The organism is Rossellomorea marisflavi (assembly GCF_001274775.1).
GTDB classification, from domain to species: domain Bacteria; phylum Bacillota; class Bacilli; order Bacillales; family Bacillaceae_B; genus Rossellomorea; species Rossellomorea marisflavi.
The window spans coordinates 1509689-1625031 of the sequence record NZ_LGUE01000001.1 but is presented as its reverse complement, the minus strand read 5'-3'; the positions used below and the strand labels follow the sequence as shown (position 1 = coordinate 1625031).

The 115343-nt window shown below is 47.3% G+C and carries 120 protein-coding genes, 1 tRNA gene, 4 riboswitches and 1 other annotated feature (2 of these 126 running past the window's edge); of the genes, 81 read left to right on the top strand and 40 right to left on the bottom strand.

All coding sequences use genetic code 11. From position 1 onward, the window contains the following. Both AF331_RS08120 and AF331_RS08115 read left to right on the top strand, forming a co-directional pair. Positions 1 to 536 carry the 3' portion of an alpha-amylase family glycosyl hydrolase gene (locus tag AF331_RS08120; protein WP_053427567.1) on the top strand. It extends 1009 nt beyond the left edge of the window, so 536 of the gene's 1545 nt are visible here — the last part of the coding sequence; its start codon lies beyond the left edge, outside the window; the stop codon is at positions 534 to 536. A gap of 11 nt (positions 537 to 547) precedes the next feature. Then, the gene (locus AF331_RS08115) at positions 548 to 1570 is read left to right on the top strand and encodes a LacI family DNA-binding transcriptional regulator (RefSeq protein WP_053427566.1); all 1023 of its coding nucleotides are present in this window, start codon (positions 548 to 550) and stop codon (positions 1568 to 1570) included. A 54-nt stretch (positions 1571 to 1624) separates the two neighbouring features. On the opposite strand, the gene AF331_RS08110 is transcribed toward AF331_RS08115, so the two are convergent. From AF331_RS08110 to AF331_RS08095, 5 genes are all read right to left on the bottom strand, one after another. Continuing rightward, on the bottom strand, positions 1625 to 2488 hold the full coding sequence (locus AF331_RS08110; protein WP_053427565.1) for an SDR family oxidoreductase: 864 nt from the start codon (positions 2486 to 2488) through the stop codon (positions 1625 to 1627). Positions 2489 to 2592: 104 nt separating this feature from the next. Next, on the bottom strand, positions 2593 to 3939 hold the full coding sequence (locus AF331_RS08105) for a CoA-disulfide reductase (protein WP_053427564.1): 1347 nt from the start codon (positions 3937 to 3939) through the stop codon (positions 2593 to 2595). A 72-nt stretch (positions 3940 to 4011) separates the two neighbouring features. After that, entirely contained in the window at positions 4012 to 4503 is a 492-nt protein-coding gene (locus AF331_RS08100) for a YajQ family cyclic di-GMP-binding protein (protein WP_053427563.1), read from the bottom strand. Between the two features lie 147 nt (positions 4504 to 4650). Continuing rightward, on the bottom strand, positions 4651 to 4782 hold the full coding sequence (locus AF331_RS22150; RefSeq protein WP_152915555.1) for a DUF3941 domain-containing protein: 132 nt from the start codon (positions 4780 to 4782) through the stop codon (positions 4651 to 4653). Positions 4783 to 4837: 55 nt separating this feature from the next. Further along, on the bottom strand, positions 4838 to 5686 hold the full coding sequence (locus AF331_RS08095; RefSeq protein WP_053427562.1) for a DegV family protein: 849 nt from the start codon (positions 5684 to 5686) through the stop codon (positions 4838 to 4840). Between the two features lie 175 nt (positions 5687 to 5861). On the opposite strand from AF331_RS08095, the gene AF331_RS08090 reads away from it, so the two are divergent. Then, positions 5862 to 6707: a YitT family protein gene (locus tag AF331_RS08090; RefSeq protein WP_053427836.1), complete on the top strand. Its 846-nt coding sequence runs from the start codon at positions 5862 to 5864 to the stop codon at positions 6705 to 6707. A 41-nt stretch (positions 6708 to 6748) separates the two neighbouring features. On the opposite strand, the gene AF331_RS08085 is transcribed toward AF331_RS08090, so the two are convergent. The 3 genes from AF331_RS08085 to AF331_RS08080 form a co-directional block, all read right to left on the bottom strand. Beyond that, positions 6749 to 6928: a DUF3813 domain-containing protein gene (locus AF331_RS08085; protein WP_053427561.1), complete on the bottom strand. Its 180-nt coding sequence runs from the start codon at positions 6926 to 6928 to the stop codon at positions 6749 to 6751. 1 nt (position 6929) lies between these two features. After that, the gene (locus tag AF331_RS22740; RefSeq protein WP_162838955.1) at positions 6930 to 7073 is read right to left on the bottom strand and encodes a hypothetical protein; all 144 of its coding nucleotides are present in this window, start codon (positions 7071 to 7073) and stop codon (positions 6930 to 6932) included. A 105-nt stretch (positions 7074 to 7178) separates the two neighbouring features. Further along, positions 7179 to 7988 (bottom strand): Cof-type HAD-IIB family hydrolase, encoded by an 810-nt coding sequence (locus AF331_RS08080; protein ID WP_053427560.1) that lies wholly within the window; start codon positions 7986 to 7988, stop codon positions 7179 to 7181. A 157-nt stretch (positions 7989 to 8145) separates the two neighbouring features. Between AF331_RS08080 and AF331_RS08075 the strand changes: the two genes are divergently transcribed. Then, on the top strand, positions 8146 to 8919 hold the full coding sequence (locus tag AF331_RS08075; RefSeq protein WP_053427559.1) for an alpha/beta fold hydrolase: 774 nt from the start codon (positions 8146 to 8148) through the stop codon (positions 8917 to 8919). Between the two features lie 66 nt (positions 8920 to 8985). Continuing rightward, positions 8986 to 9294 carry a metal-sulfur cluster assembly factor gene (locus AF331_RS08070; RefSeq protein ID WP_053427558.1) on the top strand — a complete coding sequence of 103 codons (309 nt, stop codon included), beginning with the start codon at positions 8986 to 8988 and terminating at the stop codon, positions 9292 to 9294. A 41-nt stretch (positions 9295 to 9335) separates the two neighbouring features. Here the strand turns inward: AF331_RS08070 and AF331_RS08065 are convergent, their stop codons facing one another. Next, a complete protein-coding gene (locus AF331_RS08065; protein WP_053427557.1) occupies positions 9336 to 10013 on the bottom strand; it encodes a Crp/Fnr family transcriptional regulator in 678 nt (225 codons plus the stop codon). A gap of 50 nt (positions 10014 to 10063) precedes the next feature. Then, a complete protein-coding gene (locus tag AF331_RS08060; protein WP_053427556.1) occupies positions 10064 to 10882 on the bottom strand; it encodes an undecaprenyl-diphosphate phosphatase in 819 nt (272 codons plus the stop codon). A gap of 175 nt (positions 10883 to 11057) precedes the next feature. Here AF331_RS08060 and AF331_RS08055 point away from each other — a divergent pair, with 175 nt between their 5' ends. Both AF331_RS08055 and clpB read left to right on the top strand, forming a co-directional pair. Next, entirely contained in the window at positions 11058 to 11237 is a 180-nt protein-coding gene (locus tag AF331_RS08055; RefSeq protein ID WP_048004339.1) for a YjzC family protein, read from the top strand. A 122-nt stretch (positions 11238 to 11359) separates the two neighbouring features. Next, positions 11360 to 13945 (top strand): ATP-dependent chaperone ClpB, encoded by a 2586-nt coding sequence (gene clpB / locus AF331_RS08050; RefSeq protein ID WP_053427555.1) that lies wholly within the window; start codon positions 11360 to 11362, stop codon positions 13943 to 13945. A 369-nt stretch (positions 13946 to 14314) separates the two neighbouring features. Here the strand turns inward: clpB and AF331_RS08045 are convergent, their stop codons facing one another. Then, a complete protein-coding gene (locus AF331_RS08045) occupies positions 14315 to 14545 on the bottom strand; it encodes a hypothetical protein (RefSeq protein ID WP_053427554.1) in 231 nt (76 codons plus the stop codon). A gap of 195 nt (positions 14546 to 14740) precedes the next feature. Continuing rightward, positions 14741 to 14923, bottom strand: a complete 183-nt coding sequence (locus AF331_RS08040; RefSeq protein ID WP_053427553.1) for a DUF2929 family protein — start codon at positions 14921 to 14923, stop codon at positions 14741 to 14743. Between the two features lie 225 nt (positions 14924 to 15148). On the opposite strand from AF331_RS08040, the gene AF331_RS08035 reads away from it, so the two are divergent. The 8 genes from AF331_RS08035 (at position 15149) to AF331_RS08000 (ending at position 22129) form a co-directional block, all read left to right on the top strand. Further along, the gene (locus AF331_RS08035) at positions 15149 to 15889 is read left to right on the top strand and encodes a hypothetical protein (protein WP_053427552.1); all 741 of its coding nucleotides are present in this window, start codon (positions 15149 to 15151) and stop codon (positions 15887 to 15889) included. Between the two features lie 18 nt (positions 15890 to 15907). Next, positions 15908 to 16621 carry a hypothetical protein gene (locus AF331_RS08030; protein ID WP_152915554.1) on the top strand — a complete coding sequence of 238 codons (714 nt, stop codon included), beginning with the start codon at positions 15908 to 15910 and terminating at the stop codon, positions 16619 to 16621. A 63-nt stretch (positions 16622 to 16684) separates the two neighbouring features. Then, complete coding sequence (locus tag AF331_RS08025; protein WP_053427550.1) at positions 16685 to 17650, top strand: BMP family ABC transporter substrate-binding protein; 966 nt, start codon at positions 16685 to 16687, stop codon at positions 17648 to 17650. Next, a complete protein-coding gene (locus tag AF331_RS08020; protein WP_053427549.1) occupies positions 17647 to 17829 on the top strand; it encodes a ComZ family protein in 183 nt (60 codons plus the stop codon). Before AF331_RS08025 ends, AF331_RS08020 begins: the two co-directional genes overlap by 4 nt. 365 nt (positions 17830 to 18194) lie before the next feature. After that, complete coding sequence (locus AF331_RS08015; RefSeq protein ID WP_053427548.1) at positions 18195 to 19127, top strand: beta-ketoacyl-ACP synthase III; 933 nt, start codon at positions 18195 to 18197, stop codon at positions 19125 to 19127. 49 nt (positions 19128 to 19176) lie between these two features. Next, positions 19177 to 20421: a beta-ketoacyl-ACP synthase II gene (gene fabF / locus AF331_RS08010; RefSeq protein WP_053427547.1), complete on the top strand. Its 1245-nt coding sequence runs from the start codon at positions 19177 to 19179 to the stop codon at positions 20419 to 20421. 91 nt (positions 20422 to 20512) lie between these two features. Continuing rightward, positions 20513 to 21277, top strand: a complete 765-nt coding sequence (locus AF331_RS08005; protein ID WP_160316499.1) for a DUF2268 domain-containing putative Zn-dependent protease — start codon at positions 20513 to 20515, stop codon at positions 21275 to 21277. Between the two features lie 102 nt (positions 21278 to 21379). Beyond that, positions 21380 to 22129 (top strand): YjbA family protein, encoded by a 750-nt coding sequence (locus AF331_RS08000; protein WP_053427545.1) that lies wholly within the window; start codon positions 21380 to 21382, stop codon positions 22127 to 22129. A gap of 38 nt (positions 22130 to 22167) precedes the next feature. Here the strand turns inward: AF331_RS08000 and trpS are convergent, their stop codons facing one another. Beyond that, positions 22168 to 23166 carry a tryptophan--tRNA ligase gene (gene trpS / locus AF331_RS07995; protein WP_053427544.1) on the bottom strand — a complete coding sequence of 333 codons (999 nt, stop codon included), beginning with the start codon at positions 23164 to 23166 and terminating at the stop codon, positions 22168 to 22170. A gap of 76 nt (positions 23167 to 23242) precedes the next feature. Beyond that, positions 23243 to 23474, bottom strand: a binding site (T-box leader). A gap of 41 nt (positions 23475 to 23515) precedes the next feature. Continuing rightward, on the bottom strand, positions 23516 to 23902 hold the full coding sequence (locus tag AF331_RS07990) for a DUF3899 domain-containing protein (RefSeq protein WP_053427543.1): 387 nt from the start codon (positions 23900 to 23902) through the stop codon (positions 23516 to 23518). A gap of 459 nt (positions 23903 to 24361) precedes the next feature. Here AF331_RS07990 and AF331_RS07985 point away from each other — a divergent pair, with 459 nt between their 5' ends. The 12 genes from AF331_RS07985 (at position 24362) to pepF (ending at position 38957) form a co-directional block, all read left to right on the top strand. Next, positions 24362 to 26026 carry a peptide ABC transporter substrate-binding protein gene (locus tag AF331_RS07985; RefSeq protein WP_053427542.1) on the top strand — a complete coding sequence of 555 codons (1665 nt, stop codon included), beginning with the start codon at positions 24362 to 24364 and terminating at the stop codon, positions 26024 to 26026. Between the two features lie 163 nt (positions 26027 to 26189). Beyond that, positions 26190 to 27119 carry an oligopeptide ABC transporter permease gene (gene opp3b, locus AF331_RS07980; RefSeq protein WP_053427541.1) on the top strand — a complete coding sequence of 310 codons (930 nt, stop codon included), beginning with the start codon at positions 26190 to 26192 and terminating at the stop codon, positions 27117 to 27119. Further along, entirely contained in the window at positions 27119 to 28144 is a 1026-nt protein-coding gene (gene opp3C, locus AF331_RS07975; RefSeq protein WP_053427540.1) for an oligopeptide ABC transporter permease, read from the top strand. Before opp3b ends, opp3C begins: the two co-directional genes overlap by 1 nt. Before the next feature lie 20 nt (positions 28145 to 28164). Continuing rightward, positions 28165 to 29235 (top strand): ABC transporter ATP-binding protein, encoded by a 1071-nt coding sequence (locus AF331_RS07970; protein ID WP_053427539.1) that lies wholly within the window; start codon positions 28165 to 28167, stop codon positions 29233 to 29235. Continuing rightward, positions 29235 to 30170 (top strand): ABC transporter ATP-binding protein, encoded by a 936-nt coding sequence (locus AF331_RS07965; protein WP_053427538.1) that lies wholly within the window; start codon positions 29235 to 29237, stop codon positions 30168 to 30170. The genes AF331_RS07970 and AF331_RS07965 overlap by 1 nt, the downstream gene beginning before the upstream one ends. A gap of 325 nt (positions 30171 to 30495) precedes the next feature. Further along, positions 30496 to 31695 (top strand): putative glycoside hydrolase, encoded by a 1200-nt coding sequence (locus AF331_RS07960; RefSeq protein ID WP_053427537.1) that lies wholly within the window; start codon positions 30496 to 30498, stop codon positions 31693 to 31695. A gap of 252 nt (positions 31696 to 31947) precedes the next feature. After that, complete coding sequence (locus AF331_RS07955) at positions 31948 to 32520, top strand: GNAT family N-acetyltransferase (protein WP_053427536.1); 573 nt, start codon at positions 31948 to 31950, stop codon at positions 32518 to 32520. A gap of 292 nt (positions 32521 to 32812) precedes the next feature. Then, the gene (gene spxA, locus AF331_RS07950) at positions 32813 to 33208 is read left to right on the top strand and encodes a transcriptional regulator SpxA (RefSeq protein WP_048004318.1); all 396 of its coding nucleotides are present in this window, start codon (positions 32813 to 32815) and stop codon (positions 33206 to 33208) included. 355 nt (positions 33209 to 33563) lie between these two features. After that, the gene (gene mecA / locus AF331_RS07945; RefSeq protein WP_053427535.1) at positions 33564 to 34235 is read left to right on the top strand and encodes an adaptor protein MecA; all 672 of its coding nucleotides are present in this window, start codon (positions 33564 to 33566) and stop codon (positions 34233 to 34235) included. A gap of 74 nt (positions 34236 to 34309) precedes the next feature. Further along, on the top strand, positions 34310 to 35800 hold the full coding sequence (gene cls / locus AF331_RS07940; protein ID WP_053427534.1) for a cardiolipin synthase: 1491 nt from the start codon (positions 34310 to 34312) through the stop codon (positions 35798 to 35800). Between the two features lie 88 nt (positions 35801 to 35888). Next, positions 35889 to 37040: a competence protein CoiA gene (locus AF331_RS07935; RefSeq protein WP_053427533.1), complete on the top strand. Its 1152-nt coding sequence runs from the start codon at positions 35889 to 35891 to the stop codon at positions 37038 to 37040. Positions 37041 to 37133: 93 nt separating this feature from the next. Further along, positions 37134 to 38957 (top strand): oligoendopeptidase F, encoded by a 1824-nt coding sequence (gene pepF, locus AF331_RS07930; protein WP_053427532.1) that lies wholly within the window; start codon positions 37134 to 37136, stop codon positions 38955 to 38957. Between the two features lie 63 nt (positions 38958 to 39020). Here the strand turns inward: pepF and AF331_RS22735 are convergent, their stop codons facing one another. The 5 genes from AF331_RS22735 to AF331_RS07910 all read right to left on the bottom strand — a co-directional run bounded on the left by AF331_RS22735 (position 39021) and on the right by AF331_RS07910 (position 42168). After that, complete coding sequence (locus tag AF331_RS22735; protein WP_162838954.1) at positions 39021 to 39194, bottom strand: hypothetical protein; 174 nt, start codon at positions 39192 to 39194, stop codon at positions 39021 to 39023. A 283-nt stretch (positions 39195 to 39477) separates the two neighbouring features. Further along, positions 39478 to 40344, bottom strand: a complete 867-nt coding sequence (locus tag AF331_RS07925; RefSeq protein WP_053427835.1) for a ClpXP adapter SpxH family protein — start codon at positions 40342 to 40344, stop codon at positions 39478 to 39480. After that, positions 40331 to 40732, bottom strand: a complete 402-nt coding sequence (locus tag AF331_RS07920; RefSeq protein ID WP_053427531.1) for a globin domain-containing protein — start codon at positions 40730 to 40732, stop codon at positions 40331 to 40333. The genes AF331_RS07925 and AF331_RS07920 overlap by 14 nt, the downstream gene beginning before the upstream one ends. Before the next feature lie 162 nt (positions 40733 to 40894). Next, entirely contained in the window at positions 40895 to 41509 is a 615-nt protein-coding gene (locus AF331_RS07915) for a lytic transglycosylase domain-containing protein (RefSeq protein WP_053427530.1), read from the bottom strand. Between the two features lie 59 nt (positions 41510 to 41568). After that, positions 41569 to 42168, bottom strand: coding sequence for a CYTH domain-containing protein (locus tag AF331_RS07910; RefSeq protein WP_053427529.1), 600 nt, complete (start codon positions 42166 to 42168; stop codon positions 41569 to 41571). Positions 42169 to 42299: 131 nt separating this feature from the next. Between AF331_RS07910 and AF331_RS07905 the strand changes: the two genes are divergently transcribed. Genes AF331_RS07905 through AF331_RS07890 form a run of 4 tightly spaced genes read left to right on the top strand, consistent with a single transcriptional unit; the run spans position 42300 to position 45088 of the window. Continuing rightward, positions 42300 to 42671, top strand: coding sequence for a UPF0738 family protein (locus AF331_RS07905; protein ID WP_053427528.1), 372 nt, complete (start codon positions 42300 to 42302; stop codon positions 42669 to 42671). A gap of 57 nt (positions 42672 to 42728) precedes the next feature. Next, positions 42729 to 43376, top strand: a complete 648-nt coding sequence (locus AF331_RS07900) for a GTP pyrophosphokinase (protein WP_048015489.1) — start codon at positions 42729 to 42731, stop codon at positions 43374 to 43376. Between the two features lie 13 nt (positions 43377 to 43389). Beyond that, positions 43390 to 44184, top strand: a complete 795-nt coding sequence (locus AF331_RS07895) for an NAD kinase (protein WP_048004306.1) — start codon at positions 43390 to 43392, stop codon at positions 44182 to 44184. Positions 44185 to 44197: 13 nt separating this feature from the next. Beyond that, the gene (locus AF331_RS07890; RefSeq protein ID WP_053427834.1) at positions 44198 to 45088 is read left to right on the top strand and encodes an RluA family pseudouridine synthase; all 891 of its coding nucleotides are present in this window, start codon (positions 44198 to 44200) and stop codon (positions 45086 to 45088) included. A gap of 34 nt (positions 45089 to 45122) precedes the next feature. Here AF331_RS07890 and prpE read toward each other — a convergent pair whose 3' ends face one another. Continuing rightward, on the bottom strand, positions 45123 to 45854 hold the full coding sequence (prpE, locus tag AF331_RS07885) for a bis(5'-nucleosyl)-tetraphosphatase PrpE (RefSeq protein ID WP_053427527.1): 732 nt from the start codon (positions 45852 to 45854) through the stop codon (positions 45123 to 45125). A 244-nt stretch (positions 45855 to 46098) separates the two neighbouring features. On the opposite strand from prpE, the gene mgtE reads away from it, so the two are divergent. The 5 genes from mgtE (at position 46099) to AF331_RS07860 (ending at position 51459) form a co-directional block, all read left to right on the top strand. After that, positions 46099 to 47442, top strand: coding sequence for a magnesium transporter (gene mgtE, locus AF331_RS07880; RefSeq protein WP_048013149.1), 1344 nt, complete (start codon positions 46099 to 46101; stop codon positions 47440 to 47442). Positions 47443 to 47466: 24 nt separating this feature from the next. Continuing rightward, positions 47467 to 49329 carry a monovalent cation:proton antiporter family protein gene (locus AF331_RS07875; protein ID WP_053427525.1) on the top strand — a complete coding sequence of 621 codons (1863 nt, stop codon included), beginning with the start codon at positions 47467 to 47469 and terminating at the stop codon, positions 49327 to 49329. Between the two features lie 109 nt (positions 49330 to 49438). Next, entirely contained in the window at positions 49439 to 49927 is a 489-nt protein-coding gene (locus AF331_RS07870; RefSeq protein ID WP_053427524.1) for a DinB family protein, read from the top strand. 174 nt (positions 49928 to 50101) lie between these two features. Then, positions 50102 to 50878, top strand: coding sequence for an enoyl-ACP reductase FabI (fabI, locus tag AF331_RS07865; RefSeq protein ID WP_053427523.1), 777 nt, complete (start codon positions 50102 to 50104; stop codon positions 50876 to 50878). A gap of 149 nt (positions 50879 to 51027) precedes the next feature. Next, positions 51028 to 51459 (top strand): CotO family spore coat protein, encoded by a 432-nt coding sequence (locus tag AF331_RS07860; RefSeq protein ID WP_053427522.1) that lies wholly within the window; start codon positions 51028 to 51030, stop codon positions 51457 to 51459. A gap of 41 nt (positions 51460 to 51500) precedes the next feature. Here AF331_RS07860 and AF331_RS07855 read toward each other — a convergent pair whose 3' ends face one another. Further along, positions 51501 to 51980: a CotY/CotZ family spore coat protein gene (locus AF331_RS07855; protein WP_048004299.1), complete on the bottom strand. Its 480-nt coding sequence runs from the start codon at positions 51978 to 51980 to the stop codon at positions 51501 to 51503. 126 nt (positions 51981 to 52106) lie between these two features. On the opposite strand from AF331_RS07855, the gene AF331_RS07850 reads away from it, so the two are divergent. The 9 genes from AF331_RS07850 to AF331_RS07815 all read left to right on the top strand — a co-directional run bounded on the left by AF331_RS07850 (position 52107) and on the right by AF331_RS07815 (position 57042). Beyond that, entirely contained in the window at positions 52107 to 52463 is a 357-nt protein-coding gene (locus AF331_RS07850; protein ID WP_053427521.1) for a DUF1360 domain-containing protein, read from the top strand. A 267-nt stretch (positions 52464 to 52730) separates the two neighbouring features. Beyond that, positions 52731 to 53192: a sporulation protein gene (locus AF331_RS07845; protein WP_235576335.1), complete on the top strand. Its 462-nt coding sequence runs from the start codon at positions 52731 to 52733 to the stop codon at positions 53190 to 53192. A 12-nt stretch (positions 53193 to 53204) separates the two neighbouring features. Further along, on the top strand, positions 53205 to 53675 hold the full coding sequence (gene spoVAC / locus AF331_RS07840; protein ID WP_053427520.1) for a stage V sporulation protein AC: 471 nt from the start codon (positions 53205 to 53207) through the stop codon (positions 53673 to 53675). Beyond that, positions 53675 to 54691 carry a stage V sporulation protein AD gene (gene spoVAD / locus AF331_RS07835; protein WP_053427519.1) on the top strand — a complete coding sequence of 339 codons (1017 nt, stop codon included), beginning with the start codon at positions 53675 to 53677 and terminating at the stop codon, positions 54689 to 54691. The genes spoVAC and spoVAD overlap by 1 nt, the downstream gene beginning before the upstream one ends. A 15-nt stretch (positions 54692 to 54706) precedes the next feature. Beyond that, positions 54707 to 55063, top strand: coding sequence for a stage V sporulation protein AE (gene spoVAE / locus AF331_RS07830; protein ID WP_048012985.1), 357 nt, complete (start codon positions 54707 to 54709; stop codon positions 55061 to 55063). 139 nt (positions 55064 to 55202) lie between these two features. Then, complete coding sequence (locus tag AF331_RS21805) at positions 55203 to 55331, top strand: YjcZ family sporulation protein (protein ID WP_079515832.1); 129 nt, start codon at positions 55203 to 55205, stop codon at positions 55329 to 55331. A gap of 127 nt (positions 55332 to 55458) precedes the next feature. Continuing rightward, positions 55459 to 55722 carry a stage VI sporulation protein F gene (gene spoVIF, locus AF331_RS07825; protein ID WP_048004293.1) on the top strand — a complete coding sequence of 88 codons (264 nt, stop codon included), beginning with the start codon at positions 55459 to 55461 and terminating at the stop codon, positions 55720 to 55722. 120 nt (positions 55723 to 55842) lie between these two features. Next, positions 55843 to 56085, top strand: coding sequence for a hypothetical protein (locus tag AF331_RS07820; RefSeq protein WP_053427518.1), 243 nt, complete (start codon positions 55843 to 55845; stop codon positions 56083 to 56085). Between the two features lie 60 nt (positions 56086 to 56145). Next, positions 56146 to 57042: an MBL fold metallo-hydrolase gene (locus AF331_RS07815; protein ID WP_053427517.1), complete on the top strand. Its 897-nt coding sequence runs from the start codon at positions 56146 to 56148 to the stop codon at positions 57040 to 57042. Here the strand turns inward: AF331_RS07815 and AF331_RS07810 are convergent. The 4 genes from AF331_RS07810 to AF331_RS07795 form a co-directional block, all read right to left on the bottom strand. Further along, positions 57033 to 57710, bottom strand: coding sequence for a DUF421 domain-containing protein (locus tag AF331_RS07810; RefSeq protein WP_235576334.1), 678 nt, complete (start codon positions 57708 to 57710; stop codon positions 57033 to 57035). The genes AF331_RS07815 and AF331_RS07810 overlap by 10 nt on opposite strands. Positions 57711 to 57837: 127 nt before the next feature. Continuing rightward, positions 57838 to 58260, bottom strand: a complete 423-nt coding sequence (locus AF331_RS07805) for a GNAT family N-acetyltransferase (protein ID WP_162838953.1) — start codon at positions 58258 to 58260, stop codon at positions 57838 to 57840. Position 58261: 1 nt separating this feature from the next. Continuing rightward, positions 58262 to 58783 carry a YjcG family protein gene (locus tag AF331_RS07800; protein ID WP_048004288.1) on the bottom strand — a complete coding sequence of 174 codons (522 nt, stop codon included), beginning with the start codon at positions 58781 to 58783 and terminating at the stop codon, positions 58262 to 58264. A 93-nt stretch (positions 58784 to 58876) separates the two neighbouring features. Continuing rightward, the gene (locus tag AF331_RS07795; RefSeq protein ID WP_053427514.1) at positions 58877 to 59605 is read right to left on the bottom strand and encodes an alpha/beta hydrolase; all 729 of its coding nucleotides are present in this window, start codon (positions 59603 to 59605) and stop codon (positions 58877 to 58879) included. Between the two features lie 140 nt (positions 59606 to 59745). Here AF331_RS07795 and AF331_RS07790 point away from each other — a divergent pair, with 140 nt between their 5' ends. From AF331_RS07790 to AF331_RS07775, 4 genes are all read left to right on the top strand, one after another. Beyond that, positions 59746 to 60303: a phosphatidylglycerophosphatase A family protein gene (locus tag AF331_RS07790; protein ID WP_053427513.1), complete on the top strand. Its 558-nt coding sequence runs from the start codon at positions 59746 to 59748 to the stop codon at positions 60301 to 60303. 296 nt (positions 60304 to 60599) lie between these two features. Continuing rightward, complete coding sequence (locus AF331_RS07785) at positions 60600 to 61592, top strand: TAXI family TRAP transporter solute-binding subunit (protein WP_053427512.1); 993 nt, start codon at positions 60600 to 60602, stop codon at positions 61590 to 61592. 80 nt (positions 61593 to 61672) lie between these two features. Then, positions 61673 to 62182 carry a DUF1850 domain-containing protein gene (locus AF331_RS07780; RefSeq protein WP_053427511.1) on the top strand — a complete coding sequence of 170 codons (510 nt, stop codon included), beginning with the start codon at positions 61673 to 61675 and terminating at the stop codon, positions 62180 to 62182. Continuing rightward, positions 62175 to 64157, top strand: coding sequence for a TRAP transporter permease (locus AF331_RS07775; protein WP_053427510.1), 1983 nt, complete (start codon positions 62175 to 62177; stop codon positions 64155 to 64157). The genes AF331_RS07780 and AF331_RS07775 overlap by 8 nt, the downstream gene beginning before the upstream one ends. 52 nt (positions 64158 to 64209) lie before the next feature. Here AF331_RS07775 and AF331_RS07770 read toward each other — a convergent pair whose 3' ends face one another. Next, entirely contained in the window at positions 64210 to 64428 is a 219-nt protein-coding gene (locus AF331_RS07770) for a hypothetical protein (RefSeq protein ID WP_053427509.1), read from the bottom strand. Positions 64429 to 64582: 154 nt separating this feature from the next. Here AF331_RS07770 and AF331_RS07765 point away from each other — a divergent pair. The 3 genes from AF331_RS07765 (at position 64583) to AF331_RS07755 (ending at position 66379) form a co-directional block, all read left to right on the top strand. Further along, positions 64583 to 64654, top strand: a tRNA-Val gene (locus AF331_RS07765). Between the two features lie 227 nt (positions 64655 to 64881). After that, on the top strand, positions 64882 to 65082 hold the full coding sequence (cspD, locus tag AF331_RS07760; RefSeq protein ID WP_048004281.1) for a cold-shock protein CspD: 201 nt from the start codon (positions 64882 to 64884) through the stop codon (positions 65080 to 65082). Positions 65083 to 65245: 163 nt separating this feature from the next. Then, positions 65246 to 66379 carry a thiolase family protein gene (locus AF331_RS07755; RefSeq protein ID WP_053427832.1) on the top strand — a complete coding sequence of 378 codons (1134 nt, stop codon included), beginning with the start codon at positions 65246 to 65248 and terminating at the stop codon, positions 66377 to 66379. A gap of 32 nt (positions 66380 to 66411) precedes the next feature. Here AF331_RS07755 and AF331_RS07750 read toward each other — a convergent pair whose 3' ends face one another. Then, positions 66412 to 67347 carry a nucleoside hydrolase gene (locus AF331_RS07750; RefSeq protein ID WP_053427508.1) on the bottom strand — a complete coding sequence of 312 codons (936 nt, stop codon included), beginning with the start codon at positions 67345 to 67347 and terminating at the stop codon, positions 66412 to 66414. A gap of 57 nt (positions 67348 to 67404) precedes the next feature. Continuing rightward, on the bottom strand, positions 67405 to 68250 hold the full coding sequence (locus tag AF331_RS07745) for a MurR/RpiR family transcriptional regulator (protein WP_053427831.1): 846 nt from the start codon (positions 68248 to 68250) through the stop codon (positions 67405 to 67407). 172 nt (positions 68251 to 68422) lie between these two features. Here AF331_RS07745 and gndA point away from each other — a divergent pair, with 172 nt between their 5' ends. Beyond that, positions 68423 to 69835 (top strand): NADP-dependent phosphogluconate dehydrogenase, encoded by a 1413-nt coding sequence (gene gndA / locus AF331_RS07740; RefSeq protein ID WP_053427507.1) that lies wholly within the window; start codon positions 68423 to 68425, stop codon positions 69833 to 69835. Positions 69836 to 69872: 37 nt separating this feature from the next. On the opposite strand, the gene AF331_RS22730 is transcribed toward gndA, so the two are convergent. Together AF331_RS22730 and AF331_RS07735 are read right to left on the bottom strand one after the other, a co-directional pair. Next, the gene (locus AF331_RS22730) at positions 69873 to 70046 is read right to left on the bottom strand and encodes a hypothetical protein (RefSeq protein WP_162838952.1); all 174 of its coding nucleotides are present in this window, start codon (positions 70044 to 70046) and stop codon (positions 69873 to 69875) included. Positions 70047 to 70139: 93 nt separating this feature from the next. Then, positions 70140 to 70910 (bottom strand): SurA N-terminal domain-containing protein, encoded by a 771-nt coding sequence (locus AF331_RS07735; protein ID WP_053427506.1) that lies wholly within the window; start codon positions 70908 to 70910, stop codon positions 70140 to 70142. A 534-nt stretch (positions 70911 to 71444) separates the two neighbouring features. Then, positions 71445 to 71625: riboswitch (cobalamin riboswitch) on the top strand. Between the two features lie 145 nt (positions 71626 to 71770). Here AF331_RS07735 and AF331_RS07730 point away from each other — a divergent pair. From AF331_RS07730 to AF331_RS07720, 3 genes are all read left to right on the top strand, one after another. Continuing rightward, a complete protein-coding gene (locus tag AF331_RS07730; RefSeq protein WP_053427505.1) occupies positions 71771 to 74008 on the top strand; it encodes a ribonucleoside-diphosphate reductase subunit alpha in 2238 nt (745 codons plus the stop codon). An 18-nt stretch (positions 74009 to 74026) separates the two neighbouring features. Further along, a complete protein-coding gene (locus tag AF331_RS07725) occupies positions 74027 to 75064 on the top strand; it encodes a ribonucleotide-diphosphate reductase subunit beta (RefSeq protein WP_053427504.1) in 1038 nt (345 codons plus the stop codon). A gap of 124 nt (positions 75065 to 75188) precedes the next feature. Continuing rightward, complete coding sequence (locus tag AF331_RS07720; RefSeq protein WP_053427503.1) at positions 75189 to 75506, top strand: DUF3243 domain-containing protein; 318 nt, start codon at positions 75189 to 75191, stop codon at positions 75504 to 75506. Positions 75507 to 75607: 101 nt separating this feature from the next. Here AF331_RS07720 and AF331_RS07715 read toward each other — a convergent pair whose 3' ends face one another. Continuing rightward, complete coding sequence (locus AF331_RS07715) at positions 75608 to 76051, bottom strand: SACOL1771 family peroxiredoxin (protein ID WP_053427502.1); 444 nt, start codon at positions 76049 to 76051, stop codon at positions 75608 to 75610. Between the two features lie 150 nt (positions 76052 to 76201). Between AF331_RS07715 and AF331_RS07710 the strand changes: the two genes are divergently transcribed. The 3 genes from AF331_RS07710 to AF331_RS07700 all read left to right on the top strand — a co-directional run bounded on the left by AF331_RS07710 (position 76202) and on the right by AF331_RS07700 (position 79748). Continuing rightward, positions 76202 to 77017, top strand: coding sequence for a YihY/virulence factor BrkB family protein (locus AF331_RS07710; protein ID WP_053427501.1), 816 nt, complete (start codon positions 76202 to 76204; stop codon positions 77015 to 77017). 102 nt (positions 77018 to 77119) lie between these two features. Further along, positions 77120 to 78145, top strand: a complete 1026-nt coding sequence (locus AF331_RS07705) for a M42 family metallopeptidase (protein WP_053427830.1) — start codon at positions 77120 to 77122, stop codon at positions 78143 to 78145. A gap of 127 nt (positions 78146 to 78272) precedes the next feature. Next, the gene (locus AF331_RS07700; RefSeq protein WP_053427500.1) at positions 78273 to 79748 is read left to right on the top strand and encodes a UDP-N-acetylmuramoyl-L-alanyl-D-glutamate--2,6-diaminopimelate ligase; all 1476 of its coding nucleotides are present in this window, start codon (positions 78273 to 78275) and stop codon (positions 79746 to 79748) included. 90 nt (positions 79749 to 79838) lie between these two features. Here AF331_RS07700 and AF331_RS07695 read toward each other — a convergent pair whose 3' ends face one another. Continuing rightward, complete coding sequence (locus AF331_RS07695; RefSeq protein ID WP_053427499.1) at positions 79839 to 81056, bottom strand: NupC/NupG family nucleoside CNT transporter; 1218 nt, start codon at positions 81054 to 81056, stop codon at positions 79839 to 79841. A gap of 303 nt (positions 81057 to 81359) precedes the next feature. Between AF331_RS07695 and AF331_RS07690 the strand changes: the two genes are divergently transcribed. The 3 genes from AF331_RS07690 (at position 81360) to nhaC (ending at position 85835) form a co-directional block, all read left to right on the top strand. Then, on the top strand, positions 81360 to 82928 hold the full coding sequence (locus AF331_RS07690; RefSeq protein WP_053427498.1) for a peptide chain release factor 3: 1569 nt from the start codon (positions 81360 to 81362) through the stop codon (positions 82926 to 82928). A 206-nt stretch (positions 82929 to 83134) separates the two neighbouring features. Next, positions 83135 to 84082, top strand: coding sequence for an EAL domain-containing protein (locus AF331_RS07685; protein WP_082346802.1), 948 nt, complete (start codon positions 83135 to 83137; stop codon positions 84080 to 84082). A 358-nt stretch (positions 84083 to 84440) separates the two neighbouring features. Further along, positions 84441 to 85835: a Na+/H+ antiporter NhaC gene (gene nhaC / locus AF331_RS07680; RefSeq protein ID WP_053427497.1), complete on the top strand. Its 1395-nt coding sequence runs from the start codon at positions 84441 to 84443 to the stop codon at positions 85833 to 85835. Here the strand turns inward: nhaC and AF331_RS07675 are convergent. Next, complete coding sequence (locus AF331_RS07675; protein ID WP_053427496.1) at positions 85832 to 86689, bottom strand: hypothetical protein; 858 nt, start codon at positions 86687 to 86689, stop codon at positions 85832 to 85834. The two genes, nhaC and AF331_RS07675, sit on opposite strands and share 4 nt — an antisense overlap. 170 nt (positions 86690 to 86859) lie before the next feature. Here AF331_RS07675 and AF331_RS07670 point away from each other — a divergent pair, with 170 nt between their 5' ends. The 5 genes from AF331_RS07670 to AF331_RS07650 all read left to right on the top strand — a co-directional run bounded on the left by AF331_RS07670 (position 86860) and on the right by AF331_RS07650 (position 93986). Continuing rightward, complete coding sequence (locus tag AF331_RS07670; RefSeq protein ID WP_053427495.1) at positions 86860 to 89937, top strand: efflux RND transporter permease subunit; 3078 nt, start codon at positions 86860 to 86862, stop codon at positions 89935 to 89937. Positions 89938 to 90149: 212 nt separating this feature from the next. Further along, positions 90150 to 90614 carry a hypothetical protein gene (locus tag AF331_RS07665; RefSeq protein WP_200908239.1) on the top strand — a complete coding sequence of 155 codons (465 nt, stop codon included), beginning with the start codon at positions 90150 to 90152 and terminating at the stop codon, positions 90612 to 90614. 61 nt (positions 90615 to 90675) lie between these two features. Further along, positions 90676 to 90772, top strand: a riboswitch (yybP-ykoY riboswitch). Between the two features lie 98 nt (positions 90773 to 90870). Continuing rightward, positions 90871 to 91635 carry a TerC family protein gene (locus AF331_RS07660; RefSeq protein ID WP_048004265.1) on the top strand — a complete coding sequence of 255 codons (765 nt, stop codon included), beginning with the start codon at positions 90871 to 90873 and terminating at the stop codon, positions 91633 to 91635. A 450-nt stretch (positions 91636 to 92085) separates the two neighbouring features. Continuing rightward, a complete protein-coding gene (gene sigI, locus AF331_RS07655; RefSeq protein ID WP_053427494.1) occupies positions 92086 to 92829 on the top strand; it encodes an RNA polymerase sigma factor SigI in 744 nt (247 codons plus the stop codon). Then, positions 92829 to 93986, top strand: a complete 1158-nt coding sequence (locus tag AF331_RS07650; RefSeq protein ID WP_053427493.1) for an anti-sigma-I factor RsgI family protein — start codon at positions 92829 to 92831, stop codon at positions 93984 to 93986. The genes sigI and AF331_RS07650 overlap by 1 nt, the downstream gene beginning before the upstream one ends. 40 nt (positions 93987 to 94026) lie before the next feature. Here the strand turns inward: AF331_RS07650 and AF331_RS07645 are convergent, their stop codons facing one another. Next, positions 94027 to 94227 (bottom strand): alpha/beta-type small acid-soluble spore protein, encoded by a 201-nt coding sequence (locus AF331_RS07645; RefSeq protein WP_048004262.1) that lies wholly within the window; start codon positions 94225 to 94227, stop codon positions 94027 to 94029. A gap of 231 nt (positions 94228 to 94458) precedes the next feature. Between AF331_RS07645 and AF331_RS07640 the strand changes: the two genes are divergently transcribed. The 3 genes from AF331_RS07640 to AF331_RS22720 all read left to right on the top strand — a co-directional run bounded on the left by AF331_RS07640 (position 94459) and on the right by AF331_RS22720 (position 96189). Next, a complete protein-coding gene (locus tag AF331_RS07640) occupies positions 94459 to 95811 on the top strand; it encodes a TrkH family potassium uptake protein (protein ID WP_053427492.1) in 1353 nt (450 codons plus the stop codon). 82 nt (positions 95812 to 95893) lie between these two features. Then, positions 95894 to 96055, top strand: a complete 162-nt coding sequence (locus tag AF331_RS22725; RefSeq protein ID WP_162838951.1) for a hypothetical protein — start codon at positions 95894 to 95896, stop codon at positions 96053 to 96055. Beyond that, positions 96052 to 96189: a hypothetical protein gene (locus tag AF331_RS22720; protein WP_162838950.1), complete on the top strand. Its 138-nt coding sequence runs from the start codon at positions 96052 to 96054 to the stop codon at positions 96187 to 96189. The genes AF331_RS22725 and AF331_RS22720 overlap by 4 nt, the downstream gene beginning before the upstream one ends. A 35-nt stretch (positions 96190 to 96224) precedes the next feature. Here the strand turns inward: AF331_RS22720 and AF331_RS07635 are convergent, their stop codons facing one another. After that, on the bottom strand, positions 96225 to 97943 hold the full coding sequence (locus tag AF331_RS07635; protein ID WP_053427491.1) for a B12-binding domain-containing radical SAM protein: 1719 nt from the start codon (positions 97941 to 97943) through the stop codon (positions 96225 to 96227). 267 nt (positions 97944 to 98210) lie between these two features. Continuing rightward, positions 98211 to 99236, bottom strand: coding sequence for an acyltransferase family protein (locus AF331_RS07630; RefSeq protein ID WP_053427490.1), 1026 nt, complete (start codon positions 99234 to 99236; stop codon positions 98211 to 98213). 158 nt (positions 99237 to 99394) lie between these two features. On the opposite strand from AF331_RS07630, the gene AF331_RS07625 reads away from it, so the two are divergent. The 3 genes from AF331_RS07625 to AF331_RS07615 all read left to right on the top strand — a co-directional run bounded on the left by AF331_RS07625 (position 99395) and on the right by AF331_RS07615 (position 102809). Next, positions 99395 to 101545 (top strand): PAS domain-containing sensor histidine kinase, encoded by a 2151-nt coding sequence (locus AF331_RS07625; RefSeq protein ID WP_160316498.1) that lies wholly within the window; start codon positions 99395 to 99397, stop codon positions 101543 to 101545. Between the two features lie 14 nt (positions 101546 to 101559). Further along, the gene (locus AF331_RS07620; protein ID WP_053427489.1) at positions 101560 to 102027 is read left to right on the top strand and encodes a methylated-DNA--[protein]-cysteine S-methyltransferase; all 468 of its coding nucleotides are present in this window, start codon (positions 101560 to 101562) and stop codon (positions 102025 to 102027) included. Positions 102028 to 102221: 194 nt separating this feature from the next. After that, positions 102222 to 102809: a DUF2087 domain-containing protein gene (locus tag AF331_RS07615; RefSeq protein WP_053427488.1), complete on the top strand. Its 588-nt coding sequence runs from the start codon at positions 102222 to 102224 to the stop codon at positions 102807 to 102809. Positions 102810 to 102855: 46 nt separating this feature from the next. Here AF331_RS07615 and mtnA read toward each other — a convergent pair whose 3' ends face one another. The 3 genes from mtnA to AF331_RS07600 all read right to left on the bottom strand — a co-directional run bounded on the left by mtnA (position 102856) and on the right by AF331_RS07600 (position 106254). Next, positions 102856 to 103902 carry an S-methyl-5-thioribose-1-phosphate isomerase gene (mtnA, locus tag AF331_RS07610; RefSeq protein WP_053427487.1) on the bottom strand — a complete coding sequence of 349 codons (1047 nt, stop codon included), beginning with the start codon at positions 103900 to 103902 and terminating at the stop codon, positions 102856 to 102858. Between the two features lie 18 nt (positions 103903 to 103920). Beyond that, positions 103921 to 105099, bottom strand: coding sequence for an S-methyl-5-thioribose kinase (mtnK, locus tag AF331_RS07605; protein ID WP_053427486.1), 1179 nt, complete (start codon positions 105097 to 105099; stop codon positions 103921 to 103923). Between the two features lie 98 nt (positions 105100 to 105197). Then, a riboswitch (SAM riboswitch) is annotated at positions 105198 to 105345 on the bottom strand. A 111-nt stretch (positions 105346 to 105456) separates the two neighbouring features. After that, entirely contained in the window at positions 105457 to 106254 is a 798-nt protein-coding gene (locus AF331_RS07600; protein ID WP_235576333.1) for a carbon-nitrogen family hydrolase, read from the bottom strand. A gap of 102 nt (positions 106255 to 106356) precedes the next feature. On the opposite strand from AF331_RS07600, the gene AF331_RS07595 reads away from it, so the two are divergent. From AF331_RS07595 to AF331_RS07560, 8 genes are all read left to right on the top strand, one after another. Then, the gene (locus tag AF331_RS07595) at positions 106357 to 107541 is read left to right on the top strand and encodes a pyridoxal phosphate-dependent aminotransferase (RefSeq protein ID WP_053427484.1); all 1185 of its coding nucleotides are present in this window, start codon (positions 106357 to 106359) and stop codon (positions 107539 to 107541) included. Between the two features lie 49 nt (positions 107542 to 107590). Continuing rightward, positions 107591 to 107692: riboswitch (SAM riboswitch) on the top strand. Between the two features lie 70 nt (positions 107693 to 107762). Next, positions 107763 to 108965, top strand: coding sequence for a 2,3-diketo-5-methylthiopentyl-1-phosphate enolase (locus AF331_RS07590; protein WP_053427483.1), 1203 nt, complete (start codon positions 107763 to 107765; stop codon positions 108963 to 108965). Next, complete coding sequence (locus AF331_RS07585; RefSeq protein ID WP_053427826.1) at positions 108965 to 109627, top strand: 2-hydroxy-3-keto-5-methylthiopentenyl-1-phosphate phosphatase; 663 nt, start codon at positions 108965 to 108967, stop codon at positions 109625 to 109627. The genes AF331_RS07590 and AF331_RS07585 overlap by 1 nt, the downstream gene beginning before the upstream one ends. Further along, a complete protein-coding gene (locus AF331_RS07580; protein ID WP_053427482.1) occupies positions 109624 to 110253 on the top strand; it encodes a methylthioribulose 1-phosphate dehydratase in 630 nt (209 codons plus the stop codon). The genes AF331_RS07585 and AF331_RS07580 overlap by 4 nt, the downstream gene beginning before the upstream one ends. Before the next feature lie 14 nt (positions 110254 to 110267). Then, complete coding sequence (locus tag AF331_RS07575) at positions 110268 to 110780, top strand: 1,2-dihydroxy-3-keto-5-methylthiopentene dioxygenase (protein ID WP_053427481.1); 513 nt, start codon at positions 110268 to 110270, stop codon at positions 110778 to 110780. A 178-nt stretch (positions 110781 to 110958) separates the two neighbouring features. Then, positions 110959 to 111183 carry an aspartyl-phosphate phosphatase Spo0E family protein gene (locus tag AF331_RS07570; protein ID WP_053427480.1) on the top strand — a complete coding sequence of 75 codons (225 nt, stop codon included), beginning with the start codon at positions 110959 to 110961 and terminating at the stop codon, positions 111181 to 111183. A gap of 195 nt (positions 111184 to 111378) precedes the next feature. Then, the gene (locus AF331_RS07565) at positions 111379 to 111828 is read left to right on the top strand and encodes a MarR family winged helix-turn-helix transcriptional regulator (protein ID WP_079515865.1); all 450 of its coding nucleotides are present in this window, start codon (positions 111379 to 111381) and stop codon (positions 111826 to 111828) included. A gap of 117 nt (positions 111829 to 111945) precedes the next feature. Continuing rightward, complete coding sequence (locus AF331_RS07560) at positions 111946 to 113643, top strand: M3 family oligoendopeptidase (RefSeq protein WP_053427478.1); 1698 nt, start codon at positions 111946 to 111948, stop codon at positions 113641 to 113643. 302 nt (positions 113644 to 113945) lie between these two features. Here AF331_RS07560 and AF331_RS07555 read toward each other — a convergent pair whose 3' ends face one another. Then, positions 113946 to 115343: the end of an efflux RND transporter permease subunit gene (locus AF331_RS07555; RefSeq protein ID WP_053427477.1), read on the bottom strand. Its footprint extends 1626 nt past the window's final position; 1398 of the gene's 3024 nt are visible here — the last part of the coding sequence; the start codon falls outside the window, past its right edge; it ends in the stop codon at positions 113946 to 113948.

The window sequence follows — 115343 nt, the reverse complement described above, 5'->3', positions numbered from 1 at the left end:
TGTATACAACGCCTGGGATCCCGATCCTCTACTATGGTTCTGAAATTGCCGTCGATGGGGGAGAAGATCCTGATAACAGGAGGCTGATGAATTTCCGGGCCGATAAAGAACTCATCGATTACATCACCCGCCTTGGGGAGCTGCGGAAGACCCAACCTGCCCTCACAAGGGGAGAGATCGAAAAGGTATACGAAAATGACGGCATGGGGATCTACAAGAGGACCTATAAAGATCAAACCCTGCTGATCGCCATCAATAATACGAAGGAAACACAAACGATCGATCTGACGGAAGATCAGTTGGAAGCAGATCAAGAGCTGAAGAGTCTCCTGACAACGGACCTTGTCAGGAGCGACAGTGAAGGGACCTATAAGATCGTCCTCGACCGTGAAGAATCGGAGATCTATGAGCTGAAGAGTAAGTCCGGGCTCAATATCCCATTCCTCGTCGCTCTTGGGATAGTCTACGTATTATTCATGGTATTCCTATATGTAGTGAAAAAACGCGGTAAAAAGAATAAGCATCAGAAAGAATAGAGGTGGAATACATGGCGATTACCATAAAGGATGTGGCAAGGCTTGCGGACGTTGCTCCTTCGACGGTTTCACGCGTCATTGCCAATAATCCAAGAATCAGTGAGAAGACGAAGAAGAAGGTGAGGGAAGCCATGACCGAGCTCGGATATCACCCTAACTTCATCGCCAGAAGCCTCGCCAATCAATCGACACAGGTCCTGGGTCTGGTCATGCCCGGGTCCACGAGCACATTTTCACAGAATCCATTTTTCCCAACCGTGTTGAGGGGCCTTAGTGAAGGCGCCCATAAAGAACAATATGCGCTGCAAATGTCCACTGGCCAGACCGAGGAGGAAATCTATGAGGGCATTGTTCAGATGGTCCAGGGAGGAAGGGTGGACGGGATCGTCCTTCTATACTCCAGGGTGGAAGACCGGGTGATGAACTACCTGAGGGAAAGGGATTTTCCCTTTGTGATGATCGGGAAGCCATACAAGTATGCAGAAGAAATCACCCATGTGGACAATGACAATTTCCGGGCGACAAAAGAGGTGACCGAGCATCTGTTGAATCTCGGGCATACGTGCATCGGATTCATCGGTGGAGATCTGAACCTGGTAGTGACGGTCGAACGATTATTAGGCTATGAAAAAGCGCTGGGTGAGGCCGGACTTGAGCTTCATGATGACTACATCATCCATGAGGAGTTCCTCCGGGAAGGCGGCCGGGAAGCCATCAATGAGCTGATGCAGCTCGAGGAACCTCCGACGGCCCTGGTGGTGGCAGATGATCTGATGGCCCTTGGGGTACTCAATACCCTGGACGAGATGGGGATCACGGTGCCGGATGATATCTCCATCGTCAGCTTCAATAACGTCCTGCTGGCGGAGATGTCCCGCCCACCCCTGACCTCGGTTGATATCAATATCTTCAAACTTGGGAATGAAGCAGCGAAGAATCTGATCCAGAAGATTAAAGATCCCCTCGAGCCGGTCAAGCGGATCATCGTTCCCCATTGCATAGTGGAGCGGCAATCGTGCACGCGTAAGAGGTAAAGATAGGCAAGCCAAAAGGCATTCCAATCGGAATGCCTTTTGGCGTTGGTTGCCTCACCCGTTCACGATCATGCCGCCATTGACATGGATCATCTGACCCGAAACGTATGTGGAGTCTGTACTCGCGAGGTATACATATGCAGGTGCAAGCTCGAATGGTTGTCCCGCTCTAGCCATCGGTGTATTGCCTCCGAACTGTGAAACCTTCTCCGAGGTGAAGGTGGAAGGGATAAGCGGCGTCCAGATCGGTCCCGGAGCCACTCCATTCACCCTGATGCCCTTGGAAGCGATATTGTCGGCAAGGGAGCGGGTGAAACTGACGATGGCCCCCTTGGTGGCCGAATAATCAATCAGGTCTTTACTGCCTTTATACGCAGTGATGGATGCCGTATTGATGATGGAAGCCCCTTCCTTCAAGTGGGGAAGGGCAGCCCGGGTCACATAGAACATGGAAAAGATATTGGTCCTGAACGTGCGCTCCAGCTGCTCATCATCGATCTCTTCAAGACCCGCTTGCGGATGCTGTTCAGCAGCATTGTTCACGAGAACGTCCAGTTTGCCGAATCGGGAGATCGTCTTTTCCACAAGCTCATTGCAGAAATGGGAATCCCCGATGTCACCCGGGAGGAGCTCACAGTTGACACCTTCCGCTTCAACGAGCTCTTTCGTTTTTTGTGCGTCTTCATGTTCATCGAGATAGGAAATGACCACATCTGCTCCTTCACGGGCGAAATACCACGCAACAGAACGTCCGATTCCGCTGTCTCCTCCCGTGATTAGGGCTACTTTCCCGTCCAGTTTGCCGCTGCCTTTGTAATTTTGATCGGTATGGATCGGCTGGGGGTTCATTTCATCGATTGTACCGGGCTGGTGATCCTGGTGCTGAGGGGGGAATTGCTGTTTATTTTGTTCGGTCAATGCAAACACTCCTTTTTTAGTAGTTCATCATATGGAATAGTGTTTACCCAACGTTTGGAAATGATAACGTCATCTTTGCAGATTTTCGATCATTAAGACTCCGGTCAATCCATTTCGGCTTCAGCCTTGTATCCGACCATGTTCAACAGTCCTTTTGGAGAAGAGAATGGTGGGGCATAGCACGTTTCGATTTCCTGAAGTCCAGTGATCGTTATCCCCCCATAAATGGCGGTAGCAAGGATGTCGATTTGTTTATCGACTTTTTCTTCGCCGATGACGCTCCCTCCATAGATCTTCCCGCTGGAGGGATCGAAGTGGACTCGTACGTATACATCCTTCGCCCCAGGGTAGTAGGCGGCATGGGATTTCCCTTTGTGGACAATGGTCTTGAATCGATAGCCCTTCTTGGTCAATTCCTTTTCGCCGAGACCTGTGGAAGCGACGTGGAGATCAAATACTTTCGCGATGGCCGTTCCGAGCATCCCGTGGAATGGCACGGGATCCCCTGTGATATGTCTCGCGATGACATAAGCCTGTCGATGGGCAGGCCATGCGAGGGGCACCTGCTTAGGGGCGTGATCGATGAAATCGATGGACTCGACGGCGTCCCCGACACAGTAGATGGAAGGGTCGTCGGTTTGCATGAACTCATTCGCCTTCACGCCTCCCGATTCCCCAAGAGAAAGTCCCGCCTGTTCTGCGAGTTTATTGTTCGGTTTGATTCCCACGGCAAGAAGCAGGCAATCAGCTTGGACCATCTTTCCGCTGTCGAGCTTAAGTTGATCTTGGCCCGTCACTTCGTGTAGCCCATCTTCAAGATAAACATTGATTCCATTTTCTTTGAGGTGGTGCTGAACGATTTCGGCCGCTTCAGGGTCAATGATATGGATGAGCTGCGAAGAGCGCTCCACTACCGATACACTCATGCCGAGTTCCGAAAGGTTTTCCGCCATCTCCACCCCGATGTAGCCTCCGCCTATGATGGCACAGGATGTGGGCTTTTCTGTTACAAGGTGCTGCTTCATCCGGTCCATGTCTGCGACGGTCCGCAGATGGAAGGCGGGAATCTGCTCCAGTCCCGGAATATCTGGGAGGATCGAGGAGGCGCCGGTGGCAAGAACCAGTACGTCATAAGTCTCTTCATAATCCTCATTGGTGGTATGGTTGCGAATATGTAAGGTCTTTTGTTCCCTGTCGATCGTTAATGCCTCATGCTTCATCCTGACGTCCAGCCCTTTTTTTGTTTGAAGGGATTCAGGAGTGGCGGCGAACAGGCTTTCACGATCCTTGATCACATCCCCGAGATAATAGGGCATCCCGCAGGCGCCGTATGAGAGGTGATCGGTTCTTTCAAGGACGATGATTTCCATTGTTTCATCAAGCTTCCTGAGCTGGGATGCCGTGGTGGCCCCGCCACCGACCGCTCCGATGATGATCACTTTTTTAGTCATGTTCTGCCTCCTAAAAATAAAAAGTCCGATGGGTTTATGATACCCATCGGACAGATAGAAGAAACAGAAGGATCAGCGGAAGTTCACAAACTGGACGTCGATGGAGAGGTCGGCTCCCCTGACAGCTGCCATGATTTGTTGAAGATCATCTTTGCTTTTTCCCGTAACCCGGACCTGGTCGTCCTGTACCTGGCTTTTGACTTTCACACCCGACTGTTTGATCAGGAGATTGATTTTTTTCGCATTTTCTTTATCGATTCCCTGTACAAGCTTGGCGCGTTGGCGCACGGTACCGCCTGAAGCTCCTTCAAGCTTACTATAGTCCAGATTCTTGACAGGCACATTGCGCTTGATCAGCTTTCCAAGAAGGACATCCTTCAGTTGGTTCATCTTGAACTCATCATCCGAAATCAGGACGAGCTCTTCACCATCAAGTGAGATATCGCTTTTGCTCCCTTTGAAATCATAGCGGGTCTTAACTTCCTTCAGTGCAATTTGAATCGCGTTGCTAACTTCAGACATATCAACCTGTGAAACGATATCAAATGAATTCTCTTTTGCCATATGTATATCCCTCCGAATGTGCATGATTCTTTTCTCTTATTAAAATACCACCTGGAGAGGTATAAAGTACAGGATATTCCCCTTATGGAATTGATTTCTTGGGTTATCGGCAACAAAAAAGCCGCCATAGGAAAAGGCGGCAGCCGGTCAAAGATGATCCGTTTTTTTTGAGAATTGATGTTTACCCGATTCTCTATTCTTTTCTTTCAGCTTGTTCTTTTTCTGAAGCAGGGCGTTATTGTCCCTGGCTTTCTTCTCATTGTCTGATGTATGTGACATGATAGACCCTCCTTTTCCCTTAGTATGGGCAGGACGGGGAGGAATATGTCTTTGATCAGTTCAAGAAATAGATGGCGAGGGTGCCGGTGCCTGTATGAGAACCTACAGCGCATCCAATAATATTGATGGTAACATCTTTAGGGGAGAAACGCTCTTCGATCATCGCCTTCATCTCGAGTGCAAGCTCTTCATCATCTCCATGGGAAATGCCGATCGTCTGTTGGGAAAGGTTGTTTCCGCGTTCTTCCATCAGATCGAGAATGCGCTTGAGGAGCTTCTTCTTCCCGCGATGTTTTTCCAGTGGCACAAGTTTCCCGTCTTCCACATGAAGAAGGGGCTTGATGTTCAACAACCCTCCGAGAAATGCAGATGCTTTGGAGACGCGGCCGCCCTTGGCGAGATATTCCAGGTCTTCGACGGTGAACAGATGCTCCATATGTTCCACATGGTAGCGTGCCGTTTCCACGATTTCATCCTTGGTACCGCCAGCGTGGAGCACCTCTGCGGCTTTGATCACCGATAGTCCGTACCCGAGGGAGGCACTACGGGAATCGATGATGGTCAAATCAAGATCGGGATACTCCTCCTTCACTTGATCCTTGATCATCACCGCTGTCTGATAGGTCCCTGAAAGTTGGGAGGAGAAGGCGATGTAGACACCTGGATCACCGGACTTGGCAAGCTCCGTGAAGGACCTCAGGAACACATCGGGCGAAACCTGGGAGGTCTTCGGAACATGACCTTCGCGGATTTTATCAAAAACTTCCTTTGGCTGGATCGTGACAAGATCCTCGTAATCATGTCCGTCGATATGTACCTGCAGGGGAAGCAGTTCTATGTTGGGTTGGTCGAAGAAAGTTACCGGCAGGTCGCTGGCACTATCAGCAAAAAGTTTAACGTTCATATCTATCACCTTTTTTCGTTATATAGGTTTAGTCTAGCTATTTTTCAGTAAAAGTACAATCGATAGTTATTCAAATTCTTGTACATAAGGATCATGTACAAGGGGTTTAGCTGTGATATAGTGTGGAACATAAGGAACAACAACACTTGCCAAAGGAGTTCGATTCATGAAAAAAATGCACGTTACCCTGGAAGCGAAGAAGTTTCTTGTTGTATTGGTGGGAGCGGTCCTTGGGGCTGTTGCCATGAACTTCTTCCTGATTCCTGCTAATGTATATGCAAGTGGATTCACGGGTATGGCTCAATTATTATCCAGCCTCCTGAAAGAATTCACTCCGTTCCACCTATCTACAGGTATCTTATTATTCATACTGAACATACCCGTCACCATCTTGGGATGGATGAAGGTCGGTCGGTCATTTACGATCTACAGCTTCGTCTCGGTTTTCCTGACTTCATTCTTCCTTGAAGTCATCCCTGTGGTGGAGCTTTCACCCGATATCCTCCTCAACGCTGTATTTGGCGGTGTCATTGCTGCAGTCGGAGTCGGTCTTACCCTTAAGTACGGTGCGTCGACGGGAGGGATGGATATCATCGCCATGATCCTTTCCAGGTTGAAGGACCGACCGGTCGGAACCTATTTTTTCATCATGAATTCAATCATCATCATTTCAGCGGGCTTCCTGTATGGGTGGGAAAAATCCCTTTACACGCTGGTGACGCTTTATGTGACGACCAGGGTCATCGACGCCATCCATACGCGGCATGAAAAGCTTACCGCCATGATCATCACGAAAAGGACGCAGGAACTGAAAGATGCCATCCATGCGAAGCTGGTGAGAGGAATTACGACGGTGCCGGCCAAAGGGGCTTTCTCAGGGGAAGATAAAGAAATGCTCATCATCGTCATCTCCAGATATGAACTGTATGAACTGGAGCACACCATCAAGGAAGTCGATCCCCAGGCTTTTACGAATATTGTCCAAACGACAGGTGTATTCGGATTTTTCAGGAAAGACTAAACAAAGGGCAGCCGTTTTATCGGCTGCCCTTTTGCATGTTCTTACGATAGGCGGTTCAACTCATCCTGCATGGAGTGAAGCTGCTTTCTTTCCTCGTTATTCGAGTTGGCAAATGCAGAGGAAAGGGCATTTTTCGCTTTCTGTATCGCCTGTGGATCCGATTGTGAGCCACAGGCTTCCTCTACTGCGGTCCGGGCCTGTCGGAAAAGTGGATTTGCCATTTTACAGACCTCCGTCGTAAGGAGTATTGGAAAGCTTCCTTGCTTCTGCCTCGGCATAAGTCAAATGGTATGGAATGCGTTCATCATGTTTCGAGACCGCATTTTTTCCTTGCTGTACAAAACGCTTGGACTTGTTCCTTCCCATCCTAACCACCCCTTATCGAAGTTGGAGCGCCACTTAGACGCTCCTGATTAGTATGGCTGAAATCCATTGAAATACGTTAGCAAGTATTACCCTCCATTGCAAACATTACAATTCAAGATGCCTTTGAAGGAATCTGCCGATCCCGTCGTCTTCATTACTTTCCGTGATATGATTGGCAAGATCTTTAAGTGGATCGATGGCGTTCCCCATGGCTACGCCCGTTCCGGCGTATTGGATCATTTCAAGATCATTATCCTCGTCACCGAAGGCAATGATGCGGTCCTGTGGAATTTGAAGGCTCGCGGCCACTTTTTCGATGCCGACGGCTTTATTCAGGCCAGTTTTGACGATTTCGATGATGTGCCAAGGAGCAGCCCAGCGGCGATGATCGATCAGTTCTGCATGGACGTCATCGAGGTGGGAACGGATCTCCGGAACATCGTGTTCATCAGCATGGATCAGCATGGAAGTGGGGTGATCTTTCAATACTTGGCGTATATCTCCGGTAGAGATGGACGGATTCCCCATCATGAATACATCGATGATCTTTTCATCATGATAGTGAAGGTACACATCATCCTTCACTTCCGCCACGATATTCTGGAATTTAAAACCGTGACAGGCATCAATGATCTGTTTGGCTGTCTCAAGGTCCATCGGTTCATGATGGACTCCCCAGGAAGGGTCACCCGGGTGATGGACGAATGCTCCGTTGAAGTTGACGATCGGCGTATTGAGCCCCATCTGCTTATAGTAAAGTTCACTCGCACGGAATGGTCTGCCTGTTGCGATCATGACCTCATGCCCATTTTTCCTGGCTTTAGTGAGGGTCTCCAACGTGCGCACGGATATTTTCTTTTCATCTGTAAGCAAGGTTCCGTCCAGGTCAAGGACGATAAGATGTTTATCTTTCATGTTCACTAATCCCCCATTTATATGTTCTCTAGTTGTAGTGTACGCATAAGGCCGCACGCTTGTCCACTGAACGTGGAGGTGAAGGCCAAATAATATACATGCTTCTTCCACTAGGATATCATAGGAAGGAAGCTATACCTGGAAGGAGCGGACGATCGTGATCAACGTAGAGAATAATACCATTGAAGAAATCCCCTTTCTTCATCTGGTGAAAGAAGAATACCGCAATGAAGCGCTGCCGACGTGTTTTTTCGTCCACGGATTCACGAGTGCGAAGGAGCATAATCTGCACTATGCCTATTATTTAGCCGAGAAAGGCTTCAGGGTGATCCTGCCCGATTGTCTTGAACACGGGGAGCGGGGGACAGGTAAGACCGAATATGAGCTGGGCAAACGATTCTGGAACATCGTCATCCATACCATCAAGGAGTTGGAAATCCTCAAGGAGACTTTCGCCCGGGATGGCCTGATCGACGAGGAGAGAATCGGTCTTGCCGGAACGAGCATGGGCGGAATCGTGACCCTTGGTGCCCTGACTCAATATGAATGGATCAACAGTGCGGTATCCCTCATGGGAAACCCATCCTATGTGAAGCTAGCAAAGGCTCAGCTTGGCCAGCTTGAAAAAATGGGCTATGAGAATCCTTTCACAGAGGGGCAGGTCGAAGAAATCTTGTCCGAGCTCTCACGGTTCGATCTCAGTCTGCAACCGGAAAAGCTGAACGGACGTCCCCTGATGTTCTGGCATGGTAAAAATGATAAAGTCGTCCCGTTCCAGCTTACATACGAAGCGTATACGGAACTTCTTCCTTTCTATGAAGGGCGCGAGGATCAACTGGTCTTCCTTGAAGATCAGAAAGCCGATCACAAAGTAAGCCGAGACGGTGTCTTGAAGCTCGTGGACTGGTTCGTCGACCATCTGATGGCGTAACCTTTTGTCATATGGGACAGAATTTGTTAAGATGGGTTAAGAATACGGACAGATAGGAGTGATCGTGTGGATCAAGATCTGAAAGATAATATGATGGGCGCCCTTGAACAAGTGGTGGACCCTGAACTCGGAATAGACATCGTGAATCTGGGATTGGTATACGACGTGGAATTGAATGAAGAAGGAACGGCCACCGTTACGATGACGCTGACTTCCATGGGATGTCCCCTCGCCGGGACCATCGTGGATCAGGTGAAAACAGCGCTTCGTGATATCCCTGAAGTAAAAGATACTGAAGTCGACATCGTATGGAATCCGCCTTGGAGCAAGGACAATATGTCACGCTATGCCAAGATTGCATTAGGGATCCGCTAATCGTTCCATAAGAAAAGGGCCTGCACATTGCAGGCCCTTTTCTAGTTGATTTGACAAATGCATAGGGGGCATTGATCGCAATCGATCATTTCTTTCAGTCGATCCAGTTTATGAATGGTGATGAAGCCTTTATTGATGGAAAGCACCCCGTCTTCCTTTAGGTCGTGAAGCATCCGGTTCACCATTTCCCTGGAGGCACCACAGAAATCGGCGAGGTCCTGATTGGTGAGGCAGATTCCGATGACGATCCCGTCCACCTGGTGTTCACCGTACGTATTGGTCAAACGGATCAAGGTTGAATATAGGGCGCCCTTCTTTCCATGAAGAAGAAGATCCCGGAATCTCGATTGGTCTTTCCTCTGTTGCAGCTGAACCCATTTCATCCAATCACGGTTCCTCACACGATCGTCCAAAAGAGATGCCTCGAAATCGGTAATAGGAATCGAGAGGAGGGAACAGCGATCCATCGCCCGGGCACTGACCGAACAGGTAGAATCCCCGCAAATCAATTCTCCCACCACATCCCCGGCTCCGACAATTCGAAGGGCCAGTTCACGTCCACCGGGTGTGGACCTCGTTACTTTGATATGCCCTTCCTTGATAAAGAACAAGTGGCTAGGAACTTTTCCTTCAAGAAACAGGTAGCTTCCTTTGGAAACATCATATGGTAGACCTTCCAGCATGAACATCTCTTTGATCGATCCAGGTACATGTCCCACAGCCTCACACCATTTCGTTTAGATAGGTAAAGGATATTCCTCTTCGTGAATTATAGAAGGGAAAATAGTGCCACGCCACCGCCGACAACAAAGCAGTAGATGGCGAACACTTTCAGGTTGCCCCTTGCCATGATCCCCATGAACCATCTTAATGCATAGTAGGATGCAATGAGGGAGGCCAGGAATGCAACGGTATATGGTACGGCCAGTTCCCCTAATTTAGGGTCGTTGATCATGTCTTTGATGCCGAGCAACATGACACCGAACGAAACAGGTATGTATAAAAGGAAAGAAAATCGAAGGGCGGTTTCGGGTTTCATCCCCCGTCCCATGGCTGCGACGATGGTGGCGCCTGAACGACTGATACCCGGTATCAGGGCAACTGCCTGTGCGAGTCCCACGATGATGGCATCCTTCAAGTTGAGATCCCCATCATTTTTTCGCCCGCGCAGATTACGGATCAGCCATAGGGCAATACCCGTAATGATCAGGGTGATTCCCACTGTGATAATACGATCAGAAATGAGCGCCTCGATATCATCACCGAAAAGGACACCGATGACGCCTGCAGGTATCGTCCCGACGATCAAGAAAAGGATGAATTTGAAATCCCGGGTATTTTCCGGGGACTTCGTCTTGAAGTATCCGAGCCCGTTAGCAATCAGCCTGTAGATATCTTGGCGGTAAATGATGAGCACTGCCAGCAGGGATGCGGTGTTCACAAGAATTTCAAACGTTAATGAAGTGGTCTTGATATTAAAGAAATGCTGAATAATTTGAAGATGGCCACTGGATGAGATCGGAATCGGTTCGGTCAAACCTTGAATGAGTCCGAGTACCAGGTACTTCAGTATTAAAATAAAATCCATTTTCTTTCCTCCAAGCAAAAAAATTCACACTAATTCATTTAACACCATTGAGTAAAAGACTGTAAAGGGAATTTGCCCAATCGAAAAGAGATTGACATATTTCTGACAGGTATGAATGGCTCCCGTATGTCGAAAAATAGAAGCGAAGCACATGCTTCATAAAGGAGGGGTCACAATGGGACAGCGCAGACACTTCAAGGGTGGCGAAAAAGCACCCAATAATGGGATATACATTGAAATCGGTGAAACCGGGAGTACCGTCAATCACCCGAAGCAGGCTAAACTGAAGGCCGGGGATCGTTTTCCTGAGACGACAAACGACGATCGCCACTGGACGTATGCAAGGAAGCCGTAATGATTAGGGATGGGGCATCAGCTCCATCCTTTTTTGTATAGCCATGGGCTTTTGTTTTCTAATACGGACGAAAAGAGCTATAATAAAGAAAAGGTCAAGAATGGTCAAGGAGGAGTGAGTGCATGAATTTTGATCAATTCACCGTTGCCATCCAGGAGGGGCTCGTGGCGGCAGGAGAACTGGCAAAGGAGAAAAAGCATACGGACATCCTGTTGATCCATCTGTGGGATCGTCTGCTTGAAGGGCCGGACAGCTTTTTGGCTTCCCTCTACGCCCGGATGGATCTCGATATTTCAGAGCTGCAGGAGTTTATACAGTCAAGGATTGAGCAGGTCCCGGAGGTACAGGGGGAAAATATTCCTTATGGACAATACTTCGCTGCTGATATTCGTCGTCTCCTTGATGATGCCAAACAGCTTATGGAAAAATGGGGTGATGAGTACATATCTACAGAACATCTTGCTGTAGGGATCTACCGTCAGCAAGATCATCCCATAACGCGTTACTTCCTTTCAAAAGGGATTGAGCAACAATCGATTCAAAATCAGGTGGAAACCATCAGGGGAGGGGACAAAGTGACAGATCAACAGGCTGAGATGAAATATGAAGCCCTTAAGAAGTATGGAAGGGACCTTGTGGAAGAGGTGCGATCCGGAAAGCTTGATCCGGTTATCGGACGAGATGGAGAAATCCGTCATGTCATCCGGATCCTTTCAAGGAAAACCAAAAATAATCCCGTTCTGATCGGGGAACCGGGTGTAGGGAAGACGGCCATCGTAGAAGGCCTTGCTCAGCGGATCGTCCGAAAAGATGTTCCGGAGGGGTTGAAGGATAAGACCATCTTTGAATTGGACCTGAGCTCACTCGTAGCAGGGGCGAAGTTCAGGGGGGAATTCGAAGAGCGACTGAAGGCGGTACTGAAAGATGTGAAAAAAAGTGAGGGAAGGATCATCCTCTTCATCGATGAGCTGCATACGATTGTCGGTGCAGGCAAAACCGAGGGAGCGATGGATGCAGGAAATATCCTGAAACCGATGCTCGCCAGGGGGGAACTTCACTGTATCGGCGCGACGACGCTCAATGAACATCGTACGTATATTGAAAAAGATCCTGCCCTCGAGCGACGCTTTCAGCAAGTGCTTGTAGAAGAACCGACCGTGGAAGATACGATCTCGATCCTCCGTGGACTTAAGGATCGTTTTGAAATCCACCATGGTGTCAATATCCATGACCGGGCCATCGTGGCGGCTTCGATGCTGTCTGACCGCTACATCACCGATCGTTTCCTGCCGGATAAGGCCATCGATCTTATTGATGAAGCCTGTGCCATGATCCGAACCGAGATCGATTCGATGCCTACAGAGCTCGATGAAGTCACCAGGAAGGTGATGCAACTTGAAATCGAAGAAGCGGCTCTGGTGAAAGAAAAGGATGCGGCTTCCCTGGGAAGGCTTGACTCGATCAGGGGGGACCTTGCCAGCCTGAAGGAAAAGCTGAACGGCATGAAGATGAAATGGGAGCAGGAAAAAGCAAGCATCGCCATCGTCCAGGAAAAACGTGAGGAGCTTGAAAAACTGCGCCGGTCCCTAGAGGATGCAGAAAATCAATATGATTTGAACAAAGCAGCGGAGCTCAGGCATGGGAAGATCCCTGAAGTTGAAAAAGAGCTTGCCGGTCTCGAGGCAAAAGCGCTGAAGGAAGAAGAGGGACGTTTGCTGAGGGAAGAAGTCACGGAAGAAGAGATTGCAGGCATTGTAGCCAGGTGGACGGGAATCCCCGTAACGAAATTGGTGGAGGGTGAAAGGGAAAAGCTCCTGAAACTCGATAGCATCCTTCATGAGCGGGTCATCGGTCAGAATGAGGCGGTCGGTCTGGTGACAGATGCCGTCATCCGGGCAAGGGCAGGGATCAAGGATCCCAACCGTCCTATCGGATCATTCATCTTCCTGGGTCCCACAGGAGTAGGAAAAACCGAGCTTGCAAAAACCCTCGCCCAGACCCTTTTCGATAGTGAGGATCACATGATCCGTATCGATATGTCAGAGTACATGGAGAAACACGCGGTTTCAAGACTGGTGGGAGCCCCTCCCGGGTATGTGGGCTATGAAGAAGGGGGCCAGCTTACTGAAGCTATCCGACGTAAGCCATATTCGGTGATCCTACTTGACGAGATCGAAAAAGCCCATCCAGAAGTGTTCAATATCCTTCTTCAGATGCTTGATGATGGGAGGATCACCGATTCTGCCGGACGAACCGTGGACTGCAAGAACACAGTGATCATCATGACCTCCAACATCGGATCAACCCATCTTCTTGAGCGCAATCACGGAGAAGAGGAGATCAATGAAGAAACGAAGGAATTGGTCATGGGTCAGCTGAGGGCTTCTTTCCGACCGGAATTTCTGAACAGGGTGGATGATATCATTTTATTCAAACCCCTAAGCGTCAACAATATTAAAGGCATCATTGATAAGCTCTTTAAGGAGCTGCAAGAGAGGGTAGCTGAACAAGGTCTCTCCCTGCAAATCACGGACGAAGCCAAGTCCTTCATAGCTGAGTCGGCCTATGATCCCGTGTACGGGGCCCGTCCATTGAAACGTTTCTTGCAAAAAGAAATCGAAACAAAACTTGCCAGGGCCATTATAGCAGGCAAGGCTACTGGAGAAGTGATGGTTGAGAAAGGGGAGCGGGGCTTGATCATCAGGTGATGAGGATTGGGAAAGATCCTATTTAATGATGAACAAGATCAATTTAAATTATTTATACCGCTAATGATTCCTGTGCAGACTTCGCTTTCCGTGGGTAACCCGTGAGACTCCTCGGCATGCCTGCGGGGTCTCACATTAGCTACTCTCCCACAGGAGTCTTCGTCTTGCACTCCAATCAACCGCTGGAAACAATGACATTTAAATGTTGGTAAACCAAATTAAAAACCCGAACTCCTTTGCCTAGTGGTATGCAAAGGAATTCGGGTTTTACTATGACTAAAACACTTATGTCTCAGCTTCTTTCCTACGATTGGTCAAGTTATCATCGGATTCGAGAGATGGTAAACAAACCCAGTCAGTTTATTTTATTCATTCTGAGCTAGCATCATCTTTGTACGTAAGAACAATGAATTTATAGTCCGAACGATTACTGTCGGGAACCTCTTTAGATGATCGTAAATTAATGGTATTTACTATTTCTTCATTGATATGCTCCCACTCTTCCAAAGTGAGGGTCACGACTTGTTGAATTTTGGCCACATTGATAATTTTCAGTATACTATCCGGATTGATTCTCGGTGGTTGGTTGGCTGCTGGCATTGGTCCCTCTCGGACGGTTATATTGCCTGGGTTCCTTCTGCTCGTCATCAGTATTACTTTTCCGTTCACGAAATCTTAAGGCGAGTTAATTGCACCAACAGCTCAAGCGGAAAGAACGGAGAAATCTCCGGCGTTTTGAATAAAAAAGGCATGTAGACGGTCGTCTGAAATTCAGACCCGGTCTACATGCTTTTTTTAATGATCTTCGACAGGTTCGTTGGGAAGGATCAATGTTACGATATAAGCAAGGATCGTGACAGCTACGGATAAGATCAATCCCTGCATGAAATCGAATTTTCCGCCACTCATGTTTGCTACAACATAAGTCAGCATCTCGGTCAGTGCAAATGCCCAAAAGAACATCCAGAAAAATTTCACGGTTACACCCCGTTTCTATATAATTGGCTGAAAAAGCCTATGTAAACATTCATAATCTCCTCTATACTACCACAGCTTCAGCTTTTAATAAATGGCGAAAATGTGAAATGTAAACCCTATCATTTCATTCTCTTCATCATGAATTCCTTCATTAATGGGCTAATCCCCTTTCCGATACAGGAACCTGGCATACACTATAGTACCTTGGAAAAAGGAGAATTTCAGATGTATCAACGATTGTTTCAAGTAGAGCAAGAGTGGTGCATGATTCATTATCCCGAACGACCGAACGGTTTTGCAGTGATGATCATCGGTGACTACGGTCAAGATGTAGATGAGAAAAGCAGTTTCTGGTCCCATCATGAATTCCGTAAGAAATGGGTCCGTGACATGACAGATAAAGGGTATATCGTTTTTTACAGCAATCTCTACGGAGCCAATTGGGGAAACAAAAGGGCAGTCCGCCTTGCCCATCGCCTCTATCAATATGTGAAAAGGACTGAGATCATCAATCCGCGCATTCACATCCTGATCGAAGGAATGGGCGGGCTTGTGCTGAAAGACCTGTATCCCCTGATGAAAGACGAGGTAAGGAGCATCGTCATGCTGTCTCCATGTGTGTCCCTTAGAAACCATCTTGAACAGGAAAAGGAGCAGAAGTTTTTCCACAAAAAGCTCATCCGGGAAATCAGACATGCTTTCAGCGTTACGGAAGATCAGTGGCCGGCATTCATTGAATCTTTAACAGAATCAGATGTGTTCCACACCATCCCGATGCCGCTTTACATTGTGCAACCTGCCAGTCTGAACCGTTATAAAAATCAAGTCTCACTCATACTAGATATATATAGGGACCGATTGGAGAACGGTCTGATGGTCGATCTGTTTTATGTTCTTCCTGAGAAGCGTATGTCACTGGGAAGGAAATTCACATCTTATTTTGCGAAGCACGAGAGCGATCTTTAGCTGATGGGAGTGAAAGAAGTGAATCATGCATATGTGTTTCCGGCCCAGGGTTTTCTGGGCTTTCAATTATGTACGGCAATGTTGGAGGAAGGGTGGGAGGTGACGGCACTTGATTCCGGCAGGGAGATGGGTGACCATTGGATGGAAATCGGACGGAATGCCAATCTTCACTGGACGTCTTTTGGGAATTGGGATCGCCTCGTCCCTTCCGGTAGTCATGTGTATCTACCCTATTATGATGCAGATGACCTTTTGACTGAAAAAGAAGGAAAAACCCTGATGGAACAGGCAGGATACACCATCAGGGTTTTCAGCCATTTTCAGGACCCTCCATCAGGTAATCCATCCGGGGCTGATATATACGTTCCCACTTTGATCGGTCTGCGACAGCCGGTGTCCTACCATTTTGCCAGACTTATAAAGGACGTCCGTGTGGATGAACCGGTCCAGGATGATCCGACCGGGGTGATCTACGTGAAGGATGCGGCCAGGAAGATCATCTCATGCACAGGGGAAAAGGGCGAACTTCATCTGAAGGGAGAGGCAGCTTGGGCCGATGCTTCGGCCCTCCTGACGGAAGCGACAATTCCGCAATTGGAAGCACCGAAGAACATCAGGGGGAAGGAGATTCCCGTCATGGCTTCAAAGAGTTTAGAAAATATATTTGATGAGCAATTAAAGGAAGCCGGTATAAAAAAAGGAAAAAATAGCTTCCCTTATTCGGACAGGTAAAGGTAAAATATACCCGTTGCAATTATTTTTACGAGTTCCGAAGAATCAAAGGAGTTGCTGTACTTGATCATGAAATTTTTTCACTTGTCGATGATCCTTTTGCTGCTGGGGGGCTGTACTGCCGGTAGCCGGTCAGGAGAGATGGACAATGCTGGCCTTTTGGTCCCGGAAACGATTGATGATGGCGTTTGGGGGACAAAAGGGTACCAAGGTCTTTTGGGCATCCAGAAAGAGTTCGATGTGAAGGTTTACTATAAAGAGGGAATGAATGGAGACACGTCGGTCCGTCATGCCCTGGATGAATTTGAAAAAGAGGACGTCAATCTTGTGTTCGGTCATGGGAATGAATACTCTTCCATATTCAATGAGGTGGCATCGGAGCATGAGAATATGCATCTGGTAAGCTTCAATGGGGACGCTACGGAGAAGAATACTACCAGCTTGACGTTCAACGGGTACGCCATGGGGTTTTTCGGAGGAATGACTGCTGCATCCCAAACAAAGACGGATCGACTAGGCGTCATTGCCGCCTTTTCCTGGCAACCGGAGGTCCAGGGCTTCATTGATGGAGCCAGATACCAAAACGGTAAAGCCGAGGTCCTGGTCGAATATACGGGTCACTGGGACCACTCGGAGGTTGCACTCGATAGGCTCGACGGGCTTCTCGATCAAGACGTGGACGTTGTATATCCAGCAGGGGACGGGTATAATGTGGCTGTAATTGAAAAACTCAAGGAATCAGGTCGCTATGCCATCGGGTATGTGAGCGACCAGTCAGATCTTGGGGAAACAACGGTGTTGACGAGTACGGTCCAGCATGCCGACAAGCTGTATGAATTGATTGCCGGGAAATATACTGCCGGTGAACTTGAGTCTGGTAATCTTGAATTCGATTTCCAGGACGGGGTCATCTCCATGGGAGAATTCAGCCCTGTCATCCCTGCCGGATTCAAGACCGAGATGAACCAGCATATCAAAGCGTATGTCGATACCGGAAAACTACCGAACGGAAAGGAGCCGCCATTATGAATGAAGACAAAACGATGCAATTCTTGCAAATAGCGATGAAGTATCTTCCGGAAGCACAGGAACAGCTCGAAAAATCAGGAATCCAGCTTAGTCCGGAGATGATCGAACCCTTCCTGTCCATGTTCACCAACGTCATGAATGAAGCGTATGAACTAGGTAAACAAGACGCAGCGAAGTAATGTACATAGAACAGTAAGGGAAGATTCCTCTGTTCATCGTAAAACCCAGGAGCAGTGACGTTCAGTCCCTCCTGGGTTTTTTCGTATGTGATGAAAAGTGGGTTACTCACTAGCCAGTTTCAAAGAACACGTCTAAATAAAAGTCCTTGCTCCGGGTCAAGTGGGAGTACATCATTCACTCAGCCTGAATCGAATACACTTTCCTGTGAATCGTGAAAAACCTTTTGGGACACTTCAAGGAAACTTCGGTCTGATAATCCGAAACTAAGGCAAAAAGAATTGCAGAAAGAGTAAAAGTCCGTTAAAATTAGTACCAAGTCATAATAATTGATAATAAAGCTAAGGTGAAACAGGGGGATGCCGATATGAATACTGGAATCATTGGAATAGGGCGCTATCTGCCTGAGAAGATACTGACCAATGCCGATTTGGAAAAAATGGTGGATACATCGGACGAATGGATCAGTACTCGGACGGGGATTGAAGAGAGACGTGTTGCAGGGGATGATATCGATACATCGGATATGGCCTATGAAGCAGCGAAGAAAGCCATCGAGGATGCAGGCATCTCACCTGAGGATATCGACCTGATCCTTGTGGCAACCGTTACACCTGATCAGCCGTTCCCTTCCGTCGGATGCCTCCTCCAGGAGCGCCTGGGGGCGAAGAAAGCGGCAGCCATGGATATCAGTGCTGCATGTGCAGGCTTCATGTATGGTATGATTACCGCAAAACAATTCATCGACAACGGAGCCTACAAACATATCCTTGTCGTCGGTGTGGAGAAGCTGTCGAAAATCACAGATTGGGATGACCGCAATACTGCCGTCCTATTCGGTGATGGGGCCGGGGCTGCCGTCATGGGTCCTGTACCAGATGGGAAAGGGATCCTCGCTTTCGAGCTGGGTTCTGATGGAACCGGTGCAAAGCATCTTTATCAGGATGAGCACATCATCATGAATGGTCGCGAAGTATTCAAGTTCGCTGTCCGTCAGATGGGCGAATCCTCCATCAATGTCATCAATAAAGCAGGGCTGGATAAAGAGGACGTCGATTTCCTCATCCCTCACCAGGCGAATATCCGCATCATGGAAGCTGCAAGACAGCGTTTGGAGCTGCCTGTTGAGAAGATGTCCAAGACCGTGAATAAATATGGAAACACATCTGCCGCATCCATTCCGATTTCACTCGTCGAGGATCTTGAGGCCGGAAGGGTGAAAGAAGATGACGTCGTCGTCATGGTGGGCTTCGGTGGAGGCTTGACCTGGGGTGCGATCGTCATGCGCTGGGGAAAATAATCGATAATAAACTATCTTCTACTACTTATACGATAAAGGAGACCGAACAATGGATATGAAACGTGTTGTAGTAACAGGATTGGGTACCGTCAATCCACTAGGAAATGATGTAGAAACAACGTGGGCGAATGCCCTTGCTGGGAAATCCGGGGTCGGGCCACTCACAAGGCTGAATGCTGATGAGTATCCTGCCAAGGTAGCAGCTGAACTGAAAGACTTCAATATTGAAGACTTCGGTATCGAAAAGAAGGAAGCGCGTAAGATGGACCGTTTCACTCATTATGCCATCGCAGCGTCCTTGATGGCTGTTAAAGACGCCAACCTTGAAATCACAGAGGAAAATGCCAACCGTGTCGGTACATGGATCGGTTCTGGAATCGGCGGGATGGAAACATTCGAAACCCAGTATGAAACCTTCCTTAAGCGTGGATACCGCAGGGTAAGTCCTTTCTTCGTTCCAATGATGATCCCGGACATGGCTGCCGGCCAGGTATCGATCCTCCTAGGAGCAAAAGGATTCAACTCCTGTACCGTAACGGCCTGTGCAACAGGCACGAATTCCATCGGTGATGCATTCAAGGTCATCCAGCGCGGTGACGCGGATGTCATGATCACGGGTGGAGCGGAAGCACCAATCACGAAAATGTCCGTAGCCGGTTTCTGCGCCAACACGGCCCTTTCGACCAATCCCGATCCGGAAACGGCTTCAAGACCATTCGACTCTGAACGTGACGGTTTCGTCATCGGAGAAGGAGCAGGGATTGTCATCCTTGAAGAACTCGAACACGCGGTGAAACGCGGAGCAACGATCTACGCTGAAATCGTCGGCTATGGCTGCACGGGTGATGCCTATCACATCACAGCCCCTGCACCAGGTGGGGAAGGTGGGGCGCGTGCCATGAAGATGGCACTTGATGATGCAGGTGTGACGCCTGATCAGATGGATTACATCAACGCCCATGGTACAAGTACGGCTTATAATGACAAGTATGAAACCATGGCCGTCAAAGAAGTATTCGGTGATCATGCCAACCGCCTGGCCATGAGCTCCACAAAATCCATGACCGGTCACCTTCTTGGTGCAGCGGGTGGAGTGGAAGCGATCTTCACGGTTCTTGCCATGAAGGATGGAAAGCTCCCACCGACGATCAACCTGCAAAATCCAGATCCAGACTGCGATCTGGACTATGTAGCCAATGAAGCACGTGAGCAGGAAGTCAATGTTGCCATGAGCAATTCACTGGGCTTTGGTGGCCATAATGCCACGCTCGTATTCAAAAAATATGTGAAGTAATCGAGAGTCCGCCGAATCTTTTCGGCGGGCTTTTTTCTAACTCTCCTGCAGATTGCATATACATGAACCAAATCAGCAGGAAAGAGGGATGATGATGCCGGTGATCCCAACAGACGAGTGGCTGGATCAAACATTCGATGATCCCGTGGGGTTGTTAGAAAGGACGAAAAGAGGGGAAGGAGAAGCAGCAGCTTTCTATGCCTACCTCCGAAAACAGGGGATGTATCGCCCGTCAAGGCAAATGGAAGAACGCTTTAATGAGCTCAAGTCTGACGATCTATGGAAGAGGCTTTCCGTTTTTGAGAAAAGGTACAAAAGAAAATGGAAAGGACCTGATGTACCCATCTATTTATTCCCCCTAGAGCCGAAAAGAGGCTTATTCAGGGAACCGGCTAAAAAATCAGGAGTATGCTTTTTTGATGAAATGTTTCTTTTTCTTCAAAAATTGGAGGATCACAAAGAATATGAGGCACTATTTGTTCATGAATACCACCATTGCACCCGTATGAAAAAGCTGGCGGGGAAAGAGGAGGAATATACCCTCCTTGATTCTGTCATCTTCGAGGGACTGGCCGAGAATGCCGTGAGGGAATATTGCGGCGTTGACTATGCTGCTCCGTGGACAAGAAAATATACTGAAGAGGAATTGAGCGGATGGTTCAAGGAATGGATCGAACCCCATGCTGATCTAACGAGGAATTCACCCCTTCATGATGAACTTCTCTACGGGAAAAGACACTACCCAGAACTTCTGGGGTACGCCATCGGTTACAGGCTCGTACGGTCATTCGCGAAGAAGAATGGAATGAATAGTGTGATGATGCTTGGCATACCATCGGAGACATTTCTAGAGTAACTACAGCCCATAGGATAAAACAGAAGAGAGCACGAATAAATCCAAAGGTGATTGACCATACTGATTGACAACCAAACAAAGTAGTAAAGCGAGGGGTCAATCATGTTATATCTTCATGATGTATGGGTCAATTGGTTCGAAGGGGAAGAAAACGGATATAATATCTGCCATTTTCACGAATGGAGAAAAGAGGACGTCATCGAGCTGCTGGATCAAGTTCCTCTATTGAAAGTCGGCAAAGAGTTGTATCATTACATCGAGAATGATTTATCAGAATTACCTCGGCAGATGCTGAATGATGTGTACCAGAAAGCGTATCTTAGAAAGAACCATGAACGGATTCAACAGGATTATTGCTTCGTGGTCACCGATGGCACGGCGATTCTGGCCGTCGATACGATCGGTTACACCGTCCCGATCAGGAAGAGCCGCCTTATACCGCGTCAGGAACAGCTCGTATATGAAATGGTGGAAAGTCAAGAAGTTCTTGAATATGAGTTCAAGCCTGATCAAAAGCGGGAGGAGGCGTACCACATCCTTTCTCCCAACCCGTTCATGATGAGTGGATTGACACGCAAGGAAAGGCAGTTGAAGCAGCTTCTTTTCATGGCCCTCGATCAGCTGCGCACCTCGGAGAATACCGCTGAAGTGAGATACTGGTATACGGAGTGGGCCCCGGAACAATACAGGACGATCCAGGAGCTCGATTTCCACGAAGCATGGCAGATGCTTTATGAGGACACTAAATACGGATGGTCCGACAAGCATCTGTCGCTCTGCGAAAACCTGATCAAAGGACAACCATTCTTTGAAAAGTTGTGGGAAGTAGAGAATCGTCCGAAAGTAAATTAAACAAAAGAACCTTGAGCCCATGCTCAAGGTTCTTTTGTTTATCGCTTTTTCCGTTCTTTTCTTCCAAGGCCCATGGCCTTTTCCATTTTCTTCAGCATCTTCCCTGCGGTTCGATTCGCTTTCTCAGCTCCACGATCCAGGATGTCATCAAGTTCCTCGGAATCAATCAGCTCGTAATAGCGGTCCTGAATCGGCTTGATGGCATCCACAACCACTTTGGCAAGGTCGCCTTTGAAATCGCCATATCCTTTTCCATCATATCGCTCCTCAAGTTCGGCAATCGGAGTGCCTCCAAGAATAGAGTAGATAGAGAGAAGATTGGAAACGCCCGGCTTTTCATCACGGTCGAATCGGACGATGCCATCCGAATCCGTCACAGCGCTCTTGATTTTCTTTTCAATGACTTTAGGGTCATCAAGCAGTGTAATGAACGCCTTTTTGTTCTCGTCGGATTTACTCATTTTCTTTAGTGGGTCCTGAAGGGACATCACACGAGCTCCTACTTTCGGGATGCGTACCTCTGGAACCGTGAAGATATCATTGTATTTCTTATTGAAACGCTCCGCGAGGTTCCGGGCGAGCTCGAGATGTTGCTTCTGATCCTCGCCGACAGGGACAAGATCCGTACCATAGAGCAGGATATCGGCCGCCATGAGGGGAGGGTAGGTGAGAAGGCCGGCAGATACGGCTTCTTTTCCATGGGACTTATCCTTGAACTGAGTCATGCGCTCAAGTTCACCGATATAGGTCACGCACTGCAGGATCCATCCAGCCTGTGCGTGAGCAGGCACCTCCGACTGAATGAACAGCGTCGCCTTCTCGGGATCGATCCCGCAAGCAATATAGAGGGCAGCAAGGCTGCGGATGTTTTTGCGCAGTTCCGCTTTATCCTGGGCAACAGTGATCGCATGCTGGTCGACCACGCAGAAATAGCAATCATACTCTTCCTGAAGCTCGGTGAATTGCTTCATAGCTCCGATGTAATTACCAAGCGTGATCGTCCCGCTCGGCTGAATGCCGCTAAAAATCGTTTTCATCTTCATTCCTCCTATAGTACAGTTCCTGTATCATCATGACCATCCGGCCAAAAATAAAACCCACCCGTCCAAAAAATATAGGGACGAATGGGTTGTTTCCGCGGTGCCACCCTAAGTTACTCAAGAAATGAGTCGGCTTAGTCCATGCTTTGCATGGTCCCGGCTAACGGAAGGGGTCCGTCTCCGGCTACTGCGTTCACCGGGGAAGCTCGAAAGTCCATTCCCCCGCAAGCGGATGCCTGCTTTCAGCGGACGCAGGCTCTCTTGGAACCGGCAAGCGGGGTACTACTCTTTGTCAAAGCCTGTTTCATATATGCAAAGGTCATTATATGAAAAAAAAGCGCCTAAATCAAGTATAGAGAGAGTATGAAAGGATCAGGGATACGGCAAGGGATAAAAACCCGATATAGAAAAGGGGTGCCGTCAGGCGGAACGGTTCTTTCACTGCGTATACCTCATGAATTTCCTTTCGCTCCTCGATATCATCAAACTGCGCCACGTATTGATCTTTCTTCGATTTGGCCCTGAAGCGCTTGAAGGCATATAAAATCCCATTCAAGAAACCGTTTTGGAAAACAAACATCAAGGCGGCTACAGAAGCATAAGAAATGCCGACGATGAATAAAGTATCAATGAGGGAAAGGACAGGATCCGATCCATTCATGTAACGGACAAGATAGACCGCAGCAAGGTAAAGTAATGTGACCATCGGTAGGACGCGTAAACGTTTCATCATGTTGCACCTTCACTTCCAAAATGATTTCATGCGTTCCTTCCTATAGAAACGAACAGGAATGCATGCTGTCTTCCTATAAAAGTATACCTGAACCGATCAGGGTTTGGAAAGGAAGCAAGAGCACGAATTCACAGTTTTTTATATCTATCCGCCTTGCTAGATAATTATAACGACGAATGGAGAACGCTTTCTTCCAATAAAGAAGTGAAAACGGCAGGATAATCGCTGGTTTAATTGGATGATTGTAACATTTGTAATGGGACAAACAGCCCTTATCTCATTCATAGAACCCTTACATAGCAAGGTTTTAACACCTTATTACCTAGTAAACTGATTATTTAGCAAAAAAACTGTTAAATTCGTATTGCAAAAATATCTCTATCATGTATAATAAGTAACAAATCTTCTGAAAATTAGAAGATAAATAAATATGAGAAGTATGAGGAGGTCAATTTCAAGATGAAGAAAAAGTTTTCTTTATTACTGGTTCTTCTTCTAGCTGTGAGTACTTTCTTGGCTGCCTGTGGCGGAGACAAGAAGACTGATGGCAAAAAAGAAGGGGCAGCTGGGGGATCTGACACGAAAGACGAGCAAGTATTGAATCTTGCGGAATCTTCCGAAATCCCGTCAATGGATTCAGCTCTTGCAACTGATGCAGTATCATTCAACGTTATGAACCAGGTATATGAAGGTCTGTACCGCTTAGGTGAAAACGATGATGCCGAGCTAGGGATGGCTGCTGAAGAGCCTGAAGTAAGTGAAGACGGTAAAAAGTATACATTCAAACTACGTGATGCCAAATGGTCTAACGGTGACCCTGTCACTGCTCAAGACTTCGTATACGGATGGCAACGTGTTCTAAACCCGGACACTGCTGCAGAGTACGCGTACATCATGTCTGATATCAAAAATGCTTCCAAAGTAAACGAAGGTAAAGCGAAACCTGAGGAACTTGGAATCAAAGCACTTGATGAAAAGACTCTTGAAATCGAATTGGAAACGGAAGTTCCATACTTCAAAGCGTTGCTTTCTTTCGCAACATTCTATCCGCAAAACCAAAAGTTCATTGAAGAACAAGGTGACAAATACGGTCTTGAAGCCAATACTTCTGTATACAATGGACCTTTCACACTTTCTGATTGGAAGCATGAGCAAAGCTTCAAACTTTCTAAAAACAAAGATTATTGGGATGCTGACACTGTTAAACTTGAAGAAGTTAACTTCAACATCGTAAAAGATACAACAACTGCCGTTAACCTTTATGAAACAAACAAAATCGACAGGGTCGGCCTAAGCGCTGAGTTTGTTGATAAGTACAAAAACGATGAAAACTTCAAAACGCGCGGAGAAGCTTCTGTATTCTTCCTTCGTTTGAATCAAGACTCTAAAAACTCTGAGATTCTGAAAAATGAAAATGCACGTAAAGCATTTGACTCTGCGTATGATAAGCAAGGTATGGTGGACGTTCTATTGAACAACGGATCTGTTCCAGCATACTACCTCGTTCCTAAGGACTTCGTTACAGGTCCAGACGGGAAAGAATACCGTGAAACTGCCGGAGAAGCATTTGGTGGCTTCGACGTAGAAAAAGCAAAAGATTACTGGGCAAAAGCGAAAAAAGAAACTGGCATCGACAATGTAGAGCTTGAGCTATTAAACTATGACAGCGAAAGTTCCGCTAAAATCGGTGAGTACTTCAAAGAGCAACTTGAGTCAAATCTTGATGGTCTGACTGTTAAGATCAAAGCGCAACCGTTCAAGCAAAAGCTTGATCTTGAATCAAAAGGTGATTATGACTTCTCCTTCGCAGGTTGGGGTCCGGATTATCCAGATCCGATGACATTCCTGGATATGTTCGTAACAGACGGTTCACATAACCAAATGGGTTACTCTAACCCTGAATTTGACAAATTGATCGAGCAAGCTAAGACAGAGCTTTCTTCTGATCCAGAAGCTCGCTGGCAAGCAATGGTTGATGCTGAAAAGATCCTCTTCGATGATCAAGCCATCAGCCCGATCTACCAACGAGGCGTTTCTTACCTTGAGCGTCCATACGTGAAAAACGTATTGGATCACTCTTTCGGAGCTGACTACTCTTACAAGTGGGCTTCTATCGAGAACTAAAACGCTCTAAGTTGAACCTTCTGAAGGAGAGTGTATGCATAGGCATACGCTCTCCTTTTCCAGTGATAAGCGACAATTTTCGCAATTTAAAAAATAAATTGAAAATTTGTCGAATATCGCTATAATGGAGAAGTAGTATAAACATAGAAAAGGGGGGCTAAGCATGGTCAAATATACTATCAAGCGTATTGTTTATATGATCATCACTTTGCTAATTATTGCAACCGCCACATTCTTCTTGATGAAGCTCCTTCCAGGGACTCCACTCACCAATCAAGAGAGACTGTCTCCGCAACAACAACAAATCATCCTAGAAAAATACGGGCTCAATGATCCGCTTCCGGTTCAGTATATCAACTATATGACGAATCTGGTTCAAGGAGACTTGGGTTTATCATTCCAATATGACAATCGTCCGGTTTCTCAAATGATCGGCGACCGTATAGGACCTTCCGCAATTCTTGGTTTCCAAGCAATGGTACTAGGGACAATTATCGGTTTGATTGTTGGGATCATCGCAGCAATTAGACAGAATACATGGGTCGATTATGGATCTACATTCCTAGCGGTACTGGGTATATCAATTCCTTCCTTCGTATTCGCTGCATTATTGCAGTACTATGTAGGTGTTAAGTGGGAGTTGCTACCGGTTGCCCTATGGGGAGAATACAAGCACACGATATTGCCTACGCTTGCATTGACTGTCGGGGTCGTGGCAACGATTGCCCGTTACATGAGAACTGAAATGTTAGAAATCCTAAATACAGATTACATCTTATTGGCTAAGGCGAAAGGTACTACAAGAGTGAATGTTATCGTGAAACACGGTGTTCGTAATGCCATGATTCCAATCATCACGATCCTCGGGCCGATGACTGTTGGTATCATGACCGGAACAATGGTTATTGAACAGATTTTTGCCGTGCCTGGATTAGGGGAGCAGTTCGTTCGTTCAATCAATACAAATGATTATACGGTCATCATGGGCGTGACATTATTCTATAGTGTTCTTCTTGTTGCCGTCATTTTCTTGGTGGATATCCTTTATGGAATTATTGATCCGCGTATTCGTCTAGTTGGAGGGAAGAAATAATGGAACCAAACAAAAAAAATCAAGAGCAGCTGTCAAAAGACCTCTTCCAACGACAAAAAGCAACAAGTGAACAGTCTGAAAAAATTGAACGCCCGAGTTTGAACTTCTACCAGGATGCATGGATCCGTCTTCGTAAAAGCAAGGGGACCATCATCGGAATGATCATTACGCTTATTATCGTGTTCTTTGCGTTTGTTGGTCCTTCAATGAATGACCATAAGTTTTCTGATCAAAACATCCGTCATGCAAAGCTTCCACCTAAAATTGAAGCGCTTTCTGGAATCAGCTGGCTTCCGTTTGACGGGAAGGACCATGAAGGCTTTGATGTCTACGAAGCGCGACAAGTGAAAGAAAATTATTGGTTCGGTACAGACGATTTGGGTCGTGACCTTTGGACCCGTGTGTGGAAGGGAACTCAAGTTTCACTTTACATCGGAATCCTCGCAGCCGTTATCGATTTCTTGATCGGTATCTCTTACGGTGGGATCTCCGGATACTACGGTGGAAGAGTCGATGATATCATGCAACGTATCATTGAAGTCCTTGTCGGTATTCCAAACCTGATTGTCATCATCCTCTTTATCCTGGTATTTGAACCGGGGATATTCTCGATCACCATGGCGATGGTACTGACAGGGTGGACGAGTATGGCCCGGATTGTCCGTGGGCAGATCCTGCAACTTAAAAATCAGGAATTCGTATTGGCATCCCGGACATTGGGAGCACCGAATAATCGCCTGATTTTCAAACATCTACTACCTAACGTGATGGGGCCGGTCATCATCACCACGATGTTCACGGTTCCAGGTGCCATCTATACAGAGGCGTTCCTAAGCTTCATCGGTCTCGGTATAGCACCGCCGAAGGCGTCACTTGGATCATTGGTTAATGACGGGTACAAATCCATTCAGTCCTACCCGCATATGATGCTGATTCCTTCAGCGGTCATTTCATTGATCATCCTGAGCTTCAACCTCATGGCCGATGGGCTGAGGGATGCTCTGGATCCAAAACTGCGTAAGTAAGAAAAAGGGGGATATATAATATGGCAAAAGTGTTGGAAGTCAAAAATCTGCACGTCTCCTTTAATACTCATGCTGGAGAAGTGAAAGCCGTTCGCGGTGTGGATTTACACTTAGATAAAGGTGAAACATTGGCGATCGTTGGAGAATCGGGATCAGGTAAGTCTGTAACGACGAAAGCACTGATGCGTCTGATTCCAAACCCGCCTGGATTCATCAAGCACGGAGAAATGATGTTTGAAGGAAAAGATCTTGCTAAAATACCTGAGAAGGAAATGCAAAAGATCCGCGGGAAAGATATTTCCATGATCTTTCAGGATCCAATGACTTCTTTGAACCCGACCATGACAATCGGGAAACAAATCATGGAGCCGCTATTAAAACACCAGAATATGAGCAAACCGGATGCAAAGAAACGTGCCATCGAACTTCTGAAACTTGTTGGGCTGCCAAGCCCTGACACCCGTTTCAAACAGTATCCCCATCAGTTCTCCGGCGGTCAGCGTCAGCGTGTGGTCATCGCGATTGCCCTGGCTTGCAATCCGAAGATCCTGATTGCCGACGAACCGACGACGGCACTTGATGTAACGATTCAAGCCCAGATCCTCGAACTGATGAAGGATCTGCAAAACAAAATCGATACATCCATCATCTTCATCACCCATGACCTTGGCGTGGTGGCGAATGTAGCAGATCGCGTAGCCGTCATGTACGGCGGACAAATCGTCGAAACAGGAACGGTGGATGAAATTTTCTACGATCCTCGTCACCCGTATACATGGGGATTGATCAGCTCCATGCCGACGACGGACACAGACGGTGAACAGCATCTCAGTGCGATTCCCGGAACGCCTCCGGATCTGTTGAATCCACCTAAGGGGGACGCTTTTGCACTAAGAAGCGATTACGCCATGAAGATCGATTTTGAGCAGGAGCCTCCCTATTATCAGGTTTCTGATACTCACTATGTAAAATCATGGTTGCTTCATCCGGACGCTCCGAAAGTTGAGCCGCCAGAGGCTGTTAAATTAAGGTATCGCAGAATGCCTTCCAACTTTGCAGAGCCTGTACTTGTTGAGGGGGTACGTGTATAATGGCTGAAAAATTATTGGAAATCAAAAACCTGAAACAATATTTCAATCCTGGTAAAGCAAATATGGTCAAAGCCGTCGATGACATCAGCTTTGATATTTATAAAGGGGAAACGCTCGGTCTTGTTGGTGAATCGGGTTGTGGGAAGTCCACTACCGGACGGACCATCATCCGTCTTTATGATGCAACAGACGGCCAAGTACTCTTTAACGGTGATGACGTTCACGGGAAAAAATCCCGTTCACAGCTGAAGAACTTCAACCGTAAAATGCAGATGATCTTCCAAGATCCATACGCTAGTTTGAATCCGCGTATGAAAGTTGCGGATATCATTGCAGAAGGAATCGATATTCACGGTCTTGCCACCAATAAACAAGATCGCATGAAGAGGGTCCATGACCTTCTTGAAACAGTCGGACTGAACAAAGAGCATGCAGGCCGCTATCCTCATGAATTCTCAGGGGGGCAGCGTCAGCGTATCGGGATCGCCCGCGCCCTGGCAGTGGAACCTGACTTCATCATCGCCGATGAGCCGATCTCTGCACTGGATGTATCCATCCAGGCGCAGGTCGTGAATCTTATGCAGGAGCTGCAAAAAGAAAAGGGACTAACGTACCTGTTCATTGCCCATGATCTTTCCATGGTTAAATACATCAGTGACAGGATCGGGGTCATGTACTACGGTAAGCTCGTAGAACTGGCACCAAGTGACGCCCTGTACAATAATCCGCTGCACCCGTATACGCAATCACTCCTGTCGGCGATCCCACTTCCGGATCCTGATTATGAGCGCAACCGCAGAAGGAAAGAATATAACACGGCTGTCCATAACTATACAGCTGATGACAAACTTGAAATGCGCGAAGTTGCACCAGGGCATTTCGTCTATTGTTCTGAAAAAGAATTCGTCCAGTATCAAGCTCAATACAAGCATTGAGAAAAAGAAGACTCCCGGACTTGGGGGGGTCTTCTTTTTTGCTGAAGGGGCATAGGCTCGTATCCTCTGTACTCGAAAATCGGCAAAATTCTGCTGATTTGTTTTGACTCCTTTAGGTGAGAAGGATGAAGCGGTAGGATTACGACTAAGGTATGTGGTTTCCTACCATAATCATCATTCAAGTGAGAAGAAAACGACAGAAATCACATCTTTTCGGAAATTTCGACATTATCTGTCCGTTTTCCCTTTTCTTTCAAGTTCAATCATTGTTAGAATAGGTAGAGGAGATACATATTTTACTAGACGAATAGAGGAGAGGTTCGCTTTGAAGTGGAAAAAATGGGCTGCTGCTGCGGCAGGGGTCGCAGTATTGTGTGCGCTTCCTTTCCAGTCGGCAGATGCCGAAGGAACTGGAAAAGAGGCCGGAACTCATCAAGTAAGGGCGATGGCTATGAAGGAAAAGGATGGGAGCGTGTCCCCACGCTTTAAGTACGATTCCGGTTTGAACTTTGAGTATCCTGACGCCGTCCGTGGTATCTATGTGACGGGTCATTCAGCGGGTGGCTCCAAATTCGGTCAGCTGACGAAGCTGATCGAAGAGACGGATCTGAATGCAATGGTCGTGGATATCAAGGATGATAACGGGAATCTGACGTATGTGCCAGAGGAGTCGTCACCCTATCATGATATCGGCCAACCTTTCATCAAAGACCCGGAACAGGTTTTGGAGACGATGGAAGAAAAGAAGATCTATCCCATCGCGCGTGTGGTCGTGTTCAAAGACACGGTCCTAGCCAATAAGAAGCCGGAACTTTCATTTGTAGATGGTAATGATGTGTGGAAGAACGGGCGCGGTGAATCCTTCGTCAATCCCTTTGTGAAGGAAGTGTGGGATTACAATGTAGGTATTGCTATTGAAGCGGCCAAGATGGGATTCAAGGAAATCCAGTTCGATTATGTGCGTTTCCCTGAAGGCTTCGAAAATCGTGACGATGAGTTGAAGTATGATGGTGGTACGTACACAAGTGAAGACTCCGATAACGTGCAAAAACGCGTGCACGCTGTAACGGATTTTGTCGAATACGCTCACAAGCAGCTGGAGCCGTATGATGTTGAAGTATCGGTCGATATTTTCGGCTACAGCGCCACATTGCCTGAAGCTCCGGGGATCGGTCAGAATTTCTCCAAGATTTCAGAAAATGTCGATGTGATTTCTTCCATGATTTACCCGAGTCACTGGACGTCCTATTTCGGGATCGACAAACCCGATCTCGAGCCGTACAAATTGGTTGCTGAATACTCCAAGCTCGAGAATAAGAAGCTGGATGAGCTGAAGGATCCACCTACTTCCCGCCCATGGCTACAGGATTTTACAGCCTCTTGGCTTGGATCCGGAAACTATAAAGCATATGGAAAAGCAGAAGTGGAGGCGCAAATCAAAGCGCTTAATGATAATGGAATCAATGAGTTCCTGCTATGGGATGCAGGAAACTCCTACACAAAAGGTGTGGATTACACGCCTTGATCAATTGGCGGTGCGTATCTTTCAGTTTAATGAAAGATACGCACCGTTTTCTTCTATTAAGTGAACGTTGGATCTTTACAGGAAGTGGACATTTGACAATACACCACATACTGCTATCATTATAAGTAGAGTGTCTACCGAAATCCCCTTTTTTCACCCTTAGGAGTGAAAACCCCTCTCTCAAATCTGACATACATTTTACCATTTAGAGAATTCTAGTAATGCAAAAACATTTTCAGAAGGAGTAGATCCATGCATTGGTATGAGAAACTAAATAAATATTTCCCTGTAGAGGAAATGAAATCGCTCGAGCATATGGAAACGCTTTTAAAGGAAAGAAGCGATATCTATCACAAAGATGAAGGAAAGTATCACGTTCTAATGTATGCGGAACTCGAGGAGTTCATCTTCATCGATTATCTGTTCGTCTCAAAGGATGCCAGGGGCCAAGGTCTTGGAAGCAAACTGATTGAGAAGCTGAAAGAGAGGAAGAAACCGATCCTCCTGGAGGTGGAACCAGTGGACTATGACGATACCGACACTGAAAAGCGCCTTAAGTTCTACAAAAGGGAAGGGTTCAAACATGCCGTGACGATCGGATATGCGAGAAGATCCCTTGCAACGAATGAAGTCAATCCAATGGAAATCCTTTACTGGGCACCTCAAGATGAGCCTGAAGAACTGATTTATGAATCCATGAAGAAAACATACGAACTGATCCATACCTATAAGGATGAAACGTTCTACGGTGAATCCTATGAGTCGGTGGAAGATGTACTGACAATGGATGAGGATCGTGACGGAGATGTATTAAAAAAACTGTAGCACACCAACCTTATTGCGATTCGCAATAAGGTTTTCTAAATGAAAATGAACTCTTATGTTTAACTATGGGCAGAAGGGGTATATCAAGAGTAAATGGATATGATCATACTTTGTTAAACAAATGTATAAGAAAATTGACAAATTGGTTAAAAGTATATTCAACAAAACATTATTCATGTATAATACGTTATAGAGATTTCTTATTTAAACTTATTTTAATTAAACCGTATACGTTTAAATAATACTCTACCATAATCTTTTCAAAAAAATCTTGAGGGAGTGTGAATGATTCGTGGTAACATTATTCACTTCACCTAGTTGTACATCTTGTCGTAAGGCAAAAGCTTGGTTAGAAGAACATGAGATTCCATATACAGAGCGCAACGTTTTTTCTGAGCCATTGAGCATTGATGAAATCAAGGAAATCCTTCGCATGACTGAGGATGGAACGGATGAGATCATTTCGACTCGTTCGAAAACTTTCCAAAAGCTGAACGTCGACCTGGAGACCCTTCCTCTGCAAGAGTTGTTCGAACTGATCCAACAGAACCCTGGGCTTCTCAGACGCCCGATCATCTTGGATGAAAAACGCCTGCAAGTAGGTTACAATGAAGACGAAATCAGACGTTTCCTTCCAAGGAAAGTTCGTACATTCCAACTCATGGAAGCTCAGCGCATGGTTAACTAATTCATATCCGCCCCGGTCGGAATGGCCGGGTACCTTTTCTAAAAAAAAGGGGGCCAGCTAATGAAGGTACGTTGCGTATCCTTTTCAGCTGGTCCCCTTTTACATTGGACGAGTTTTATCACTTGAATTTTCTGCAAATATCCGCTAAACTGGCAAAAACACTTAGTTAATCAGCAGGATATGTGAAGTAAAATGGGTGTAAAATGTATTCCCATTTCAGTGGAATCAACATAAAATAGAAGTACAAGGTACAAACTAACCTAACTGTTTCTTCTATCTTCACCAGCAATCGAGCTGCAAGGCTCGGAGGGTGCAGTCCCTTCACTAACTTCATGCAAGAAGGGAGAGGTGTCAAATGGAAATCGAACGCATTAACGAAAATACAGTCAAGTTTTATATATCTTATGGGGATATCGAAGATCGCGGTTTTGACAGGGAAGAAATCTGGTATAACCGTGAGAGGAGCGAGGAGCTATTCTGGGAGATGATGGATGAAGTTCATCAGGAAGAAGACTTCGGAATCGAAGGTCCACTTTGGATCCAGGTTCAGGCCCTTGATAAGGGACTTGAGATCCTCGTGACCCGTGCACAGGTCTCCAAAGATGGTCAACGTTTCGAACTGCCGATCCCTGAAGAAAAGCTGAAGGATCTGCCGGTTGATGAACGGATTGAAGAGCTCCTCGATCAGCACTTCCAGATCAAGCAGGACCCTGAAGGAGAAGGGGATGCTTCACTCGATTTCACGCTCACGTTCCGTGATTTTGAAGATGCGATCTCCCTTGCCCACCGGATGAAGGACCAGCCGTTGGAGCAAATGGCCACAAAGCTATTGGCTTATGAAAATAAATATTACCTATACATTAAGTTTTCCGAAGAACACTTTACGGAAGAGGAAATGGAGAATACGCTCAGCATGCTCCTCGAATATGCGGATGAATCACGAATGACGGTCCATCGTCTTGAGGAATATGGAAAAGTCGTCATGGCTGAAGATGTATTCGGTACGTTACGTACACATTTTGCATAATGCCCAATACCGGTTTCTGATGAAATCGGTATTTCTTTATTTTTAAGAATCCATCCTGAAAGGTGTTCACGAGTGTGAAAAATACAGTGCGTGTTCTCTTATTCCTTCTGGTACTCGTTATCAGTTACCTGCTCTACTTTGATCAGTACTTACATGGTGTAGTCAAATACGTCAGCTTGTTGTTCACCTTCTCCGTCATCCTGATCGGATTTTTGATCTTTTTTGAAAACCGCCATCCGACCCAGACGTTGACCTGGCTCGTGGTGCTCGGCGCATTTCCGTTCCTGGGCTTTATCTTTTATCTATTGTTCGGCAGGAACTTCCGGAAGGAACGGATGTTCAAGAAAAAATACATATTGGACAAGCAGACCTATCTGCGGTATGAACCTGGTCCGAAAGAAATGGATCGGGATTTGTTTCAGGACAAATATTTCCGCCTTGCCAGGCGAATCGGCAACAGTTCAATCTCCTTTTCTTCTTCGACAAAGGTGCTGACTAATGGTGATGAAACGTTCCGGGAGATTCTGGACTGGCTGAAGACGGCGAAGCATCATATCCATCTTGAATACTATATTGTCCGTCATGATGACATCGGCTCTCAGATCAAGGAGGTCCTCATCCAAAAAGCCAGCGAAGGGGTGAAGATCCGCTTCTTATATGACGCTGTGGGCTCATGGCAGCTATCCAGGAAATATATCAACGAATTGATAGAAGCAGGAGTCGAGATGGTTCCATTCGGCCCGGTTAAAATACCCATATTGAATAATAAGTTCAATTTCCGCAATCATCGCAAAATCATCGTCATCGACGGTTCCATCGGCTTTGTGGGTGGGTTGAATATAGGTGATGAATATCTCGGGAAGAATCCTTCATTTGGATTCTGGAGGGATACCCACCTGATGGTGAAAGGGGATGCCGTCAGGACCCTGCAGCTTATCTTCCTCCAGGATTGGTACTATATGACGAGTGACGATTTCATCACACCAGGTTATCTTACTCCTGACCCAGGCGAGGGGGACGGAGGCGTGCAGATGATCGCGGGAGGACCTGACAATGAAGTCAGCGTCCTGAAGAATCTGTTCTTCTCCATGATCACATCTGCTCAAAAAAGTGTGTGGGTTGCGTCACCTTATTTCATACCCGATGAAGATATATTCTCAGCCTTGAAGATTGCCGCCCTCAGCGGGGTGGATGTGAGGCTTCTTGTACCCCACAAGCCTGATAAAAGAATTGTGTTCCACGCTTCCCGTTCCTATTTCCCTGAACTCCTTGAAGCGGGTGTCAGGATCTATGAATACCAAAAGGGCTTCATGCACAGCAAGATCCTCATCGTGGATGGCGAACTCGCTTCGATCGGCACGTCCAATATGGACATGAGGAGCTTTCATTTGAATTTTGAGGTCAATGCCTTCCTTTACAAGACGGAGAGCACCCTTGATCTTATGGCTGAATATGAGCATGACCTGCTCCATGCAGAAGAACTGTCACTTGATACATTCCAAAAGCGCCATCTCGGCTACAGGTTCCTTGAATCAACATCTCGTCTGCTCTCACCGTTATTATGAACTTTCCCGGGGAATCCCGGGAAAGTTTTTTTGATGGGGCAAAGGAAATGGACGTGTGCGCGTAGAATGAGTGTGGAGGAGGTGTTCCATGCTGACTGCTCATGTCAATCACCGTTTAGTCACCGCGTTCCATCATTCGAGAGGAGAACTCTTGAAGCTGCGTTCATCCACTCCCGCAATCACTTGTCCCCACTGTCGTAAGCCTTTGGTCCTCAAGATTGGAAGCAAGACCATACCGCATTTCGCCCACCAACTAAAGCAAGACTGCCCCGTCATGCACAAAGGGGAGTCCCGGCTTCACCACTCGGGTAAGAAAATCCTCTATGATCGGTTCCACAGCCTTTTCCCGGATGTGAAGGTGGAGTATTTCTTAAAGGAAATCAATCAGATTGCCGATGTGTTCATCACTTCGGAGACCGCAAGAATGGCAGTCGAAGTCCAGTGCTCGCCCCTCTCTGCAGCAGAACTGAAGAAGCGGACAGAGGGGTACCGGTCTCTCGGCATCCAAGTGATCTGGCTGCTGACGGAGGGAGCCCCGAGGCCGAGCGGGGCACTGAGGCTTTCATCGTTTCAGCAAGCCTTCCTGCGCCATGTAGAACCCCTTGGCTTATTCCTTCTTCTTTTCCTCCCTGATCAACAGGAATTCCATCTCTACCAAAATCTCATCCCCCTTTCTGCGAATACCTTCCATGCTTCCACGCTTCACAAGATTCCCGTAAGTGAATTCACCATACCCATGACGACTCAAGCGCCTGTAAGATCATTTCCCTACAAAATTTGGGACAGCTCGAGGACCGGTTGGATCCAACGCATCCTCAGGTACCCAACCGAGCAAGCCTTTAAGCAGGAAGTATACCAGTCAGGCGATACGTTATTGTATCTTCCTCAATGGGTGGGTCTACTTCCCCACTACCGGATCGAAACGCACCCTGTCATCTGGCAGTATTACCTTTGGAGTGATGCGTTGAAGAAAGGGGGCGCAGGACTCGGCACAATCGTCTCTGCCATGGCTGCGAGGTCAGAGAGAGGTGACGTGCGGGTCAGGGACCTTCCCCTTGTGGACCAGGGTGGCTGTCCTTTAGAAGAAGCCGTCAAATGGTACTTATCCTTATTGGAGAAGCTCGGAATTATCCGAATGGAGGGAGGGGTGTGCAGACTTCTTCAACAGTGGGAATGCCCGGCGACGTTCGATCTCTATATGCTCCACCGAGCGGATTTTTCAGCGCGATTCCGCATATAGTATAGTGAGACCGATTAGTTGCAGGAATACGTTCGTTGAGAGAGAATAGTACTATTAAGGAAAAATTGCAAAAAATGAGGATGGAGGATCACTATGTCTAATGAAACAGCTGTAAAACGCCTGCCAACCCGCAGTGAAGTAAAGCAGGAGCTAACGTGGAGGCTTGAAGATATTTTCCCGAGTGACGAAGCCTGGGAGAAAGAGTTCAAAGAGATCCAGGAGCTTTCAGGCAAGGCAGGAGATTTCAAAGGAACACTCGGCAACGGAGCAGATGAACTATATGCCGCTTTTGCTTTCCAGGATGAGATCCTTGAGCGGATGGGGAAGGTTTATACATACTCACATATGCGCTACGACCAGGATACGACCAACTCCCATTATCAGGGGATGGACGACAGAGCGAAGAGTCTTTATACAAAACTCGGTAGCGCATTTGCCTATCTGGTTCCGGAGGTCCTTTCCATCGAGGAGGAGAGGATTGCATCATTCCTTGAAGAAAAAGCTGAACTGAAGGTTTATGCCCATGCCCTTGAAGAGATCAACCTTCAACGTCCCCATATTCTGACTGAGAAGGAAGAGTCCCTTCTGGCGCAGGCATCTGAGGTGTTCAGTTCATCGAGCAATACATTCGGGATGCTGAATAATGCCGATCTTGAATTCCCAAGTATCAAAGATGAAAACGGGGAAGTGACGGAAATCACCCACGGACGATTCATCCGTTTCATGGAGAGCAGTGATCGGGCAGTCAGAAAAGAAGCGTTTGGAAAAGTCTATGAGACATATGGTAAGTTCCGCAATACATTCGCTTCAACACTGAGCGGTGCCGTGAAGAAAGATAATTTCTCAGCGAAAGTTCGGAATTATGATTCAGCACGTCATGCGGCCCTTTCAAACAATAATATCCCCGAGCAGGTGTATGATAACCTGGTCGAGACCGTCAACAGTAATCTGCATCTCCTTCAGCGATATGTGAAGCTGCGCAAAAAGGTCCTTGAGCTGGATGAAGTCCATATGTATGACTTGTACACGCCGCTTGTGAAGGAAGTCAAAATGGAAGTCGGGTATGATGAAGCCCAGAAGATGATCCTTGACGGCCTCAAGCCCCTCGGCGAAGAGTATGCGAATGTCCTGAAGGAAGGGTTTGAGAACCGCTGGGTGGACGTTGTGGAGAACAAAGGGAAGAGGAGCGGGGCCTATTCATCGGGGGCATATGGGACGAATCCGTATATCCTTATGAACTGGCAGGATAACGTGAACAATCTGTTCACCCTTGCCCATGAGTTCGGTCACAGTGTCCATAGTTATTACACAAGGAGCGCCCAACCTTACACGTACGGGAATTATTCCATCTTCGTGGCGGAAGTGGCATCTACGTGCAATGAAGCCCTCCTGAATGATTATTTATTGAAAACGATCGACGATGAGAAGAAGCGTCTATATTTGTTGAACCACTATCTCGAAGGATTCAGGGGTACGGTATTCCGTCAGACCATGTTCGCCGAGTTTGAACATCATATCCATAAAAAAGCCCAGGAAGGCGTGGCTCTGACGTCGGAGTACCTGACGAAGGAATATTATGAGCTCAACAAGAAGTACTTCGGAGAGGAAATTGTCATTGATGAGGAAATCGGACTGGAATGGGCAAGGATTCCTCACTTCTATTACAATTACTACGTCTATCAATATGCAACAGGCTTCTCGGCTGCAACGGCCCTTAGCCATCAGATCCTTGAAGAAGGCGAGCCGGCTGTCAAACGGTATATCGAGTTCCTGAAAGCAGGAAGTTCGGATTATCCGATTGAGGTGCTCAAAAAGGCGGGAGTCGATATGACAACCTCCTCACCAGTTGAGGAAGCATGCAAGGTCTTTGAAGAAAAACTCAACGAGATGGAAGCCCTTCTTGAGAAACTCCAATAAGCTAAAAATAAAAAGACGCCCGCTGAATCACTAGCGGGCGTCTTTGCTTTCGGGCGGCAGAAATCAGCGTTGAAAACCTTTGAATCGATGGCGCGTTAAGAGGGAATGGATGAAGATCAGCACGCATACGAAAAGAATCGGGGATGTGACATAAAGTGGGATCAGCTTCATGAGACCGAATAGATTGAGGATGAAACTGATTCCGATGAGTATGAGGAGGATCACCTGTTTCGCCATGAGCACATCTCCTTTGGAAGCCGTTTTTTACTATGTATATGTGCCAAGGTGAATTCTCATTCAATGGAATATGACAATATTGTGAAATACCATACAAACTCTTGTCATAGGCAGCCGGCTCATGGTATATTATCAGTGTGAAGTTGATCACAAGCAAACATATACCCCTTTGTTTGACCGTGAAAAATTTCTCCCATCCCCTTTGTTCGTATTTGAAAAGCCGATGTTGGCGACAACATCGGCTTTTCCATTTGTGCAATTAATATTATATCGGGATAATTAATTACCCGATATATCTCCAAAATGTCCCGTGTTTTGCGGGGATCTTCTTCACCTTCTGCTGAAGGGCCCACTTTTTCATTTCTTTCTCTACTTCCTCAACCGATAAATCGTATACCACGGCAATTTCCATCGTACCGACCAGGCGATAGTGCTTCATGAATACATCCAGTGATGGGAGCGTCTGTTTTTCCGGTTTCTCTGCAAGCATTTCTTCAATGATGTGTACGTAGACGTCATAAGGATACATACCTGCGATCTTCAAACCTTCGTCTTCAATGTTTTCATTGAAGAAAACAAGGGTAGGGATCTCTTCGACTTCCATCTCGGATGTGATCTTAACATCACACTTGAACGCCTTCGCAGCAGAATCAGAGTGGATATCGTTCATGAATTCGTTCAGGTCCAGCTTGGCAGCAGTGGCGCATTCCTTTAATACATCAATGGAGGATACATCCCTTTTTTCAAGGAATAATCGCTCCTGAAGACAACGAAGGAATCGGATGCCCTGATGTTTCCCCTGTAGTTCGGCTGCCTTGATGGCGAATGATACCACATAAGGCGAATCGATGGGATTTTCTTTCCAAAGGCTGCCGTCGCAGGACATGCCCGAACGGCTGGCGGTCTTATCCCAGTGCTGGGCGAGATCCGCTTGTTTCTTTCTCGTTGCGATATTCAGCGAGGACAGCTGACCACTCAGGATGTAGCGGATGCGGAAGTATTGACCGTATTCGATATGAAGCTTTTTCATGATGGGTTCCAAGGCCCAGCATTCCGGACAAAGAGGGTCGACGAACATATAGATCTCCAGAGGCTTCTTATCGGCGCTGCATCCCTTCAACGGATGCCAGTTCACGCTAGTCAATGTCATTCTGCTCCCGTTCATCGGTATTCACCATATGGTGCGCGGTGAGTGCAAGGCGATGGAAGAAATCTTCGCGTACAGGACCCTCTAATTGTACGTCGTCCATTGCTTCATGCATGCAGCCGAGCCATGCCTTGGCACGTGACTCGGTAATCGGGAAGGGAAGATGTCTCGCACGGAGCATGGGATGCCCATGTTCTTCCGTGTAGATCGGCGGCCCCCCCAGGTATTGTGTCAGGAATTGTTTTTGTTTCCGTGCTGTTTCGGTCAAATCATCCGGGAACAGGTTGGACAGCTCCGGATGGCGGGCTACTCTATGATAAAACGCTTCTACGAGCATGGAGAGTTTCTTTTCGCCGATTAGATTATAGGGCATGTTAGGTTTCTCGACCATAAGAATGACTCCTTTTTACTAAGTTTGTAAGTTCATTCTAGCAAGCCTGCCGTGTTAGTACAAACAAATCGGCTTGCCCTTCAACCATAGTGTGACCTCGATGGGGGAAACGTATGAAAGGGGGGCGGGGAAATAAAAAAGAAGCCGGCCTCGATGGCCGGCTCATGCGTAATAAGAATCCATGATTTTTCTCACATAGTTCTGAGTTTCCTGGAAAGGAGGCACTCCGCTGTACTTATCTACATTCCCGGGCCCAGCATTGTAAGCCGCCAAGGCAAGCTTCATGTCCCCGTCATATTTCACCAGCATCTGTTTCAGGTACTTAGAGCCGGCAAAGACGTTCTGTTCAGGATCAAAGACGTCAGTGACCCCGAGTCCTCGGGCTGTACCGGGCATGAGCTGCATCAATCCTGCAGCACCTGCGTGACTGGTGGCGGAAGGGTCATAACCCGACTCCTGTTTCACCACAGAGTGGATCAGCTTGGCAGGTATGCCGTAGCGTTCGGCAGCCCTGGAGATGATGGAGTCGATGCCTGTTTCTTGCGACTTGCTTGCATCATTCTCCTGAGAGAGGGCAAGCGTCGGAGAAGATGCGTGATGGGGCATGGTGTTGAGGAGGTTCTGTACACTCCCCAATGTGTCGGTGCCGGTAGTCTGAAGAGCACGATCGAGCACGGTTTGGAACACATTCGTGCCTTCGCTTGATGATGAGGCGATGGACCCGAGGTTACCGAGTGCCTGAAGCTCCATCATCGCTTTTACTTGTTGGATGTTCATGTGTCGGATCTCCTTGCTCTGATTAGTAGGCGTATACAGTTACTATCGGTTAGATTCCTCTACTGTGAAGGATTTTCCTTCTGCTTTTTCTTCAATTCATCATAAAAGCGCCTGACTTTGTTCTTGGTCTGTCGAACCGGGATCTGGAACGTCTCGAGAAGCTCGAGGAAGGTGGCTTCTCCTTCGGTCCTGTCCGCTGCTTCATATTCCAGTTCATAATCTTCTTTATCCAGGTACTCACTCTGATCCAGAACCAGGAGCCCACCTTTGAATCGTTGCTCGGAGCGTTTTGTATTCAGCGTCCCGAAGTGGTGCAGGGTGGCTGGATCGATATTCAGCCCGAGGATAGTATCCCGTACTTCACCCTCAGGGAATCTTCTATCCTTTAGAAGAGAAGCGGCTTTCTCCTCACTTAGGGGCTGGTTGGTCTCGAGTAGGTCTTCCCCGTGGGGGGTCTTCAATGTCAGCGTATAGTGTCCGCTCTTGGACCGGATCCTAAGGGCTGAACGGGATTCCTTCAGTTTGAAATCTTCGGTATCGAAGTAGTGATTGGATTGGTGCAGAAAATCCGCTTCTTTCACATTGAAGGCAGAAGAGAGCTTAACAAACTCTTCGGGTGTAAGAAGGTTCTTGAATTCGATTTCGATTTCTTTTGGCATGAGGGTCTTCCTTTCTACTGTCGGTCATTGCTTCATTATCTCATTGACGAATGGGGAACTTCAATGTTTAGATGAATCCATGAAATGTGGTAGAATGATACTGATTGTTTTATGGAAGGAATGAGTGTTGAATGAGGAAAGTAATCCAGTTTCACCAGACAAGCGTTGAAAACGGTGTCCTGGTCCTGCACACAGAACAGGACGATCTCCTGGTAGGAGTCCAGGCAGCCGGTCAGATCATAGCAGACTCTGATCGATTCGCTTTTGTATACCTAGCAGAAAATGCGGAAGAGTATGTGTATTTATATTTGGAGGAACCGATCTGGCAGGAACTGAAGAACGTCCTGGATAGCGGCATGCCGGTCATGGCGCGCGGAGCGGAACGGACCCTAGAGCTGCATCAGTTCCAGGATGAGCTTCAGTACCTGGTCGAGAATATTCAGGGGAACGGAAACTACGGTGATGAAATGGTCGCTAAGGTTGAAGCGGTATTTTTCCACTGATCAAATGAGCATCGTTCAATAAGGCATTGACAGCCGACCTTACCAGGAGGTGATGGAATGAACCATTGGGAACAGTTTTTAGCTCCGTATAAACAGGCTGTTGACGAACTGAAGGTTAAGCTGAAGGGGATGCGTGGTGAGTATGAGAAATATAGCATCCATTCACCCATTGAGTTTGTCACGGGCAGGGTGAAGCCGATTGCCAGCATCCTGGATAAAGCGAACAAAAAAGGAATCAAGCTGTCTGCGATCCAGCAGGAGATGCAGGACATCGCCGGACTGAGGATGATGTGCCAGTTCGTTGAAGATATCCATGTGGTGGTGGAAAAGCTCCGCGCACGGAAGGACTTCACCATCATCGAGGAACGTGACTATGTGACCCATAAGAAGCCGAGCGGCTACCGCTCCTATCACATCGTCATCGACTATCCCGTGCAGACCATCCACGGGGAAGTGAATATCCTGGCGGAAATCCAGATCAGGACATTGTCCATGAACTTCTGGGCAACGATCGAGCATTCATTGAATTATAAATATAGTGGCCAGATCCCGGAAGAAATCAGACATAGGTTGCAAGGTGCTGCAGAAGCTGCTTTCCGCCTTGATGAAGAGATGAGCCTCATCAGGGAAGAGATACAGGAAGCACAGGTCATTTTTACGAACAAAACGGAAAAGGACCAGCGAGGGAGACCCAGCGGGACTTGAAAGGGGCATGAGTATGAAGTTCGCGATCACGTCAAAAGGTGATTCCAAATCCAACACGTTGATGCATAAAATGAGGACCTATCTTCAAGATTTTAATCTTACATATGATGAAGACCAACCCGACATCGTCATCTCCGTCGGTGGTGACGGCACGCTCCTCTATGCCTTTCACCGCTATCGTTCAAGACTTGATAAGACGGCTTTCGTCGGAGTGCATACCGGCCATTTGGGTTTTTACGCAGATTGGGTGCCCGAGGAGATCGAAAAGCTTGTCATCGCCATTGCGAAGACTCCTTATCAAGTCATTGAATACCCTCTACTCGAGACGATCATCCGCTATCAGCACGGTGGAAAGGAAACGAGGTATCTTGCCCTCAATGAATCGACCGTCAAAAGCGTAGAAGGAACTCTTGTCATGGATGTGGAAATACGCGGCCAGCACTTTGAACGCTTCCGCGGGGACGGTCTCTGCCTTTCCACGCCTTCAGGAAGTACGGCCTATAACAAAGCCCTTGGCGGCGCCATCATCCACCCGTCGATCCCTGCGATCCAGTTTGCTGAAATGGCGTCCATCAACAATCGCGTCTTCAGGACGATCGGTTCGCCGCTCATCCTCCCGGCCCATCATACATGCATGCTGAAGCCGGTGAACGGTCCTGACTTCCTCGTCACGATCGATCACTTATCCCTGCTTCACAAAGATGTGAAGAGCATTCAATATCGCGTGGCCGATGAAAAGATCCGATTTGCCCGGTTCAGGCCGTTCCCGTTCTGGAAACGGGTGCATGACTCCTTTGTGTCGGACTGACGGATCAAGGATCATGAAACGATACGAAATGAATTGGGTCATCGGTGAAGAGGACCAGGGACGCCGCATGAAAGATTTCCTCAAGGATCATGAGATTTCCAAGCGCACCTTGACGGCGGTCAAATTCGAAGGCGGGGAGCTTAGCGTCAATGGAAAGCGGGAAGATGCAAGGTTTCGCTTAACCGCGGGTGACTGCCTCCGCGTCGTCTTCCCGGTTGAAGACAGCTCCATCCTCCCTGAGCCCCTTTCCTTGAAGGTCCTTTATGAAGATGAGGACGTTCTGGTGGTTTACAAACCCGCTGGAATGAAGACGATTCCTTCGACCGATCAAGCAGGGGGGACATTGGCAAATGCGATCAGGTTTCATTACATGGCAACTGATGTCGCATCCACTGTCCATATCGTCACAAGGCTTGATAAAGATACGTCTGGGATCGTGCTGGTGGCAAAGCACCGGCATATTCATCATCTCTTCTCGCTGAGTCAGAAGCAGGGGAACGTTAGCAGGGAGTATGAAGCCATTGCTCACGGGGTGTTTACAGATGCAGAAGGGGTCATCGAAGCTCCCATCGGGAGGAAAGAGACCAGCATCATAGAACGGATGGTCCGGGAAGACGGCCGCCATGCAAAAACCCGATATCGTGTCGTGAAGCAGTTCGGAGCCTATGCCCATTTGAGACTGCAGCTCGAGACAGGGAGGACCCACCAGATCAGGGTGCACCTTTCCCATATCGGGCACCCGCTGGAAGGGGATGATCTTTATGGAGGTACGCTTGATCGCATGAAGCGGCAGGCACTCCATTGCAGCCGCCTTACCTTCTTTCATCCGGTGAAACAGCGCGAGCTGACCCTTCACTGCCCCCTGCCTCAAGATATGTGTCGGTTGGTGGATCAACGTCTATAATAAGAGCGAGAGCCCTAGAGGCCCTCGCTCTTATTTAGTATCGGGTGAATCTAGAGGGGAACGATGGCATGGTGGATGGCACACTGACCGTTTCCAGTTCCGGGTAGCGGAAGGCGGTGAGGCGTCCTCCGAAGACGGCACCGGTATCGATATTGACCGTATGATGAATCCGTCTCGGTTCAGGGACGGGAGTATGGCCATAAATGATCCAGGGATGTCCGTGGTAGCCCCTGGCCCAGTCCTTCCTGACGGGGGTCCCGTCGGGATTCCGTTCCCCGGTGATGTCTCCGTACAGAACGAAGGTCCTGACTTTTTTATCTTTACGCCCGATCCATTCCTCTTTGATCCCCGCGTGGGCAAGGATCAATCTCCCTTCATCGAGCACATCGTAGAGAGGGGCACGTTCGTAGAGGGTGAGGAACTGCTTCTTGATTGATGCCTGCTTCGAAGGAGAAGCGGATTCCCACTCTGCTACCGTTGTCTCAAGTCCATGGCGGATTTGAACATCATGGCCCAGGAAATAGCGGTACAGTTTATCGCAGTGATTCCCCGGTACATACCTTGCTTTCCCCCGGGAGCATAGTGCTGCCACAAGTTCGATCGTATCGAAGGATCGCGGCCCCCTGTCGGTAAGATCCCCGATGAAGGCGAGCTTTCGTCCGGGATGGACAGGGATCCCGTCATCCCAGCTGTATCCAAGCTTTTCGATGAGTGCGGTCAATTCATCAAAACATCCGTGTATATCCCCGATGATATCCAGTTTCATGTCAGACAGCTCCTTTTCGCTTTTCTTTTTATTGAAATTATGCCATATTAATGGTTCAGTGTTTCACATATACGCTCGGACCGCAGGACTTCAAGAAAAAGGATGTCATTTTTAAGGCGACAAGAACTGAAGGATTTGCTAGTATTAAAACGATAAAGATACATGTGATAGGAAGAAGGTGTGTTCAATGACTGATATCACACAAGATCAGGAAAGAGACAAAGATAAACCGAATGATAGGGAAATGTTTGATGAAGAACTTCTGATCAGGGCGCTTGAAGAGGAGAATATGGATCTCTTCCGTTCAGAGTTCATTGAACTGCACTCGTATGACCAGGCGACATTCTTTGCACGGGTGGAGGAAGGATTGAGGGCCCGCCTCTATCACTACCTATCCCCAGAAGAAATGGCAGAGCTTTTTGAAAGTCTTGATATTGAAGAAGAAGATTATCAGGATATCCTTGCCGAAATGAATCCCTCTTATGCAGCTGAGATGCTCTCCCATATGTATACGGATGATGCGGTCGATGTATTGAATGAGCTGGATAAGGAACAGGTGGTCAGCTATTTGACCATCATGGATGATGAATCGGCGAAAGAGATCAAAGAACTCCTGCATTATGAAGAATACACGGCCGGTAGTATCATGACCACGGAATTCGTGGCCATCAGCAAGAATCAGACGGTGCGGTCGGCCATGTATATCTTGAAGAACGAGGCACCGAATGCCGAGACCATCTACTATATCTATGTGATCGACGACGATAAAAAACTAGTAGGGGTCATCTCCCTTCGCGACCTTATCATCAGTCACGATGACGTGATGATCTCAGAGATCATGAGCGAACGTGTCATGTCTGTAGGAGTCAGTGAAGACCAAGAGGCAGTAGCGAGACAAATGAAGGATTACGATTTCCTTGCCCTGCCTGTTGTAGATTTTCAGCAGCACCTCCTCGGTATCATCACCGTCGATGACATCATGGACGTCATGGAAGAAGAGGCATCCGATGACTATTCGAAGCTCGCAGGGATCTCGGATCTTGATTCCATCGACCAGAACCCGTTCAGTGCAGCCAAGAAAAGGCTGCCGTGGCTCATTGCCCTTTTGTTCCTTGGCATGTTCACCGCGAGTCTCATCAGCCGCTTTGAGGATACCCTTGCCGTCGTGCCGGTCCTTGCCATCTTCATCCCGGTCATTTCGGGGATGTCCGGTAATACGGGCACCCAGGCCCTCGCCGTTGCGGTTCGAGGTATTGCAACGGGAGATATTGAAAAAGAAAGCAGATGGTCCCTTATCATGCGTGAAGCAGGGACCGGTCTGATCACGGGTACCACATGCGGTGTCGGTATCAGCATCATCGTGTACGTGTGGAAGGGTGAGTTCTTCCTCGGACTGGTCATAGGGGTTTCGCTGCTCATATCCCTCTTTGTGGCCACACTTGCCGGGATCCTGGTCCCGCTCGTGATGCATAAGCTCAAAGTCGATCCGGCGGTTGCGTCGGGGCCGTTCATCACTACGATTAATGATATCATTTCGATTTTGATTTATTTCGGCCTCGCCACCATCTTCATGAGCTACCTACTATAACTATAGACAAGGGGGAGAATTAGAATGGAACAACATGCATCTGTTACGTCACTAGTCATTGTGATCCTTGTGGCGTTTCTGACACCTATCCTGCTCCATAAGTTCAAACTCAACTTCATCCCCGTGGTCATCGCAGAGATCATCGTCGGATTGATCATCGGGAAAAGTGGATTTGATATTGTTCACCAGGATATGTGGCTTGAGACGCTTTCTACATTGGGGTTCATTTTCCTGATGTTTCTCAGTGGATTGGAAATCGACTTCACCGCCTTCTCGGGAGGCAAGAAGAAAAAGGCCCTGCTGCCGAACGGGAAGGAAGAGCCGAACAGGCTCCGGGTAGCCATGATCATTTTCCTGGGGATCTTCGTGGTCTCCCTTGGCCTCTCTTATCTGTTCGTTTGGTTCGGTTTAATCAATAACGCTTTCCTCATGACCCTCATCATCTCGACCATCTCTTTGGGAGTGGTGGTCCCGACGTTGAAAGAGGCCCATATCATGAAGACGGCAATCGGTCAGATCATCCTCCTGGTAGCGGTCATCGCCGATCTTGCGACGATGATCCTGCTTGCCGTATTCGTCTCCCTATATGGGGACGGCCAGGGAAGCATGTGGCTCCTTCTCATCCTCTTCGGTGTGGGGATCCTGCTTTACTTCCTTGCCAGACGACTGAAGAATAATCCGTTCATCAGGAGTCTATCGACAGGTACCGTTCAAATCGGTACACGGGCGGTATTCACGCTCATCATCGTCCTGGTGGCCATCTCGGAAACCGTGGGGGCAGAGAATATCCTCGGGGCGTTCCTTGCCGGAGTGCTTGTTTCACTCCTTGCGCCCAATCAGGAAATGGTCCATAAGCTGGACTCTTTCGGCTACGGATTCCTCATCCCGATCTTCTTCGTCATGATCGGGGTTGAACTGGACCTCTGGACCCTCCTGAGCGACAAGAAAATGCTTCTGTTGATTCCTTTGCTGCTGCTTGCTTTCTTCATCTCGAAAGTCGTGCCGGTGTACTTCCTGAAGTATTGGTATGATACGAAGACGACCCTTGCTTCTGCGTTCCTTCTGACCTCGACCCTATCCTTGGTCATCGCGGCAGCTAAGATCGCTGAGCGAATTGAGATCATTACTCCACAGATGAGTGGAACATTGATCCTTGTCGCCGTCATTGCCTGTATCATCACGCCGATTTTCTTCAAGAAGCTATTTCCGAAAGAAAGTGCGGCAGAGAAGAAGCTCAAGGTTTCATTCCTTGGAGCCAATCAGCTGACGATGCCGGTATCGAGGGAGCTTCAATCCTCCCTGTATGAACCGGTCCTTTACCATACGAGGCAGGACAAATCGGAACAGACCATTGCAGACTCGCTGTTCACCATCAATGAAATCGAGAATTATGATTCTTCGACCATTGAAGCACTTGGAATATTTGATTCGGATATCCTCGTCATCTCCACCGGAGACGAAGCGCTCAATGCTTCATTAGCCGTGGAAGCGAAAGCAAAAGGTGTGGACCGGGTAATCGTCCGGGCCGAGAGTGCAGACCTTCATGAAGATCTGAGGGAGAAGGAGATCGAGGTGTATTCCGTCTTCCTATCCACGAAGGCACTCCTCCGGGCCTTGATTGAATCACCGTCTGTACTGAATATCCTGACCAATCAAGAAACGTCCTTGTATGAAATCAGGATGCTGAACCATCAGTTCGAAGACATGTCCCTCAGGCAGTTCCCGTTCACCGGGGATGTCATTTTCGTCAGGATTTTCAGGGGTAAGGATTCCATCGTTCCCCACGGTGATACAGAGCTTCATATGAATGATCGCCTGATTGTCACCGGTTCGAAGGAATATGTGGATGAATTGAAGAGAGAATTGGAATTCTGTGAAGACTGCTGAACACATTGGAACTTCCCATGCTATATGCTGGGAAGTTCTTTTTTTATCTCATTAGACAATGGATAACACTATGTTTAGAATGAACGTATAACCAATAGGAGGTGTTCCCATGTGGAGAGAGAATGTGAAGACCATACGCAATGAATTGATCGACAGCTTCCATGAAGCAAGAGAAGATGAACTGAATGAAAAGCCTGCAAGTGGGGGGTGGAGCATAGCGCAAGTCGTCCTGCATCTGGCCGGGGCGGAAACACGCTTCATGGAGCTCGCACTGCGCTCTGCTACTGAGACCATGGAGAAGGGAGAAAAGGTCGACCTGACAGTATTCGATGATCCCGGACATAAGATGATCGCTCCCATCGATCCGCCTGACGAACACAGAACCTTTGACGAACTTATCGAGTCCCTTCATGCTTCTCGGCAGCTGACGGAACGCCTTGAATCTTCCTATACATCAGAAGAGCTGGAGCAGAAAACAATGGATCATCACCGCTTCGGCATCATGCCCATTGAGCAGGTATTCGAACTGCTGGGCAGGCATGAGAAGCGGCATATCCGCCAAACCCACCGGATCAAAGAGCAGATCACCCGACCGTGAAAGGATCCCGGTTCTTGGGGGCGCAACGTATGATGAGCCCCCTCCCGTAAGTATGGATGCGATGGTGGGAGGGGTCAGCTGATAAACATCGCGAACAAGGCTTTTCATTTTGATGATTATCATGTAGAATTAGTATCAGGTACTAATAACATGTATTAAACAGGAGGATATTCAATGACTCTTTCATTAAAGGGAAAAACATACGTCGTCATGGGAGTGGCGAATAAACGCAGCATCGCCTGGGGGATTGCCCGTTCGCTCCACCAGTCGGGAGCACGATTGATCTTTACATATGCTGGTGAACGTTTTGAAAAGGGAGTAACGGACCTGGCTTCCACACTCGAAGGCGGAGAAGATTCACTGATCCTTCCTTGTGATGTGACAAGTGATGAAGATATCGACAAGTGCTTCGCAACCATCAAGGAAGAAGTCGGAGTCATCCATGGCCTCGCTCACTGCATCGCATTCGCGAACAAAGAGGAGCTTGCCGGAGACTATATGAATACGACCCGCGACGGTTTCCTTCTCGCCCACAATATCAGCTCCTACTCACTGACGGCTGTCAGCAAGGCGGCAAAAGGGATCATGACCGAAGGCGGAAGCATCGTGGCCATGACGTACCTTGGAGGAGAAAGGGTCATGCAGAACTACAACGTCATGGGAGTGGCGAAAGCTTCCCTTGAAGCAAGCGTACGCTATCTCGCAAGCGACCTTGGTAAAGATGGGATCCGCGTCAATTCCATTTCTGCCGGTCCGATCCGCACCCTGTCTGCTAAAGGAGTGGGTGACTTCAACAGTATCCTGAGAGAAATTGAAGAGCGCGCACCTTTACGCCGCAACACGACTCAGGAAGAAGTAGGGGATGCGGCTGTATTCCTCTTCAGCGACTACTCAAGGGGAATCACCGGAGAAAATCTCCATGTGGATTCAGGTTATCACGTACTGGGTTAAATTCAGATATCGATAGAAAGAACCTTCATCAAAGGAAGGCTCCTGTTGGAGTCCACCGCGATGAAGGTTCTTTTTTTGCATTTTGCCATGAAGAAACACATAGGAGGGGTGTGCATACATATAAAAGTAGACCATAAGGAGGGATGAATGTGAGAAAAGAAAAGAAGCCTCTGTTATATATTCAGCAGCCCCGCATGATTGATGTGGGCAGCAATATGCAGAATACCTATAAAGGATCAGCCAAGAAGGCAGAGAACAGGCCGAAACCCCTCGTAGAAGTGAAGGAAGAGCCAGTGGAGGCCGTCATAGAGGAACAACGGGAGGTGCTGACGACGGAGTCCTATTTCCGGCCGCTGAAGCCATTCAGGGAGATGGATCTTGAAGGGAAGATCGGCTACCTGGAAGCGAGCATCATGGGGAGGGCCCCGTTCCCATGTACATTCCAGACGGAACATGTCTCCTACAGAGGGGTGCTTCGATCATCGGATTCCACTACACTGACGATTAAGACCTTCCAAGGGGAAGATGTGGTGTTGGAAAAAAGGGCAGTCAAGAACATCCAGATCATCGGATTGAAATAAAAAGAGCCAGGCGGTCACCCGACTGGCTCCTTCCCTGTCAATCAGTCACAAACTCCGTCCACTCTTACATCATCGATGCATTGGATGGCGCAGAAGCAATCTAGATCAACTGTAATGCAATCCCCTGTCAACTCATAGTAATAGTTATTGTGAAGACCCATCATTTCATCCTCGGAATCAACATCTGCTCCAGAAGCATGAACCTTTTTCAATACTTGAAGGGTGGCACAACAATCGTCGAATACGTTTTTGACACGGAAGTATGGTGTTTTCCAGCAGTGATGTTTAGGATGCACCTTGAAAAGGTCTCCTTTTTTGTTGTAGAGTTTGAAAACACGCGTGTTTGGTGCATTTCCGACAGGACTGATCAAAGACCCAAGCGGCTCAAGAAAGCAGTCGTTCTTACAATCGAAGCAATCTTGATCAGCTGCATCTTGGATATCTTTAATGGCGCGTACGGCTAGACAAACGCATCCTTTACTGGCACCGTGAATATCATCTTTTCTTTTTCCGCAACCCATAAGAAAATTTCCTCCTTAAATTGTTTTCATTACACTACTAACATATTGACAGAACGGGTTTTGGGTCACGGACAATAGCCCCTTTTGGGGAAAATAGGCAGAATTGAATGAAGGAGTGGGCGCTTTTTGAAGCTAACTGTTCTGGAATTGATCATCATGGGATTAGCCGTCTTCAGGCTTACCCATCTCATTGTATTCGATAAAATCACTGAATTCATCAGAAGTCCCTTTTTCAACGAAATCACAGAAGCAGATGAAAATGGTTTGGAGGAAGTGTATCTGGTTCCGAAAGAGGGGGGAATCAGGGGCTTTATCGGGGAATTGTTATCGTGCTATTGGTGTACCGGTATGTGGATGGCGTTTTTTTGCTACGCGGGATTCATTTTTTACCCTGCAGTGTTCCAGCCGTTCCTCGCGATCATGGCGGTGGCGGGGATCGGGGCCATTCTTGAATCGGCCATTCAAAATTGGAAATCACAGTAGGGATTAGGGAAACAGTGGAAACAAGCAATGCATCTTGCGCATATAATGGGAGTGGGAATGAACGAAAGGAGGACGGGGAAGTGAAGAAAACCCCTATACATGTACCGCTCACCACCAATTCCACTCCGAAGAAAAAAGGCTGTGGATGTGGATCGAAAATCAAAAAGAACTAAGACTGCTCCTTTGGGCAGTCTTTTTCTATTCATAAATAATTGCTTTTCAGTAAAAAATAAAGGGTGAGAACGAACCAAACGGAGGGCGGTTTATATGACTCGAATGATCATCATCCTGTTCATCCTCCTGCTGACTGGCTGCAAGAGCATGGAAGATGGGAAAGACAGTAAAAATGCATTGATGAAGCGCACCGATCTATCTCCTATCGAACTGGTGGATAATCCGGAAACCGACAGCTTCGGCCATGCCATCAAAAAAGAATTGGCGAAGAAAAAGGAATTATACGATGTTGCTGTGATCCAGGGGAAGGAAAAGACCCTGGTCGTCTATAAAGTGAAACACCTGCAGCGATTCCATATGAAACGGATCCAGCACGACATGGAGGCCTACCTTGAAGATAAGTATCCCGATGAGGATTTCATTCTTTCAAGCGACTATAAAATCTTCCTTGAAACGGTAAGGCTCAAAGAAAGAATTAAGAATAACGATATCGGAAACGAAGAGGCAGAGAAGCACTTCAATGACATCATCACTCTTCAGAAGGAAAAGACATAGGAGGGCTAGGAAGTGGCTAAAACACCGAAGACACCTGAACAAAAGCAGTATGAAGCCATCGAGAAGAAGTATGAAACAAAACGCCCTTTAATGAAGAACGTACTGAAAGCATTTTTTGTCGGGGGATTCATTTGCGTGATCGGACAGGCGTTCACCTATATGTATATCTATTTTTTTAATTTTACTGAACAGACGGCTGGAAATCCAACCGTTGCCACCATGGTCTTCCTTGCCATGTTGTTGACCGGATTCGGTCTGTATGATCATCTTGGTCAGTTTGCAGGAGCCGGCAGCGCCGTGCCCGTCACCGGTTTCGGGAATTCGGTGATTTCTGCAGCGATTGAACATAAGACCGAGGGGTACGTACTCGGGGTAGGGGGAAATATGTTCAAGCTTGCCGGATCGGTCATCGTATTCGGCGTTTTCTCTGCATTCGTCGTGGCCCTCATCAAAACAATCCTCATCCAGTTAGGGGTGATCTAATGTTAAAAGGCTCACAATCATGGGTGTTTCCCCTTAAACCGAAAATCCTCTCCACAGGTGTCGTCGGGGGCCCGTTTGAAAAGAAAGGCCGTCTCAGCGCTGATTTCGATCGTTTCTATGATGACGTGAGAATGGGGACGGATACGTATGAAAAGGCAAACCGTACCATGATCGAAGATGCTGTATCCATCGCCCTTGAAAAGAAATCCATCACTAAAAATGACGTCCAGTTCTTCCTGACCGGGGATCTGATCAATCAGATCACACCGTCAAGCTTTGCCGCAAGGACCATCGGTCTCCCTTATTTCGGATTATTCGGGGCATGTTCCACCTCCATGGAAGGCCTCGCCCTTTCAGCACTCATGGTCAATTACCATGGGGCACGCCACGTCATAACCGGAGCCTCGAGCCATAATTCGGCTACGGAAAGACAGTTCAGATATCCAACAGAATACGGCGGTCAAAAGCCTCCAACGGCCCAGTGGACCGTTACGGGAGCGGGGTATGCACTCCTCGGCAATGAAGCAATCGGATCAGCACCGGGACCGAGGATAACCTCCGCTACAATCGGAAAGGTCATCGACATGGGTCTATCCGATCCCTTCAATATGGGAGGTGCGATGGCGCCGGCAGCAGTGGATACCATCACGGCTCACTTCAGGGACCTTGAGCGTGACCCATCCTATTATGACTTGATCGTCACGGGAGACCTGGCGAAGATCGGTCGGCTTACGGCCCTGGACCTTCTTCAGCAGAAAGGACTCGGGATCGGGGCCGATCAGTTCCAGGATTGTGGATTGCTCATTTATGGTGATGATCAACCCGTTCAGGCAGGGGCAAGCGGTCCAGGCTGTTCTGCCACCGTGCTATACGGCCATCTCCTCAACCAGATGCGTCAAGGAACGTATAAAAGGATCCTCGTGATTGCTACGGGAGCTCTTCTTTCTCCGCTAACCTTCCAACAAGGTGAAACGATTCCTTGTATCGCCCATGCCGTATCCATTGAATATTCTTAAGAAAGGGGAGTACCTATGTTAGCCATGTTTTTTTGGGCCTTCGTTGTCGGTGGACTCATATGTGTTGTAGGGCAGCTGCTGCTTGACGTGGTGAAATTCCCTCCGGCATATGCCATGAGTTTTCTTGTGGTGGTGGGTTCTGTACTTTCAGGATTGGGGCTTTATGAGCCCCTCATTGATTTTGCCGGAGCAGGTGCCACGATCCCCATCATGAGCTTTGGGAATTCCCTGGTGAATGGGGCCATGCAAGAATCCCAGGAGCATGGGATCATCGGGGTGCTGACGGGGATGTTCGAAGTCACATCCTCCGGAATATCGGCAGCCATTGTATTCGGATTTCTCGGGGCCCTCTTATTCAACCCGAAAGGATGAAGATCAAGCGGTCAGATGGACACCATCTGATCGCTTGATTTCGTTCAGGGCTTCACCCATTTTCACCTCAGCCCAACCATAGGCCTTGTCCGATACATATGTTAATAAGGATTATAGGGCAAAGCGAGGTGATATTTGCATGTACGGATATGGAGGATACGGATGCGGCTACAATTACGGCTGTGGAACTGGCGGATATGGTTCTACATTTGTATTGATTGTCGTTTTGTTCATTCTTTTGATCATCGTCGGAGCCAGTTTCTGCTAGAAAGGAGTAGAAAGGCAGTATCCTTGAGCTATTGGGGATCCTGTCTTTTTTATGGTTTCTGTCTGATCCGAGGAACGCTATTGGGTTTTTTACATATGATGCTTATAGTTAAAGGAGGCGTGAGTAGATGAACAATAATTTTTTCAAGAACCTCGAGAAGAAGACCGGTGTGGATATGAATGAGGTATTTGAACTGGCAAACTCCCTGCAGAATGCAAATTTCAAGGATGAGGCAACGGTCCGCAGCGTCATCAAAAGGGTTTCTAAAATCGCCAATAAGCCTGTAAACAAAGAAATGGAAGATAAAATCGTTAAATCCATCGTAAACGATGGGAAGCAACTTGATTTCGGAACCATTTCCAACATGTTGAATAAAGGGAATAAAAAATAAGCAGCCCTTGTGGGGACCTGCGATCGGGAGGCCGGTATATGAGCCTCCTTTTTTTGTTGGGAGGATTAACGTCATCGGGTACGGGGTAACATACATTAAAAACGAAGGAGGATGGATCCGATGGGCTATATTGCACCGATTCCCCATTATCAGTATAAGCAGTATCAGGAGAGGGAGCTGAAGGTCACGGAGCAGCCTTACCATTATACCCCTGTACATGCCATCACCGGCCTGTCGAGAGGGATGGGTGGGTATGAAGGAGGACCTCCAGATGATCGGAATGAAAAGGGCAAGGAGAAGGTTCCTGAAAAGACCATTGCAAGACTAACAGGAAAAGGGATCAACTTTCACGAATATGTCTAAGGAGATGCCATCTCCTCGGAAACGGGGAAGCATCTGACATTATAGTGGGAGCTGAGGACATTGGAATTCATCTCATTACGCGAAAACACCTATGCCTTCACAGGGGCCGTGAACATTGGATACTCGGTGAAGGAAGGGAAGGGACTGCTGATCGATACGGGTCTGGATGACTCGGCCGCTAACAAAGTTCTGCGGATACTCGACGAAAAAGGTCTTCCCCTTGATTACTGCATCATCACACATGCCCATACGGACCATTACGGAGGGGCCGATCGGATCAGGAATAAGAGGGACTTGACGATTGTCGCTCCCCGCCTGGAAAAGGCAATCATGGAAAATCCCGTCCTTGAACCCATCTACTTATTCAACGGGGCTTTTCCTCCCGTTTCCCTGCGGAATAAATTCCTTGAGGCCAAGGGTATTTCTGTCGATAAAGAAATCGAAGCAGGTCCCTATCAGCTTGGTCCGTTCCAATTGGACATCTTGAGTCTTCCAGGGCACTCCTACGGGCAGATCGGCGTGCTGGTGGAAGGGGTCCTCTATGCTTCCGATGCTTACTTCGGCAAGGAGGCACTGGCAAAGCATATCGTTCCGTTCATCACAGACGCCGACCAGACCCTGGCTACACTTCACTACATATTGGAACAATCCTGTCATGGGGCGATTCCCGGCCACGGCATATATGAAGAAGATTTCAGAAAGACGGTAGAGGAAAACATCGCCCTTCATCATCGGCATATGGAAGCGTTGGAAGAACTGATTGCGGTCAAACAATCGTGCTCCTTTGAAGGAATCGTCAAGGAGTACTTGAATGAAGTGGGGGTTTCATCCCGGCAGCTTGGCCAGCTGCTTCTGTATCGTACAAGCATAACGGCCTATCTGATTTCACTCGAGAGAAGGGAACGGATCACCATGGCGGTCACCCAGAATGAACTTGTGGTGGCCCTTCACTCATAGCCCTGAACGAAGAGCGGCTCATTCTCGGTCCATTCAGCAAAGAGCACATCTTCTGACGAGGTGAACCCGTGCCTGTTGATCTCAGCCTGAAGCCACTGGTCATCTTCCCCTGCAATCTTCAAGTTATCATAAAGGATTTCCCCATCCATGATCAGAGACAGGGGCAAGGTTGCTTTCTTCAGTGGAAGGGAAAGGTCCTGACGCTGCACTTGGTCGTAGAGCGGTTTCTTGATGACGCTGAGGGTTCCGTTGGATTCAAGTAGGGCGTACTCACACTCTTTGACTGAAAAAATATCCTTTGCCCGTAAGAGATGCTGCAGCTGATTCAAATCCAGGTGATTCTTCTTCAGGACATTATAGTTGATGATTCCCTTATTGATGACGATATCCGGTGTGCCTTCCATCAGGTGACGGAATTTCCTGGATTTCTGGGTGAAGAATTCAGTCACAAAAATCAGGGCGCCCCATATCAGGATAGCGGTCAATACTTGAAACACCGAGATCTTATCATCGTAAAGGGAGTTACCGACAAGCTCTCCGAGGATCAGGGCCGAGATGAAATCAAATGCCGAGATCTGCGTGATCTGGGTCTTACCCAGTACTTTGGTAAGAATGAGCAGCGCGAAGTAACCGACAATCAATTCCACAGCGATGGATGTGTACTCCAATGGGATTCCCCCTTTCAACAGGCTACTCCCCATTATGGACGAACGACCTCCAGTCTATACGATAATGTCGTTACACAAAACCAGACACAAAAAAGCGCCGGATCCAAGTTCCGGCGCCTTTTTGTATTCATAATGCTTTTTCCATCGTACGGTGGGGGATCCCCGCGTCCAGGAATTCATCAGACACGATCTCATACCCTAACTTCTCATAAAATGGAATGGCTTGACTCTGAGCGTTTAGCTTCAGGATAGGAAGGGACATTTCCCTTGCGTACTCCTCGATGGCCTTCATGATTTCCCGGCCGGCGCCGCGCCCCCTGAGAGAGGAAAGTATGCAGATGCGCTCCGCTTTTCCTTTCCCATCTACGATCCTGAAACGACCTGCACCTACGGGCTGATCCTCGTCATAAAGGAGGAAATGGGTGGACTGCTCTTCGTGTTGATCAATTTCATCTTCAGGAGGAACATTTTGTTCCCCCACGAAAACGGTTTTTCTGATGGAAAATACTTCTTGAAGTTGTTCTTCTGTTGAGGCGATTTTAGTGTGCAATTTACTGATTTTCCTTTCCGAGTCGGAATGTTTCATAGACGGTCCATGAACCGTTCTCCAGCTGATAGAGAAGGTGGAACCGGTCGATGGTTTCCTCATGATCGATGCCAAGCATGGATAGGGAGCCGTAAATGTCGGAGTGCTCATCATTACTCAGCTTCTGGGCTACAGTGATGTGGGGCACGAAAGAGTACTCCGGCTCATCTCCCATGAATTCCCTGTGATGCATGGCATCGTGAAGTGCCTGCAGCTCAGGGTTCGGATCCACTTTGAAATAGATCACGTTATTAACGGGTTGGAATGAGCTTACTTTATACGCCTTCAGCGTAAAAGGGTCATGTTCTTTGGCGATATGGGAAAGCTTACCGGCGATATCCTTGATATGCTCATCATCAGCGCTGAATACATTTTTCAGCGTCAAGTGAGGCGGAATCAGAGCATAATGGGGGTCATAACGTTTTCGGTAAGAATTTGCGATATCTTGAAGTTTTTTAGATGGGAAAATGACGATGCCATAGTTCATTTTCGTTCAATCCTCCTTAGAAACATATGTGCGTATGAGTAGTATAGCAAATTTTTAAAAAATTTAACATAGGGCGAACGGAGCGACCGCCCATTACTTATGGAACATGAACGTCAGGGCCCTCCGCAGATCAGGCTGCCAGTATTTCCATGTATGATCTCCGTCGAACTCATCGTAGAACGTTGTGTAGCCTTTTTCTGCGAATACGTGGTTCAATTCGCGATTCGGTGTCAGAAAATCCTTGATTTGACCATCTGTGGTCTTCACTTCGGTTTCACCCTGCCCGATCACATGGTAAATATCCAGCAGATGGGGGGAAGGGAATGACCTTACGGCTTCAAGGACGGATTCGTTGACGAGAGGTGATTGCAGGATCACTTTCCCGAACGTATGCGGATATTTCAGGGCCGTCATCAAAGAAACAGTCGCTCCCAGCGAATCGCCTATGAGTGCACGCCCTTTTCCCATTTGGTAAGTCGGATACAATTCATCAAGCTTCGGTGTCAATTCATGGGCGATGAATCGGATATAATCTTCGTTCTCTTCTCCGCCTGGATGATACTTGCGGCTCCGATCCTGTACATTCTTATAGGGAACCCCTACGATGATTGTATTCTCGATCTCCCCGTTGCCCAAAAGCTCATCGGCCAGTCTTGGAATCCTTCCCAGCTGGAAGTAGTCCTTTCCATCCTGGGTGATCAGAATGGAGTATTTATATAGGGGAGAGTAGGAAGCCGGAAGATAGACCAGCATCTTGATCTCCTCGTTCAGTGCTTCGCTGTATAGAACCAATTCTTCCACGGTCCCTCTAGCAGTTGTCATTCTACACACATCCTTTATCTCTGTTAACGTTTACAAGTGGATTGTATCACAAAGTGAAGAGAAAAGCTTTTATGAGAGAGTCCGGTAGAACCTTCTGATAAATGGTATAATTCAGACAAATGGAAAGGGGAGAGTAATTAATGGCAAAAACATCCGTACCATCCAATGAAGTAACGAAAGCAGCTCTCAGAAAGTTAGAGGAAAGGGGAGTGGCCCTGGAGGATATCGCCGACATCGTCTATCAAATGCAATATCCGTACAACGTTTCCCTTGCAATGGAAGATTGCCTTGAGAGCGTCAGGAAGGTCTTGTTGAAACGGGAGATTCAGCACGCCATCCTGGTAGGAGTCGAACTCGATCAGCTTGCAGAACGGAAGATGCTGTCTGAACCCCTTCAGTCCATCGTTGCCTCCGATGAAGGTCTTTTCGGTGTCGATGAAACGATTGCCCTTGGGGCAGCCCTTGGATACGGAAGTATTGCGGTCACGACGTTCGGCCACTTGGATAAGAATAAGATTGGCATCATTCAGAAGCTGGACACGAAGGAAGGTGGTTCCGTTCACACATTCCTTGATGACATCGTTGCAAGCATCGCGGCGAATGCCTCTTCCAGACTGGCCCACCGTTTAAGGGATCTGGAAGAGGGAAGACCGCTTGAAGAAAGGCTGGAAGTGGAAGGGGAGGAACTGATCGGGTAAGATTCTGCTATATAACAGAAAGAAAGGAATAAGCGTACACGCCAAATTTCATATACAATATTGAGCTTTTTATTGATGTAAAGGAGTTTGTAAACGTTTCTAACAATTATTATTCAATTTTTTTCTAGGGAACCATCCGGAAAGTCCTATATATCAGAAGAAATAAAGTGTTTTGCAAACGGATTCACTAGTTGTAATTTATAGAACATTATCAAAATATAAAATTTTTATCACAATTGTGTTACATTTTGTGTTACAATATTTCCGTTAATAGAAAATGATTAGGGGGAATTTCTTTGAAAAAACGCAGTTTAATGTTGGGTACAGCTATCCTGCTGCTTGTTTCTCTCGTTCTTGCTGCCTGCGGCGGTGGTTCAGGGGATGATTCTAAAGGAGCAGACGGAAAAAAGAAAACGGATTTCATCGGTATCGCAACTGGTGGTACGGGGGGTACATACTATCCCCTAGGTGGAACGTTCGCGAAGATCATCCAGGACGAGACAGGCATCAAGTCTTCTGCCTCCACATCGGGTGCATCTGCTGAGAACATGGCTTCCATCAAAGATGGGAAGACAGAGATCGCGTTCACTCAGACCGATATCGCTTCTTATGCCTCAGAAGGAACACAGATGTTCAAGGATAATAAAGTCGAGAATGCACGCGGTATCGCAACACTTTACCCTGAAACCATCCAAATCGTCACAACAAAAAAATCAGGTATCAAATCGGTTGAAGATCTTAAAGGAAAGGTCGTATCAGTCGGTGAAGCCGGATCTGGTACACTACTGAATGCAGAGCAAATCCTTGAAGTTTATGGAATGAAGCTTGACGACCTAGAAGCGCGCAATCTATCATTCGATGATTCTACTACAGGTATCCAGGATGGAACGATCGATGCAGCCTTCATCACTTCCGGTACGCCTACAGGTGCAGTAGAGGGTCTTGCAGCCACTCAGGATATTACCATCGTTCCTGTTTCTACTGATAAGGCAAAGGAATTGATCGAGAAATATCCTTATTATGCAGAGGATAAGATCCCTTCTGGTACTTACAGTAAAGTCGATGAAGAAATTACGACGGTCGCAGTACTGGCCATGCTCGTTACTAGCGCCGATATTGATGAAGACGTCATCTATGATGTAACGAAGGCGATCTTTGAAAACACAGATGATATCAAACATGCAAAAGGTAAATTGATTTCTGCTGAGAACGGCCTCAAAGGGATGGGCATTGAATTGCATCCTGGAGCCAAGAAATATTTCGATGAAAAAGGAATCTCAGAAGAATAAGAGTCGTTTCAAATGTTTCGAAAGGGATAGGCCTGACTCTCGGGTCTATTCCTTTGTTTTGATGCAAGAGGTGAAAGGGTATGAAGAAATTCATCTTGGCTGGATTCCTTATTTTAGTGGCGATTGCAATTTTTGTACCATTTCAGGAAAGGCTGACGGTGGTATGTCTTTCCACAGAGGCGAAGACGATGTACGTGAAGCTCCCGGAGGATCGGGAGTTTTCAATTCAATATACCCACTCGATCCATTTATCCGAAGTACAGGAGTTTTATAAGATCCCTGGTGACGGGGCTGAAATTACTCAATATGCCCTTCTCTATGAAGATACGTCAATTGGCATGCCTTCTGATGCAGAGGGGGATGAGGTGTTCAGTAGGACGAAGGATGGGAAATATCTTATATCGAATATGGACCGTAGATTTTCCTATATCGATCTTCAAATAGGACAAGTGGTCGCCAATCATCGTATGAAAATAGGAAAGTCCGAATATGAACTATCAGAATTTTTCGGTAAGGGTGAGTTTGTCCGCTTTCAGTGGAAGAGGGCTTCACTATTTGCACAATGGAAAGGAGTGACTGTTAATGGATAAAGATGAGAAATTCGAAACGTTGACAGAGGAGCAACAGCGGGAATTGCTTGAAAAGTACGATCCCGAATCTTCTACTCGGAAGCTGGAGAGTGGATTCTTTAAATGGATCATTTTTTATGGGTTATTGGCATTTTCATTATTTCAGTTAGTGGCATCGATCTTCCAGTTCATTCCGCGACAGCTGTTATTATCGATCCACCTTGGATTTGCGCTATCATTGGTCTTTTTGCTGTTCCCGGCAAGGAAGAAGAATCTGAAGAAAAATAAAGTGGCCTGGTATGATGTGGTGTTATCGGTCATTTCCATCGGAATCGGCGCCTATTGGCCGCTGATGCAGGATGATATCGTCAGCCGTGTCGGCATGATGACCTCTCTTGATTTCTACGTTGGATTTGCGGCCATGATCCTTGTATTGGAAGCGACAAGACGTGCCGTCGGCCTTCCGATCACGATCATCGCCACGGTATTCATCCTGTATATGTATTACGGCAGAATCATGCCTGGATTCCTTGCTCACAGGGGATTCGATTGGGATGATATCGTCAAGACCATGTTCTTTACAAGTGAAGGAATCCTGGGGACTCCGCTATATGTGTCAGCGACGTTCATATTCCTATTCCTGCTATTCGGTGCCTTCCTCGTCAAGACGGGTGTAGGACAATATTTCAATGATCTGGCAGTAGCCATTGCCGGTAAAAGGGTCGGTGGACCTGCCAAAGTGGCAATCTTCTCGAGTGCACTGCAAGGAACCATCAGCGGGAGCTCGGTTGCAAACGTCGTTACATCCGGTTCCTTCACGATTCCGATGATGAAAAAGCTCGGATATCGTAAAGAATTCGCTGGAGGGGTAGAGGCAGCCGCTTCCACAGGAGGGCAGCTCATGCCACCTGTCATGGGTGCCGCAGCCTTCTTGATGGTAGAGTTCATCGGAGGGATTTCCTACTGGGATATCGCGAAAGCAGCAGCGATTCCAGCCGTCCTTTACTTTACGGGAATCTGGATCATGACCCATTTTGAGGCGAAACGCGTGGGGTTACGCGGACTATCCGATGAAGAGATGCCCAATAAGAAGGAAGTATTTAAACAGATTTACCTCTTGCTTCCGATCCTTACGGTCATCATCCTCCTAGTAAGCGGGATGAGTGTCATGAGGGCGGCCCTTTGGTCCATTGTGGCTACCATCGTGATCAGTGGGATCAGAAAAGCAACGAGGATCGGATTCAGGGATGCCGTCGATGCTCTTGTCGACGGGGCAAGGACCGCTTTATCCGTTGCAGTGGCAACAGCGTGCGCCGGTATCATTGTCGGAGTGGTCACCAAGACCGGCCTGGGTCTGACCATGGCAAATGGGTTGGTTGATCTTGCAGCAGATCTTACGAATACAGCCCAAGGGAAATTACTGCTCACGCTATTCTTTACCATGATTGCTTCATTGATCCTGGGTATGGGCTCGCCAACTACAGCCAACTACGTCATCACTTCTACGATTGCAGCACCTGCAATCATCCTTTTAGGAGCACCTGAGCTATCTGCCCATCTATTCGTATTCTACTTCGGAATCGTTGCAGATATCACGCCTCCAGTGGCACTGGCAGCATTCGCCGCGGCCGGGGTGTCGGGAGGGGAACCAATCAAAACGGGGGTCAACGCGGCAAAGCTTGCCATAGCCGCCTTCATCATCCCTTATATGTTCGTCCTCTCGCCTGAACTCCTGATGATCGATACAACGATCCCTGAACTGCTTTGGGTCGTATTCACAGCTGTGACCGGGATGATCGCCATCGGCGCTGGTATCATCGGCTATTGGTTCAGACGGATGTATGCCATTGAACGCTTGTTCGCCGTTGCAGCAGGGCTCATGCTCATTTATCCGGAAGGAATGACGGATATCATCGGATTGATCACGTTCATCGTCCTCATCGGTCTGCAATTCTTCGTAAAGCGCGAAGACAAAGTGTTGAAAGCTACAGCTTGATAAATGAGTAAAAGACCGGGTGTCTGTGCCCGGTCTTTTACTCATTTACTTCCTACCCGGATCTTTCTTCAAGGGAATGGGAATCGAGGGAGACGGCCAGGATACCGTCTGTCTTGAATGTACGCGGAGCTTTTCTGAGATAGCAATAAGCATCGACCGTTTGTTCTGTGAAGTGATGGACGAGGATCTTTCTTTTGGTAAAGCTCTCACCGTCGAAATAAATGATGTCGATCTTGATTCCTTCATTCTGGGAAAGGGCTATCAGCTTCATGACGCGAGACCTCCTTCATCCTAACAGCCTACGCGCAGAATGCCGCTTTTATTCAGTGTGTAAGCATGATAAATAAAAAAGAAAAATTATTTTCGCAAAACATGTTGACTTTTAGCGAAAATCTTATATAATTTAATTTGTACCTTACATAAGCGACCTGTTAGCTCAGTGGGAGAGCACTTCCTTGACAGGGAAGGGGTCGGGGGTTCAAGTCCCTCACAGGTCATCGCTAAGAACGTTTCCATCGGGAAACGTTCTTTTTATATGAAAAACCCACCTAAATAAAATAAAGGTCTGACTTCTATCGGATTGGCTTGATTAATGTGCGCATACCTGTTATTCTATAGAAGAATTATTTTTGTTCGGTATGTAAGGGAAGAACAAGATTTGCTTTTCGCCTGATATCGCAAGAATAGTAATAATTTGTGCACAAGCACGTAGGAGGCAACAATTATGGAAAACGGTAAAGTGAAATGGTTCAACGCAGAAAAAGGTTTCGGTTTCATCGAAGTTGAAGGTGGAGACGACGTTTTCGTACACTTCTCAGCGATCCAAGGCGAAGGTTTCAAATCTCTTGACGAAGGTCAAGAAGTATCTTTCGACATCGAGCAAGGTGCTCGTGGACCACAAGCAGCTAACGTTGTAAAACTTTAATTTTACATTCCAGGAACAGGCTCCCTCGGGGCCTGTTCTTTTTTTGTGTCTTTATCCCTGCTTCCCTTATAAGTTTAATTGACAGAATAGTTAAAATCCAATTTCAATTTCTCCTATTTACAGGTAATATGGGGATATGAACAGGGAGAAAGGATTGATTGCTGTGAGGGAAGTTGTCATTGTCGAAGGAGTACGCACGGCTGTCGGGAAGCGGAACGGAGCACTTGCCGGAATACGGCCCGATGATCTTGCCGGAGATCTGTTGAAGGGATTGATGGAGAAGGCAGGTGTTTCACCTGGGCTTGTAGAGGATGTGATTATGGGGTGTGTCACCCAGTCGGGGGAGCAGGCAGGTGATATTGCCAGGGTGGCTACCCTTATTGCCGGTTTTCCCGTTGAAGTACCAGGGGTCACGATCGATCGGCAGTGCGGTTCGAGCCAGCAGGCAGTCCACTTTGCTTCCCAGGCCATCCTTTCAGGTGATATGGATATCGTCATTGCCGGGGGTGTGGAGAGTATGAGCCGCACGCCGATCGGATCGAATTTCGCCGGAGCGGGACTGAGTGAAAACTTGAAGAACCAACATGAAATGATCCATCAGGGAATATCGGCAGAACGGATTGCAGACACGTACGGCTTATCGCGGGATGAACTCGACCGGTTTGCTCTGGCCAGTCACAAGAAGGCTTTACAGGCCAGGGCGAACGGATACTTCAAAGAGGAAATCCACGCCATCAAACTCAGTGAAGGAGAGTTCTTGGAGGATGAAGGACCGAGGGCGGGAACATCCATAGTGGCGCTTGGAGGCCTGCGCCCTGTGTTCAGGGAAGAGGGCATCATTACAGCAGGAAATTCATCGCAAATCAGTGATGGAGCGGCGGCTCTGCTCCTTATGAGCAGGGAGAGAGCTGTTTCACTCGGATTGAAACCCAGATTCAAAGTCCATACGAGAGTCGTGGTCGGTTCAGACCCAACGCTCATGCTTACAGGGCCGATACCGGCTACGAAAAAGGTTTTGGAAAAGTCAGGTATCCCACTTTCCGAAATCGATGTATTCGAAGTGAATGAGGCTTTTGCACCCGTAGTGCTGGCATGGCAGCGTGAGATCGGGGCGGATCCTGGCAAGGTCAATCCGAATGGCGGAGCCATTGCCTTGGGGCATCCCCTTGGGGCAAGTGGGGCCAGGATCATGGTGGGCATGATGCATGAGCTTGAACGCACAGGGGGGCGCTACGGCCTTCAGACGATGTGCGAGGGTCATGGTATGGCGAACGCAACGATCATCGAAAGGATATGAAAGAACCCGGCCCTTAAAATGGCCGGGTTCTTTCATATCCCACTCATGATCCTGATGAAATCACGTATGAATGCTTCATAATCGATGGAGAGATAAATGTTTGGTGAGTGATTGCCTGGTTTCGAATCCGGGCGGAAATCTGCGTTCGACTGCCCCCTGAATGGTCCTGACGTTTCAACCCCTACGTCCCTTTCGAGAAATCGGCCGAATGACGGATTCATCATGAGGGAGGCGGCAACAAGATCATGGATCGGTGGACCGGGCAATCCAGGTATCTTTTGTTTATAGGCACGGTCATAGAATGAATGGACGTCTTTAAGAATCGAGGTAAGACCCGTACCCGACGCAGGAGAGGATGTGATCATATCAATATGTGAGGATGTGACAATCGCCCGATTGGTCACGTTGAGGGGGAAGAGGCTGATGCGCGGTACTGTGGATAGGATGGCGTGACTGGCGACGGGATCGCCGTGGAAGTTGGCTTCGGCTGTTTCTGTCACATTTCCCGGAACAAGGAAAGCGCCTCCCATGATATAGAACCTGGACACCTGATCGATGAACCCCTCGTCAAGAATGATGGCTACGGCAAGGGAGGTACTCCTTCCTAGGTCCAGGATGTACACATTGTCGTAGGAACGGACGATCTTGAAGATCTCGCTGAACTCTTTGAAGCTCCCTTTGAAGGTGGCCGGAGGAGTGATGGGGCCGAGTCCATCCGGTCCGTGGATCTCAGGGTAATAAACAGGCGTTTTCCCCGTACACGAACGGGTGGCACCCATGATGACGGGAATCTCCTTTTGACCTGCAAGGTCCAGGATATAAGCGATATTATTCGCGGCTTTGTCACGTGCTGTATTTCCATAACCCGATACGATCCCGATCACCCGGATGTCAGGATGCTTGAGGGTATACATGATGGCCAGGGTATCATCGATACCCGGGTCAGCGAAGATCAATACATTCTTCACACTTCTTCACCTCCTTCCCTCACTATATGAAATAGAAAAGGAAGGTTATGCCATTACTCAGATCTTCTTCACGGAGATGGCGTCCCTCATTTTTTGGAGTGACCTTGAGGACTGATCTTTCCGTTTCATCATGATGGTCACATAAAGAGCGTCTACGATGCTCAGTTGACCGATACGGGAAGCGAGTGCTTCTGATCGGTAATCGGTTTCTTGTGAGGAAGTGAACAGAGGCACGTCGACACCTAGACTCATGGGGGACTTGGCAAAGTGGGTGATGGCAATGGTCGGAACGCCATTGCCCTTCGCTACCTCCAATACCTCCAGTAGATCCTTATTCGCTCCTGAATGGGAAATGAAAAAGATGAGGTCTTCGCTGGTTAGCTGGGATGCTGATATCAGTTGCATGTGGGAGTCGTTATAAGCAGTGGTGGTCATGCCGGTACGAAGGAATTTGTGATGGGCATCCATGGCAACGAATCCTGATCCCCCGGTTCCATAAAATTCAATCCTTCGTGCCTTCAGCATCATCGCAACCGCCGATGTGAATGATTCTTCATCCATGATGGCGATGGAATCTTCCAACGTGCGGATATTGGAGCGGAACACTTTCTGTGCAATGACTTTTTCACTATCACCTTCTTCAATCGTTTCATGAATGTCATCGAGGGGGGTGACGATTTCTGCCGCCAAAGAAATCTTCATGGCCTGATAGCCCTTGAAACCGATGCGTTTGCAGAACCTGAAGACGGTGGCGTCGGCTACGGAAAGATCCTCTGCAAGCTGACTGATCGTAGAATGGATAATTTTTTCAGGGTCAGCAATAATAGTATTGGCGATTTTCTTTTCTTTTTCGCTGAATTGAGAATAGTGGGACCGGATGCGTGGTAAACAATGTTGAGGTATATCGTTTTGCCGCAAGGTGAGGCCTCCTTATAAGGGATGATGGATGAAAATTATTTTAACCTATTGTACAATAGAAAAAAATATTATTTCAAATGTAGTATCAAGAAAATTTATTTCGTATTATACTATGGATGATGAAATGATGTTTATACAATTGAAAGGATGATGAAAAATGGGACAACAACAAATCGGTGTAGTCGGCGTCGGCGTCATGGGGAAAAGCCTTGCGCTGAATTTTGAAAGCCGTGGATATAAGGTTGCAATCTACGACGTGTCAGAAGAGAAAGTGGCAGGTGCCCTTCAGGAGCATCAGGATAAAAATCTGACAGGTTTCCACCAGGTGGAGAAATTCATCGACTCTCTTGAAGTGCCAAGGAAGATCATGATGATGGTACCGGCAGGAAAGATCACGGATCTTGCCATTGAATCCATCCTGCCACACCTGGATAAAGGGGATATCCTCATCGACGGAGGAAATACATACTTCGAAGACACGGTGAGACGCAACAAGGAGCTCGCTGAGCGTGGAATCAACTTCATCGGAGCCGGAGTATCAGGTGGAGAAGAAGGGGCCCTATACGGTCCTGCAATCATGCCTAGCGGCCAGAAAGAAGCCTATGACCTCGTGGAGCCATTCCTTACTAGCATTGCAGCGAAAGTAAAAGGGGATGCATGCAGCACGTATATCGGTCCGGACGGCTCCGGTCACTATGTGAAGATGGTGCATAACGGAATCGAATACAGCGATATGCAGTTAATCTGTGAAGCCTACTATTTGATGAAGAATGTCCTTGGACTGAGCGCACAGGAGCTTCATGAAACATTCAAAGAATGGAATGAAGGTGAACTTGACAGCTACCTCATCGAGATCACGGCCGATATCTTCACGAAGATCGATGAAGAGACGGGAGAACCTCTCGTTGAAAGGATCCTCGATACAGCCGGCCAGAAGGGAACCGGTAAATGGACAAGCGTGAGTGCACTTGATCTTGGCGTACCTCTTTCCATTATCACGGAATCCGTTTTTGCACGGTTCATCTCGGCCATGAAGGACGAGCGCGTGAAAGCGAGTAAGATCCTGAAGGGGCCAAAAAACCAAACCTTCTCAGGCAACAAGGAAGAATTTATCGAGAGCATCCGTAAAGCTCTATATCTGAGCAAGATCTGTTCTTATGCACAAGGCTTCGCCCAGCTTCAAGTTGCTTCAAAGGAATATGGTTGGGATCTGAAACTCGGTGAACTGGCGAAAATCTTCAGAGGGGGATGCATCATCCGTGCTGGATTCCTAGAAGAAATCATGAATGCCTATGACCGTGATGGCGAGCTTTCAAATCTTCTCCTTGATGATTACTTCAAAGGCATCGTTGAAGGCTACCAGGAAGATGCACGTGAAGTCGTGGCGACAGCGATCAAGCTTGGAGTGCCTGTACCTGGACTTGCCAGTGCCCTCGCCTATTACGACAGCTACCGTTCTGAATCGCTCCCTGCGAACCTCCTTCAGGCACAAAGGGACTACTTTGGTGCCCATACGTATCAGCGAAAAGATAAAGAAGGTGTCTTCCACACTGACTGGCTAAGAAAATAATATGAAAAACAAGCCTGGCGACGACGCCAGGCTTGTTTTAATATTCTTCGCTAGAAGAAGAGTCTTTGCTTTTGTGCTTTTTCTTTTCATCCTGGAGGTCTTTTTTTAAGTCATCCAAGGGAATGGAGTCGACAGTCTGTTCTTTTTCACGATCCAGGATCTCACGGTCTTCACCCGTCTGTTCAGGTTGGTCGTTCTTATTTCTTGCCACGTCAGTTCCTCCTTTCCGTCATGGTAGTTAAATACCCTCAACGTTCAGTGGGAAACATAAAAAAGGACATCCGTCGGGATGTCCTTTTTGAAATTAGATTTTCACGTCGACTTTTGCATTTTTCTTGAGATCTTCCACGTGCTTCACAAGCTGTTCTTGTTTCTTTTGCTGTTCAAGCTGTGATTTGAGCTGAGGCTCGACATCTTCAAGTTTTGGTGCATCTTTTGAATCTTGGCCGCTTTGGCTCGCGTACTGTTCGTACATTTTCTTCACTTCATCGTCTGTTACTTTTTCGGTCTTGATTTCTTTATCGACATATTTTGTATATTTGATGTTTTCGGCAATTTGATTTTTCAGTTCATCCATGGTGAATCCGGCATCTTTCATGGCCGCATTGAACTTTTTATCATCCTCATATTGCTTTTTGACTTCTTCGAGCTGCTTGTCCACTTCGTCATCTGAAGCTTTGTACCCTTTTTTATCTGCTTGTTGAAGCAGGAGGGTCTGACCTACAAGACTGTCGATCGTTTGTTCTTTGATCTGCTTGGCAGCATCCTTAGAGGTTGGATCCTGACCCATTTGCTGATATTGCATTTGAGAAGAAGATAGTACGTTGTTGTAATCTTCCCCTTTGATTTTCTCATCATTTACGATGGCGACGACTTTATCGTTGTCGACTTTCTGCTTGTCCATCTTTTTTTGCATTTCTTTCATTTGTTTCGCTTGTTCTTCCTCGCTTTTTGCCTGTTCGGAGGATTTTTTACTATCATCGGATTTTTTTGCACTATCGTCATTAGCTCCGCAAGCTGCGAGCAGCAGTACGGTCATAGCCGCTAAAAGGATCGTGAGTAAACGTTTATTCATAGTGATCTCCTTTCGAAACTGGGTTTCAAGCTTCTAAATGGCATTTTAAAGGATTCCTCAAGAAAAAGAAAGTATTTGGGAGGATTAATTTCCTTGTAATTCCCTTGAAATAGAAGAGAAGCCTTGAAAAGTGCGGGTTTATCACAAGGGAAGCGTGTGACGGCCAGGTGAATGAAACATAACTGTAAGGAATTCAGGGTAAAAAAGGAGCCGCTGCAGATGGGGGTACCATCTCAACGGCTCAAAATAATAGGGGACCTAAGAATACGGTCAAAACAACCTTCTATTGCATCATAAAGGGATAACGGCATTTCCTCAAGGGAAGTCTGGCGCCATGTGGACCGATATGGATGGATTACACGCTGTCTTGTTCTGCTCTTCTATGGAATTTAACGAATAAAATAATTGTAGGCATAAATTCATCTTGCTTTCTTTCTTTTCATTTGAGCTTCTCTGTTGTAAAATGTAGAAAGTTGGTTTAATATAAAAGACGCAACATATTGTGTTTTGTTTAAATTTCATAACAATATATTGTTTATAACCTATGATTGTGGTGTCGGATATCGACTTAAAAGGGAACCCGGTGAAATTCCGGGACTGTCCCCGCAACTGTAAGTGCAAACGAAAGAAGGAATGCCACTGTCCATCGGACGGGAAGGCCTTCGAGTAGGCAAAAAGCACAAGTCAGGAGACCTGCCATAATCAGTACGTGTTATCTTCTTCGGGAATTGGGAGGATAGGCGAGGATTACCTTTGGCTTAGTATGCCTTGTGAATCTATCGTTTATGACTGCCCATCCTATCTTGATAGGATGGGCTTTTTTTATCCTCTCCCGACTAATTATAGGGAGGAATACTAATATGACATCAACCATTAACGGAACAACGGCATCCCATAGAGCGGAACGTCTACTAAACGGGCTTCGGGAAAGCCACGAATCATTGAACTGGGAGGAATACACTCAAAAGGTATCCCTGTATACAGAGGATCAGCCGGGAGTGGAAGAAAAACAGCTTCTTCAGTTCTTGATCCTGTCGGCTGTTGAGCGGATCTCATCCAATGAACCTGATTGGACATACGTGGCGGCCTCGCTTTATCTGAAGAATCTTTATGCCATCAGCGCAAATGCAAGGGGCATGGAGCCATATAAAGGCCTCCATGAACTTATCGGGACACTCACAAAGAAGAATTTGTATTCTCCAACATTGCTGAATGCCTACAGCAAGGAGGAGATGGATCATCTCGAAGGTCTCATCCGTCCTGAACGGGACGAACTGTTCACTTACATAGGAATTGTCACGCTGTCCGAACGTTATCTCACAAAGGACCATGCAGGAGTCCTATATGAACTTCCGCAGGAGCGATTCATGATCATTGCCATGACGCTACTTATGAATGAGCCGAAAGAACACAGGCTCATGCTCGTGGAGGAAGCGTATTGGGCACTTTCAAACCTATATATGACCGTGGCGACCCCTACATTCGCCAATGCAGGCAAGAGCTACGGGCAGCTCTCGAGCTGCTTCATCGATACGGTGGAAGATGATCTGCGAAGCATCTATGACAGCAATACCGATGTGTCCACATTGAGCAAGAACGGAGGCGGGCTCGGTATCTATATGGGGAAAGTAAGAAGTCGCGGAAGTGATATCAAAGGATTCAAGGGGGTCAGCTCAGGGGTGATTCCATGGATGAAACAGCTGAATAACACGGCCGTTTCCGTGGATCAGCTAGGCCAGCGCCAGGGGGCCATCGCCGTCTATCTGGATGTGTGGCACAAAGATATCTTCTCCTTCCTCGATACGCGGCTGAACAACGGAGATGAGCGCCTTCGTACCCATGACCTGTTCACGGGCGTCTGTCTCCCTGACCTCTTCATGGAGCAGGTCGAGAACCGAGGGGACTGGTATCTGTTCGATCCCCATGAAGTCAAGACCATCATGGGCTATGCCCTTGAAGATCATTTCGATGAAGAAAAAGGATCCGGTTCGTTCCGGGAGAAATATTGGGAGTGCGTGAATGAGCCTGCTTTATCCAAAGAAGTCATCCCCGCAATCGATATCTTTAAGCGGATCATGATCTCCCAGCTTGAAACGGGCACGCCGTACATGTTCTATCGCGACAGTGTGAACCGTCAAAATGCGAATAGTCATAAGGGCATGATCTACTGCAGCAATCTTTGCACGGAAATCGCCCAAAACATGAGCCCGACAGTGATGGAAGAAGAAGTAGTCAAGGACGGGAAGATCATCACCTATAAAAATCCTGGAGACTATGTGGTGTGCAACCTGGCATCCGTGTCCCTCGCAAGGACGGTACGGGACGGTCAGATGGAGCGCGTCGTCACCATCGGTGTGAGGCTCCTGGACAATGTCATTGATCTGAACGATATCCCGGTCCTGCAGGCTCAGCTGACGAATGCACGCTACAGGGGGATCGGACTCGGTACCTTCGGATGGCATCATCTCCTAGCACTAGAAGGAATCAAATGGGAGAGCGATGAGGCGGTATCGTACTGTGATCACTTATATGAAGACATTGCCTTTTACACAATCAAGGCGAGTCAGGAATTGGCAGTAGAAAAAGGGGCATACCCTTACTTCCCGGGATCCGCTTGGGATACCGGGGCTTACTTCACGAATAAGGGATATGAAGGCGAAAGATGGTTGGACCTTAAAGACAAAGTGGCAAGCAAGGGGATCCGCAATGGGTATCTGATGGCTGTGGCCCCGAACTCTTCGACTTCCATCATTGCCGGTTCGACGGCAAGTATCGATCCACTCTTCAGACTGGAATATTCCGAAGAGAAGAAAGACTACAAGATCCCGGTCACTGCACCGGACCTATCGCCAAAAACGACCTGGTACTATAAAACCGCCTATCATGTGGATCAGCACTGGAGCATCAGACAGAACAAGGCAAGGCAGCATCATATCGATCAGGGGATTTCCTTCAACCTTTATGTGAGGAATGACATCAAGGCGATTGAGCTTCTTAACCTTCATATGGATGCGTGGAAATCGAATTTGAAAACAACCTATTATGTACGGTCGACTTCTGTTGCAAACTTTGAAGAGTGCGAGAGTTGCCATAGCTAATAAGAAAGGATGGGACAAATGGAAGGATTGAAAAAACGGGTGCTCGTGGATGAGACAGCACCGAATAAATCAACTGGGATTGTCAACGGAGAAAGCTCGAACATCCTGAACTGGGATGATGTGCGCTATACGTGGGCATACCCTAAGTACAAGCGCATGCTCGGGAACTTTTGGACGCCGTTTGAGATCAATATGGCAAAAGACATCAAGCAGTTTCCGCAGTTGACTGAAAAAGAACAGGAGACGTTCCTGAAGATCATCGGCCTCCTGGCTCTCCTTGACAGTATCCAAACGGACTATGCTGGGAAAGTGGCAGATTATCTGACGGATTCGAGTGTGAACGCACTCATGATCATCCTTGCACAGCAGGAAGTAGTGCATAATCACTCCTACAGCTACGTGCTTTCAAGCATTGTACCGAAAAGCGTGCAAGATGAGGTGTTCGATTACTGGAAGAATGAGCCGATCCTGATGAAACGGAATGAGTTCATCACCAATGGATACAAAGAATTCGTCGAGGCCCCGACGGTGGATAAACTCCTCAGGTCCATCATATACGACGTGATCCTGGAAGGGTTATTCTTTTATTCAGGGTTTGCCTTCTTCTATAACCTGGCAAGGAACCAGAAGATGGTTGCGACCAGTACGATGATCAACTACATCAATCGTGACGAACAGCTCCATGTCGGATTGTTTGAAAAGATCTTCAAGGAAGTGCTCGCAGAAAATCCGGAATATGATACGGAAGAGCTCAAGCGCTACGGTACAGAAGCTTTCAAGGAAGCGGCCCTCCTTGAAATTGAATGGGGGAAAGAAATCATCGGAACCCATATGGATGGTCTCATGTTCAGTGACCTTGAGGCCTACATTAAGTTCATGGCGAATAAAAGGGCCAAGCAACTCGGTTTTGAAGAGCCATTTGAAGGATTCAAGTCTAATCCTCTCAAATGGATCATCGCCTATCAGGAAGTCGATATGGGTAAAACCGATTTCTTTGAGCAGAAATCAAGACAATACACGAAAACATCCGATGCAAATGGGTTTGATGAACTCTGATCCAAGAAAAGGCGGTCCCTCCAGGGGCTGCCTTTTGCCATATATTCGACGATCTGCACATCACCATGTTTAGACAGGGAGTTCAGGGGAAAACACCCAACAAATAGAAAAGGAGAGGATCAAGATGGCAGACACGAAAATGGATCAGAAGGTAGAAGATAAACTCGGTAGCATGTCCCAAGATAAAAAAGAGGATATTCTTGAAAACTTTGACCACTTCAAACAATACTTAGGCAAAAAAGTATCACTCGCTGAGAAACTCGGACTTGGTGAAGAGCAGCAGGCAAAAGCAGCACAGAAGGTCGGGGATTATCTGGCTGCACATGAAGAGCCGAAAAACCGTGAAGAAAAATTACTATATGAACTGTGGAAAGCAGGGGACGAAAAGGAGCAGCATATGTTATCTCACATGCTCGTGAAGCTCGTTCATCAAGAAGGCTGAATGAAAAAGGGGATGCGGGTGAGGCACCCCCTTTACCGTAATATGTCCCAGAATAAACAAGAAACGCACGGTGCCCTTAGCACCGTGCGTTTCTTGTTTGTTCATCCGTTTTGTATCGTGGGTGATACTTCCACTTTGACATTTCCATTTAAGGCCCTTGTGATCATACAGGATTGTTCAGCCTTGTACATCAATTTTTCGGCCAGGGCATATTCCTTATCCGTAGGCCGGTCGAGTGTGAGTACAGGACGGTGTAGAATGCGTTTATAGGTGATGACGCCCTTCTCCACTTCCACTTGACCCTCTGAGGTCATCCTCAGGTTCAACTTGTTGATGTTGCTCCGCTCAAGCATGGCGGCCAGGGTGATGATATAGCAGGTTGCCGCGGCACCGAGAAGCATCTCATCTGGATTGGTGCCTGCACCGGGTCCATCCATTTCAGGCGGGATCGAGATGTCGGTGGTCAATGTCTTGCCGGACATCGTACCCACATCGTTCCTGAGGCCGGGCCAGTCAGTATCGATAAAGAATGAATGTATAGCCATGATATCTCTCCGTTCTGATAGTAGTTCCTCTCTATACTATAGGGTGATGGGGTCCTCTTGCAATGAAATGGCTCCTCCACATCCAAAGTGGTACGAATCGAGCGAATTGGGTAAAATACAGTATCAACTCGTATGAGGGGAATGAACATCATGAATGATTATATCAAACAGGTTTTCAGTCGGTTTTTCCAGGAGCGCTTTTACGATCAGGCGGCACAGCTTGCCTACTATCTGCTATTGTCTTTATTTCCTTTTTTGCTATTTGTGTTTTCGTTGATCAGCTATCTGCCGATTTCCGAAACGAATGTGCTGTTGCTGATCAAGCCGTTTGCCCCTGAAAATTCCTATGACATCATAGAGAAGAATGTAGAAAGGGTCCTCTACAATCAACGAGGGGATGTATTATCTCTCTCCCTCATTTTCACGTTCTGGCTTTCCTCCATGGCGGTACAATCCATGGTGAGGTCGATGAATCAGGCCTACGGCATCCAGCGCAAACAGCCGTTCATTGTCGCCCTCTTCTATGATTTCCTCTTGACGGTGGGATTCATGATCCTGATCTCTTTCTCCCTCATCGTTCCGATTGTGGAGGAGTTCATACGGCATACACGTATTGCGGAGGGGAGGATCACAGGGGAATGGGAGCCCCTGTGGGTCATCGGGAAGTGGGGACTGAGTTCGGTCTTCATGTTCTTTTTGTTTCTATTCCTCTATTATGTCGTGCCGAGTAAAAGGATGCTCCTACGGTATGTAGTTCCCGGGGCCGTTGTCGCTACATTCGGCTGGCAGTGTGTTTCCTGGCTGTACGGTTCCTATGTGAAATTGACGGACTACTCCCAATTCTACGGACAGATGGGGAGTGTCATAACTTTGATGGTCTGGTTCTATCTTTCATCGACGATCCTTCTCATCGGCGGCCTGCTGAACGGAACCATCTCCATCAAGCGCAATCGTACCTCCGGCTGAAGAAGTCCGGAGGTTATTTTTTCTGTCGTAAATGGGGAATTCGTTCTATAATGGAATAAAGGAGGGAGTCAGTTGAATACATATCCACATGCAAAGAATACGATGGAACTGATCAAGCAGCTTGTAGAAATCCCGAGTCCTTCTGGCAACACACAGGAGATCATCCGTTTTGTTGAAGATGAGCTTGGTGGCCTTGGACTTGAGATGAAGAGGAATCATAAGGGAGCGCTCCTCGTCACGATCCAGGGAGAGGATCAAAGCCGTCACCGGATGCTGACAGCCCACGTGGATGCCCTTGGTGCCATGGTCAAAGAAGTGAAGGGAAATGGCCGTCTCCGCCTCTCCATGATCGGCGGATTCAGATGGAATGCCGTTGAAGGGGAGAACTGTAAGATCGAGACTTCTTCCGGTAAAATATACACCGGCACGATCCTCATGCACCAAACCTCTGTCCATGTTTACAAAGATGCGGGTGAAGCGAAGAGGGATGAGGTGAATATCGAGGTGCGGATCGATGAAAAGGTCCGAAATGATGAAGAAGTCAGGGCTCTGGGCATTGAAGTCGGCGACTTTGTATCATTCGATCCACGTGCTGAGATTACCGATAGTGGATTCATCAAGTCGAGACATCTTGACGATAAGGCGAGTGTGGCCATGCTCATGAAACTGATCAGGCATATTCGTTCTGAGGGGATCACACTGCCGTACACGACTCACTTCCTCATCTCGAACAATGAAGAAATCGGCTATGGGGGAAATTCGAATATCCCTGCCGAAACGGTCGAATACCTCGCTGTCGACATGGGAGCAATCGGCGATGGGCAATCCACGGATGAATACACGGTTTCCATCTGTGCAAAAGATTCCAGCGGACCCTATCATTACGGACTGAGGAAACATCTGGTAAGACTGGCAGAAGAAAATGGACTTGATTACAAGGTCGATATCTATCCGTATTATGGATCCGATGCTTCAGCCGCAATCAGGGCAGGCTTCGATATCGTCCACGGGCTGATCGGTGCAGGAATCGATTCATCCCATGCGTATGAACGCACGCATGAATCATCGATCCTCCATACAGAAACCCTGCTTTGGCACTATGTCCGCTCATCCATGGTAGATGCGTAAAGATTTCCTTCCACTTTGTGTGGAAGGTTTTTATATAGGATAGGGGATGCAGGATGTATTTCTCTTATCAAATGAACGATGGTAAGGTAAAATAGATACAACTTTAAAAATAAAAGAGGTACGAATAATGAATACATACACATTACTTGAAAGCATGAAGATGAAAACGATATATGGAGAACTGCCTGAAGAGGTGAACGGAATCTTCGTGGATTCCAGGAAAGTGACGGAAGGCAGCGTATTCGTCTGTACAAAGGGATACACAGTCGACGGACATGATTTTGCACAAGGGGCAGTTGAGAAAGGTGCCCGTCTCATCATTGCAGAAAAGCGCCTCGATATCGATGAGTCCAAAGCGGCCCTTGTCGTTGTGAAGGATTCCTTCAAGGCACTGGCGCTCCTTTCCAACAAGTACTATGATTATCCATCACAGAAGATGAATATGTTCGGTATTACGGGCACGAACGGCAAAACGACGGTGACCAATCTCATCCATTCGATCCTGAAGCGTGATGGTCAACGATCGGCACTGTCCGGGACCATCGGATTCAATCTGGATGGTGAGCTCTTCCCCAGTGAAAATACGACATGTGATAACCTTACGAATCAGCAGATGATCCGGGAAGCACTCGATAAGGGGATAGACAACTTCACACTTGAAGTATCCTCTCACGGCCTCACACTCGGCCGCCTGTGGGGAGTGGACTTCGACGTAGTGGCCTTTACGAATCTAAGTCATGACCATCTTGATTATCATGGGACGATGGAACATTATGGATATGCAAAAGGGCTATTATTCTCCCAGTTGGGGCAAACGCTGGATAAGCCTAAATATGTCGTCTTGAATGCAGATGAAGAATGGTATGAGCGATACAGTAATATGACCGCCCATGAAGTCATCAGCTATGGTATTGACGCACATGCCGACTTCAAGGCTGAGAACGTCGAGTACTATAACGATAAAACGACGTTCAACCTCCGATCCCCTGAAGGAGTGTCTGAGGTCGAGATGAAGCTTCTTGGCCGGTTCAACGTTTATAATGCGTTGACAGCCATGGCCTCACTGTTCGCAAAAGGAATGAAGGTCGAACGGATCGTTGAAATCTTCCGTGACCTCCCGCCGGTGGACGGACGGATGCAAAAAGTAGAGATGGAAGCACCTTTATCGGTCTACATCGACTATGCCCATACACCGGATGCCATTGAAAAAGCGATCGAATCCGTCATGCCCTTCAAAGAAAACAAAATCATCTTCCTTGTCGGTACGGGTGGAAACCGCGATAAGTCGAAACGCCCGACGATGGCAGAAAAAGCCTCGATTGCCGACTATGTGATCCTGACGACGGATGACCCAAGATTCGAGGAATATGATAGCATCCTTAAGGACCTGGAGAAAGGCATGCAGCATGATCAATATGCCCTGATCGGGGACAGAGGCGAAGCCGTCAAGCATGCCATTGAGGTATCTGAACCAGGTGATATCATCATCTTCGCAGGAAAAGGGCATGAAGACTACCAAATCATTGAAAACACCAAATATCCGCATAGTGACAAACAGATTGCCATAGACGAGAGCCGTACCAAGTACGTGAATCATTCATGAAAAAAAAACGGCCGGGAATCACTCCCCGGCCGGTTTTTTGCATGGAAAAAGGGTTCCCCCATAGGGAACCCTTAAACGGTACGAAAGAGATTAGACAAACATTCCGGCGATTGCCGCACTGAGAAGGGATGCGAGAGCGCCGGCAAGGACTGCACGTAACCCCAATTTGGCGATCTCAGGACGACGATTCGGTGCTAAGTTACCCAGTCCGCCAAGAAGGATTCCAAGAGAAGATACGTTGGCGAAACCACAAAGGGCGAAGGAAATGATCGCAACCGCTTTGTCAGATAGGTCACCAAGTACAGGGGCAAAATTGGAATACGCAACGAATTCGTTGATCACGAGCTTTTGACCGATGAAATTACCTGCCGTGACCGCTTCGCTCCAAGGCACACCGATCGCCCATGCAAGTGGAGCGAAGACATAGCCCAGGATCAGCTCAAGGGTAAGGTCGGAATAACCGAATACTCCCCCAATCAAGCCGAGGATTCCATTAATCAAAGCGACAAGCGCAATGAACGCTAGCAACATCGCCCCAATATTCAAGGCAAGCTGCAACCCTACGCTTGCCCCTTTGGCAGCTGCATCGATGACGTTGGCAGAATCAGAGTCTGCTTCCATTTTGAAGCTGTCAGGTTCAGGCGTATCATCAGTTTCAGGGACGAATAGCTTGGCCATGACGAGTCCTGCAGGTGCAGCCATGAAGCTTGCGGCTAGCAGGTACTCGAGAGGCACGCCTAAAAGGGAATAGCCCACGAGGACGGACCCTGCAACGGAAGCCAGTCCACCTGTCATGACGGCGAAAAGTTCAGACTTTGTCATAGTAGAAAGGTAAGGCTTGACCACAAGCGGAGCTTCCGTCTGTCCTACGAAGATATTGGCCGCGGCTGAAAGGGATTCAGCTTTCCGGGTACCAAGAAGCTTCGAAAGCGCTCCTCCGATGATTTTGATGAAGAACTGCATGATATTCAGGTAGTACAATACGGAGATGAGAGCCGAGAAGAAAATAACGACTGGAAGCACATTGAAAGCAAACACGTAGCCTATCCCGGATTTTTCAGTGAATAACCCACCGAATAAGAAATTAATCCCTTCATTGGAATAGTTGATGATTTCATTGATTCCAAGAGTTAGCCACTTGAGTCCACTTTGGCCCCACGATGTTTCCAATACAAGGAAGGCAAAAATGATCTGTATGATGAGCCCGCCGATCACGCTCCGATAGTTGATGCGCTTTTTATCGGATGAGAAGAGAAAGCCGATTCCCAACACAACTAAAATTCCAAAAATCCCCCATAAATACTGCATTCTGTCACCTCTTAATAGTATGTTTTTCTGGTTGTTCGGTTTTTTATTTTACAGTTCTTTCAGAAGTCTGACAACCACCAATTTTCAAGAAGTACGTACATCTGTGTAGGTTAGTGTGCACATATATAGCGTTTTCATGAAAAGGCATACATAATCCAGGTGAGATAAAAACTTTTTGGGGATAATGGAAGGAAAAGGTATTCCTGTAGTGTGGAAATGGAACTGAACATCAGAGATTTATTGCAAAGTAACTATAGAAAGAATATGATGGGAAAGTGAGTACGACAAGAAAGGAAAGAACTAATGAAAATAGACATTATTGAAGAAGTAAAATCAAGACGTACATTTGCGATCATATCCCATCCGGATGCCGGTAAAACCACTCTGACAGAGCAACTGCTGCTGTTCGGGGGAGCCATCCGCGCAGCGGGGACGGTCAAAGGGAAAAAGACCGGGAAGTATGCCACATCCGACTGGATGGAAATTGAAAAGCAGCGGGGCATCTCGGTCACAAGTTCCGTCATGGCCTTCGACTATAACGATTTCCGCGTCAACATCCTTGATACCCCTGGTCACCAGGATTTCTCCGAAGATACGTACCGGACCCTCATGGCCGTTGATAGTGCCGTGATGATCATCGATTCCGCGAAAGGGATCGAGGCACAGACGCTTAAGCTGTTCAAAGTGTGCCGCATGAGAGGGATTCCGATCTTCACTTTCATCAATAAACTTGACCGCCAGGGACGCGAACCGTTGGAACTGTTGGAAGAGCTCGAAGAAGTACTGGGCATCCAATCGTACCCAATGAACTGGCCGATCGGAATGGGAAAAGAATTCCTCGGTATTTATGATCGTTTCCATAATCGCATCGAACAATTCCGTGTCGAGGAAGATGATCGTTTCATTTCCCTTAACGACGAAGGAGAGATTGCCGGTGAACATCCACTGACTGAAAGCGGCTTGTATCAGCAGGCCCTTGAGGACATCCTTCTATTGAACGAAGCAGGGAATGAATTCTCGAAGGACCGGATTGCCTCAGGAGAACTCTCTCCTGTATTCTTCGGCAGTGCTTTGACGAACTTCGGGGTACAGACATTCCTAGAAACGTATCTGCAGTTCGCCCCGTCGCCTCAACCTCGAAATTCGGATGCAGGGGAAATTGAACCGACAGCAGAAGAATTCTCCGGTTTCGTATTCAAGATCCAAGCGAATATGAACCCTGCCCACCGCGACAGGATCGCCTTCGTACGGATTTGCTCAGGTCAGTTCGAGCGTGGGATGACGGTCAATCTGCCTCGAACAGGCAAGCCGATCAAGCTCAGTCAATCGACCCAATTCCTTGCAGATGATCGAAGCACCGTCAATGAAGCGGTCAGCGGGGACATCATAGGGGTATACGATACGGGGACCTATCAGATCGGAGATACCCTTGTACAAGGGAAGAAGAACTTCCAGTACGAAAAACTGCCACAGTTCACCCCTGAATTATTCGTGCGGGTGACGGCGAGGAACGTCATGAAGCAGAAGCACTTCCAAAAAGGGATCCTCCAGCTTGTCCAGGAAGGGGCCATCCAGTACTACAAAACGCGTACAGAGGATATCATCCTGGGGGCTGTCGGACAGCTTCAGTTCGAAGTATTCGAGCACCGGATGAAGAATGAGTACAATGTAGATGTGAAGATGGAATCCGTCGGATCCAAAATCGCACGCTGGATCGAGAACGAGGAAGATGTGAAGGACACAATGTCCAGTCAGCGAAGCATGTTGGTGAAGGATCGCCATGGTCAAATGGTCTTCTTGTTCGAAAATGACTTTGCCATGAGATGGTTCCAAGATAAACACCCTGAAATCAAATTGTATAGCTTGCTCTAAGAAAAAAAGCCGCAGCCTGTTGCTGCGGCTTTTTTGCGTACCTGAATCGTGCAGATAGTGAAATGAAGAAGGGGTAAATGGACTTATGTTAAAGGGTGGATGCAGACGGAAATGAATATTTTTCAACATATAAAGTGAAAAAACTGGCTTTATATAGGTAAAAAGATTTAGTATTGAAGGAAAGACTTGTGAAATGAGGGAGACATATGAAAACCACGTGCATCCATTGCGGTGTGACCATGCAGTATGAATCCAAAGGACAATTGAATGTACCATCGATCGGGCAAACGTTCGTCTATCGGTCCAAGGAAGAGTTGGAGGGGGTGGCGAAGTCACTTGCTGATCATTCCAATGAAATTCTGGTTCATCTGAATGGAAATCACCAGATGACTGCATCTGAACTCGACTACCGGCTTAAATATGAAGAGATCGTCACGTTGATCCAGTCTGAAACATTCATCAGCCATCTCCAACCTATTATCAATATCGCATCTGGGGAAATTTACGGATATGAATCATTATTGAGGAGTAATTCAAGGGCACTGAATCCTGGACTTTTATTCAAAGCAGCATCCCTTACAGGCTTCCACTCCATGCTTGATCAGAAAGCGAGGCGAGCAGCCATTGAAGCGAAGAGTAAGTACGTTCCACGTGGAGTGAAGAGCTTTATCAATTTCCTCCCATCCACCATCTACAATCCGGAATTTTGTTTGCGTCACACATTCCAGATTGTGGAAGATTTTGGGGTCGACCCGAATGATCTTGTGTTCGAAGTCGTAGAAACCGAGAAAATCGAAGACATTGATCATTTGAAAAAGGTATTGAATGTATATAAAAGAGAAGGGATGAGGGTGGCACTCGACGATGTGGGCTCTGGATTTGCAGATCCTGAACTCCTAACCCTCCTTAATCCAGATTATGTAAAAATCGACCGCTCCTACATTGATCATTGTGATGAAAATCCAGACAAGCAGGCCTTTTTACGGAAAATTATCCATCTGGCACGCGATCGAGGCATCACGGTGCTCGGGGAAGGAATCGAGAGAAAAGAAGAACTCGATTATTGCCGCAGCATCGGCATCGATCTTGCTCAAGGCTATTTTATTGGGAAGCCCATGGAGCGTCCGTTGATTCCTTCATTCACTTTTGATTGACAAAAATCAAAACCGTGATAAAATACTCATATATTACTTTAGTGCTTAAAAGCGTTTAAGGAAAATAGTGAGAGTGAACGATCTTGAACCAGCATAGTAGGTTGAAGGGAACAGCAATCAGAGATCAGGCGGTTTGGTGAAAGCCTTGAGTTCCTTTTAAGTGAATTACACTGCTTCTGGAGGGAAACCTCTAAAAAGGGATCGGAAAGATAAAGTGGGGATGGCCCCTTAGGTGTTATACGCTAAAGGCCGTTCCAATTAGGGTGGTACCGCGGAGAGCTCTTCGTCCCTATTTCAGGGAGAGGGTTCTTTTTTTCGTCCCTTCCCGCAAACAGCATAGATAAGGAAGTGACACACGTTGAACAAACATATTTCAAACACACCGAAAGTCTGGGAAGCGGCCTTCATCCTCATCATTGTTTTATCGATGATCGGTACGTTTCTTATCAAACTGGAGACGGTCCCTCATATTCCGATTGCCGTTGCCCTCATCCTTCTCATCATTTACGGATTGGCCAGAAAGGTCACCTTTAAATCAATAGAGGAAGGGATGCTCTCGGGCATTCAAGGTGGCCTGGGTGCCATTCTCCTGTTCATATTCATCGGGATGCTCGTGGGGAGCTGGTTAACAAGCGGTACGATCCAAACGATCATGTATGGTGGATTTTCATTCCTCACCCCCGCTTATTTTTATGCCATTGCCTTTTTGATTACCGCTCTTTGTGGAGTGATTGTTGGTAGCTCCTTGACTACAGCGGCAACGATCGGTGTCGCCATCATCGGGATTTCTGAAACCATGGGATTATCCATGGGGATCACAGCAGGGGCCATCGTTTCCGGTGCGTTTTTCGGGGATAAGATGTCACCATTATCCGATACCACGAATCTTGCATCTTCCGTCGTAAAGGTGGACCTTTTTGAACACATTAGGAATATGGCTTGGACCACGATCCCCGCCTTCATCATTTCATTGATATTGTTTGCCGTTTTGTCACCTAACGGAAAGAGTGCAGGTCTTGGTGATCTGGATGCCCTAAAACAGGCATTAGGAGAAACGGGGGTTATCCATTGGTACAGTCTGATCCCGTTGCTCCTCCTTGTCGTCATGGTGATGATGAAGGTTCCCGCTTTGCTGACGCTTGCCATCAACATTGTCGTGTCAACCTGTCTGGCCTTCATTCACGGAATGTTGGGTGGAAAGGCCATCTTGAATGCGTTGTTCTCCGGATATGTTTCAAAGTCCGGAAATGAAGCCCTTGATGCCCTGTTAACAAGGGGCGGAATCGACAGCATGATGTTTACCATTGGCCTTGTCATCCTTTCTTTGAGCCTTGGGGGACTTCTATTCAAGCTGGGGATCATACCTGTCCTCTTGGAGAAGGTCAGCTCCATCCTTCAGTCTGCGAGCAGGACAATCTTTACTACGGCCTTGACGGCAATCGGATTGAATTTTGCCATTGGGGAGCAATACCTATCCATCTTGTTGACGGGAGAAGCATTCCAGGAGCAGTATAAAAAAATCGGGCTTCATCCGAAGAATCTTTCCAGGACCCTTGAAGATGCAGGAACGGTCATCAACGCACTTGTTCCATGGGGAGTGAGTGGCATCTTCATTGCAGAGGTGCTAGGTGTACCGACACTCACCTATCTTCCGTTTGCATTCTTCTGCCTTCTGTCTCCCATTCTGACCATTCTATTCGGCTTCACGGGTTGGACGATTACGAAAACTGACGGAAAAACCGCTGAGCGTTAATGCTCAGCGGTTTTTTTTAGCTCATGTCCATACCAGTCGAAAAGCTTCTTACCTAGAAGAAGCATGGCGATATGGAAAAGGGGTAACGTGAAGATCCCACCCATTCCACGAATTGCAAGGAAATTGAAATGAATCAGTCCATAATCGAGGGTCATCAGGATCAATAAGGTGATCCAGAACGCCCCGGTACTGTTTGGGCGATAAAAGATATTCAGGGTGTAAAGGTAATTGCATACCCACGAATAAATGCTGTTCCCCGTAATGGAATTCCTCATTTCGTCTGAAAAGAGGGACAAGGGGATTTTGTAAAGATCAAGCAATGGAGATAAAATCCATGAAATGGAAAGAGTTAGTACAGACAGTGAAAAATAGAGCGTGATAAAATGAAGTTTTTCCAACCCCGGGTCTGCCATCCTCATCCACCATTTCTTTGAAAGGTAAGCCCCGAGAAGGAGGAATATGCTCGTATAGATGCTTTTCCACCAGAAATGTTGGTATATGCCTACTGATACGAACCAAGTTTCAATGAAGTAAAAGAGCGCGATGATAAGCAGGATCCAGCCGAACTTCAAACGCTTGACGGCGATGACGGTCAGGGAAATAGGCACTGAAAACGCTTGGGAGCTTATGGAACCGAGGACGCTGTCATTATATTGATTGGAAAGGATGGCGGGATCGTATTCATAGCTTCCACCGAGTATGAAAATAAGGAACTCAAACACATAAGCCAATCCAGAGATGAAAAGCCAGAAGACGATGATCCTACCGGCTTGATCCCGATTTGTCATCATGAGGAACCCGAGGACCATCAATGAAAGTATGACGAGAATCAAAAACGGGAGGGAATTGGTCATCATTCGTTCTCCTTACATGAGAGGTTATGTGTATTGTTTGCAGAAAGATAGGAATTATGACGATAGGCGCACAATATGATGCAGTGGCATCTTATAGATTGAAGGATTTTCCTTTACCCTTTATAGTTGATACTATCAACAAGATAATAGAGAAAGGGGAAAGACACCGTTTGAAAATAAGTGATTTTTCCATACGTAGACCGGTATTCACAATCGTCACCATGATCCTGATCCTGATTCTAGGAGGGGTATCCCTGTCCAGGATCCCCCTTAAGCTGATCCCGGATCTTAATCCACCTGTCGGAGTGGTCGTAACATCGTACCCAGGGGCAGGACCACAGGAAGTGGTGGAAAAAGTAACGAAGCCCCTTGAAGAAAGCCTTTCCACACTGCCTGGGTTGAAAAACGTCCAATCGACTGCGCAAGAAGGATCGAATTTCATCCTTATGGAGTTCTCATGGTCCACATCCATTGAAGATATCGAGAATGATGTGCTGCAGCGGATCGATCAGGCACCGCTACCGGACGAAGCGGAAAAGCCGAGATTCCTCAAATTCGACCCGGCCCAATTCCCCATCATCCAGTTTTCACTGAAAGCGGATGGGGATAGTAATGCCCTTCGGACGTTGGCGGAGCGGATGAAGCTCGAACTCAACCGTGTACCAGGAGTCGCCAACGTAAATGTCACGGGTTCGTTTGAAGATGAAATCACCGTCAATCTTGATCAGGAAGCTCTTGAGAAAAAAGGGCTGAGCCAGAATGATGTCGTGAATACCCTTCGCAGCAATAACATCACATCTCCGGGAGATACAATCGATACGGACGGGAAGACACTCACGACACGCGTCATGAGTGAACTGAAGTCCGTGAAGGAAATCAAAGAACTCACCGTAACGGTCAATCCCAAAACGGGCAAGAACGTTCCCCTTTCCGATGTGGCAGAAGTGGAAATGAAACCGGTGGATGATAATACATACACCCGGGCCGATCAAGAGTCCGCCGTGCTGTTCAGCGTGCTTCAACAATCGGATGCCAATACTGCTACGGTGTCAAAGGCATTCCAGAAGGAATTGGATACCCTTCTCAAACAGGAACAGTATAAAGATGTAGATGCAGAAGTGTTGTTCGACCAAGGAGATTACATCACCGACGCTATCGGAAGCATCACGAATTCCCTTCTTCTCGGCGGCGTGTTTGCCATGATTGTTCTCTTCCTCTTCTTGAGGAATGTCAGAAGTCCTTTGATCGTCGGCGTTTCCATTCCATATTCAGTGGTCGTGACATTTGTTCTGATGTTCTTTGCAGGCTTCAGCCTGAATATCATGACCCTTGGTGCCCTCGCACTCGGTATCGGGATGCTCGTCGACAACTCGATTGTCGTCATTGAAAACATCTACAGACACCTTTCCATGGGGAAATCACGGAAACAGGCAGCCAGTGAAGGTGCAAAGGAAGTGGGAGGAGCCATCACTGCTTCGACTCTGACAACTGTCGCGGTCTTCCTTCCCGTCGTGTTCATTTCCGGACTCATAGGGGAAATCTTCACTGAATTCGCCTTGACGATATCCTTCAGCCTCTTCGCCTCACTCGTAGTGGCCCTTACCGTTGTACCGATGATGGCAAGCCACATGCTGAAGGAGCCGAAAGGGAACCTTGAAGCAAGAAGAAGAAGATCGAAGTCCCGCAGCCGGTTCAAGCGATCGGTGGAGTGGACCCTGTCCCATCGAACCATTGTCCTCCTGGCTACCCTTATCCTGCTCGGCATGAGCAGCTGGGGAGCCACAAAGGTTGGTACGGAATTCCTGCCGGCAACAGATGAAGGATTCTTCACCATGAGGGTAGAACTCGAGAACGGTTCTTCGGTCAATGAAACGAATGCAGTAGTCAAAGCGATCGAAGAAAAACTTGAAAACGAAACGAACGTACAGACAGCTGTCAGCCTCGTGGGGACTGATCAAGAGCAATCATTCAGGGGAGGCAAGTCAGGGAATATTGCAGAAATTTATGTGAAGATGAAGCCTTTTGACGAACGTGAGCAGTCCATCTTTTCATTTGCCGATGAAGTAAAACCTAAGCTGGAGAAAGCGGCTCAAGAACAAAATGATACGGCAAACATCGTATTCAATCTACAATCCACTTCCGGTTCCAGCCCTCAGACCCTTACCTTCAATCTGAGAGATACAAATGAGAAGCGGCTGGATAATGGAGTTGAAAAGCTTCAAAAGAAATTAGAAGGCATGGATGACATAAACGAAGTCACGACCGATCGCATGGAAACGATCAAAGAAGTCCAGATGAAGGTTGACCGCGGGAAGGCACTCGATCAAGGACTCGCTCCTTCCCAAATCGGCTCGTTGGTTCAGGATGTGACCAGAGGGGTAACGGCTACACAGATCGTCACGGAGGATTCAGAAGTCGTGAGCGTATTTGTTAAATATGACCGTGACATCACCGAAAACCTGGATTCGTTGAAGAAACTCCTGATTCCTAATGGTCAGGGGAAATTCATCAAACTTGATTCTGTCGTTGATTTCTCTATTGAAGACGGACCGGTGAGCATCAAACGGATCGATCAGCAGTCGGCTGTTCAATTCACGGTCAATTATTCTTCTGGTACGAACCTCGGAACGATATCCAATAAGGTGGAAAAGGAAATCGACAAGCTCGATCTTCCTGATGAAACCCAAGTATCCTTCTCTGGGGAAAAAGAGCTTCTTGACGATTCAATCAATGATATGATCCTCGCCCTTTTATTGGCTCTTGTCTTGGTATACATAGTCATGGCGGCTCAGTTTGAATCATTCAAGTATCCGTTCGTTATCATGTTCACGGTTCCGCTCATGGTCATCGGAGTCGCACTGGCCCTATTCCTGACGGATACCCCAATCAGCGTTCCCGCCGTGATCGGTGTGATCATACTTGCAGGTATTGTCGTGAACAACGCCATCGTCATCGTTGATTACATCAAACAGCGCAAGGAAGACGGGATGGGGAGCTTTGAAGCCATTGTCACATCTGCACAGGACCGGATCCGCCCGATACTCATGACGGCGTTAACGACGATCCTTGGACTGGTGCCTCTTGCCCTTGGGTTGGGTGAAGGGACGGAAATCAATCAGCCAATGGCCATTGCCGTAATTGGAGGGTTACTCACCAGTACGCTTCTGACGGTGTACATCATTCCTGTCATCTACAGCCTATTCGATAAAGAGACACGAAGAAGAGCATCAAGGAAAAGAATGGATTAAGTAATGGAGCCGGACCCTCAAAGGGTTCGGTTTTTTTGCTGGCAAAGGATTCGTAGCGCTCTGAACGGTGAACGACAAGAGCGACCGAATTGAGGTGTGCTGACATATTTGGAGTGAGATTGGTCACAATAGGGGGAGAAGAAGCTAGGAGGAGTCCAGAATGCCATTTTCCATCCATCACCCATTACCAGTGAACGTGAGGCAGATGCCGCGTGAAATCATCCATTACAAAACTTGAAGCCATTCTTTGGAGCATTGCACTTCCTGGCTTTCCTCAGCTTCTAGTCGGATTGTGGTTCAAAGGGGCGCTTCTGGTCCTTTTAGAAATTTTCATCAATGTCATGAGCGACTTCAACCTGGCCATCATGTACAGTTTTTTGGGTGAGACGGAAAAAGCCGCTGGGGTCATCGATTATCAATGGTTGATGTTTTATCCGTGTCTATACATGTTTGCGATGTGGGATGCGTATAAAATTGCTTCAAATCAAAAGGAAAAACTCAGCTATCTTCCGTTTGTTTTTTCGGCTTACTTTGTGACGGTTGGCCTGATGGTCTCCCCGAAAGTCCATCTGTTCGGAGCATTCATCGGACCCATTTTCCTTCCGATGCTGTTCGTCATTCCTGGAGTGGCGGCCGGCTTTTTGGTAAGGGCAATCGTGATCCGGTTCACCAGATAAATTTAATTCTTTACTTCCTGTGGGAAATAAGGTACGATTTAGGTATAAAATTTAACGTTTTCTACCTGTCAAAGGGGAGTAGCTATAGGTTCACACCTAAACAAAGTCGTCAGTTCATGGGTTACGCCCATCGGCTTTGTTGGCATATCGATTATGCTAAGCAAGACCTTTGCCTTATTTAGGCAAGGGTCTTTTTCTTTTGATAAAATCCTTGCCTAATGGAAAACTAATCTTATCATTGGGAGGGACTTATAGTATGGATGCATCAATGTTATTAGAGTATGGATGGGTACTTCTCATCCTCATCGGACTGGAAGGAATCCTTGCAGCCGATAATGCAGTCGTAATGGCCGTCATGGTCAAACATCTACCTGAAGAGCAGCGGAAGAAAGCGTTGTTCTATGGGCTGATGGGTGCTTTTATCTTCCGTTTCGCCGCCCTTTTCCTCATCTCATTCCTCGTGAATGTATGGCAGGTGCAGGCAATCGGAGCCATTTATCTGTTCTACGTCGCCATCCATCACTTCATCAAGAAGCGTAAGGGTGAAGGGGCAATCGATAACGCCGAGAACAAAGGTTCAGGTTTCTGGATGACTGTCTTGAAAGTCGAGCTTGCGGATATCGCCTTTGCGGTAGACTCCATGTTGGCCGCTGTGGCCTTGGCCGTAACACTTAGACCAACAGGATGGTTTGAAGTAGGGGGAATCGATGGTGGACAGTTCACCATCATGTTCCTAGGCGGTGTCATCGGTCTTGTGATCATGCGATTCGCTGCTACATGGTTCGTCAAGCTTCTGGAAAAATATCCGACACTCGAATCTGCAGCATTCCTCATCGTAGGCTGGGTCGGCGTGAAGCTTGCCGTGTTCACCCTTGCTCACCCGGATGTCGCGATACTGGATCATCATTTCCCTGAGTCCAAAGTATGGAAGCTGATCTTCTGGACCGTATTGATCATCCTTTCCATCGGCGGATATCTCTTATCGAAGAAGCGGGCAAATGCAGCCCAAACAGGGTCTTGAAAAACAGACTGAGACAAACGTTTCTTAGCCAGAGTAAAAACCGAATTCATCTGCCTGATCGTAGGCAAATGAATTCGGTTTTTTTAGTTGTTTCTTGACCCCTCATAGTTCATTGTTTCAAGACGAAGGCTACTGCGGGAAGAGGAGCTCATGTGAGACCCTGAGGGGGATCACGGGTTACCAGCGGAAAGTGTAGTCTTGCACGGAAATCATACGCGCTATAAAGAACCTAGAGTATTCCTGTTCGACATGAAATGGTACCTCTTTAATCTTGTGCAAAGCCCTTTATTACATATGACCCCCTCAAAAACTCCGGATTGTACGAAAATCCTTTAAAGAATCAATCGATTGTTTTCATCATAAGGTTGAATGTCAACCCTTTCCTGTGGGTATATCCTTTGAAACTAGGGTGCTTCTTAGTATAATAGGGTGCAGGATGGAGGGGAACCGATGCTCAATCTATTATTGCTCTCGCTGGTCAAAAGAAAGACGACCATCGAGGAAAAAGCGGTCCGGATCCAAAACGGAGAAGAAGAATTACTTTCAAGTCTGTTGGATGAATACAAGCCATTCATAAAAAAGACGGTATCCTCCGTCTGTAAACGATATATTACCGAGAGCGATGATGAATTCAGCATCGGGTTGATCGCCTTTCACGATGCGATCGTCAAGTACAATGCTGAAAAGGGTTCATCATTCATCAGCTTTTCAGAAGTGATCATCAAGAGGAAGGTCATTGATTATATCCGTAAAAATGGGAAATATCAGGATATTAGCGTGGACATGAACAATACGGACGATGAAGATCTTCCGTCACTTCATATCGAGCAGTTAGCAGCAGTCGATGAGTATCAGAGAAAAGAGGATGCGAGGCTAAGGCGGGAGGAAATCTTGCAGTTCACAAAACAGCTGGAAGAATACAATCTCACCTTTGAAGATCTGATCGATGCTTCACCAAAGCATGAAGACGCACGGATGAATGCCATCAATATCTCCAGGATCGTCGTAAATGAAATGGAATTCAAGGACTACCTGCTGGCGAAAAAGCGTTTACCGATAAAAAAATTAGAAAAGACGGTAAGTGTGAGCAGGAAGACCATAGAACGGAATCGAAAGTACATCATCGCCATGTGTGTGATTCTGATGGGCGATTATGTTTATTTAAAGGATTACTTAAAAGGCAGGTTAGGCTGATGAAAAAAGGGATCATCATGGATATCAAGTCGGATTCCCTCGTTATGATGACCGCTGAAGGGGAGTTCATCAAAGGGAAGAAGCATCCTCATCAACATTATACGATCGGTGAAGAGATCCCCTTTTTTCCAGTAACGGGTGAACGGTTCAATGCAGGACGCCGATCAGGGAGGATGCATTGGAAGGTGCTTCTCGCTTCATGTGCAGTCTTTGCTCTTCTGCTCATCCTGCTTCCAAGCACATTGACCGAGGACAGGAAGGCATATGCCTACGTGTCGCTCGACATCAATCCGAGTCTCGAATTGACACTGGATGAGGAAAAACAGGTGCTTGATATCGTTTCGTACAATGAAGAAGGAGATGAAATCCTATCCTCCCTTCAGAAATGGCGAAACGCAGAAGCAGAGAAGGTTACTGCGAAGATCTTTGATTTATGTGAAGAGATGGGATACTTCACCGACACGGATCACATCTATATGACTTCTTCATTTCCCGAAGAAAAAGATGGAAAAGCGAAAGAGAGCTTTATTAAAAGCATTTATACGATGATCAAAGATGAGAATCAATCGAGACCCGTAACCATCACCTATAAAGAAGCCAGCCGGGAAGAACGGAAAGAGGCTCATGAAAAAGGGGTGACTGCAGGGCACTTGATGAAAGAGGAAGAGAACCCGGTCGACGAAACTCCAGAGCATAAGGTGGAGACGGTGGAACCCGAAGGGGATGACAAACCTTCTGTTCAACCACCGGCCAAAGACAAAACGAAAAATGAAGATGCAGACAGAAGAGAAAATACAGATAAAGAAGAGAAAAAAGAAGTTGCCCCCAGACAAAAAGCAGATCCTCCGGTGAAACAAGATAACGGGAAAAAGGAAGATAACCGCTCAAAAAGAGGTCCCTCCCAGCCTGACAAGTCCGAGGAAAAGCAGGAACGGGGAAACGACAAGCAGGATAAGGCAGGCAAGCAAGGGGAATGGTCACCTCCAGGTCAGCAGGAAAAAAAGAACAAACAGGGCGGCAAACAGAAGGAAGCAGATAAACACGACCGTCGCATGAAGGAAAAAGAAGGTCCAAAAGGGGATAAAAACCCAGGCAAAAGGGGAGAGGACCGGGGCAAGAAGGAAGGCTGGAAAAAGAACCATAAACAAGATGATTAAAGAAAAAGCCGGCAGAAACTGCCGGCTTTTGTTATCCATATTATTTAGTTGATTGTCCAGATAAATGTGATTGAGCTTGTTGTACCAGACGCTTAGTGATTTCTCCGCCAACTGATCCGTTTGAACGGGCTACAGTGTCTGAACCAAGGTTTACACCGAATTCCTGAGCGATTTCATATTTAACTTGATCAAGGTATTGCTCCACACCAGGAACCAATAATTTATTGCTGCTTCGTGCCATGCTTGTCTCCTCCTGTCTATTTGTACTAGAAACAATATGCTTCTGTAAGGATATTATTTGATAAAGGCAGATGTTCATGTGTGGTAAAATTTCGAGGAAGTTGAAGAGTTTGGACGGGTGTATCACACATTTGAATTTCAGGTACACTATTATTTAAGGTTTTCCTTTCAATCTCGGGTGGAATTCTTTAAGATAAGGTAGGTAACACCATATTGGAAAGGAAACGACGCTATGTGGCTCAAACTCAAATTACATATAAGCAAATTAACACCAACGCGTGTGATCGTCACCTACTACTTATTGGCCATCACCCTTTCAACCCTATTGCTGAGCCTGCCCGTGGCTCATAAAAGAGGGGCGGATTGGAGTTTCATCGATGCGCTGTTCACTGCTGTCAGTGCCGTAAGCGTGACGGGGTTGTCCGTTGTCAGTACGCCCGATACGTTCAACACATTGGGGATTTTCATTCTGATCTTTGTCCTCCAGTTCGGGGGTATCGGCATCATGACCCTCGGGACCTTTTTCTGGTTGTTGTTGGGGAAGCGGATCGGACTCAAAGAAAGGCAGCTGATCATGACCGATCAGAATCAGATGAATCTGTCGGGATTGGTGAATCTGCTCAAGCAGATCCTCCTGTTGGTCATCCTTATCGAAATCGTGGGAGCCGTTGTGTTGGGAACCTATTTCTTAAGTTATTATCCATCTTGGCAGGAAGCATATATGCACGGGTTATTCGCATCCGTCAGTGCCACCACCAATGCCGGTTTCGACATAACCGGACAATCCTTCATACCATTCAAGCATGATTATTTTGTACAGGTGATCACCGTGCTTTTGATCACCTTAGGGGCCATTGGGTTCCCTGTATTGATCGAGGTCAAGAATTTCATCATGAATAAAGAGAAAAAACGGCATCATTTTTCTTTGTTCACAAAAATCACCACCACGACATTCGGGCTCTTGCTCATCGTGGGTACCCTCTTGATCATCGTGATGGAATTCAATCACTTTTTCCAAGGGATGAGCTGGCATGAAGCATTCTTCTATGCGTTCTTCCAGTCGGCATCGACAAGGAGCGGTGGACTCGCCACCATGAACCTTGCCGAATTTTCACTTCCGACGCTCATGATGCTGAGCGGGATGATGTTCATCGGTGCCTCTCCAAGTTCCGTCGGAGGGGGGATCAGGACCACGACCTTCGCGTTGAACCTTTTATTCCTTTATCATTTTGCCAAAGGGAATCAGACCATCAAGATCTTCCGGAGGGAAATCCACCAGCAGGACGTACTGAAATCCCTGGTCGTCACCATGGTGGCAGTGCTGCTATGCTTCACCTCTGTGATCATTTTGACCATCACGGAAGATCATACCCTTATTGAAATCATCTTTGAAGTTTGTTCTGCCTTCGGAACAACTGGATTATCACTTGGGATCACCCCGGATTTGAGCGCCATAGGCAAATGTGTCATCATGATCCTCATGTTCATCGGACGGGTAGGGATCCTTTCATTCCTGTTCATGATCGGCGGTAAAGAGAAAAAAGCAAATTATCATTATCCGAAAGAACGTCTGATCATCGGTTGATGCTGAAGACGCTCTTGGCAATCGTTTTCAGTATGTCTCCGTGCACCTGAGGGGAAGATATCCTTAAAGGAGCTGAATGAAGATGAAACGAAAAGCCCAATGGGATGCAGCAGAGAAGAACAACATGACCCCCAAGAAGAATAAACAGGAAACAGAAGTATCTTCAGAATTCATGAATGGAGAAGACCCTGGGAAGGCGGCAAACCGCAATTCCAAACACGGCAAACAGGGGAATGGACAATGAAGAAACATGAAAAGAAAAACGAACTGAACGTACGTGAAGAGTTCGGTCTTGAATTCGGGGACATGAATGCGGCCAAATTAATGGAAGCATCCCGTAAGGAATTAAAGAAAAAAGAAGCAAATAAAAAATGTTAAGCGATATCGCTTAACATTTTTTATTTGAAGAGAAATCAGGAAACACCAACAGGGAATAGGGTGGAACGACCCGTGGTAGGTTCGAAATAGGCGAGGACATAGCCGTCCTTCCCATCTGTCCCGGTAATGGACTCCAGCATCGTATGCTTATACAGATCTTTCTCCGAAAGGTTCATCTCCATGAACTCTGCTCCCGCGCGTAAAGGGGAAGCGAGGATCTCCTGATAGAGTGATGAACGCTGTTCCTTGGTCATGGTGTTGCTCCACCATGGTTTTCTCGGCTTGTATCTTTGATTCTGGAGATAATCCAGCTTCATAAGGCCTTCAACAACCGAAAGGGATACGCCTTCTTTGGTGGAGAGGAATTCGCGAAGTCTTTTGAACAGGTCTTCAAGCTGGTGACCGATCCGGGACCACCCCTTTCCTTCCCAGTAGGAACCGAACTCCTGGAAGAAATCGAATGGAGTCTCGAATACTTCTGATACGAGGTATTCAATCGTCTGGTCCATGCGGTGGTCGTTCCAGTATTTTTCCAGTACGTCTTCCACTTGTTTGATTCGGACGATATCGTCAAACGATAGGATATTATTCCCGAGTATTTCATACGGAGAGTGGTCCATAAAGGTGTACTGATGATCGTTTGCACGTATTCTCAGGCCAGTACCCCTCAGCATCTTCAGGAAGCCGAGCTGAAGCTCTTCCGGCCTTAGTTGGAATACATCATTGAAGGTCTTTTTGAACGAATGGTAATCTTCTTCCGGCAGTCCAGCGATAAGATCCAAATGCTGGTCGATCTTTCCGCCATCTTTGACCATGGTGACGGTTCTGGTCAATTTATCATAGTTCTGTCTTCTCATCACGAGATCATTGGTCTCATCATTGGTGGACTGCACGCCGATTTCGAAGCGGAATAAGCCGGCAGGGGCGTTCTGATTCAAGAACTCGATCACTTCAGGGCGCATGATGTCCGCTGTGATCTCGAACTGGAAGACGGTACCCGGCAGATGCTCATCAATAAGGAATTGGAACATCTCCATGGCATAGCTTCGGCTTATATTGAAGGTGCGGTCCACAAACTTGATGGTTTTGGCGCCGTTCTGCATGAGGAACCTGATATCTTCTTTGACCTTCTCTCTGTCAAAGTAGCGGACACCGACTTCTATGGAAGATAAACAGAATTGACATCTGAACGGACAGCCTCTGCTCGTTTCAATATAGGTTACCCGTTTTGAAAGCTGATCGAGATCTTCTTCAAATCGGAACGGGGAGGGAACCTCACGAAGATCGATCTTGTTCGATTGTGGCCGGATGACGGGCTTATCATCTTTCATATAAGCAATACCGGCAACTTTATCCCAGTCCTCATCTCCATTGGCCTGTACAAGGAACTGTTTGAACGATTCCTCTCCTTCACCCAAAATGATGAAGTCCACATCGGTCAGGCGTTCCAGCCAGTACGGAACGTCATAGGTCACTTCAGGGCCACCGAGGATGATCTTGACGTCGGGCATGATCTTTCTCAGTATCCCGATGACGTTGATCGTTTCTTCGATGTTCCATATATAACAGCTGAACCCGATGACGTCGGGACGCTTTGAGAATAAGTCGGTTGCGATATTCAAGACGGGATCTTTAATCGTATACTCGGCAAGTTCAACATCAAAGTCTGGCTCGGCATATGCTTTCAGGCATCGTATGGCCAGGTTTGTATGGATATATTTAGCGTTCAATGTACTTAAAACCACTTTCTTCATACCTGTACTCCTTTATTTCCTCATTGATCGAGGTCACTGCATCACACTGTTCCCATTGTAGCGGAGAAGGCGAAAAAGCTCAATCTTTGTCTAAAATCAATTCAAATTTATTGTATTCCAAGGGAGGATTTCAATGAAAGATTTCGAATAGTATTATAAAACCATATGAAATGACATATAGTGGGGAAATGGGAGATATTTTCGTTTTGTTCCATTCCATCCACCAAAAAGGGACTGACTCAATGAGCCAGCCCTTTCTATTGGGTTTTATCTTGTGTTGATTTCTTTTTTTGAAAATAACTTTTGAAATCGGGAGGTCCTGAACTCGACGAGAGGCTGAGTCAGGCTCGTAAAGAACTTGGTCGAAAACAGCATCGTCAATACAAGGGACACGCCAAGCAGGACAAGGATGCTTGTGGTGGGGTTGATTTCATCCTTCAGCGCACTGACCCTGAACAATCTGACAAGGAATCCATGCAGGAGGTACACATAGAGGGTGTTCTTACCCCATTTAGTGAAGAACTGCTGCTTGGTCGGCACGAAAGAGAAAAAGCTGAAGATCATGATGATATTCAGTGCGTATACGGCAGCTCGAATCCCCATTCCGTACAGATTACTCCAGTTGAAGTCACCATAAGGTTTGGACCCAAGGAGCCATTTGTCCGAAAATTCCGGTATGAGGAACATTCCCAGGAAGACAATGATGAATGTCAGACCGGCTGCCAGGCGCATCTGCGATGTCTTGAAGTAATCGAAGTGCTCTTTTTTCAGATAGTAACCGAGGAGGAACATCGGGAAGAAGACGAATGTCCTCGACAAACTGAGCGTACTCGAGATACTGTCTGCGAATCCTACGATCAGGCCAAGTGAAAATGCCACTGTCAGTCCTGCCGCAGGACCGAATTTGAACCATTTGATGAATGCATAAAGCAGTGCGTTCCAGCAGAACAGGCTGATAAGGAACCACAGGGACCAGTGAGGCGTCAGTGGATCGACTTCAAGGGTGGAGCTGTCATATAGGAAATAGTAGTACACGGTATAGATCAACTGGAACACGATATAAGGCAAAATGAGCTTTTTCGCCAGCTTCTGGATATATCCTTTCTTATAAAACCCTTTGGCAAAAAATCCTGCAAGCAGGATGAATGCCGGCATGTGGAAGGTATAGATGGTTTTATAAAGGGAAAGGATGACGGGATCCTTTTCAATATACGATCGGATGATGTGACCGAATACGACGAGGAAGATCAGGATGAATTTAGCATTATCAAAATATGAATCACGCTGTTTCATGGGCTCACCAACTTTAACGATTTCATTGTTTCATTCATACTTTCCCTAGGATACTATGGGTAAAACCTTCATTTCATTGTTAATTATCGCCAAGGGGTTGTGAACATATGCAGACTGTATTACTAAAGTCGTCTTTAATGAAGCAGGGGGATGTAGAAATGACTAACGGCAGTAAACTTGATTTGGAAGTATTGAAGGAAGAATGTCATCCTATCGATAAGGAAATCTGCTCAGCATCACCACTTCCCATGCTGGTGATTAATGAGGAAATGAAGATTCATTATGCAAATCGCGAAGCATGCACGACCCTTGCCGCTCCTATGGAAGAGCTTATAGGGAAGCTGTTCAGCACGTATTTTACTTCTGTTCCAGCCCCTATCGTCTCCCATTATAAGGAAGTGATGGAAACGGGCAAATCCCTTGAAGATGAAACGCTCATGAACACAACGGGTGATAAAATCATCCATGTGGAGCTGATCCTCAAAAAATCGACCATTTCTCCCAATGCCTATCTTTACTTCAAGGATGTAACACAGCTGAAGGAAAAGGAACGGAAGGATCATATGAATGTCCATCTCCTCTCGAATATCTTCCAAAATGCTTCGGAAGGGATCGTTCTCTTTGATATCGACGGAAATATCAGCGATGTGAATCAGGCCTTCTGCATCCAGGTGGGCATGGATAAGAGCGATGTGACAAAGCGGAACATCAGCTGGTTTGTTCCTGAAAATGCCCATTATAAGATCGATAAGATCAAAGAGCTGATCGTCGAACATAAAAAGGCCAGGGGAGAGATCCCGATCCGTAAAACGCACAGCGTCTCCATCGTGGAATTCACCACGAGTCCGTATGTCCATCATAAGCTACATATGGCGATCCTGAGGGATGTGACGGAAAAGAGGCAAATGGAAATACAGTTGAAACGAAACGAAGAACTCTTCAAAGGGCTGTTCGAAGAGGCCATCGACGCCATCGTCCTGTGGGATCAGGATGGGCGGGTACTGAAAGCCAATACATCTGCCTTGAAAATCTTTGAATGTTCCCTTTCGGAGCTCCTGTCCAAAAGGATCAAGGATTTTGTCTACCCACTTGAAGTGCAAAAGTTCGATCTTCTCATGGAACAGCTCACGATCTCAGGTGCTGTAAGGGATGAAGTGTTATTTCTTATGCCCAACAACCAGCTCAAGCACCTTGAATTCACCTCCAAGCTTCATTCCGTGGACGGGTATAATATGACCATCTTCCGAAATGTGAGTGAGCGCTATCAGATGGAGAAAGAGCTCAGGGAAAGTGAAGAGCGCTTCCGTAAGATCTTTGAGGGCTCTCTGGATGGGATGCTTTTGACAAACCACAATTATGTTGTCGTGGACTCCAATCCGGAGGTGAGTGAAATACTGGCCTCTCCGAAGGAGAATCTGATTGGTAAAGATGTACGGGAAATATTAAATATCGACCCTGAGGAAGACAAATATGCAGGCTATCTCCGCCAATTGAAAGAAGAAGGTCAGGCAACCTACCAGAAGTCCCTGTATCAGAAAGGGAGATTGCAGCATGTGGAGCTGTCATCCAAGTACAACCTCCTGTCCAACTTGAATTTGACCATAATCAGGGATATAACCGAACAAGTCGAAATGCAGGAACAGCTGCGGAAAAGCGATACCTTGAGCGTGGTCGGAGAGCTTGCCGCCGGTATCGCCCATGAAATCCGCAACCCGATGACGGCATTGAAAGGGTTCATCCAGCTTCTCGAGAACAGCATCGGGCATGAACATGAAATGTACTTCAACGTGATCACCTCTGAATTCCAACGGATTGAATCCATCATCACGGATTTCCTTGTGTTGGCAAAACCACAGGCCATCCAGTATCAGGAAACCAACCTCATCAAGATCATGAAAGATACGGTGGAACTGCTCAACGCTCAGGCGGTGATGCATAACGTCCAATACAGGGAGCACTACCAGGAGGGACTTCCATGCATCATTGCCGAGCCGAATCAATTGAAGCAGGTGTTCATCAATATCATCAAGAATGCCATTGAAGTGATGACGCAGGGTGGATTTATCTCGATTGCCATAAATGAAACGGACAATGGTATGATTCACATCGAGATTCAGGATGAAGGGAGCGGGATCTCGAAGGATAAAATCAAAAAGCTCGGTGAACCATTTTATACAACAAAAGAACGGGGCACTGGACTCGGCCTTATGGTAAGCTTTAATATTATCAAGGAGCACAAAGGAACGGTAGAGGTTGAGAGTCAGGTGGGCAGGGGCACGACCTTTCATATCTATCTTCCGAAAATCTGAGGGAGGGATCGGTAATGGAACCCATCCACAAGACGATCGATTCGCCGGTCGGTCCATTGAAGATCACAGCAGACGACCATGGACTCATCTCCATTGAATTTTCTGAAGGAGAACCTGATGAGGGGCCAGGTCACCATATAATAGATGAAACAAGTTCGCAGCTTCTGGAGTACTTCAAAGGTGAGCGGAAATCATTCAATCTACCACTGAGGTTGGAAGGTACCCCATTCCAGAAGGAGGTATGGACTTCCCTCCAGGAAATCCCCTATGGAACAACCGCTTCTTATCAAGAAGTGGCAGAAAAGATCCGTCGTCCCAAAGCCGTCAGGGCCCTTGGACAGGCGAATAAAGCGAACCGTTTTCCCATTGTCATACCGTGTCACAGAGTCATCGGGAAGAACAATCAGCTGACAGGTTATGCAGGGAAACAGGTGGATAAGAAAGCCGTTCTTTTAGAATTGGAAAAAGCATTCTGCAATTGAGGGAACTTCAAAAAAACCTATCAAAAACGTACTGTATTTCCTAACGGAATCGTCAGTGCGTTTTTTTTTTGCTGAATACGTTGAAACAGACGAGAACACGAGATATGAATATTCAGAGAAAAAGGATTGAGTTTATTTTGATATTAGATTATTATCTAAATAGATACTCATCTAATTAGAGGGGGTGGTTGTAAGTGCAACTGAATAAGCAGGTTGAATTTCATAAAACGCTAGGGGATCCAACGAGGCTCAAAATCATTTACCTTTTGTCAGAGGGGCCGCTTCACGTTGGAGCGGTGGCGGGAAAGCTCGGTTTGACGGCGCCGACCATTTCCCACCACCTATCACGATTGAAGGATTGTAACCTGGTGTACTCAAGAAGGGAAAAGAATACGGTATATTACCACATCAATACGAAGGTCCTTATGCATCATGGGAAGGTGCTACAGCAGTTTGCAGAGGGAACGAAAGGGGAGGAACGGAATATGGATCAACGGGTACTAGAGAAACAAAAGGTCATGAATGCCTTCATCGGTAAGGATGGGAAAGTCAGCCAGCTCCCTGCACAGCAGAAGAAGCGATTGTATCTACTGGAACATTGGGTGGAAGGACTGGAGATCGGGAGAAAGTATGAAGAGAAGGAAATCAACGCCTACATTAAACAGTTCCATGATGATTATGCAACGGTTAGAAGGGAATTCATCATTCATCAGTTCATGTTCAGGGAAAACAGTATCTATGAACGAAACCCAAAGGAAATGTGGGGAAGTGTAAAGTCATAGAAAAGACAAAAGCCAAGAATCTGCATTCTTGGCTTTTGTGTTGGACTTAGTTCAGTGTATCGGCAATGCTCTGTTTGAAATCGGGATAAAGGATTCCGTTTTCGGTGATGATAGCCGAAATCAAGTCGTGGGGGGTCACATCGAATGCGGGATTGAAGACAGGGACGCCTTCTGGAGCGATGACGCTTTGGCCCAATGTGGTTACTTCGGTGGATGACCGCTCCTCGATCTCAATGTCGTCTCCTGAGTCGATGGTCAGGTCAAACGTCGAAGAAGGAGCGGCAACATAGAAAGGAATACCGAAATGTTTGCACAGGATGGCTAAGGAGGAGGTTCCGATTTTATTGGCTGTATCCCCGTTTGCCGCAACGCGGTCCGCTCCTACGATCACCGCTTCGATGCCTTTTGTTTTCATCGTATGGGCAGCCATATTATCCGTAATGAGCGTCACATCGACCCCCGATTGCTGGAGCTCCCACGCCGTCAGTCTCGCGCCTTGAAGGACTGGTCTGGTTTCGCAGGCGAACACCTGGAAATTCCGGTCTTTTTCACGTCCAATATGGAACGGTGCCAAGGCGGTTCCATATTTACTTGTAGCGATGGATCCAGCATTGCAGATGGTCATGACCCTTTGTGCATCGTGAAGGAGTTCTAGGCCATTCTCGCCGATCCTCCGGCACATATCCTCATCCTCTGCATGGATCTGTATCGCCGTATGGAGAAGGTCGGTCTTGGCTTCGTTGACCGTGCCTGCCTGATCCAGTTCACGCTCGAGACGCTCGAGGGCCCATGAAAGATTCACAGCAGTCGGACGGGAGGAGAGGAGATACTGTTTTTCCTTCTCGAACCATGTCTTGAACTCTTCAAGTGATTCCGTTTCATACTCTCCTGCCGCCTGGGCAAGCCCATATGCCGCCGTGATGCCGATGGCAGGCGCTCCCCTTACTTTAAGGGTGATGATAGCATCATAGTAATCCTTTATGGTATAGAGATGGACATATTCCACTGCCCCGGGAAGTTTTTGCTGGTCCAGTATGACCAGGTGGTCTTCATGCCACTCCAATGAAGTCGGTATGGTAAGTTGTGGTGTCATGGGTTTAAGAAAGCTCCTTTAAATAAGTTTATCGAGTAGATCCTGGATTGAACGGATGCGATGGCGCTCAAGGATACATTCCCTTCCGAGGGCAAGGCACGTCTTTTTATACAAGACCCGTTTTTCTTCGTCCTGAACCGAGTCAAGATCCTCCACGTGAGCAAGACCGATCGTCCTTCGGATCAGTTCGCAACCGAGGAAACCGATCGTATCTGCAAAGCTTTTTTCTAGAACATACTCAAGGTATCCATCAATTTTGGTGTAGGCATCTTCACTTTGATCCCAGAATTGTGAGAAGGTGGACTCGAATACGTCCCAAGTGGTTTCAATATGACGAAGGATCTCTTCCTTCTTCGGCTTTTCTTCGCGGACGACAGCCTGGAAAATGAGATTCGCCAGGAACTGTCCGAGATCAAAACCGATAGGACCGTAAAAGGCAAACTCCGGATCAATGACCTTAGTTTCCTCTTTGCCTGCAAAGATGCTTCCCGTATGCAGATCACCGTGGAGAAGGGCTTCCCCCTCCGTCAGGAAGGATCTTTTCAGTTTAGCGACTTCCAGCTTCAGGGGCAGGTCGTCCCAAAGATTCCGGACCTCTTCTTCAAGGGCCTGTTCAAATTCATTCGTTTCACTATTGAAGAACGGGTCGGTAAAGACAAGATCTTCAGTAATCTTGCATAATTCAGGATTCGAGAACTCTTTGACATATCCCTTTTTCTTGAAAGGATGGAGAGCATAATCGGAAGTGAAGAACAGTGTCGCTCCGAGAAATTCCCCGATGTCCTTCGAAAGGGAGGGATAGATTTCTCCTTTGTTGAGGCCTTTTCTGGCGATTTCAAGATGGCTCAAATCTTCCATGATCGTGATCGCAAGTTGTTCATCGGAATGATAGACTTCAGGGACAAGACGCTCTGCAAGGGATCGCTGGAGAGTCAGGGCCCGGGCTTCGATCCTGGCGCGGTCGAGGGTCAACGGCCAGCTTTCGCCTACGACTTTTGCGTAAGGAAGGGCCTGTTTGATAATGATGCTTTTTCCGCTTTCACTGCTTGCAATGCGGAAGACGTAATTGAGATTGCCGTCTCCGATCTCTTCACAGGTCAGATTTTCCGATGGGTCAAACAGGGAAAGGTCTTTGGCAAGGCTTATAGCAGATTCGATCGTCAGGGAATGATAATGTTTCAATTGAGTGATGGCCATGGGGGTTCCTCCTTAAAATGGTTTTGCAGGAGGCTTTTCTTGTGGAATGAGAAAAGCCTCTTCCGGTTGTGAAAGAGGCTTGAAGAATACTTCGTCGCCTCTTATCTCTCAGAATGGAATCATTCTGTTGGAATTAGCACCGTGCCCTGGTCAGGCGCATCGAATCTGCGCCCCGTCTTTCAACGGTATTACGGTCGGTTGCTGGGCTTCATAGGGCCAAATCCCTCAGCCAGCTCTTGATAAGAGTTGCATATTTAATTTGTTCAGAAAATTACCATTTGATTGACATCATACCACCTGGCGTTTTTTAGTGTCAATGCTTTTTTTTAAAAGACGTTTTGAACGATTCTCTCTGTATCAACGATAAAAATCAGGAAGGCGATCGTCAAATATGGGTATTTGCTTTCTTACTTCATCGACGGTATCAAGATTGACAGCGGCTGTCACAAGTTCTTCCTGGAGGGATCCTTCAGCGAGGATCTCTCCCCACGGATCGATGATCAGGGATGATCCTCCGAACGTATTATCCGGATCAGAGCCGACGCGGTTGCATGCAGCAACATAACATTGATTTTCAATGGCACGTGCACGGAGGAGGACTTTCCAGTGGTCGATCCGCTGTTCAGGCCATTCTGCACTGACGAAAAGGATCTTTGCTCCGGAGAGAACATGCTTACGCACCCATTCGGGGAAGCGGATGTCATAGCAGATGAGGCCGGCCATCTGCTCGCCGGAAAGCGTGAATAGACCGTCCTCTTTTCCCGGGAGGAGGTAGTGATGTTCATCCATTAATTTGAACAGGTGAAGCTTTGAATACCCTTTGACGAAGTTACCCTTGGAATCGATCACGATCAATCGATTATCGATTCCCGAATCCGTTTTATTTGCAACGGATCCCCCGATCACGTTTATCCGATACTGTTTTGCAAGACGTGATAGGAAGGCAATGGTCTTTTCACTGTTTTCATCCGCGATTCCCTCTATCCTCTTAAGGTCATATCCTGTTGTCCAAAGCTCAGGGAAGACAAGGATATCGCATTGTTCGCTTTCTGCTTGTTGAAACCACTTTTCTGCTTGTGCGTAGTTGGATTCTGGATCTCCAAACCGGATGTCCATTTGCGCGAGCCCGATCTTCATATGATCAGCACCTTTCATGGAGAATTGTAAGATTTTACTTTACATTCGTTATTTTCCGTTATATCATTTGTAGCTAGAATTTGAAAGTGAAGAATATTTGAACATTCAGAAGGTGAAAAGATGAAAACATTCCCATATGCGGATCGCCTCGATTCGCTGCCAAAGCAATTTTTCGCTGAATTAACAGCTAACGTCCAGCGTGTCGTTAATGAAGGACACGATGTCATTAACCTTGGGCAGGGTAACCCTGATAGGGCCACACCTGAACATATTGTAGATCGTTTGAAGGCTTCGGCCGAAAACCCATTGAATCATCGCTATTCTCCATTCCGGGGGATGACCTCTTTCAAAGAGGCGGTTGCGCTTTTTTATAAAAGGGAATACGGAGTAGAACTGGATCCTTCCAGGGAAGTGGCCATCCTCTTCGGTGGAAAAGCGGGTCTCGTTGAGATTCCACAGTGCCTGGTGAATCCTGGTGAATCCGTTCTGGTACCTGACCCTGGGTATCCAGATTATCTATCAGGGGTGGCTCTTGCAGATGCGGAGATGAAGGTGATGCCGCTGCTTGAGAAGAATGATTTTCTCCCCGATTACAGCCAATTGAGCGAAGAAGAACTCGAAGGTTCCAAGCTCATGTTCTTAAATTATCCGAATAATCCTACCGGGGCAGTAGCAACGTCAGCATTTTTTGAGGAAACGGTGAAGTTGGCGGTTGCCCATGACATCTGCGTGGTACATGATTTTGCCTATGGAGCGATCGGCTTTGAAGGCAAGCGTCCCAAAAGCTTCCTGGAGACTGAGGGTGCCAAGGATGTGGGAATTGAAATCTATACGCTTTCCAAAACCTATAATATGGCGGGGTGGCGTGTGGGATTCGCCGTCGGGAATGAGAGCGTGATCGAAGCCATCAATCTCATGCAGGATCATATGTATGTGAGCCTCTTTGGCGCCATCCAGGAAGCAGCGGTGACGGCGCTCCTCGGATCACAGGAATGCGTCCGGGACCAGCTTGAAATCTATGAAGGCAGAAGGCATGCCCTCATCGATGGGCTGAAATCCATCGGCTGGGATGTGGACGCACCAGCAGGCTCATTTTTCGCCTGGCTCAAAGTTCCGGAAGGCTTCACGTCGATGGAATTATCGACCCTGCTTCTTGAAAAGGCCCATGTAGCCGTGGCACCTGGCATCGGATTTGGTGACCACGGGGAAGGATACGTCCGTGTAGGTCTCCTTACCAGTGAGGAAAGGCTTCAAGAAGCTGTGAAAAGGATTGAAAATTTACATTTGTTCGATAATAGGGATTGACAGGACTCCCGATCGATGCAATAATCCTACTGGAAACCAAATGAATAGATTCTTATCAAGAGCAGGCGGAGGGACTGGCCCGATGAAGCCCGGCAACCGACTCATTATGAGCACGGTGCTAATTCTTGCAGCAGACGCTGGGAGATAAGATAGAGTGATGGATTGAAAGCCTCTTCTTATCGGAAGGGGCTTTTTTGATTGTATAAGGAGGTAGGCAGAACATGAGTGAAGTGATTGCAACGTATAGATTGCCAGGGGCAAAAGGGTCGTTTGAAAAAAAGGCAGAAGGCATCGCCTTGGGCTTGACAGTGGGTTCTTGGACAGACCTTCCCCAACTCGAACAAGAGCAACTGCTGAAATTCAAGGGAAGGGTCGCTTCCATCAATGAAGAGGCCGGTGAAGGGGTGGGAGAAATTTCGATCGCTTACCCCGGTAGGAATTATTCAAATGATCTCCCTGCGATATTGACAACGGTCTTCGGGAAACTCTCCCTGGATGGTCAAGTAAAGCTTATCAATCTTGAATTCAGTGACGATCTGAACCGTCACTACCCGGGACCACGGTATGGTATCGAGGGGATCAGGGAACTCGCAGGCGTCAAGGATCGCCCCCTCCTCATGAGCATTTTCAAGGGCGTGATCGGAAGGGATCTCGCTTATATGGAAGATCAGCTGCGTGCCCAGGCCCGCGGAGGTGTTGACCTGGTGAAGGATGATGAAATCCTTTTTGATAACCCCCTGACGCCTTTTTATGAACGGGTGAAAAACGGCAGGAGGATCCTTGATGAGGTGCAGCAGGAGACAGGTAAACGGACGCTCTATGCGGTGAACCTGACCGGACGGACGTCTGAGCTTCGCGAAAAGGCAAGAAGAGCACGGGAGCTTGGGGCGGATGCCTTGCTATTCAACGTATTTTCTTATTCTCTCGATGTTCTTCAAGAACTCAGGGAAGATGAAAACATCGGACTTCCGCTCATGGCCCACCCCGCCTTTGCAGGAGCCGTCGCCCAGGCTCCCCATCATGGAGTCGCCTACTCCTTATGGCTTGGGAAATTTTTGCGGATGACGGGAGCGGATTTTTCCCTTTTCCCTTCCCCCTACGGAAGTGTGGCACTGGAGAAAGATCAAGTACTGGCCATCAGTAGAGAACTTACGGATGAGCCCTCACCGTTCAAAAAGACATTCCCTGTCCCATCGGCAGGTATCCATCCAGGACTAGTACCACATCTTATGGAAGATTTTGGTGAGGGGTGTGTGATCAATGCCGGCGGCGGCGTCCACGGACATCCGGGAGGTGCTGAAAGCGGAGGGCTCGCCTTCCGACAGGCAATTGAAGCGGTGAAAGCGGGAATCCCCCTTGAAGAAGTCCAAGGAGAAGAGCTTAGAGTCGCTCTAAGCTTATGGAGCAAGGGAGGGAAGGGCTGATGACGGAACGGATCATCTTATGTGATTTTGATGGAACGATTACGAAAACCGACAATATCATCTCCCTCATGAAGCAGTTTGCCCCCCCTGAATGGGAGGGGCTAAAAGATGCCATACTTGACCGGTCGATGTCGATCGAGAAAGGGGTAGGGGATATGTTCTCCCTTCTGCCTTCCCGACAAAAAGATGAGCTCGTAGACTATCTCTTGCATACGGCGACCATCAGAGAGGGATTCGGGGACTTTGTTCAATTTGCGAAAGAGGAAGGAATTCCGTTATACATCGTGAGTGGAGGGATCGATTTCTTTGTCCGCCCACTCCTGGACGGATATGGGCCGTTTGCAGGAATCTACTGCAATGAAGCGGATTTCACCGGTCCCTTCATTTCCATCAACTGGCCCTATCCCTGTGATGGGGAATGCGGGAATGGAGGCTGCGGATGCTGTAAACCGTCCGTCCTCCGCTCCCTTTCCATACCGGTTGGTGCAGAAGTGATCGCCATCGGTGACTCTGTGACAGACTTGGAGATGGCCAAGGTGGCAGATAAGGTGCTTGCGAGGGATTATCTTGCGGATACTTGCAATGAATTGGGGATCCCCCATATTCCATTTGAATCATTCCATGACTGCGTAGAGGCGCTAAGGGAAGGGGTGAGGGCATGAGCTACCAAAGAGAATGGGAAGAGCTATCCGCCATCAAGGGGGAACTTGCAGAGCGTGACTGGTTCATGGGCACTTCAGGCAACCTGGCTATCAAGGCCGGATCGGCCCCCGGTGCCTTCCTGGTAACCGCCAGCGGAAAGGATAAGAGGAAAAGGACGGCAGAGGATTTCCTGCTCGTTGACCTGGATGGGAACCCACTCGAGGAAACGAAACTCAAGCCATCAGCAGAAACCCTCCTCCACACGCATATTTTTAAAAGGTCACAGGCAGTCTGCTCCCTCCACGTTCATACCGTAGCCAATAATGTGGTCAGTGAGCTTTATGGGGACCAGGGACAGATCACCTTCAAAAATCAAGAATTGATCAAAGCGTTCGGAAAATGGGGGCAGGATGATGAACTCATCATTCCCATCATCCCGAACTACGCGGATATCCCGACCCTTGCGAGCACCTTCTCCCATCATGTTGATGAAGACGCCGGCGCCGTGCTGATCCGGAATCACGGGATCACGGTTTGGGGAAGGAGCGGCTTTGAAGCAAAAAAGCTTCTCGAAGCATCTGAGTTCCTATTTCAATATCAGCTTTCTCTCTTATCACTAAAATCCACCGTTCAACTTCAATCATAAAAGGAGGAAAAATCATGACAACAATCAAGGTCCAAGGAAGCGGTAAAGTCATCGAAAATCAAGAAGAGGTGATACAGTATCTGGAGGAGCAAGGGGTCATTTATGAACATTGGGACATCGGAAAATTGAGCGGAGACCTTCAAGAAAAATTCGACTTGACGGACGTGGAAAAAGAAAGGATCCTCACAACGTTCAAGGATGAAATACAAGATATTTCAGCCAGGCGGGGATATGAAGCGTGGGATATCATCTCATTGTCAGACAGTACACCGAACCTTGATGAACTGTTGAAGAATTTCCAGCAGGAACATCACCATACGGATGACGAAGTCCGCTTCATCGTCAGTGGTCATGGGGTATTCATCATCCAGGGAAGCGATGGTGATTTCTTCGAAGTCCATCTGAATCCTGGGGACCTGATATCCGTACCGGAGAACATCCGCCATTATTTCACACTATCAGATGACAAGAAAGTAGTGGCTGTAAGAATCTTCGTTACGAAAGAAGGATGGGTGCCGATCTACTGATGTTCACCACTATTAAAACCCGTTCCCGCCCCGATGGGAACGGGTTTTAATATGGCAGTCGATGTCGAATTTTCGGCTATAACTGATTGTTTTGTCTTGTTTTGCGGTTCTATTTACTTTTCTGGTAAACCCTGAGATAATGCTCAAATAAAGCAAGCTATCAAAAGGGGTTAGATGGATGAACCAAATGCTGAAAAGAAAGTGGTTATTGCTGAAGATCAATCAAAAGCGATCGGAAATGATCGCTCTCGGGGAAACGCACGGTCTTGGTGCAAGCGAGACCTTGGCGTGCAGTCAGGAACTTGATCGCCTCTTGAATGAGTATGATAAGGCTTCCCTGAATCGAAGCGAGGCCGAAATGGAATACTATAGTAGACATTTGCTCAAAAGACCCGCATCGTAACATGACATCTGAGAAATCCTCCAGAAAAATCACTCCGTGAAAACACGCATCGCATCGACTACTACCTTGGAGGGACGCCCATTATAGGGCGTCCTTTTTCCGTTAGAACCTAAGTATTGGAAAAAACAATGTCAGTTCCTTTGACAAAAACACTGCAGATTTGTATAATAGTTTGAAACCGAGATATTTAAAGGAATGAAAACTATGAGTGAATCCAAGCAATCCCTTAAGCTATTCATTGTTCTATCGAGGGCTTTTAAAGCCATCAATGAGGAAATAAATAAACACATCCAGGAAAATGGATTGAATCCTACGGAATTTGCCGTCCTGGAACTCCTTTATCATAAAGGAGATCAGCCCCTCCAACAGATTGGAGGAAAGATCCTTCTTGCGTCCGGTAGCATCACTTATGTCGTGGACAAGCTTGAAAAGAAGGGCCTTCTCAACCGCGTGGCCTGTCCGAATGATCGAAGGGTCACATACGCCCAAATTTCGGAAGATGGCAGGGTGATGATCGACCGTATCTTCCCCGATCATGAGAACAGGATCCATGAACTGATGTCCACCCTTACTCCGGATGAAAAAGAAGAAGCAATCGGACTCCTCAAGAAATTGGGATTGTCGATTAAAGATCTTTCCTACTGAATGCCTGCAAAAGCAGGCTTTTTTTCATGGTCAAAATTAGAGGTAGGGAGGGAAATGGACATTCATTGGCGAAATAGTAGAGAGCCCTGAGAGATTCTATACAAAATGGAGGTCACAATGAAAAAATTTGAAGAGTATACATACGACAGACCGGAACTCGATGAGATAAAAGAACGATTCTATGAAGCCTTGAATCAACTGAAAAAAGGTGAAAGCATGTCCCAGCAGGTTGAAGCTATAGAGAAGATCAATAGGATCCGCATGGAAGTCGATACAATGGAGAATCTCGTGTATATCCGTCATTCCATCGATACGAACGATAGCTTTTATAAAGCGGAACAAGACTATATGGATGACCTGTCCCCTGAGATGCACGGTCTGGTTACAGAATTCTATCATGTACTGCTTGAGTCTCCGTATCGCAAAGAATTGGAGGAGAAATGGGGCAACCAACTTTTTTCACTGGCAGAAAGTGAAATCAGAACCTTCTCACCCGAGATCATCCCACTCCTCCAAAAGGAGAATAAGCTTTCCTCAGAATATACAAAGCTGATGGCTTCGGCCAAGATTCCTTTTGAAGGGGAGGAGAGGACACTTGCCCAGATGGGGCCATTCAGCCAATCTCCAAACCGGGAGACGAGGAAGCAGGCGGCAACAGCCACAACCTCTTTCTTTGAAGAGAACAGAATTGAACTGGACCGGATTTTTGATGATCTGGTGAAGGTGCGACATGAGATCGCCGTGACCCTCGGTTTTGATAACTTCGTCGAACTAGGCTATCACCGGATGACAAGGACGGATTATACGCCTGAAATGGTGGAGATCTTCAGGCGTCAAGTAGAAGAATTCATCGTGCCCCTTTGTGTCGAGCTGAAGGATAGGCAGGCTGATCGAGTCGGTCTGCAACATCTTACATTTTATGATGAAGGATTTAAATTCTCTTCGGGCAATGCAGATCCAAAAGGGGATCCTCAATGGATCATCGCTAACGGGAAACGGATGTATGAGGAACTTTCCACGGAGACGGCTGAATTCATTTCGTTCATGCTCGACCGCAACCTATTGGACCTTGAAGCGAAAAAGGGAAAAGCAGGAGGCGGGTATTGCACATATATCGCTGAATACGAGTCCCCTTTCATCTTTTCCAATTTCAACGGGACGTCTGCTGATATCGATGTTTTGACCCATGAGGCAGGGCATGCCTTCCAAGTATATAAAAGCAGGGGCTACGATATACCTGAATACCACTGGGCTACCTATGAAGCGAGTGAGATCCACTCCATGAGCATGGAATTCTTTACATGGCCGTGGATGGAGTACTTCTTCAAGGAAGATACAGAGAAGTATAAGTTCACCCATTTAAGTGAAGCGTTGATGTTCCTTCCTTATGGAGTGGCCGTGGATGAATTCCAGCATTTCGTCTATGAGAATCCGGATGCTTCACCAGACGAGCGGAAGCAGATGTGGAGGAGCCTCGAACGGAAGTATTTGCCCCACCGTGATTATGACGGCTTCGGATACCTCGAGGAAGGTGGCTTCTGGCAGAGGCAGTCGCATATTTACAACTCTCCGTTCTACTATATCGATTATACCCTCGCCCAGATCTGTGCCTTCCAATTCTTCAAAAAGATGAATGAAGATCGTGAGAGCGCGTGGGCATCCTATTTGGATCTCTGTAAGTTAGGTGGGAGCAAGTCCTTCCTGGAGCTGCTTGACGCGGTCCAGCTCGACTCCCCGTTTGTGGAAGGGACCGTGGAGAAGGTGATCGACCCGATCCGAAAATGGCTTAATGAAGTGGATGATCAATCGTTATAAGGAAAAAGGTGTTTTAGTTATAGTAAAACCCGGATTCCATTGCCTGAGATAAGGCAATGGAATCCGGGTTTTCATTTTGTTTCATGATCCTGACGATTAGATTGTTCCAAGCGGTTGGTTGGAGTGCAAGACGAAGACTCCAGCGGGAAGAGTAGCGGATGTGAGACCCCGCATGCTTGCCGAGGAGGCTCACGGGCTACCCGCGGAAAGCGAAGTCTTGCACGGGAATCATGAGGGCTAGTAAGAACCTATATTAATCGTCTTCGTCATAATTTTGTTTTTTTCAAACTCCTTTGTCGTGCTTATTTTTTCAATTCTTTCTTTACCTTTTTATAGAAGAAAACTTCGTACAGGACAGGTAGAAGAATGAGCGTCAGTAAGGTCGAAGACGTCAATCCACCTATTACTGTGATGGCGAGCCCCTTGGAGATGAGCGTACCTGATGATGTTGTGAACGCCAGGGGTAGAAGGGCCGTAATCGTCGCAAACGCCGTCATGAGGATCGGACGCAGCCTCGTTTTGCCCGCTTCGATCAGGGAATCCCTGATGGTCATACCTTTTTGTTCCCTGTTTTGCCCTATGCGGTCCACGAGGACGATGGCGTTGGTGGTCACGATTCCGATCAGCATGAGCAGGCCGATCATAACCGATACGCTGAGTGGTTCATTGGCGACCGACAGTCCGAGGAGAGAGCCGATCGGCACAAAGATCAGGGATGACAGGATGATGAACGGAATCCTTGCTTTCCCGAATGTGATCAGCATGGTGATGTAGACGAGACCGATGGCGATCAGCATGGCGAGACCGAGATCCTGGAACGTCTGTACCGTTTCGTCGCTTCCGCCTCCACCCTCGAATGATACATCGTCAGGAAGATCGAGCTTCTTCACACCGTCCACTGTTTCTTGTGACACGGTGCGGATATCATCACTTGAGATCTGTGCGCTGACACGCGCATAGATCTTTCCTTCTAGCTTCTGGATCGACGTGTAGCCTTCGACTTCATCAATTTTCGCGATATCTGTAAGCGGGACTGGCCCCTTCGCAGTGAATAGGGTGAGATCTTCAAGTTCCTCTTTGGAGGATGTTTGATCCTCATAGCTTAATTGTACTTTTCGATCCGTCCCGTCCAGCGGCAAAGTCCCGACAGATACGGGTTCTGTCTGGTCCGTCACGGTCCCGAGCACTTGGAAACCGGACACGCCCGCTTTTGCGGCCTTCTCAGGATCGATATCGATGATGATCTGCTTTTGTTTTTCAGAGAAGTTATTGTTCACATACTTCAATTGATCTTGATCCTTCATGTACGCTTCTACTTCCTTCGCAGCAGTTTGAAGGGAATCGAGGTTATTGGAGAAAAGATCGATGTCCACGTTGTTGTTGCTTGGAGGACCACCAGTCTGCTGCTCCTGGACGCCGAGTTTTGCATCGGGTTCATCTTTGTATACAATGTCTTCCATATTCTTTTGCAAGTCCTCTAGATAAGCATTCACATTCGTATCTTCATCGAGGGTAAGGAAGTAATTGGCCTGGTTCTTCCGTTTCAATCCAGTTTGGAAATCACGGCTACCTATACCTGCCGTCACTTCTTTGATTTCTTTCTCCCCATCGAAGAATTCTTCCAGCTTCATGGACACGTCATTGGTCCTTTCAAGTGAAGTGGAGGACGGGAGTTGGACACTTGCCACGAGCTGCTTTTG

Excerpts from the sequence above, each read along its gene's own strand:
- AF331_RS08115 (WP_053427566.1), top strand. The coding sequence starts at position 548 with ATGGCGATTACCATAAAGGATGTGGCAAGGCTTGCGGACGTTGCTCCT.
- AF331_RS08105 (WP_053427564.1), bottom strand. The coding sequence starts at position 3,939 with ATGACTAAAAAAGTGATCATCATCGGAGCGGTCGGTGGCGGGGCCACC.
- AF331_RS08100 (WP_053427563.1), bottom strand. The coding sequence starts at position 4,503 with ATGGCAAAAGAGAATTCATTTGATATCGTTTCACAGGTTGATATGTCT.
- AF331_RS22150 (WP_152915555.1), bottom strand. The coding sequence starts at position 4,782 with ATGTCACATACATCAGACAATGAGAAGAAAGCCAGGGACAATAACGCC.
- AF331_RS08095 (WP_053427562.1), bottom strand. The coding sequence starts at position 5,686 with ATGAACGTTAAACTTTTTGCTGATAGTGCCAGCGACCTGCCGGTAACT.
- AF331_RS08090 (WP_053427836.1), top strand. The coding sequence starts at position 5,862 with ATGCACGTTACCCTGGAAGCGAAGAAGTTTCTTGTTGTATTGGTGGGA.
- AF331_RS08085 (WP_053427561.1), bottom strand. The coding sequence starts at position 6,928 with ATGGCAAATCCACTTTTCCGACAGGCCCGGACCGCAGTAGAGGAAGCC.
- AF331_RS22740 (WP_162838955.1), bottom strand. The coding sequence starts at position 7,073 with ATGGGAAGGAACAAGTCCAAGCGTTTTGTACAGCAAGGAAAAAATGCG.
- AF331_RS08080 (WP_053427560.1), bottom strand. The coding sequence starts at position 7,988 with ATGAAAGATAAACATCTTATCGTCCTTGACCTGGACGGAACCTTGCTT.
- AF331_RS08060 (WP_053427556.1), bottom strand. The coding sequence starts at position 10,882 with ATGGATTTTATTTTAATACTGAAGTACCTGGTACTCGGACTCATTCAA.
- AF331_RS08055 (WP_048004339.1), top strand. The coding sequence starts at position 11,058 with ATGGGACAGCGCAGACACTTCAAGGGTGGCGAAAAAGCACCCAATAAT.
- clpB (WP_053427555.1), top strand. The coding sequence starts at position 11,360 with ATGAATTTTGATCAATTCACCGTTGCCATCCAGGAGGGGCTCGTGGCG.
- AF331_RS08045 (WP_053427554.1), bottom strand. The coding sequence starts at position 14,545 with ATGCCAGCAGCCAACCAACCACCGAGAATCAATCCGGATAGTATACTG.
- AF331_RS08035 (WP_053427552.1), top strand. The coding sequence starts at position 15,149 with ATGTATCAACGATTGTTTCAAGTAGAGCAAGAGTGGTGCATGATTCAT.
- AF331_RS08020 (WP_053427549.1), top strand. The coding sequence starts at position 17,647 with ATGAATGAAGACAAAACGATGCAATTCTTGCAAATAGCGATGAAGTAT.
- AF331_RS08015 (WP_053427548.1), top strand. The coding sequence starts at position 18,195 with ATGAATACTGGAATCATTGGAATAGGGCGCTATCTGCCTGAGAAGATA.
- fabF (WP_053427547.1), top strand. The coding sequence starts at position 19,177 with ATGGATATGAAACGTGTTGTAGTAACAGGATTGGGTACCGTCAATCCA.
- AF331_RS08005 (WP_160316499.1), top strand. The coding sequence starts at position 20,513 with ATGATGCCGGTGATCCCAACAGACGAGTGGCTGGATCAAACATTCGAT.
- AF331_RS08000 (WP_053427545.1), top strand. The coding sequence starts at position 21,380 with ATGTTATATCTTCATGATGTATGGGTCAATTGGTTCGAAGGGGAAGAA.
- trpS (WP_053427544.1), bottom strand. The coding sequence starts at position 23,166 with ATGAAAACGATTTTTAGCGGCATTCAGCCGAGCGGGACGATCACGCTT.
- AF331_RS07990 (WP_053427543.1), bottom strand. The coding sequence starts at position 23,902 with ATGATGAAACGTTTACGCGTCCTACCGATGGTCACATTACTTTACCTT.
- AF331_RS07985 (WP_053427542.1), top strand. The coding sequence starts at position 24,362 with ATGAAGAAAAAGTTTTCTTTATTACTGGTTCTTCTTCTAGCTGTGAGT.
- opp3b (WP_053427541.1), top strand. The coding sequence starts at position 26,190 with ATGGTCAAATATACTATCAAGCGTATTGTTTATATGATCATCACTTTG.
- opp3C (WP_053427540.1), top strand. The coding sequence starts at position 27,119 with ATGGAACCAAACAAAAAAAATCAAGAGCAGCTGTCAAAAGACCTCTTC.
- AF331_RS07970 (WP_053427539.1), top strand. The coding sequence starts at position 28,165 with ATGGCAAAAGTGTTGGAAGTCAAAAATCTGCACGTCTCCTTTAATACT.
- AF331_RS07965 (WP_053427538.1), top strand. The coding sequence starts at position 29,235 with ATGGCTGAAAAATTATTGGAAATCAAAAACCTGAAACAATATTTCAAT.
- AF331_RS07955 (WP_053427536.1), top strand. The coding sequence starts at position 31,948 with ATGCATTGGTATGAGAAACTAAATAAATATTTCCCTGTAGAGGAAATG.
- mecA (WP_053427535.1), top strand. The coding sequence starts at position 33,564 with ATGGAAATCGAACGCATTAACGAAAATACAGTCAAGTTTTATATATCT.
- AF331_RS07935 (WP_053427533.1), top strand. The coding sequence starts at position 35,889 with ATGCTGACTGCTCATGTCAATCACCGTTTAGTCACCGCGTTCCATCAT.
- pepF (WP_053427532.1), top strand. The coding sequence starts at position 37,134 with ATGTCTAATGAAACAGCTGTAAAACGCCTGCCAACCCGCAGTGAAGTA.
- AF331_RS22735 (WP_162838954.1), bottom strand. The coding sequence starts at position 39,194 with ATGGCGAAACAGGTGATCCTCCTCATACTCATCGGAATCAGTTTCATC.
- AF331_RS07925 (WP_053427835.1), bottom strand. The coding sequence starts at position 40,344 with ATGACATTGACTAGCGTGAACTGGCATCCGTTGAAGGGATGCAGCGCC.
- AF331_RS07920 (WP_053427531.1), bottom strand. The coding sequence starts at position 40,732 with ATGGTCGAGAAACCTAACATGCCCTATAATCTAATCGGCGAAAAGAAA.
- AF331_RS07915 (WP_053427530.1), bottom strand. The coding sequence starts at position 41,509 with ATGAACATCCAACAAGTAAAAGCGATGATGGAGCTTCAGGCACTCGGT.
- AF331_RS07910 (WP_053427529.1), bottom strand. The coding sequence starts at position 42,168 with ATGCCAAAAGAAATCGAAATCGAATTCAAGAACCTTCTTACACCCGAA.
- AF331_RS07905 (WP_053427528.1), top strand. The coding sequence starts at position 42,300 with ATGAGGAAAGTAATCCAGTTTCACCAGACAAGCGTTGAAAACGGTGTC.
- AF331_RS07900 (WP_048015489.1), top strand. The coding sequence starts at position 42,729 with ATGAACCATTGGGAACAGTTTTTAGCTCCGTATAAACAGGCTGTTGAC.
- AF331_RS07895 (WP_048004306.1), top strand. The coding sequence starts at position 43,390 with ATGAAGTTCGCGATCACGTCAAAAGGTGATTCCAAATCCAACACGTTG.
- AF331_RS07890 (WP_053427834.1), top strand. The coding sequence starts at position 44,198 with ATGAAACGATACGAAATGAATTGGGTCATCGGTGAAGAGGACCAGGGA.
- prpE (WP_053427527.1), bottom strand. The coding sequence starts at position 45,854 with ATGAAACTGGATATCATCGGGGATATACACGGATGTTTTGATGAATTG.
- mgtE (WP_048013149.1), top strand. The coding sequence starts at position 46,099 with ATGTTTGATGAAGAACTTCTGATCAGGGCGCTTGAAGAGGAGAATATG.
- AF331_RS07875 (WP_053427525.1), top strand. The coding sequence starts at position 47,467 with ATGGAACAACATGCATCTGTTACGTCACTAGTCATTGTGATCCTTGTG.
- AF331_RS07870 (WP_053427524.1), top strand. The coding sequence starts at position 49,439 with ATGTGGAGAGAGAATGTGAAGACCATACGCAATGAATTGATCGACAGC.
- fabI (WP_053427523.1), top strand. The coding sequence starts at position 50,102 with ATGACTCTTTCATTAAAGGGAAAAACATACGTCGTCATGGGAGTGGCG.
- AF331_RS07855 (WP_048004299.1), bottom strand. The coding sequence starts at position 51,980 with ATGGGTTGCGGAAAAAGAAAAGATGATATTCACGGTGCCAGTAAAGGA.
- AF331_RS07845 (WP_235576335.1), top strand. The coding sequence starts at position 52,731 with ATGACTCGAATGATCATCATCCTGTTCATCCTCCTGCTGACTGGCTGC.
- spoVAD (WP_053427519.1), top strand. The coding sequence starts at position 53,675 with ATGTTAAAAGGCTCACAATCATGGGTGTTTCCCCTTAAACCGAAAATC.
- spoVAE (WP_048012985.1), top strand. The coding sequence starts at position 54,707 with ATGTTAGCCATGTTTTTTTGGGCCTTCGTTGTCGGTGGACTCATATGT.
- AF331_RS21805 (WP_079515832.1), top strand. The coding sequence starts at position 55,203 with ATGTACGGATATGGAGGATACGGATGCGGCTACAATTACGGCTGTGGA.
- spoVIF (WP_048004293.1), top strand. The coding sequence starts at position 55,459 with ATGAACAATAATTTTTTCAAGAACCTCGAGAAGAAGACCGGTGTGGAT.
- AF331_RS07820 (WP_053427518.1), top strand. The coding sequence starts at position 55,843 with ATGGGCTATATTGCACCGATTCCCCATTATCAGTATAAGCAGTATCAG.
- AF331_RS07800 (WP_048004288.1), bottom strand. The coding sequence starts at position 58,783 with ATGAACTATGGCATCGTCATTTTCCCATCTAAAAAACTTCAAGATATC.
- AF331_RS07795 (WP_053427514.1), bottom strand. The coding sequence starts at position 59,605 with ATGACAACTGCTAGAGGGACCGTGGAAGAATTGGTTCTATACAGCGAA.
- AF331_RS07790 (WP_053427513.1), top strand. The coding sequence starts at position 59,746 with ATGGCAAAAACATCCGTACCATCCAATGAAGTAACGAAAGCAGCTCTC.
- AF331_RS07780 (WP_053427511.1), top strand. The coding sequence starts at position 61,673 with ATGAAGAAATTCATCTTGGCTGGATTCCTTATTTTAGTGGCGATTGCA.
- AF331_RS07775 (WP_053427510.1), top strand. The coding sequence starts at position 62,175 with ATGGATAAAGATGAGAAATTCGAAACGTTGACAGAGGAGCAACAGCGG.
- AF331_RS07770 (WP_053427509.1), bottom strand. The coding sequence starts at position 64,428 with ATGAAGCTGATAGCCCTTTCCCAGAATGAAGGAATCAAGATCGACATC.
- cspD (WP_048004281.1), top strand. The coding sequence starts at position 64,882 with ATGGAAAACGGTAAAGTGAAATGGTTCAACGCAGAAAAAGGTTTCGGT.
- gndA (WP_053427507.1), top strand. The coding sequence starts at position 68,423 with ATGGGACAACAACAAATCGGTGTAGTCGGCGTCGGCGTCATGGGGAAA.
- AF331_RS07735 (WP_053427506.1), bottom strand. The coding sequence starts at position 70,910 with ATGAATAAACGTTTACTCACGATCCTTTTAGCGGCTATGACCGTACTG.
- AF331_RS07730 (WP_053427505.1), top strand. The coding sequence starts at position 71,771 with ATGACATCAACCATTAACGGAACAACGGCATCCCATAGAGCGGAACGT.
- AF331_RS07725 (WP_053427504.1), top strand. The coding sequence starts at position 74,027 with ATGGAAGGATTGAAAAAACGGGTGCTCGTGGATGAGACAGCACCGAAT.
- AF331_RS07720 (WP_053427503.1), top strand. The coding sequence starts at position 75,189 with ATGGCAGACACGAAAATGGATCAGAAGGTAGAAGATAAACTCGGTAGC.
- AF331_RS07715 (WP_053427502.1), bottom strand. The coding sequence starts at position 76,051 with ATGGCTATACATTCATTCTTTATCGATACTGACTGGCCCGGCCTCAGG.
- AF331_RS07710 (WP_053427501.1), top strand. The coding sequence starts at position 76,202 with ATGAATGATTATATCAAACAGGTTTTCAGTCGGTTTTTCCAGGAGCGC.
- AF331_RS07705 (WP_053427830.1), top strand. The coding sequence starts at position 77,120 with ATGGAACTGATCAAGCAGCTTGTAGAAATCCCGAGTCCTTCTGGCAAC.
- AF331_RS07700 (WP_053427500.1), top strand. The coding sequence starts at position 78,273 with ATGAATACATACACATTACTTGAAAGCATGAAGATGAAAACGATATAT.
- AF331_RS07695 (WP_053427499.1), bottom strand. The coding sequence starts at position 81,056 with ATGCAGTATTTATGGGGGATTTTTGGAATTTTAGTTGTGTTGGGAATC.
- AF331_RS07690 (WP_053427498.1), top strand. The coding sequence starts at position 81,360 with ATGAAAATAGACATTATTGAAGAAGTAAAATCAAGACGTACATTTGCG.
- AF331_RS07685 (WP_082346802.1), top strand. The coding sequence starts at position 83,135 with ATGAAAACCACGTGCATCCATTGCGGTGTGACCATGCAGTATGAATCC.
- AF331_RS07675 (WP_053427496.1), bottom strand. The coding sequence starts at position 86,689 with ATGACCAATTCCCTCCCGTTTTTGATTCTCGTCATACTTTCATTGATG.
- AF331_RS07660 (WP_048004265.1), top strand. The coding sequence starts at position 90,871 with ATGGATGCATCAATGTTATTAGAGTATGGATGGGTACTTCTCATCCTC.
- sigI (WP_053427494.1), top strand. The coding sequence starts at position 92,086 with ATGCTCAATCTATTATTGCTCTCGCTGGTCAAAAGAAAGACGACCATC.
- AF331_RS07650 (WP_053427493.1), top strand. The coding sequence starts at position 92,829 with ATGAAAAAAGGGATCATCATGGATATCAAGTCGGATTCCCTCGTTATG.
- AF331_RS07645 (WP_048004262.1), bottom strand. The coding sequence starts at position 94,227 with ATGGCACGAAGCAGCAATAAATTATTGGTTCCTGGTGTGGAGCAATAC.
- AF331_RS07640 (WP_053427492.1), top strand. The coding sequence starts at position 94,459 with ATGTGGCTCAAACTCAAATTACATATAAGCAAATTAACACCAACGCGT.
- AF331_RS22725 (WP_162838951.1), top strand. The coding sequence starts at position 95,894 with ATGAAACGAAAAGCCCAATGGGATGCAGCAGAGAAGAACAACATGACC.
- AF331_RS22720 (WP_162838950.1), top strand. The coding sequence starts at position 96,052 with ATGAAGAAACATGAAAAGAAAAACGAACTGAACGTACGTGAAGAGTTC.
- AF331_RS07635 (WP_053427491.1), bottom strand. The coding sequence starts at position 97,943 with ATGAAGAAAGTGGTTTTAAGTACATTGAACGCTAAATATATCCATACA.
- AF331_RS07630 (WP_053427490.1), bottom strand. The coding sequence starts at position 99,236 with ATGAAACAGCGTGATTCATATTTTGATAATGCTAAATTCATCCTGATC.
- AF331_RS07625 (WP_160316498.1), top strand. The coding sequence starts at position 99,395 with ATGACTAACGGCAGTAAACTTGATTTGGAAGTATTGAAGGAAGAATGT.
- AF331_RS07620 (WP_053427489.1), top strand. The coding sequence starts at position 101,560 with ATGGAACCCATCCACAAGACGATCGATTCGCCGGTCGGTCCATTGAAG.
- mtnA (WP_053427487.1), bottom strand. The coding sequence starts at position 103,902 with ATGACACCACAACTTACCATACCGACTTCATTGGAGTGGCATGAAGAC.
- mtnK (WP_053427486.1), bottom strand. The coding sequence starts at position 105,099 with ATGGCCATCACTCAATTGAAACATTATCATTCCCTGACGATCGAATCT.
- AF331_RS07600 (WP_235576333.1), bottom strand. The coding sequence starts at position 106,254 with ATGAAAGGTGCTGATCATATGAAGATCGGGCTCGCGCAAATGGACATC.
- AF331_RS07595 (WP_053427484.1), top strand. The coding sequence starts at position 106,357 with ATGAAAACATTCCCATATGCGGATCGCCTCGATTCGCTGCCAAAGCAA.
- AF331_RS07590 (WP_053427483.1), top strand. The coding sequence starts at position 107,763 with ATGAGTGAAGTGATTGCAACGTATAGATTGCCAGGGGCAAAAGGGTCG.
- AF331_RS07585 (WP_053427826.1), top strand. The coding sequence starts at position 108,965 with ATGACGGAACGGATCATCTTATGTGATTTTGATGGAACGATTACGAAA.
- AF331_RS07580 (WP_053427482.1), top strand. The coding sequence starts at position 109,624 with ATGAGCTACCAAAGAGAATGGGAAGAGCTATCCGCCATCAAGGGGGAA.
- AF331_RS07575 (WP_053427481.1), top strand. The coding sequence starts at position 110,268 with ATGACAACAATCAAGGTCCAAGGAAGCGGTAAAGTCATCGAAAATCAA.
- AF331_RS07570 (WP_053427480.1), top strand. The coding sequence starts at position 110,959 with ATGAACCAAATGCTGAAAAGAAAGTGGTTATTGCTGAAGATCAATCAA.
- AF331_RS07565 (WP_079515865.1), top strand. The coding sequence starts at position 111,379 with ATGAAAACTATGAGTGAATCCAAGCAATCCCTTAAGCTATTCATTGTT.
- AF331_RS07560 (WP_053427478.1), top strand. The coding sequence starts at position 111,946 with ATGAAAAAATTTGAAGAGTATACATACGACAGACCGGAACTCGATGAG.